The following is a 115,343-nucleotide window of genomic DNA, read 5'->3' as shown; positions in this document are numbered from 1 at the left end:
TTTCTTCGGGCAGCAGTTCCGAAGCAATCGTTATTTCCGTGTCCTGCGGACTGTGTTTCAAGGCATTGATAAGCAGGTTACTTAGGATAATCTCGCATTTGTCCTTATCGAAACTGACTTTCTCTATCCGTGGGTCGAGCTGATAGCGGATATGCACATTCTTTGCTTCCCCCTCACTGATAAAATCCTGCGAAACGTGTTCAATCCATTGATTGAGCGGATGAGGCTGAATTTGCAGTTTACTCTCCCCTACTTCCATTTTCCGCACGTCGAGCACCATATTAATCAAGTTCTTCATTCGTTGTGCCTGCCGGTAGATGGCTTTTAACGGCAGATATTGGCTGTCTCCGGAAGAGAGCGACTTCAAAATCTGATTGAGTGGCGCATGAATCAGCGTCAGCGGAGTCCGTAGTTCGTGGCTGATATTGATAAGAAAACGTACCTTTTCCTCGTACATCTGTTTCTCATGCTCTTTCATCGCCCATTTCAGTTTTTCCTGATTACGTTTCAATGTTCTGCGGAAAGTTTCGATGATTATGGTGGCAATGAGAATGGTGCAACCGAGAATGAACCACCACGTGCGATACCATGGCGGAAGTACGGTTAGTTCTAGTATTTTCTGGTTGGGAATCCAGCTGCCGTCTTTCGCTGTGCATGAAGCCATAATCTTGTAATTGCCCGGTGGTAACGACCGGATTACCAATTCCGGCTGGTACGATTCGATATACTGGTCGTTCAGCCCCTCTATCCGATAGCGGTAGACTTTCTTACGGAAGATATCCTCTTCTTTCGACATGATTCGGATGGTGATATTGCTGTCCCATGGGACAGAGATTGCTGCCGGATGACTATATAGTTTGTTCTGTGCAGGCTCACCATTGATGATAATATCCAACAGTTGCAGTTCCGGCATTTCCGATGTATTCAGCAGCAGCTGGCCGTCAATGCGCAGCATACCCTTTACATCGCCGATATAGACATCCCCCTCATTGTTTACCAACCGGGCGTTGGGCAGATATTCGTTTTGGATAGCTCCGTTCGACTCTCCGAAGAGAACGAACTTCTGTTCCTGTATAAGCCAGGCGAAAAGTAGATTATCCGCACCTATCCATACTTTGCCCCTCTGGTCGCATTGCACCATGTTGACTTCGGTAAACAGGTTGGTAGGGATGTGCGTCTGCTTTTGGGAAACGGGGTTGTAGTGGATAAGGCCGAAATTGCTTCCTATCCAGAAATCGCCGTGCTCGTCGTGTGACGCCGAACTGATTACGGTATCCTGATAACATTCGAAGGTTGTTTGCAGCAAGGAATCCCCATCGTGCAGTTCGTAGATATGTTTGAAATCGTTGATGTAAGTCCGGTTGTTCTCGTGCTTGAAGGGGACGAGCGTGCCGACAATACTTTTCCCTTCTTCTCCGGTGACCTTGTCGAATTTCTTTTCTTTCAGGTGATACTGGTAGACATGGTCGCCCAGTAATAACACGGTGTTGGGGGTGTTCTGATATAAGTTGACCGATTTACCCCGGTTGCAAAGTTGTGTCGTAGTTTCTTTGTCGACAATGGTAAAAGGCTGTTTCTCCCCGGTTGCGGGGTTGAATATGAATACTCCTTTGGAGAAAAGGGAAATCAGTAGTTTTCCGGGAGTGAATCCGCTGATAAACGCTATTTTATCGTTCCAGGTAGAAAGATAATGGGTGAATTTCTCGGTACGCGGGTTAAAGAGGTTGATACCGCCGCCGTCCGTACCAATCCAGATACTGTCGGTCGATTGGCGGTAAAGGCTTCGCACGGTGCTGTTGCTTAGTCCGCGGTCGTTGCCGGGGACTACGTCGGTGTAGGTTTTCATGAACACTTCCCGGATGCTGATTAATCCGTTGCAGGTGCTTCCTGCCCATATATTGTTATTGTGGTCGTTGTGCAGGCAGAGAATGGAGTTGGCGGGGAGAGAGTAGTTTTCACGTCCCGGGATATATTCCAGTTGGGAGATTTCCCCGGTTTCGGAGGTGAGGATATTGATTCCGCCGCCATCTGTTCCTATCCACAGTTGCCCTTCCCTTTCGGCGAGGCTTAGGACGATGTCGTTGCTAAGGGCGGAGTTGCGGGTGGAGTACGAAGCCAGTAGTTTGCCGTCGTATGAGTAGCAACGAAGTCCGCCGCTGTAAGGGGCAATCCATATTCTTTTCCGGCTGTCGGTCATCATGGTGGTAATTTCCGGCCCGCAGTCGAAAGGGGGGCCGTCTGTGCTCTCCGGTATGCAGGTCTACGAGGTATATGCCTGTCCAACGGCTGCAACAAAGCAACGTCTTTGAATCCCACATACTGAGAGCGTTGATTTTAAAAGAGTTGGCGTTGAAATATTGCAGAAGCCGGAGAGAAGAATCGTTATAACTATATTTGTAAATCCTGTCCTTGCCGCCAAAGAGGATTCCGTCCGGGACAAGGCAGAAGGAATAGGCGGTGATATTCTTCCCGTCCTCGTCCGTGGGGAACGTGAAGTCGTTGCTCTGCTGTTGGTAGCGGGCAATACCTTTTTCAGTCAGTACCCAGATGTTGTGTTGCTTGTCTTCGGCAATCTGATAAATCAGGTTGTGGAGAAGCGAGTTCGGGTCGTTTGCCTGGTGTTTGTATCTTTTCAGTTCGTGCCCGTCGAACTTTCCCAGTCCCGATTTGGTACCTATCCATACGAAACCCTGCTCATCCCGGAGAATACAGCGCACGTTGGAAGGCAACCCTTCTTTCAGAGAGATTTGTTTAAAGTAATAGTGTTCTGCCCGGAGAGGGAGAACACCGACTAACTGTATGATAAAGAAAAGGCTTGGCAGAACAGCGTATTTGGTTTTCATGTAAAGCAGGTTTGTTTATGAGGACAGATGCCTTCTTTATAATACGGCTAACTTGTCCCCTTTTAAGGTGATTTCGTATTTTTTCCCTTTTACGGTCTTGAACTTGAGCGTCTTGTCTCCGTATCTTACGTTACAGGGGATTCCGGATTTGGAATGGATGATAGCTTTCTCCAGTTGTCCCTCTTTCCAGGAGATGGAAACCTCAAAATTTCCTTTGGCGCAGATTCCGCTTATTGAGCCGTTTGCCCATGCATCCGGCAAAGCGGGAAGAAGTTGGATGAATCCCATGTGGCTTTGCAATAACATCTCGGTTATTCCTGCCGTACCGCCGAAGTTTCCGTCTATCTGGAAAGGCGCATGGGTATCCCAGAGGTTGTCCAGTGTACCGTTTTTCAATAAGTTGCCGTATAGTTTATACGCATGGTTTCCGTCTTGCAGTCGTGCCCATTGGTTGAGCTTCCAACCCATGCTCCAACCGGTAGCGCCGTCTCCGCGATGTTCCAGTACCACTCTGGCTGCCTGTGCAAGTTCGGGGGTAGTCACGGGAGAGATGGTATGCCCCGGATGCAATCCGAACAGGTGGTTGACGTGGCGGTGTTCATCTTTCGGGTCGTCTATGTCGGTAGACCATTCCAACAACTGACCGTAGCGTCCTATACGGTACGGAACCAGTTTGGTCAGTACGTTTTCCCATTGTTTGCGTTCTTTGGCGTCCGTTCCGAGCACCTTGCTTGCCTGGATGGCGTCCAGTAATATTTCACGTACTACGGCATGCGCGAAAGTGACTCCCTCGTCCACCGGGCCGTGTTCGGGAGAAGTGGAAGGAGCGGCGGTGTAAGTCCCGTCGGGCTTGTGCCACAAGTGGTCTACCGCAAACTGTGCGCTGCTTTTGATAAGGTCGTAGCCGATTTCCTTTAAGAATTTCGTGTCACGGGTATAATCATAATACTCCCATATATGCGTTGCCAGCCACGGACCGACGGTAGGATTCAGGTTCCATGCCATAGATTTGCTGGATAAGGGAGCTGTGAATCCGAAGATATTGGCAGAGATGGATGCTGTCCATCCGCGGGCGTTGAAATAGGCTTGTGCTGTCTTCTCGCCGGGTTTTACCAAGCTGCGTATAAAGTCAATCAAAGGCCATGTACATTCAGAGAGATTGGTGGGGCACGCAGGCCAGTAATTCATTTGAATGTTGATGTTATTGTGGTAATCTACCCGCCACGGGCCGTCGGTATTGTTGTGCCACAATCCTTGCAGGTTGGCTGGCATGTTGCCGGGGCGCGAACTGGCTATGAGCAGATAGCGTCCGAACTGATAGTACAATTGTTCGAGCTGATAGTCCGGCACGCCTTTCTTATAGCTAGCCAGTCGTTTGTAGGTCGGCAGGTTGGGAGTGCCGATTTCCGGATTGATTTCAAAACGTACCCGATTGAACAGCGCGGTATAATCGGCTTCGTGATTACGATAAAGCTCGTCATAACCTTTTTTCAGGGCATTGTCCATCATAGCCAGAGTCGTTTGTGACGGGTCGTTGCCGACGTAGGCTTTCGGGTCTTTGAAGTCTGGGGCAAAGTTCATCTTATAATCGGTATCTGCCGTAAGCAGGAATACCACTTCGTCAGCATCCTTCACAATAATCCGGTCGTTTTCTGCTTTCAGTGTTCCCCCTTTGTGGATAGCTTTGATTCGGAAAGCGAATTTCATTCCGTTGTTATTGAGAACGCCGGTATATACTAATCCGTCGTTTCCATCTGCTTCCAGATGGCTTTTTGCTTCGTTGTTGGGACAATAGCTAAGTACAAGATTCTGTTTTCCGCCTTTGTCGGCAGTAAACTTCATGACCATAACGCTGTCTGGATAGGATATGAAGTATTTACGTTGATACCGTATCCCGTCTTTGTAAAATTGCACCACAGCCATCGCCGAATCCAACGACAGGATGCGGCGGTAATTGCTCATATTGATTTCGCTGAGTCCGGTTTCCACATAAAGCTCTCCCATCGTGGTAAAAGCACCGAAGCGGAACGGAGTCTCGTCTTTTTCTTCATAAGCTCCCAGCCCGTTGAAGTTTTCTTGTGTGAGATACCCCGCCTTTTGGGAATCTCCGTCCAGAAAAGCCTGTCGTATTTCTTTCAATACACCTGCCGACTGTTTGTTTACATTCCAATAATATTCGGCGCCTTTGGCAGTATTCGGTCCACCTTTCCAAAGCGTCTTTTCATTCAGTGTGATTCGTTCCGCGGATATGGAGCCCATGATATTTGCTCCCAGACTACCATTCCCGATGGGTAGCGAACGGCTTTCCCATGTCTTGTCCGGATTCGCCCCTGTGCCCGAAGCGCGTAGCCAGACAGCTTGTCCGTCGAGATTGTTGGGAGTGTCGAACCATATGGAAAGTTCTTGTGTATAATCCACCGTTTCTATTGATGATGCAGTGAGTGAAAAGAGAGTGCAAAAAATAAGGAAGCAGAGTTTCTTCATAAGATGTATTATTTATAAGGAATGTGATGTGCAAAGGTATTGTTTTTTTAGGATTTCAGCGAACGGCCTGCTTTCGATTATAACCAATAAGCTTTTAAAAATCACCAAAAGTGCTTCTTTGTGTAGGTAGTAAGATGTTTCTAATGAGAAACTGTATGACGAAGGGCATAAGGACCTCATTGTAATATCGACCAAAATGAACATGTTTATAGATAAGGTCCGTAAGAAAGCAACGATGATGAATCCATTTCCTGTGGCAGCCCGCTTTGTTTCAATAATGCAACTTTCTTTATGACAGTTATTACCTAAACAGTTTCTGCTATAAATCTCATCCGGCTAATAGCATGAAAAAATAAAAGGATTTATGTCTGTCACTTCAATGCGGCAATCTTTCAACTTTCTTTCCCTTTCTTTGTTCTTTCTGCTGAAATATGCTACTTTTGTATTATCCTCATAGATATGAGAACTAAAGAAAGGAACAAATCATGGAAGAAGTAAAAAGAATCCCTTATGGAGTTTCCAACTTTGTGGAAGTGGTGGAGCAGAACCAATATTACGTGGATAAAACGATCTATCTGCCTTTGTTGGAAGAGCAACCCAGTAATTTGTTCTTTATCCGTCCCCGCCGCTTCGGCAAGAGCATCTTTCTGAGTATGCTCCGGGCTTATTATGACATCGCTCAAAGAGAAAAGTTCGATAAACGCTTCGGCAATCTATGGATAGGCAGTCGCCCTACACGGCTGCAAGGGACTTTCCAGATACTCTTTCTTGACTTTTCCCGTGCCAGCGGTGGTAGTGGTACGTTGGCCGAGAACTTCGACCGTTATTGCTGTATGGTCATGGATTTGTTCGGTATGTCCTACGAATCTTATTATTTTCCGGGATTTGCTCAGGAGATGAAAACACAGCCCGATTTTGTAAGTAAACTGAATTATCTGAATCTTCATGCGGCTGAAACCGGAGCGCATCTTTATCTTATCATTGATGAATATGATAACTTCACCAATGTGGTGTTGAATGAGCAGGGCAAGGAAGTCTATCATGCGCTGACCCATGCCAGCGGCTTTTACCGTGAAATCTTCAAGAAGTTCAAAGGTATGTTTGAGCGCATCTTTATGACCGGTGTCAGCCCCGTGACGTTGGATGACTTGACTAGCGGATTTAATATCGGTTGGAATATCAGTACCAAGCACCAGTTTAATATGATGCTGGGATTCAGTGAAACGGATGTGCGTGAGATGCTCCAATACTATAAGGATGCCAGACAGTTGCCGGGCAATGTGGATATAAGTGCGATGATAGAGGAAATGCGTCCGTGGTATGACAATTATTGTTTTGCCGAAGAAAGTCTGGAACGTGACCCGAAGATGTTCAATTGTGACATGGTACTCTATTATTTGCGTAACTATATGGATTTGGGCAAATCACCCAAAGAGATGATAGACCCCAACACCCGTACTGACTACAACAAGATGAAGAAACTCATCCGTTTGGACAAATTGGACGGTAACCGCAAAGGCGTGTTGCGCAAAATCACCGAAGAGGGGCAGATTATCACCACATTGACGACTACCTTTCCCGCTATTGATATCACCAAGCCGGAGATTTTTCCCAGTCTGCTCTTTTATTACGGTATGCTTACCATCACTGCTACTCGGGGCAACTATCTGGTGTTGAGTATTCCCAATAATAACGTGCGTAAGCAGTATTACGAATTTCTGTTGGAAGAATATCAGGATAACCGGCATATCAATCTGAATGACCTTGGCTTGATGTATTATGAAATGGCTTACGAAGGTCATTGGCGTGAAACGATGGAATTTATTGCTCATGCCTACAAGGAAAACTCTTCCGTGCGAAGCTCCATCGAAGGCGAGCGCAACTTGCAAGGCTTCTTTACTGCTTACCTGAGTACAAATGCCTATTACCTGATAGCTCCGGAACTAGAATTGAATCACGGTTATTGTGACCTGTTTCTTATGCCTGACTTGATACGCTATGACGTGAAGCACAGCTATATCATCGAACTGAAATACCTCTCCACCAAGGATTCCGAAGCGAAAGCCGAAGCCCAATGGCAAGAAGCTGTAGAGCAAATAAAAGGTTATGCCGTTGGTGCTAAGGTGCGTCAGATGGTGCACGGAACCGAGTTGCATTGTATTGTGATGCAGTTTCGCGGATGGGAACTGGAACGGGTGGAGGAAGTCATGCTGAAATAAGCTCAATTTATACTGTCATTTCTCATTTTAGGCAAAATATATCTGTAATTCCCTTATTTCAACAAAGAGTTGTCTGATTGCCAGACTTTGTATGATAAACTAATTTATGCGCTAAATCTATATATTTAGCTTGGTAGGCATATATACTCACCACGTGGGCTTATGGTTGCTTACCTGTGGACTGGAAATATTTTAGACATAAGAATAAAAGATAAAGCAGTTATGTGTAATTATTATTGTAATAAAATAAGTGTTAAAGATGACTCAACCTATTAAAAAGGGTAACTAAATTTCTTAAACATATCAAACGATGAGTGTGATTCTGTAATATGTTGATATATAAATAGTTATCTTCCCTCTTTTTTCCTTTAAAACCAACGACCTGTTGCACACCGAGAAACACATCGTTTCTCGGTGTCGAACAAATCGATAGATAAGGCAATTTGAAACTAATTACGAAATAGCTTTACTAATCTTGCTCGATGGTGATGCGGTAAGGAATAAAACTATGTGTGGATGAACTTGTTTAAACCAGTACTGAAGTAAGCAGAGCCATGTACTTGACTTGCTCAAGTCTCTTACATCATTTCATTGTATGTAGTATTTGTTCCGGTCAAGTCTACTACTAAATAATAACAGTAAAAAACCGGCTTCAGCTTTCAGTTCTTCCCAAAAAGTCCTTTTCATCGGAGTTTTTGCCTAAAAGCAGACCTGAATGCAAAAGCGTATAATTTTAGTTCCTTTTTTGATACTATATCTACTTTAAACAAAGGCTCTGTTTTAGCGAAACGAAGCCTGCATTTCATTAGAACTGAGCCTCTGTTTTACCAAAAAATAGAGGCTCAATTTTGTTCAGCTCACGCGTCGGTGATTTCCATCCCACACTCCACCGACTTTTGCCCACGTGATGAATCTATATACCCCGCTTGTTGGGTATATAGATTCAGCGTGGTGAGTATATATACCTACTACGCTGAATATATAGATCCATCAGCTAATTTGAGAAAACTGGATGCGCTGAAAGCACTCTACCTTGTTTGCAGTATCTTTCTGCGAGGGATGTCTTTTTCCGCTTTCAGCCGCTATTTCCTCCTATCAAGGCGTTTGCAGACAACACTGAAACGGCTGAACCGGATTATAACATGAATATTCAATAAGAGGGTTTTGGCAAGGTCAGAACCGGATAGTTGGGTGTTTTAATCATTGTCTTTTTGAGATAAGAACCATTTCTCCGATGGAACGGGTTGATTTGGTGAAAAGTGAATATTTAATGGCTATTTTTTAAATATTGATTTTTGTTGTTGTACCTATTTTTGTGACGTTGATTTTAGGAGAAAAACCAATTGTTTGATTAATGGAGACTCTTATTGTCAGCGAATAGAAAATCTTAATAACTTAAATTTATGAGAAACAAATTCTTTTTATGTCTTTTCGTGTTAGTATCGCTAACAGCTTGTAAAGACACTAAATGGGTAGAAGTTCCGGGTGGAATGCCCCCTGAAGGAGCAATCACCGGACAGCCGGGAGTGGATGATCCGGCTGAGAAAACATTAATCAATTGTCAATACATTGGTGGTGACCCTTTCGAATTAAACCGTATTCCGGTAGAAAATCTGATTGTCAGCAATGATCTTATTTATTTGGCTGCGCGTCCTTATGCTAATGGAGATATAGCTTTTGACTTGCCTATAAATGATGCAACTTTTACAGGCGGGGTTTCGCATGAAGCTACTTATGAGGGACGTAGCGGTGTGATAAAATTTGACGGAACCGGAAAAATGAATGGAAAAGATGGATTATTGCATTCTACAGAAGAGACATTTAATAAGAGTTTCACTTTTGCTACCTATATATTTATAGATGAGTGGGTGCCCGGAGCATATATCTTTAAAAAAACAAGTGGAGATAAAGTGTTGGCTGCCTTACAATTAGGTGCTAATGAGCAGACTGTGAGCTGGGCGTTGGGAAATGCATCAGTGACAGCAGGTACCTATGTGGATGCCACGGGCTTGGCTCCGGGAGCTTGGCATTATCTGGCGGTAGATTATGATGGTGATAAAAAACAATTCAGGATTTTTGTAGATGCGTGGTCTTCTACGCTTGACAAAGAAATCGTATTGCCTACTGCCCGTGCCGATTTTTATATAGGTGAAAACTTCAAAGGCCGTTTGGATGAAACTTCTTTTTGGAGTATGGCAGCAGGTATTGGTGGGAAGAATGGTATAAAATTCAATAATTGGAATATGGTAGCAAAAGTGTTGGCTTATTGGCAATATGATGATTCTACCAATCCGGGGAAGGACTCTCACACTTGGTTGGACCGTTGGAAAAAAATACGCGAAACCTTGGCAGCTCAGGCAGGTAATGACAGCCGAAAATTACGATTAGGATTCGGCAGCGGGCAATGGAGGCAAATGATGAGTGCTGATAATACGCGTACCGCATTTGCTAATAATTTGAAGAGTGTTTTGAAGGAATATGAATTTGACGGAGTAGACCTTGATATTGAATGGCCTACTACGGAGACAGAATATGCTAACTACAGTGCAACGATTGTGAAAATCAGACAGATACTTGGCAAAGACGTATGTTTCTCCGTATCCCTTCATCCGGTTGCTTATAAAATTTCGAAAAATGCGATTGAAGCTTTGGATTTTATGTCTTACCAATGCTACGGACCGGCAGTGATGCGATATTCTTATGAGCAATTTGTAAAAGATGCAGAAATGGCTGTTGAGTACGGGATTCCGGCAGATAAACTGGTTCTCGGTGTGCCTTTTATCGGGACTACCGGTGTAAATGGAGAACAAGTCTCTTACTCTGATTTTATAAATGGTGGACTTTCGGATGTTGCTTTGGATGAATTTACGTATAATGGCAAAACGTATACTCTTAATGGTCAGAATACGATTCGTAAAAAAGCGAAGTATGCTTGTGAGGAAGGCTATAGAGGAATAATGAGTTGGGGGTCCGATGTGTCGGTAAATAATGAAAAATCATTGTTGAAAGCGATACAAGAGGAGTTTGTTGCTTATGAGATTAATAATCCCAAGTAAATGTAATCTTAATTATTAAATGTAATATTATGAAAAAAGAAAAATTAATGAAGATACAAGAACGACTTGTTTTTCTTCTGATTTTCCTATTCTTATTGCCGATAGGGGTCATTGCCCAACAAAAGATGATTACGGGGCAAGTAGTGGACGAACAGGGAGAAGCTGTTATTGGCGCCAGCGTGATGGTGAAAGGTGCAAAAACCGGAACAATTACGGATTTGGACGGAAATTTTTCTGTTCAGGGAAAAGCGGGGCAAACGCTTTCTATAAGTTATGTTGGCTATACTCCATTGGATGTGAAAATTACAAAACAATCGATTCGTATTGAAGGAAAACACGGAAGTGCTTGACGAGGTTGTTGTTGTCGGTATGGATACGCAAAAGAGAAATACAATTACGGCGGCGGTATCTGTAGTGAAAGGAGATGATATCGTCAATCGTCCCATAACGGACCTCACCAGCGCTTTGCAAGGTAATGTAGCAGGATTAAATTTCGCATCGGATGCAATGGGAGGAGCTAAAGGAGGTGAGTTGGGTACGGATATAAAATTCAATATCCGTGGTGTTGGCTCTATCAATGGTGGCGAACCGTATGTATTGGTAGACGGAATCGAGCAAAGTATGCAGAATGTGAATCCCGCCGATGTTGCTAGTATCAGTGTGTTGAAAGACGCCTCGGCAGCCGCGATTTATGGTGCCCGTGCCGCCTATGGTGTGGTATTGGTTACAACTAAAAGTGGAAATTCGGAAAAAGCTAAAGTAAGTTATTCGGGAACAGTTGGTTTTAGTTCTCCTATCCGTACTCCACAGATGATGAATTCTTTGGAGTTTGCTTATTATAATAATGCTTTGTATGATGCCGGTGCATCTGCTTCGGGGATTAATAGAATCTCGGACTCGGTTATAGAAAAGATTAAGGGATTCATGCAGAATCCATATTCAGAGGAATTTCCGGGAATAGATGTATCTAGTAACGGAGAAGACTGGGCTAGTGCATATTATGCCCAGTATGGCAATACGGATTGGTTTAAATACTATTACAAGGATAAGTCCATTCGTCATTCACATAATTTGAGTGTACAGGGTGGATCGCAGAAGATAAACTACTATATCGGTATGGGATATGTCTATCAGGAGGGCTTTCTGGATCATGTTAAGGATGATTTGAGCAAGTATAATCTGAATACAAAGCTACAGGCGAAGCCTACTGACTGGTTGAGATTCAACCTAAATAATAATATAACTTTGCAAATGATAAAACGTCCGATGCCCAACCAGTCTATTATTTATAATAAGATAGGTTCGCATCGTCCGTCACAAGTTACACATTTGCCGATTGATTCAAAATATAATATTCCCAGCTGGAACGAAACGCTTTTCATGCAAAATTCGAATTATGAAAATAATCGGCTTTCAGATGCCTTGTCAGTATCCGCTACGGCTACTCTAATGAAAGGATGGGATGTTACGGCTGAAATGAAGATACGTTTTGATGTAGAAAATAACAATATGATTCTATATGAGAATCCGCAATATGAAACTCCTTTAGGGACGCTAAAACCGGGTGATGCTACTGGACGCAGGCAAGGATTCTCTTATCCGAATATCGATTGGAAGTTAATGAAGTTCGGTTCTTATGCCCGTGGAAGTCTGTTCAATTATTATTTGTCGCCTAATGTGTCCAGTATGTATATTCAGCAATGGGGAAAACATTCTTTCAAGGCAATGGCGGGATTCCAAATGGAAATGAAAGAAGATTCCAATGAGTATATGTATAAAGATGGAATGATGAGTAATGATATCTTTTCTTTTGCAAATGCCAGCGGGAACGTCATAGCCGGAGAAGATCGTACACATTGGGCTACAATGGGGGCTTACCTTAAGTTGAACTGGAATTATGACAATATATATTTCTTTGAGTTCAGCGGGCGTTATGATGGCTCTTCACGTTTTGCAAAAGGAAACCGTTGGGGATTTTTTCCTTCATTCTCTGCTGGTTATGATATTGCCAGAACAGATTACTTCCAGAGGCTGAAACTTCCGGTGTCTCAATTGAAAGTCCGTGTGTCTTATGGTCGTCTGGGTAATCAGAATGGAGCCGGATTATACGATTATCTGGCCACTATGTCATTGGATGCTTTGGGGTCTAATGGTTGGTTATTGCCTACTGCCTCTTCTGCCAGTGCTATCAAGGGAACGATAGCAAAGACCCCTAAAATGGTAAGTCCGTTTATTACATGGGAAAAAGTGGATAATGCAAACTTGGGACTTGATTTGATGCTGTTCGACAATCGGCTTTCTTTAGAAGCAAATATATACCAGCGCATGACAAGGGATATGATTGGCCCGGCCGAAGCTATTCCCGATATTAGTGGTATAGCTTCCGAAAACCGCTCTAAAATAAATAATGCTACATTGCGTAACCGTGGATGGGAGCTTTCGGTGAACTGGCATGATCAGCTGAAATGTGGATTTAGTTATGGCGTAGGATTCAATGTGTTTAGCTATAAGGCTGTCGTTACCAAATATAATAATCCGGATGGAACCATTTACAATAATCACACCGGGTATGGTCCTAATAAAGGATATTATGAAGGGATGGATCTTGGTGAGATTTGGGGGTATCAGGCTGACGATCTTTTCATGACAAACCGTGAGATTGACGATTACTTGCGAAAGGTGGATATGAGTGCGCTCAAGCCGGATGATATGTGGCGTCGTGGAGATTTGAAATATATAGATTCCAATAATGATGGGAAAATAGATGGTGGTGACGGTACGATATACAATCATGGTGACTTGAAGATTATTGGTAATACAACTCCCAAATATTCGTTCGGTATCAATTTGAATGTGGGATATAAGGGTTTTGAAGTATCTACTTTATTGCAAGGAGTGGCAAAAAGGGATTTCCCGATTTCGGGAAGTAGCTATATGTTTAGTGCAGGTAGCTATAACTTCAAGGAGCATCTGGATTATTTCAGCCCGGAGACTCCGAATGGCTTTTTGCCTCGTCTGACTAGCTGGAAAAATAATCAGGACTTTTATGTAAATACAGGGTATAATTCAACTCGCTATTTATTGAATGCAGCTTATATGCGTATGAAGAACCTGACTGTATCATATAATTTCGATAAGAAGTTGCTAAAACATATCGGTATTAGTCGACTGAAATTGTATGTAGCATGCGATAACCTGTTTACTGTAACAAAATTGCCAAAACAGTTTGACCCGGAAACGCTTAATCAGGTGAACGGAATGGCTGGAGGTACTACTACAGAGGCTCCGGGTCTAACCTCACCGGTCGTATCTAATGGTAATGGTATGGTGTATCCGCTAAACCGGAATTTTGTATTCGGACTTGATTTTACTTTTTAAATAGAGGATAATGATGAAAAAAATATATTTATTAGCAGTAGCTTTAGCTGGTACTTTATTGACTTCCTGTTCTGACTTTCTGGATAAAGTGCCTTTGGTGGTGCCCAGTAGCGAGACATTCTTGACGAATCAAAGTGCCGTGACTAATTATGTCAATGGTTTGTATATTGCTCTTCCTTCTGCAGGTGCCTATGGCATGGGAATAATGGGAGAAGAAAAGAATAGTGATAATATGGTAGCCATGGTGTATGACAGGCGTATGAACGGAGAGTTGCAAGAATCTATCGGAGGCGTAACAGAATGGCAGAAAGGATACCAGAATCTACGTAGTGTCAATTACTTCTTAGAATATTATAAAGTACCGGCAGCTGAAGAAACGGCGGAAGTATTATCTCTGAAAGGAGAAGCCTATTTCTTTCGTGCATATTGGCACTATTACTTGTTGACTAAATTCGGCAGTATTCCTGTGATGGACAAGTTTTGGGATGGAAACGCTACCGTTGGCGGGTTACAGATTCCGGCACGTGATCGTTCGGCAGTGGCACAATTCATTCTTGATGATTTGAAGGCAGCTAAAGAGTTGCTATATTCCCGCAGCAAATATCAGGGATTGCGTATTTGTAAAGAAGCTGCTATGGTTATGGCGATGAGAGTGGCACTCTTTGAAGGTACGTGGGAGAAATATCATAAAGGTACTGACTTTGCTGCTGCCGAGTATAAATCAGATGATTTTTTGCAGCAAGTACTTACTTTGGGGGATGAATTGTTTCAAATGGGTATTACATTAAACACAAAAGAGAATGATAAATCAGTGAAGAATATTGATGATGCGTATGGAAACCTATTCAATTCAAAAGATTTGTCGGCTACCCAGGAAGTGTTGTTTTGGAAGAAATATTCAATTGCCGACAACTTGGTTCACAGTTTAAATACGAATTTATCCAGTGGAATGTGTGATGCTGAAGGACCAGCTGGACTTTCTCAATCATTAGTAGATAATTATTTAAGTGTGGATGGCAACTTTATTGATCCCACAGCCGCAAAATTAAAAGATTTCAATGAATCTTTTAATGATAGGGATGGTCGGTTGCTGGCCACTGTAATGCATTCGGACTGTAAATACAAATCGATGACAGTGAAAGGAGCTAAGAAAATGCTGGTGAAGGCTTATTCAGAGGAAGATAAAGATTTAATCAATCCTCCTCAAATTGTAAGTACCGGAAATCAGAGTAATACTACCGGCTATCATATCCGTATGGGAATTGATACTACATTCGTAAGTGGGCAGGGAGAAACTGCCACTCCAATGATTCGTTATGCAGAAGCCTTGCTGGCTTATGCAGAAGCTGCGGAAGAATTGGGAAAATGTGATGCTGCTGTTTTGGAGAAGATTATAAAGCCATTACGCGAACGGGCCGGAGTCACTTATCTCGCTCCATCAGCTATTGATCCCAATTTCCCTGATTTTGGTTATACAATTTCTGCCAATCTGCAAGAAATCCGTCGGGAAAGACGCTCTGAACTGCCATTGCAGGGAATGCGTTTGGATGATTTGATGCGTTGGAGAGCACATAAGTTATTCCAGGGGAAACGTGGCGGAGGCGCTTACTTTGGAGCCGGCAGCGTTTTATATAAATCAATTGATCCGAAGAATGAAGAATTGGCTCAAATTCTGGTAGACAATAACGATTACTTGGATCCACTGAAAAATGTTCTTCCACGTGGGTTCCAGTTTGATGCGGGACGTGATTATCTGCTTCCGATTCCACCGAGCGAGATATCATTGAATAAAGAACTGACACAGAATCCGGGGTGGCGCAAAAATTGAGAAGCATCAACTTAAGTTCATTGATAATTATAAAGAAAAAAACATGAAGAATATATTCTACAAACTATTTTCAATATCTCTATTGGGTGTATGCTTGATGGGATGTGAAGATGAAACTAAGTATTTGCCTTTACCACAAGCTGTTCCTTTTACGATGACTGTCAATAATACGACTTTTGTAATGGGCGAAAAGTTAGTTGTCGATTTGGATATTAATCCGGATAAGGATGGAAGCGAGGTTTTGGCTAACGAAGATTTTGATATTTATTTTACCGCTAAAACTGGTACGGAGGATGTGTCCGGCGTATTCAAAGATTTTCATAACATCGTTACTTTTCCGAAAGGTGAGAAGAGTATTCGTGTTGAGTTCCCTCTGAAAGAAACTGGATTGGAAGGAAGTAAAAACTTTAATTTTGTAGCTTTTTCCCGCGGATACGAGATTGGTAACCCTAGTTTTCCTATAAAAGTGTCCGATTACTATCGGGTAAATATGGCAATACAAGGCAATGCGGACAATATAGTTACGGAAGGTGATAAATTTGTGTTGGTAGCCAGTCTGGATAAACCGAGGGCAATACCTATTGCGGTAAGTATCAGCGCAAAAGCGGAGGATGAGAGCTCTTTTGAAAATTTGCCCAGTGAACTGACTATTCCTGCAGGAGCGCTGAACGCAAAAACTGACCCTATATCTTTAGTTATGGATGGAGCGAAGACAGGAGACAAGGAGTTGACATTGAATTTCACTTCAAACTCTGAAGCTAATCCGATGAAGTCTGATCAATTAGTAATTATGATGACTGACCTCGAATCTCTTGCCAATCCGGATATGTATGATCCGACCTTGGTGTATGAACATCCGGAATATCCATTTGTATCTAAAGGCAATAAAAGCAAATTCGATGCTTGGTGGGGGAGTGACAGAAGCTCGTCTGTAGAAATAACCGGAAAAACGGGTGCTAAACCTGGAACTGATTATGCTTCGTTAACTTCGCATCCCAACCAGAAATTAGCAGAGGAAGGATGGAAATTCTGGAGTGGCGTAGAGTTCCATTTTATACAAAGCTCTTTCGGGTGGAGTATGCCGACGAAGCCGAATACGTCGTTTGGTAACTATAGGCATTGGTCTTTTAATTATATTCCAACTAAATCAATACAAGATGTGTTTGCTGCTAATCGCGATAAATGTTCTAATGTAACAGAAGACGGTACTTATCAATTGTGGGTACAAGCTGGTTCCACACCGGGAGACGGACTTGGTGCGAGTAGAGATTACGGTTCGGCTGCTGTATATATTGGAAGAGGCGGTTCAGGTGCTTCTACCCGTTTTATACACATCAATCCGGGAATGCGTATAGAAATGAGAGTGCGTGTGACGGGAGATCGTACGGGTATTGTCCCGGTCATTGAGCTTAGAGATGCACCTGGGGGCGTATTTGATAAACAAACACAGAGAATCGATATTCTTAGAAATACGAAAGGAAACTTGGTGACACAAGGTGTTTTCTCGACAATGGAAGATGGTACTAAAACAAGCCCACTCCCAAAAATTGGTGATTATAATATTTATTGGGTAGAATTGACTACAGATGGAATAAAAGTAGGAATCAATGGAAGTACGAATGTAGATGTCCCTTCGACAAGTTCTTGGGGTTTTGCTCCTGCAGATGGCTTGGCTTTGGATTTCCTTTTTGCTCCGGCAGACAATCGTCCGGACGGATGGGATAGTGTATTGAAGGCTATTTCCGAACCTAAGACCGATCCGAATACACCTATGATGGAAATTGATTGGATTCGTTTTTATACGAATAGCACGTATTCGGACGAAGGTGTGACATACTGGGCAAATGCAGGTCAATTATTCTACTAATATTGTGTTCTGCTTTCAATAGATTAATTGATAAAATGTCGGAAGTCAGGTGTTTATGCATCTCTTTCGACATTTTTCACTCTTAAAAGTTTTATTACCATGAAGAAAAAAATCTTAATTATTTTCATGCTATTGATGTCTTTGATTAGTATGCATGCCGCCAACTTGACATCTCCCCCTATTTCAATAGTTCCCCGTCCGGCGCAGGTCGTGCCGGGAGAGGGCAACTTTACCTTCTCTTCTCAAACGCTGTTTTCGGTAGAGAACCATGAGCAGGCTGTCATCGTCCGCAACTTTATAAACTTATTGAAGAGAAGCTCGGGGATCACCCCACAGTTGGCAATAGGTGGCAGTGAGAAGAGCCATGTCTGCTTTACAACCGACTCTTCTTTAAAAAGCGAAGCCTATCAGTTGGCAGTTACTCCGGAACAGATTCAGGTAAAGGCATCGGATATAAAAGGCTTTTTCTATGCATTACAGACCATCCGCCTATTGTTGCCGTCGGCTGTTGAAGGCAATCAACAGGCTAAGAATATCCGATGGAGTATCCCCGCAGTAACCATTCAGGATGAGCCACGCTTCGGCTATCGGGCATTGATGCTGGATGCCGCCCGTTTCTTCATCCCCAAGGAAAACGTGTTGCGTATCATCGACTGTATGGGCATGCTCAAAATCAATACGCTTCATTTCCATCTCACGGACGATAACGGCTGGCGATTGGAAATCAAGAAATATCCCCGCCTGACGGAAGTGGGAGCATGGAGAGTGAACCGCATGGACGTTCCCTTCTATTTCCGCCGTAACGCCGAACCGGGTGAACTCACTCCTATCGGTGGATTTTATACACAGGAAGATATTAAAGAAATGGTCTCCTATGCTGCCGACCGCCAGATAGAAATTATCCCCGAAATAGATATGCCCGCCCACAGTAACGCCGCACTGGCTGCCTATCCGCAACTGGCTTGCCCCGTAGTAGACAGTTACATCGGAGTAATTCCGGGTTTGGGCGGAAGTAATTCGGGAGTGATTTATTGTGCCGGAAAAGATAGTGCATTTACATTCTTGCAAGATGTTTTAGATGAAGTGATGGCAATCTTCCCTTCGCGATATATTCATCTGGGAGGAGATGAGGCGCAGAAAGGGTACTGGAAAAAATGCCCGCTTTGCCAGGAACGGATAAAGAAAGAGCATCTTGCCAACGAAGAAGACCTGCAAGGTTACTTTATGAAACGGATGAGCGACTATGTACGCAGCAAAGGACGCGAAGTGATAGGCTGGGACGAACTGACAAACAGCAGTTTTCTGCCGGAAGGCGTTATCATTCAAGGCTGGCGCGGACTTGGTACGGCTGCTTTGAAAGCCGCGGAAAAAGGACATCAGTTCATTATGACCCCTGCCCGCATCTTGTATCTGATTCGTTATCAAGGTCCGCAATGGTTCGAACCCCAGACCTATTTCGGAAATAACACGCTGAAAGACATCTACGATTACGAACCTGTGCAAGCGGACTGGAAACCGGAATATGCTTCCTTGTTAATGGGCGTACAGGCATCTATGTGGACGGAGTTCTGCAACAAACCGGAAGATGTCGACTATTTAGTGTTCCCCCGTCTTGCCGCCCTGGCGGAAGTGGCATGGACACAGCCTGAACACAAGGACTGGACTGCGTTTTTGAAAGGACTGGATGCCTATAATGAGCATCTGACAGCTAAAGGCATCGTGTACGCCCGTTCAATGTATAATATCCAGCATACGGTAACTCCAAACAACGGAGTTCTTGAAGTGAAACTGGAATGTATCCGCCCCGATATGGAGATACATTATACGACGGACGGCAGCGAACCTACGGCAACTTCACCGCTCTACGAAAAAATAGTGCCTGTAAAAGAGGCGCTTACCCTAAAAGGTGCAACTTTTGCGCACGGCAGACAGATGGGAAAGACGTTGATACTTCCTGCCCGATGGAATCTGGCTACCGCCAAACCTGTACTGGGAACCAATCCGGCCGAAAAGCTCCTGACGAATGGAATACGCGGAAGCCTGAAGTATTCGGATTTCGAGTGGTGCTCATGGGCGGACAATGACTCTGTCTCTTTTACGATTGACTTGCTGAAGCCGGAAATGCTGAACACGTTGATATTGGGATGCATCACGAACAATGGAATGGCTATCCATAAGCCGGCATCCGTGAGGGTGGAAGTTTCGGATGATAACTCCAAGTTCCGCGAAGCCGTTGTGCAGAGCTTCACGTCTGAAGAGATTTTCCGTGAAGGGAATTTTATAGAAAACCTGTCATTGAAACTGGGAGGCACACAGGCCCGTTATGTACGTGTGACCGCCAAAGGTCCGGGAGTTTGTCCTGCATCTCATGTGAGACCGGGACAGACATCGAGAATCTTTTTTGATGAAGTGATGCTGGAGTAAGACAAGCCAGGCAGGTATGGAGGGCGACGCATAAGCGCGGATTATTTTTTAAGTCTAGTAAGGTGGCGATTGATTAAATAGGCTATATATAGCTTGCGTGTTGGACATATAGATCCAACACGCAGGTCATATATGCCATACACATTGGATCTATATGTCCAATATGTACGGCATATATGGCTTGCAAGTATCTGATAAACAGTGTTATTCTACCAGGCTCTTTGCTCTTTCCAATGCTACATTGATATTCGGGCAGATATTCTCTTTTCCCAGCAACTCGTAGAATCCGGCTTTTTCCAGTACATTATGCACGTTCTCGTTGACTCCGGAAAGGATAACGGTAGTCTTTTCCTTCTGTGACATTTCGCAGAGAGTAGTCAGGTTGTGAATCCCTGTGGAATCGATGAACGGAACCTTGCGCATACGGATGATACGTACTTTCGGGCGGTCTCCCAGTTGTGTCATTGTCTCTTCAAACTTGGTAGCGATACCGAAGAAATAAGGGCCGTTGATTTCGTATACCTCTATGCCTTTGGGAATCATCAGGTTTTCTTCGTGTACGGCAATATCCGATTCCTTGTTCGGGTCAATCTCGTCGGTAATCACCGAGATTTTGGTAGTCTCCATGACACGCTTCATAAAGAGGACGCAGGCAATGACCAATCCTACCTCGATAGCGACAGTCAGGTCGAAGATAACGGTCAGGAAGAACGTGATAAGCAGTACGGTAACGTCCGATTTCGGATTCTTCAGTAAAGCTCTGAATACACGCCATCCGCTCATGTTGTAAGATACGATGACCAGTACGCCGGCAAGGCATGCCATCGGAATATATTGTGCGAGTGGCATCAGGAAGAGCAGAATCAACAGCAATACTACTGCATGAATGATTCCGGCTATCGGTGTCTTACCCCCGTTGTTGATATTCGTCATGGTACGGGCGATAGCACCTGTGGCGGGAATACCTCCGAACAAAGGGGCTATGATATTGGCTGCTCCCTGTGCGATCAGTTCTGTATTGGAATCGTGGCGGTCGCCTATCACACCGTCGGCTACAGTGGCAGACAGCAGGGATTCGATAGCTCCCAATACGGCAATGGTGATAGCCACCGGAAACAATTCCCTGATAGCTTCCCAATCCAGCGCAGGCACAACGGCATCAGGCAACTCTGATTTAATGGTGAAGCGGTCACCGATGGTCTGGATGCAGTCGATTCCTCCGAAGGTTTTCATCAGGTAAACGGCTATCGTGACTACGATGATAGCAATCAGCGAACCGGGAATTTTCTTTGAGAACTTCGGAGTGATGGCGATAATAATAATGCTGACAATACTAACGATGGTATTCCACCAGTTGATCGTGTCGAAGTGTCGGAAATAAATCAGCCACTTCCCGACGAAGTCTCCCGGCACTTTCTCGTCTCCGAAAGATAAACCGAAAATATCGGCAATCTGGGTCGTGAAAATAGTGACGGCGATACCGCTGGTAAATCCGACGATGATAGGATAAGGAATGAATTTGATGACAGCTCCCAGCTTGAACACTCCTAATAATACAAGGAGTACGCCCGCCATTAGCGTGGCTACAATCAGTCCGGCCTCGCCGTATTGTTGTATGATGCCATAGATAATGACGATAAATGCTCCCGTAGGACCGCCGATCTGGACTTTGCTGCCTCCCAACAGGGAAATGATGAATCCCGCAATGATAGCGGTGATAATACCTTTTTCGGGCGAAACTCCCGAAGCGATACCGAAAGCGATAGCCAGTGGAAGCGCTACGATACCTACGATGATGCCGGCCATCAGGTCCGCCATAAACGTTTCTTTCGAATAATTCTTTAGACAAGAAACCAGTTTGGGTTTAAATTCAAATAGCTTCATTTTTATATGTTGTTATACGTGTACTCTGTTCTTTTTTTGCAAAGTAGAGGTTGCAAAATTATATAAAATAATCGAAATAAGTATGTTTTTGAACATACTATTTGCCTGTTGATAGATTTCATCGATGAGCCGATAGTTTTTATTCATTAAGAAAAGGTGGCTTATTATGAACAAATCTCTTATATTTGCGTTATAAATAGTACGACAAGTTACGTTTGGTAATCAACCAATTTAAAATATAAATAGAATTATGGCTAAGAGTATTAAAGGAACTCAAACAGAGAAAAATCTGTTGACTTCATTCGCAGGAGAATCACAAGCTAGAATGCGTTACACTTATTTTGCAAGTGTCGCTAAAAAAGAAGGTTACGAACAAATTGCAGCTATCTTTACAGAAACAGCCGATCAGGAAAAAGAACATGCAAAACGTATGTTTAAGTTCCTCGAAGGTGGTATGGTAGAAATCACAGCTAGCTATCCGGCTGGCGTAATCGGTACTACACTTGAAAATCTTCGCGCTGCTGCAGCAGGTGAACATGAAGAATGGTCACTGGATTATCCTCACTTTGCTGATGTGGCAGAACAGGAAGGTTTCCCGATGATTGCTGCTATGTACCGCAATATCTCCATCGCAGAAAAAGGTCACGAAGAAAGATACCTTGCTTTCGTGAACAACATCGAAAATATGACTGTATTCGCTAAAGAAGGCGAAGTGGTATGGCAATGCCGTAACTGCGGTTACATCACTGTAGGTAAAGAAGCTCCTGAAGTTTGCCCGGCATGTTTGCATCCGCAGGCTTATTTCGAGGTGAAGAAAGAAAACTATTAATCAATAGATGAATAGATAAATCTTGGATGATTTAGATAAAGAAAATGCCGCTTACAGTAATATGCAAGCGGCATTTTTCGTCACCGAAAAAACAAATTGCTATCATTTTACTCTCTCATCCTGTTTGTAGAAGGATTTGTCCTTTCTATTAATCAAAGAAAAGATGCTTCACTACGTTCTGACTATGTTTTGAACAAAGTGAATGACAGATTGGTAGGATTTACTTATTTTTCGGATAGTCTTTTGGGTATTTAAACAAGAGTTATCCAGTTATCCTTTATCTATTGATTCCGGTAATCCTTGGGAGATACACCGTATTGCTTTAAAAACTCCCGATAGAAATAAGATTTATTAGAGAATCCACATTTGAACATAATCTCGGATACGGTCAACTTGGTTGTCCTTAATAACTTGGCTGCATATTCCAGTCTGATGCCTCGTACAAATTCACTCGGAGTCTTATCTATTATTTCTTTGAACTTCCGATACAAGGTAGCTTTGCTCACTCCTACAAATTCGGCAATAGAAGAAGGGCTTAATAACTCATCATCTATATTATTCTTTATGAAGTCTGTTACATTCTGTATTAACTCTTCGTCTTCCGGATGAAGAACAATCCCGTCTTTTACTTTCACAGAAGACATGCTGGAATTGAAATAGTCCTTTAAAAGCATTTGTCTCGACAGCAGATTCTCTATGGTGGATATCACCTGCCTCGGGTGAAATGGTTTGACGATATAAGCATCCGCACCATGGTTAAAGGCATTAATCTGGTCTTCTACAGAAGCCTTTGCCGATATTCCTATGATTGGAATATAACTTGTTTTCAAATCGGATTTCAATTTATTAATCAAGCTCAAGCCGTCCATATTGGGCATGACAATATCACTTATAATAATATCAGGATGATTATGTTCTATCTCTTTCAAAGCCTCCACGCCGTCTTTTGCTTCGTGTATCACATAATCAAAGAGGACATCTTTCAGCAGGTCTCTGATATTCTTTTCATCTTCCACTATCAGTATGACAGTATCTTTGCGAGGGGATAAGTGATCCTGCCCGTTCTTTTCTTTCTGCAACGAATCTTTTTCATCCGTTACAACAAGTGAATGATCGGATGGCAAAGAAGGAATCACGACTGAAAATTCAACACTTTTTCCCAGTTCACTATTTACACTTATCTGCCCGCCTAATAATTCAACCAGACTCTTTGTTAGATTTAAACCTATGCCATTGCTGACAGAGTTACCCAATTTAGGAGTATCAAATATCTTATACTTATCAAATATCTCTGCCATCTGTTGTTCTGTTAATCCCTTACCGGAATTTCTTACGAGCAAGTATAAGGTTTTATCAGGCTCATTTTGTGATATCTCAACATGAATATATCCATAACGAGGAGTATATTTGAACGCATTCGACAGTAAATTGAATATAATTTTTTCCAAAGCATTGCGGTCGGAATAGATCTCTGACGTATCATGAGTCTCTACCTTGAAGTCTATTTTATTCTCTTTCAGGATATCCACATAATTGTTGGAAGCATATTCCATCAATGATTTTACGTTCACATTTTCAGGATGCAAATCCATATTGCTCGATTTAGTTTTACGAAACTCCATCAACTCACTAATCAGCTTCTGCATCCTTTCGGCATTATTCTTTATTATTTGGAGATATTTCTTTGTACTACCATCTAACCCGTCCTGTTCCAACAAGTGCTGTGCAGGTGTATAAATCAAAGTTAGGGGGGTAAAGAATTCATGTGCCACATTGGTGAAGAAATTGAGCCGGGATTCATAAATCTTCTGTTCATGCCGTTTCTCTACCTGGGCTATAAGAACCTGGCGGCTTAACCGTATGCGATTTTTGATAACAGACTTTGTGATGTAGAAGATAATAATGCACAATATGGCATAGATAATCAATGCAGGAACACTAAGCCACCACGGATAACCTACTTTTATAGTTAAGCGATAAATGTTATCTCCCCATACTTTGTCGCCATTCGTGCTCTTCACTTCAAGCTGGTATTCACCCGGAGGAAGTTGGGTAAAGATAATATTCGGATTATTACCCATCCCCACCCAATCATCCGAGTGGTTTTTCAAGCGATAAGCATATTCACAGTTTTCATTATTAATAAAGTCTTTGGCTATGAAATTGAAAGTCATGAATCTTTCTTCATAGCTAAGTTTCAACACTCCTTTTCTGATTCGTTCATTAATGTCCTGTACCGTATTATATATCTTCAAACTACTTAATATAAGTGGAGGATTAAACTCGCGCAAATGTATATTTCGAGGATTGAAATAACTAAACCCGCTTACTCCTCCAAAGTACAAGAAATCACGATGATCCTTGAAGAAAGCTCCATCCGAGAATTCATCATTCTGCAATCCGTCATTCAAAGTATAATTATCTATTTTATTGTTTTTTACATTCAGGCTAGACAATCCCTGGTTGGTACTGATCCATATCTTTCCTTCGTGGTCTTTTAATATTCCATGAATTGTTTTATTATTCAATTTTTCGTCGGCATATTGTATCAGGTGAAAATCATTCTCCTCCTTTTTCAATTCGTTCAGTCCATAACTTGTTCCTATCCATATATTGGCATCATCACGCAGTAAGCACAATACATCATTATTGGTGAGTAAAATCCGACTGTCCATATCCTCCAATGATTTTATGCTGTTATCTTTCATATTGATACAGTTCAAGCCTCCGCCACGTGTGCCAAACCATAACATATTGTCTTCCGGATCGGATGTAATGGCATAAACAACATCGTTATTCAATGAGATATTCTTATCCGACGAATTATATTGCCTGAATCCTTTAACGTGATAACGACCTTGCTCTCTGGAAATATTTATTTTGATTAAGCCATATCCTGATGTTCCCACCCATAAAAGAGAATCATTGTTCGTAAAATAAATGTTGTACACAGCCTTGAAAGGCGGGTATTTGTCAGGTATCTCAAGCTTTTCCAGTTGCCCCGTAGCAGCATTCAATATATTGATTCCGGTTCCTTCCGTTCCGATAAAAATGTCATTCGCTTTATTTCTCCTCAAGGCATAGACAGAATTGGAAATCAATCCTTTACTCTCATTCAGATAATCTGTCAATTCTTTCGTTGCAGGATTCAACAGTTTTATTCCGCTTCCTTTTGTGCCTATCAGAATATTACCATCTTCATCTTCACAGAAACATCTCACAGGGTGACTGGTGTGAACGGTTTCAAATAAAGAGTCGTAATGATAAAGTTGAATTAATCCTTGTCCGTCCGTTCCTATCCACAATATGTTCTGACTACCGGAATAAAGAGTGAAGACTGATAACTGACTGGATAGTTCGTTCAGGTAGGTAAAAGTATTCTTTTTTAAATCATAATGAATACATCCCCCTTCTATAAAGCTGACGTACATCTTGTTCTCTGCTAAAATAACCTGCGATACAGGTTTGCTACTATCCAGCTCAATGCATTGGGAAACTGTAAAGTCGGGATTTAAAAGGAAAAGTTTGTTGTCTTTGTTTAAGATAAATCTGTCTTTCGACAGAAATATCTTATCTACAGGCGTCTGTATGTCGACTGTGCGTAAATCACTCTGTTTTCCTCCGTTAACGAGTAGATTGTAAGTCAGATGCACGGTATTTCCATTATTTAAAAGGAAAAGCATACGATCGGAATCACTCACGGAATAATCCTTTATATGACTTGCAAAGTCTGTGTTAATCGGATTAAACTCATCTTCAGAATCATTGTAGACAAAGAACCCCAGCCCCTTTATGAGGCAGATAATATCTCCTGCCGCACTCTTTCCTAAAATAAAAGACTTTTCCTGATTGGGTACTTTATTATCTGTTCTTAAATAATACCTTGTTATCTGACGGGTTCGTTTATCTAACCGATTGATTCCATTATCTGTTGCTATCCATAAACTGCCCTTACATTCGATAATCTGGCGGATAACGTTATTACTTATAGAATTCGGATTGTTTTTGCTATATCTGAATGTCGTAATTTCTCTTCCATTATATGCATTCAGTCCATCCCATGTCCCAATCCAGATTGTATGTTCTGCATCTTCCAAAATACAGTTTACTGAATTATTTGTCAGTCCGTTAACATTTGATATGTGTTTTGCCACATTAAAAGCATAAGACTTTGTGGAAGTGACAAATGCAATAATCAGAATAAAAAATAATTGTGCGTATAAGATGTTTCTCATGTAAATGAATGTTATTTATACGGTTAGGATAATAGCAAATATAAGGAATTTATTTTATTCCGCGCATATTTTCATCGGTAACGGAGGATTTATACAATTGTGGAATAGTCAATCCGAATTACAAACGATAATCTACGATTTCACCGTCAACAATCAATTTACCATGTTTCTTTGTCTTTTTAGCGGAAGCAGGAATACAAACAATAGTTACGGCATTGTCCGGGTTCAGGATAATGCTTGTTTCGCCGGTACAATTCTTCTTTATGTATTTTTTGGATACCAGATCGTACAAGTCCGTAGGTTCCGTAAAGTGTTGATTCAAAGTTACCTCTTTGGCTTCAAAATAAGGATTGAATAAAAGATAAGTAGGATATTTTCTTGTGGAATAAAAGTCTGTGACATTACAATCCAATTGAAGAATACATTCCACATTAGTAGTATCTACAATAGAGGCTAGCATACCCACCCAGGCCGAGCCATACAAGCAAATATCTGTAGCTGAAGACATGGTTTTTACTTGATCCCCAATAGCATAGGGACCCTCATCGGACAATAATCCCTGGAACGGTTCAAAGTGATTGCCATGATACAAGTCCTTCCTCAATCCTTCATAACAAATGACGTGTTGAGGATCACCTTCCCAGATAGAACTCGACTGACGGTTGCGGGGGTGCTCGTCTGCATAAAATAAGCGGCAGGCGTTTGCCAGGTTCAGCATCCACTTGCCTATTGTGGAAGCATAAGCCGGGTTGTATTTTACAATTGGGACAAGTGCGGCAGCTTGTGAAAAGGTGTTCATGGCAAAAGCATATTGTTCATCCTTTTTTTGTCCTACCAATCCGTGTACGTCGTATTTGTTCCAACGCTCACACATCACTCCCCATCCGTCACGGTCTGAATTATTACCGTCGAAGCACCAGTTCAGCATTTTCAGCTCATCATAAGTAGTTCCAAGTTCCGCATTCATGCGCACTGCCAGATAAGCCCCATAGGGCATCATTATCTCATAGAAAGTACCTTCTTTCTGGGGACGGTTTTGCAAGAATGCCATGCATTGGCGTGTAGCATTCAGATACTTTTTATCTCCGTATTTAATCCAGGAGATGTATTGCAACCAAGCAAGTCCTGCGGCTGCATCCGGCTCGCGCCATATTTTATTATGATACCCTTTACGGTTCTTAAAGTTGAAGGCGGTGAAGTTGAAGTCCAGATATTCTCTACCTTCACTTAAGTCCTGGATAGCAGCATACCAATTGTCGACAGTGATCTTCATCGGCTCCTGCATCTCTGTTTTTTGAGGATATAAATCTACCAGCATTGAATAAGCCATTGCCGGCCATATCTCATACCAGAAACTTTCTCCGGCTTTCCTGTCGAGTCCGTTCAATATAAGATTGGTTCCATTCTTCTTGTTGAAGAATTGCCGTATCATTGATACATAATCTTTTCCGTCATCATTGCTTTTGTCTACTCCTATCAGACTTGCACTAATGAGTGAGCCCATAGTGGGAAGAGATTCATAAGAATTTCCTCCTAACCGTCTTTTATCTACGTAGCTTGGAAGTCCGAAAGTACGGAATGGAAAGTTTACTTGCGAATCGTCCCACCAGATAAGAGGCAGGTTCTGTCCTTTGGCGTTGAAATCGTAAAATAGTCTGTCCTGTTTCGTGGCTATATCTTTCCAGTTTTTCATTTTATAGGGGAAAGGTATATTGGGCATATACTGTACTAAGCGGATCTCTTTTTGCTCTATCGGCTTTTGTGCCGGCAGGTTGTTGAGAAAGAAAAAACCTGCTACGAGAAATAATAATGTCTTTTTCATGGTCAGTTGGTTGTTAAAAAAGGGCGGATTATAAAATCCGCCCCCTCATTTTATTCATATTAAAAACCCGGATTTTGGGAAAGAATATTGTTGCTCTTATCCCTTTCACCTTGCGGTATCGGAAACAGATAATCTCTGTCGTCTCTAAAATTGGCACCTTTCGAGGTATTATATTTGGTTGCATAAGCACGCATAACGGTTCCGAAACGTTTTTGTCTCATCAGGTCATCCCGTCTCCATCCTTCCATTGCTAATTCACAACGACGTTCCTTCCAGATGATTTCTTTCAGACGCTCTTGGTCGGTTTCTGTTATGTCGGGCAGTGTATTAGTTGTTGTAGCAGGGATATACGCCTGTTGATCTCTTCTCGGATCTATCGGATTAGTTTTGCGGGCTCTTTCTCTTACATCATTCAGGTAAGGAAGTGCAAGCCCTGGTTTTCCATTTTCGTTTAATACTTCGGCATACATCAAGAGAACATCGGAATAACGGATCAAACGAATGTTGTAACTAATCATCCAGACGTCGAAACCTGTTTTTTCTACTGCTGGCACAGTCATCTTGTAATCATGATAACCGCTTGGAGATTCAGCATTGTCCTGCGCTTCAGTATCACCTTTATATCTATCACCGGTTTGTGTGAATACATAAGTAATACGTGGGTCATCTGCGTCAAAGGCATCATGGAGATCTTGGGTTGGTACGTGAAATCCATATCCTTGATAACCGGAGATGCGTCTGCTTGTGAAGAAGTGAGGGACATTGGTACCTGTGGCTATGTTTTTGTCATATACTTTGTTGGCAATCTCAAATACTGATTCCGAACTGTTTTCATATTCAGTGCGCCAGTTCATGCCGTAATCACTCAACAATGTATAGTCTTTGTCTACTTCAATAATATCATGAAGTACCGTTTCGGCAGAGGTAAAATCACCTTTGAACATGTATGTTTTAGCAAGCATTGTTTTAGCAAAGCCACGTGTTGCACGATAAGCATCATCTTCAGAGTAATCTCCTTTTGCAGGAAGTGCGGAGGCATCAGTTAAATCATTTACAATACATTCATATACCTTCTCCAATGGGGAGCGGGGTATTTGCAGTATTTCAGCGGGTTGCATCGGCGTAGTGATTAGAGGCACTTCTCCGAATGTAGTGACCAGACAATAGTACCCGAATGCTCTCAATGCTTTAGCCTCGTTTGCATAACGTTTCAATAGTTCTTCGTTTCCTATTGCATCAGGAGCATAATAAATCACATCGTTACAGCGATTGATTAATCTGTACAGAATCTCCCAACGACGTCCTACTTCACCATTGGTTGTGTAGATCGTAAAGTCGGACAAGTCGCGTACTTCGGCACGGTCACCGTCATTTCCTCCTCCTTTCAGTGCATCATCAGTGCTGCAATCACCTACAAAATAATGATTTAATGCATATTCATTCCAAGTTGTACGTAATTGAAGATAAGCTCCTGTCAAGGCTTGTTCAATATCGCTTTCCTTCTGATAATAATTATCGCTTGTGGTTTTACCATAACTTGGTTCGTCGAGAGAGCAGCTATACAACCCCACTCCGGCAAGAGCCCAGCATATTATAAATAATATTTTTCTCATAATGTAATGTCTTTTTAGCTAGATTTAAAATTGCAAATTAACTCCAAAAGTGAATGTACGTGAAGACGGATAACGTGTAGTATCCACTCCCATATCCAATGGGTTATTGATACCCAGTTCCGGATCAAGTCCGGAATAACCGGTTAAAGTAAATATATTCTGACCGCTCACATAGAATCTACAACTTGAAAACAGTTTGCTCTTCTGGCAAATGTGACTCGGCAGTGTATAACCTATTTGCATATTCTGCAAACGCAGGTAAGAACCGTTCTCCACATAGAAAGAAGAACCTCTCATATTATTGTTAGAGTCAGAGTTGGTTATGCGTGGATATACAGCATCCAAATCCCCGTCTTTTGTCCATGCTTTTGTGTAAGCATCCGCCAACGCATTCTGGCGTCCTGCTGAAGCAAGGCTTCCTTTAGCAACGTTCCAGATGTCATTTCCAATAGTTCCCTGGAATGCCATACTTACATCAAAGTTCTTATAACTGAATCCTAAGTTGAAACCATAAATGAGGTCCGGATTAGGATCACCGATAAAAGTACGGTCATCATCATCGTTCAATTCGCCTGATTCTCCTAATTTGGCAAACTTAAAATCACCCGGTTGTGCATTAGGCTGAATCTTGGTACCATTTTTATCCACATAATTGTCTATCTCTTCCTGATTCTGGAATATTCCTATTTGTTTGTATCCCCAGAAACGTCCGATAGGACCTCCTACATACGTACGGCTAGTATTTCCACTCAAATATTCCGATGTAAGTTTGGTTACTTCTGTCTTATAAGTAGACATGTTCAGCCCTACATTGTAATTAAAGTCTTTTCCTATCTGGTTACGGTAGTTGACTACTATTTCGAAACCGGTATTCTTCAAGTCTCCTGCATTGAAGAAGGGGCTGTTAGGGAAGGCGCCAAAAGAAGGAATAGGCATATTCAGCAACATGTCACTTGTTTTCTTTACATAAAAGTCCATGCTAACATCAAGGCTGTTTTTAAAGAAAGACATATCTAAACCGACATTGGTTTGCTGGCTGGTTTCCCATTTAATATCTGCATTTCCCACATAAGTCGGGACGTAACCTTGTGAGTACCCGTTTCCAAAGTACCATTGATTTTCATTATTGGTACCAATTAACGTAAGAGGTGCGTCTCTGTCGATTCGTTGGTTACCATTCTGTCCCCAACCTACACGCAGTTTTAAATTGGAAATTGTATTTTCAATGTTCAGGTTCTTAAAGAATTCTTCATTGCTCACTCTCCAACCTAATGAAACTGATGGGAAATAGCCCCAACGGTTACGTTTGGCAAATCTTGAAGAACCGTCGGCACGGAAATTGACTGTAGCAAGGTATCTGTCATCATATACATAGTTGATACGTCCCAAGTACGACAACATAGAAGATGTTTCTTTACCTCCCGAGGTGTTATCTCCAGCTGTTTGTGCATCAAGTATCTGATAGATTTCATCGTTACCTAAAGCCTTTCTCTTAAATGCATTAATGCCTTCGCTGCTGTTCTTCTCATAAGTCATGGCAACCATTGCATCCAGTTTATGCCTGCCTATTGTCGTGTTGTAGTTAAGGCGTTGTTCCACCTGATAATTAGAAGTAACAGCGCTATTATTATTCAATTGAGTTTCTTTATTATATTTACTTTCCTGATTCGCTAAGTTATCTTCCGAAAAAGTAGACGAATAGACAGGACGGAAGTCTTTGAAAGTATCATGGTATCTTTCGAAACTATACTGTACCCGATAGCTCAATCCTTTATACAATTTGATTTGGGCAAACACATTACCAAATACATTGAATATGTCATTGTATCTATTAGGAAGTTCGAGCATGGCTACCGGATTAGGGTCGTAAGACCACTCGGTAGGCGCATATTTGTTATATTCGTAATTTTCAGAAGACGGATCTACCAACGGGCTGATAACAGGGGTAAAAGGATCAGCTTTTTGAATGAAATCGAATGAAGGAATTGCTCCTGCGTCACGTTTTCTTATCTTTGCCAGATTGACATTGGCGCCAACAGTGATAAATTTGTTAATATCATATTCAAGATTCGCTTTAAGTGAAAGTCTTTTGAATTCAGTAGTGATGATTGCACCCTGATCGTCTACATATCCTAAACTTAAAGAAGATCTCGAATTATCTGTCCCCTTACGGATGCTTAGATTATAGTTCTGGTTGAAAGCTGTACGGGTTACTTCATTCCACCAGTTGGTATTATAACCTTTCTGATACTGATTGGTAAACTTATCCTTCATTGAGTTTTGAAAGCTTGCATCATTTTCATACGCTTTCATGATGAAGTTGTAGTATTGGTCGCTGTTCATCATGTTCAATGCTTTATAACTGTTTTTTACACCTACATAAGCATCTAATGTTACAGTCGTTTCACCTTTCACCCCTCCCTTGGTAGTAATGAGGATTACTCCATTAGAACCTCTCGAACCATAGATAGCGCAGGCTGAAGCATCTTTTAATACTTCCATACGTTCAATATCAGATGGATTCAGGCTGCTGATGTTATCCATGAACTGTCCATCAACTACGTACAATGGATTGTTGTCATTGACGGTCCCTAAACCTCTCACGCGGATCACTGCATCCGATCCCGGCTGGCCGGAACTGGCGGCAACAAATACGCCGGCTGCCTTACCTGTAAGTAGTTCGGATGCATTGGATACTGCATAGTTCTTAATATCCTTACTACTTATAGAAGCCAAAGCACCGGTAAGGTCACTCTTTCTTTGAGTACCGTAACCAATAACTACAACCTCATCCAATTTATTATCAGACACTAGATTTACATTGTACGTTCCGCTATTTGTTACGTTTACAATTTCAGTTTTAAAACCGACATACGAGAATGAAACTTTATTTGACGATACTTTTAATGTATATCTACCGTCAAAATCAGTGATAGTACCATTGGTCGTTCCCACTTCAAGAACAGAAACTCCAATTAAAGCCTCTCCGGTATTACTGTCGTATACCACACCCGAAATACTCTTGGTTTGCTGTGCAAAGACATTTGTGCAAACAGCAAGAATAAGAATGAATAATAATAAATGCTTACTCATAGTTTATACACTTAGATTTAATTATATGAAATGATATTTTGTTTATTCGCGATAATCTTACCATCTTTCAGTTCTAATTCTGTTCCGGCAGGAAGTTCCACAATTACTCTTGCGTCGTTGGCTGGGATCTCAACGGAGCCATTTGTCTTTATATTTTTTGCTATATATTCTTTGGCAACAATATCAAACAAATCGCATGGTTGGGTAGCTTGATAAGTAATGGTTTTGGTCTCTTTATGAGGGTTATAATAGAGATAGACCGGATAAGGTTTCTCTGTATAGAAGTCTGTGACATTACAATCCAGCCGGAGGATACCCTCCACATTCGTTTGACAAACAATGGCCCCTAAAATACCAACAGGAGAAGAACTGTAAACGCTGAACATGCTCTCCGTCGGATTACCTTTTATCCATTTGGGACCATCGCCGATTGCAACCGGATTAACCCCTTTTAATGATGCTTTTCCATAGTCATCCGTTTTTCGTAAACCTTCATAAGAAACATTATCATAAGTAATGTTCTTCAATTCAGGAGCCCATTGATGTGTTTCATCTATTTCCCCCGGATAGAACAAACGACATGCACTTGCATTGTTCAACATCCACTTGCCGATAGCTTTTGCATATTGAGGCTGATATTTCACCATCGGAATGAAAGGCCAGGCAGGTTTGATACTGTTCATGAGGAATGCATATCCTCCGCCGTCTGTGATACTTCCTTGCAGACCACTTACATCATAGTCACCCCATTTTCCTACAATAATTCCCCAACCGGTTCTTCCTGTAGGGCTTTTACATCCGTCAAATACCCAATCAAGAAGTTTGGCTACATCATAGTTGGCTCCTTCTACTGCATTCAAATAGGCTGCCGTATAAACTCCGAGTGGTAAAAGGGCCTCGTAAAAACGGCTTTCTTTTTGGGCAAGCAGGGCTTCGATGGCACTTTTACTATGTTGCAGATAACGTGGATCACCAAACTTATGATAAGCACACAACAATACATAAGCATGCCCACCGGCGGCGTCTTGTTGCAATGGAATATTATTAACCATTCCTTTCATTTGTGCATAGTCAAAATAAGAATAGTCGTAATTTCCATTCAATACAGAATCTGCTTTAACAAACTGCTCCGCAATACTTTTTTGTATCTTCTCTGCCCCGTCTACATTGGGGAAAACATCGCAAATAGCATAATATAAGGCATTGGGTAATACATCATACCACCAGTCGCGGCCATAGCCTCCTCCTAAAAGGGCTACTGACGGAGTCGTATTGTTCATGACTATATTCCAGCCGTTATCAGAGTTGAAATAATTCTGCACCATTTTTACATAGTTATATCCGTCTTGATTCGTCTTGTCAATCCCTACAAGGCCGGCACCAAGAATAGCTGCCAATGAGTTCAGACTTTCATGGAACTCTCCGTTATTGGCATTTTTTCCCTGACGAATATCTTTAATGGCAGTATATAAGCCAAATGTAGTCTGGTCCATATTTCTGCGGGCGTCATCTAACCAGATTAATGGTCCGACTTCGCTTTTATTATTCCAGTCAAAGATAAACTGGTCATACTTTTGGGCTTTTTGCTTCCAGTCCAGCATTTTATAAGTTTCAGGCATATCAGGCATAGAGTCTACCCTATGGATGGAAACCTGCTTTACCTTTTCACCAAAGTTATTTTCGTTGCCCGAGCAAGATGCCAGGAGACAAACGGTCATAAGTACAAAAACACCTTTACTTGTCATTTTCATGTTCAATAGTATCAGTTTGATTAGTAATATTCTTAGCTAAAGGATATGCCGCTAATTGTAATCCGGCAACAATCACCAGCGCATATTTCAATGCAAAATCCTGCGATACACAATAAGCAAGGAAGATAAACAGTAGTAAACCGAAAGCTCTTCCAAGGAAAAGGCCGAACTCATGGCTTAGGATATATGCATATTCGTTTCTATTCTCAATCTTTGCAACTGCATCAATTGTTCTCATCATAATGGGGAAGTAAGCCAGGTCGAACAAAGGCTGGAATATCACTTTGCAAAGGACGAAAAGGATCACTCCTGTAGCAGAGAAGAGAATACCGTTGAATAGTGTACCGACAAAGAATACGATTAGTCCTCCTACAAATATTTTCAAACGGTCTTGCGGGCGGGCCATACGTCCTAATACATACACCAGGACAGCAGTCAGTGCCCCGCTAACTCCCTGAATCAATCCTAACGCTCCTTCATCTCCTACCAGCTTCAATACTAATATAGCCGGTGCCGTTACTAAAAAACCTTGAACCATTCCTTTCAATCCGGCTAGCCAAAGCATCTTTTTCCAAAGTATGTTGAAGCGGAAATAGAGGAAGTTCGTTTCTTTGGGGTTCTCGAATTTACCTTTCCACAGTGTCATGCAGGCGATAACGGTAATGACTACTGCTGCCATCGTAACTACACAGTAAGAGGTATTGATATTGAAGAGGAATCCGAAAACTTCTTTTCCATCTATCTGGCTGATAAATGCGCCTATAATTAAAGGAACACCGATGGAGGTAATAGAAAAGAAGAAAGACTCTAGTCCGAAGAAATAGTTACGGCTGTTGTCGTTGGTATTATAGAGAGCCAGTAGGTATCGGTTGGTCCAGAAGAAACCAGAAGCTGCTCCCATTAAAAAGCCGGCCAGACCAAGTTCGACGAAGCCAAGTGACTTGATAGTCATCATACCGAACATGGAAATGCCACTTACCAGGATTCCTACCGAATAAAGTGTCTTCACACTGTATTTCTTTAGCAGATAACCGTTAACAAGAGAGGTAGTAATGATGCCTATATACATTGCCAGCTGATAAAAAGCAACCATCACGGGGTCACTCGTGTTTCTCATGATATAGGCTCCCACAAAGATTTCTACTATCGGTAGTACCAATGCATAAAGCATATTGGTAACCAACAGTGTTCTCATGTTAGGTTCCTGTTGCTTAAAGAACAGATATTCTTTTTTCAGTTTATTCATTACTTCTCTTGTGTCTGTTTTAATACGTTTAATATCTCTGAAATGGAAAGCTCTGCCTTACAAATCACTTCATCGCTTGCTCCATAATACATGGTTATCGTATCGCCGTCCACTAAATGCCCATTAGTGAAAACTACATTTCCGAAGAAACCTGTTTGCTCATAAGCGGCGATAGGTTCCATGATAGGTTCTTCGCTTCTTGCAATGACTTTCGACGGGTCATTTAAATCGAGTAATAAAGCCCCCAAGCAATAACGGTGATTAAAATCGGCTCCATGATAAATCTCCAGCCAGCCTTCTTCTGTCTTTATTGGAGCTGCCCCTGCCCCTACACGTGCGCAATCCCACATTCCGTCACGAGTGGTTGCCACACATTTGTGGTTTCCCCAATGCAAGCGGTCGGGCGATTCTGCCAACCATATATAATTGCCGCCAAGTTCGGGACTGCTCGGGCGATGAAGAGCGAAATACTTGTCACCTATCTTCTGTTCGAACAATGCACAATCTTTATTATGCGGTGGGAATATCATTCCATGCCGTGTATAGTTTTTCCAATCATTGGTGTGAATCAGTCCAACCCCTACAGCTACCGACGATACTTCTGTGAAAGTAAGGTAAAAACCATCTTCGGTTGTTGCAACACGGCAATCCTCAATGCCGAATGCTTCCAGCTCTCCTTTTCCGAAAATAGGTGGAAATTCCGGTTCATCTTTGAAGTGAATACCGTCGGTACTTGAAACCAATCGTAAGTAAGACATCGTAGTCAGATAATTCTTTCCTTTGTAACCGATAACGCGTGGGTCTGAAGCATCTAAATCGGGATCATTCTTTAAAAACGAAACCACTTCTATTTTTCCTTTTTCATTATATATAGGAAAACTGATAATTCCTTCTTTCTGTATAGGTCTCTCTGCGACGCGCAAAAGTAACCAAATTTTGCCTTGATATTTGAAAACTCCGGGATTTAACAAACATGTAATTTCCATTCCGTTGATTCCCGCTTTTAAATCTTTTGGAGCCAGTAGGGGGTTCTGCTCACATCTTTTAGCTATATCCATAATATTTCGATTAGTGATTATTTCTGTGAACAAAAGTATGAGATGAAAGACAGGAAAGCGTTTACTATATTCTCAAAGAAGTGTACACATGCTCAAGAACATGTTTTTAAGAGGGTGATATTAGGGAATGATTTTAGAAGAGGCAGTGATATTCGTATTTATAGGCTTTTACTATTTAAACATTTGATTTATAGATAAATATGCGGTGTATTGAAGTGTATTATATTCTCATAAGTGTATAGTATAGTTTCTTTGAGGAGTGCAAAAGAAACATATAAAGATAAAAAAATAAGAGGCCAAACTCAAAAATATAATTTGAGGAAGCCTCTTGTTTTTTTCTTTTTAATAAAAATAATACTGTAAATCCTATTTCTTCACGTACGGATAATCTATCGTATATAATCTGTCAGAGTTTGTTTGATAGAGGTGAAGCCGTTAAAAAAAAATTGTTAGACAGCCTCTTTTCGTTATCGGTTTGGTATACTGTCTTTATAAATAGTAATTGTCCTTTTTCTTGTTGAATCATTCTTGATACTGGTTACATCTCCCCGGGTCGTGAAATACACATAGTTTCCCAGATCGAGAAAACGGTACACTTTCACTCCGTCGTGCTCGAACAGATAACTGACTTCATAAGTCTGGTTATTTTCTGATTTTCCGCTTTTCAGTGGAATACCTGCATAGCAGGAAGCTAGTCCCGTTATGCAGAAGAAAAGAATAAAGGTCCGAATCAATGTTTTCATAATCATTTCTTCACGTGCGGATAATCAATCGTATAATGCAATCCGCGACTCTCCTTACGCTCCATTGCCTGACGCATAATCAGATAACCCACATTCACCATATTACGCAATTCGCAGATTTCTCTGGACGCTACGCTACGTTTGAACAGGCTTTCAGTCTCTTCGTAGATAATATCGAGTCTGTCCCAGGCACGTTTCAGACGGAGGTCGCTGCGGACAATACCTACATACGTACTCATAATCTGGTTCACTTCCTTCATACTTTGCGTAATGAGCACCATTTCTTCCGGAGAACGGGTTCCTTCGTCATTCCATTCGGGAATATCTTCATTATAAGAATATTGATCGACCACTTGTAGACTATGTTTGGCGGCAGCGTCGGCATATACGACTGCTTCTATCAGTGAGTTGGAAGCCAGGCGGTTGCCTCCATGCAATCCTGTGCAGGAACATTCTCCCACGGCATAAAGACGTTCGATGGAAGATTGTCCGTCCAGGTCGACAAGGATACCTCCGCAGAGATAATGGGCGGCCGGGGCTACCGGGATATAATCTTTCGTGATGTCGATGCCTAGGCTAAGACATTTTTCGTAGATATTGGGGAAGTGTTTCTTTGTTTCTTCGGGATCTTTGTGGGTGACGTCCAGATATACATGGTCGTCTCCACGGTTCTTCATCTCGTTGTCGATGGCGCGTGCCACGATGTCACGGGGAGCGAGCGAAAGCCGGGGATCGTATTTCTGCATGAACTCTTTGCCGTCCATTGTGCGCAGTACGCCTCCGTAACCACGCATTGCTTCCGTTATCAGGAAAGAAGGGCGGTCTCCCGGATGATACAGGGCGGTAGGGTGGAATTGTACAAACTCCATATCCTTCACCGTACCTTTGGCACGGTAAACCATGGCGATACCGTCTCCGGTAGCGACTAGCGGGTTAGTGGTTGTTTTATAAACAGCCCCTACTCCACCGGTAGCCATTAGCGTCACTTTAGCAAGATAGGTATCTACTTTTCCCGTTTTCGGATCGAGGATATAAGCACCATAACATTTGATGTCCGGTGTTTGGCGGGTTACAGTCACTCCCAGGTGATGCTGTGTCAGGATTTCAATGGCAAACTGGTTTTCGATGACCGTGATATTCGGATGGCGTTGTACGGCTTTAATCAGGCTGTCCTGAATTTCCGCTCCCGTATTATCTTTATGGTGAAGAATACGGAACTCCGAGTGTCCGCCTTCGCGGTGCAAGTCAAATTCGCCTTTCTCGTTTTTGTCAAAATCCACTCCCCACTTAATCAGTTCTTCAATTTGTGCGGGAGCTTCGCGCACTACCTTTTCTACTGCGGCACGGTTACTGATCCAATCGCCGGCAATCATTGTGTCTTCAATGTGCTTGTCGAAATTATCCACCAGAAGGTTGGTGACGGAGGCTACACCTCCCTGGGCGAAGTACGTATTGGCTTCTTCCAGCCCACTTTTACAGATAAGAGCAACTTTACCTTTGTGCGCCACTTTCAGCGCAAAACTCATACCGGCAATTCCGGAACCGATAACGAGGAAATCGAATTTTCTTACCATAATCTTGTTATTTCTCACCGCAAAGCTACAAAATAAGTTACTTCGTTGTACTTTTCGTTGTCACTAATTCATAAAATTGCTACCTTGCAGGCAAAAATCTGACAAAATGAATCGAATTTTTCATGCTCGCATCGCCTGGTACCAATATTTCCTGTTGGTGGTGCTTACTGTAAATGCTGTTGGCGCATTGTGGTGCAAATATATCTTGGTGGCAGTACTGTTTATGTTGATGCTGATTGTAGTGATCGAACAAATTATACACACTACTTATACATTGACAACAAATGGTGATCTGGAAGTCTCACGTGGTCGTTTTATTCGCAAGAAGATCATCCCGCTTTCCGAAATTACTGCAGTCAGGAAATACCATTCCATGAAATTCGGCCGTTTCTCGGTGACGGATTATATCCTGATAGAATACGGAAAAGGAAAGTTTGTTTCGGTGATGCCTGTCAAGGAACAGGAATTTGCAGAACTACTCGAAAAGAGAATGTTCGCAAAGAAAATAAAGGCCACGGAGGCAATAGACCCTGTAGGCTCTCAAGCGGATGAATCGTAGCGTGTTTTGATAATAATGAAAAGATTAACTGATTATATACTATGAAATATCAAGTAATTATCATTGGTGGCGGTCCTGCGGGATATACGGCTGCCGAAGCTGCCGCTAAAGGTGGTTTGAGCGTATTGCTTATCGAAAAGAATAGTCTGGGTGGCGTCTGTCTGAATGAAGGCTGTATTCCTACGAAAACATTGTTGTATTCGGCAAAGACTTATGACAGTGCAAAACATGCATCGAAGTATGCAGTCAATATCCCGGAAGTCTCTTTCGATTTGCCTAAGATAATAGCACGTAAAAGTAAGGTAGTGCGTAAACTGGTGCTGGGAGTGAAAGCGAAGCTGACTGCCAACAATGTTACAATTGTATCAGGAGAAGCGCAGATCATTGATAAAAATACGGTTCGCTGCGGGGAGGAAATTTACGAAGGGGAGAACCTGATACTTTGTACAGGCTCGGAAACTTTTATTCCCCCTATTCCGGGAGTGGATGCGGTGAACTACTGGACGCACAGGGATGCTTTGGACAGTAAAGAATTGCCGGCCTCTCTGGCTATTGTAGGTGGCGGAGTGATCGGGATGGAGTTTGCATCGTTCTTCAACAGTTTGGGAGTACAAGTGGCGGTGGTTGAGATGATGGACGAAATCCTGGGTGGAATGGATAAAGAGCTTTCCGCTTTGCTCCGTGCGGAATATGCAAAACGAGGTATTAAATTCCTGCTTGGTACGAAAGTGGTCGGCTTGTCGCAAACGGAAGAAGGAGCTGTTGTTTCTTATGAGAACGCAGAGGGAAACGGCAGTGTCATTGCAGAAAAGCTGTTGATGAGCGTCGGTCGCCGTCCTGTGACGAAAGGTTTCGGGCTCGAAAACCTGAATTTGGAGCAGACGGAGCGTGGTGCTATCAGAGTTAATGAAAAGATGCAGACTTCTGTGCCGGACGTGTATGTTTGTGGTGACCTGACAGGATTCTCTTTGCTCGCCCATACGGCTGTTCGTGAAGCGGAAGTTGCCGTACATTCCATCTTGGGAAAGGAAGATGCCATGAGTTATCGGGCTATTCCGGGCGTAGTCTATACCAATCCGGAGATTGCCGGAGTGGGTGAAACGGAGGAGTCGGCCTCAACGAAAGGAATCAATTATCAGGTTATCAAACTTCCGATGGCTTACTCCGGCCGTTTTGTGGCGGAGAATGAAGGCGTGAACGGAGTCTGCAAAGTATTGCTGGATGAACAGCAGCGGGTGATTGGCGCTCATGTGTTGGGAAATCCGGCTTCGGAGATTATCACTCTTGCGGGAACTGCCATTGAACTCGGATTGACGGCAGCGCAATGGAAAAAGATTGTTTTCCCACATCCCACGGTAGGAGAAATCTTCCGGGAAGCTCTATAAATGGATTCCGATATCTGGCATCGTTCATTGATGCGGGTATCTTACTGATAAAATCGAATATATGATGAGAAAATATATAATCACTCCGGCCTTATTGGCAATAGTTTGTATGGTGATGTGTCATTGTACATTTAATCGTAAAGCGTCAGTTGCTGCCAATGAATATTTGATTCAGGGCGAATTGGCCAATCTTCCCGACAGCATTGTGATCGGCCTGTATGAAGAAGACGGAAATATTCTCAACTGTGTCTTGAGAGATACGCTTATGAATGGACAGTTCTCTTTCCGCGACACGGTTTCTACCACACGGAAAATGCTGATTATGTCTGATAATCGGGGCTTCCCGGGTACATGGCTGGAAGTGTGGATCGCACCGGGAGAATACATCGAAATCAAGGGACAGGACAAACTAGTGAAAACATGGGAAGTAGTAAGTGATGTGCCGGAACAGCAGGAAGAAAACCGCTTTACGGCTTGCGCGATGGCTCAACAGAAAGAACTGATGCAATACATGGCAGCGGAATATGACTGGCAACGGATGATGTTCATAGACCATCCGGGCGACCGGGAGTTTGAAAGCCAGGCCTGGGCCAAAATAGATTCTATCCGGAAACTGTCAATGCCGTTGCAGCAGGAAATCTGGAAAAAGGAAATGGAATACATGGAAGAAGCGCCCGTCTCTCCGGTGTGGATGGACAGATTATTGTTATTTGCTTCCATGATGAAATATGAAACCATCATGCCTTATAAAGAAGAGGTAAAAAAACTCTATGCCCGAATGTCCGAAGCCGATAAACAAACAGATGACGGACAGGAGATTACAACCTATGTTTATCCTCCCACTACAGTAGGGATTGGAGATATGATGGTGGATGGAGACCTATATGATGCGAATGATTCTCTCCGTCATATTTCCGAGTTCAAAGGAAAATTCATCTTACTCGATTTCTGGAGTAGCGGGTGTGGTCCTTGCGTGGAGTCGATACCCGAAATGGAGAAGGTGATGGATCTGTACAAGGATAAAATGACTGTGATTAGTATTAGTGAGGACCCGAAGGCACGTTGGAAAGAGTATATCAAGACGAAAGGAATGGGCGGTAACCAGTGGAACGAACTTCGTAAAGGACGTACCGGTCTTGCCCTAAATTATCAGGTACGGGGAATCCCTCATTATGTATTGATTGCCCCTGATGGAAAAATCCAGGATGTATGGTCCGGCTATGGCGCCGGTTCGCTTCTTGGACAGGTAGAGAAAAACTTGAAATAGATAGAGGTAAGATACGATCATTTGTTGATGTCATAAACAGTGTTATATGAAAAAAAGTCTTTTGTTAGTCGCCCTTTCAGTTTGTTTGTTGCCACTTTGGGGACAACAGAATTTCTCCCGGATAGATTCGCTTATCAAGAAGATGCTCCCCGAAGCATCCGAAGTCGGCATATCCGTCTACGATCTGACGGCTAAGAAATCACTTTATAACTATCGTGCGGAGAAACTTTCACGTCCTGCCTCTACCATGAAGCTGTTGACGGCTATTACCGCACTTTCCCGCCCCGAAGCCAACGAGCCTTTCCGCACCGAAGTATGGCACGATGGCGTGATAGAGCATGATACCTTGCAAGGCAACCTGTATGTGGTAGGCGGATTCGATCCGGAATTTGACAGCCAGTCGATGGATTCATTGATAGAAGAGGTAATCACTTTCCCTTTTTCGGTTATTAACGGGCAGGTCTATGGTGACGTTTCAATGAAAGACTCCCTTTATTGGGGCAGCGGATGGGCGTGGGACGATACACCTGCGGGTTATCAGCCTTATCTCTCTCCGCTGATGTTCTGCAAGGGGACTGTACAGGTTTCCATAGTTCCATCCACGGTGCAGGGCGATACGGCAAGTGTTTCCTGCCAGCCTCTGTCTTCCTATTATACAGTGACGAATCAGACGAAAACAGGTACCTCTTCTGCCGGGAAATTCTCTTTCACAAGAGACTGGCTGACGAATGGAAACAACCTCCTTATTTCGGGTAATGTCACTTCGATTCGAAAAGATGATGTCAACATCTATGATTCTCCCCGTTTCTTTATGCACACTTTCCTGGAACGCCTTCGTGGGAAAGGAATCACGACTCCCCAGTCGTATGGCTTTGCCGAATTACCTCGCGACAGTGTGAGAGTAGAGCGTATGGCTTGCTGGAACACTTCTGTGCAGAAAGTGCTGAACCAACTGATGAAAGAGAGTGATAACCTCAATGCGGAAGCATTTCTCTGTCGCCTGGGAGCGCAGGCTACGGGAAAGAAGCAAGTAGCTGCCGAAGATGGTATTGTCGAAATAATGAAGCTGATCCGCCGCCTGGGGCATGACCCGAAAGATTATAAGATTGCCGACGGTTGCGGACTGTCCAATTATAATTACCTCTCTCCTGCCCTGCTGGTGGACTTTCTAAAATATGCGTACTCGCAAACAGAAGTGTTTCAGATGTTGTATAAATCACTTCCCGTTGGTGGGGTGGACGGAACTTTGAAATTCCGGATGAAAGGTACTCCTGCTTTTCGGAATGTTTATGCCAAAACAGGCTCGTTTACGGCAATAAATGCGCTTGCAGGCTATCTGAAGATGAAGAACGGACATGAAGTGGCATTTGCCATTATGAACCAGAATGTACTTTCGGCGGCTAAAGCGAGAGCATTTCAGGATAAGGTGTGTGAGGTGATTATTGGGAAATAGGCTGATATGAATACATTAGCCCGTACAACCAAAGTGGAATTCCGTTGTTGAATCCGATTTCTATGTTGTCAAGAGGCAGGTACTATTTTCCATGGAGGGCTCTTTATTGATTCTTCTACAAAAGGACAATTGTATTCTCTAATAAGCAAAAATCGTAGGATTTTGTTTACCAGAGAATACAATTATACTTGTTTTGAATCGAATACTGTAAATTCTATACTCTATATTATATTTACTTTGAGTATTCAGCCCAATTAGTATTCTTCATATCGCCACTCTTAGCCAACTCTGCGTGCATACCAAGTGCAGCCTGAATAGCGTGTGGGGTCTGTGCCCGGTTACCGGCCAGTTTGAGGTAATCCCAAAGAAGCTGTTTGTAGTCAGGATGTGCACAGTTTTCGATGATGGCTTGTGCGCGTTCTTTCGGGCTCTTGCCACGAAGATCGGCAACACCTTGCTCGGTGATAACGATGTTGACATCGTGCTCCGTGTGGTCGTGGTGGGATACCATCGGTACGATCGCGCTGATCTTCCCTTCTTTGGCCACAGACGGACAAGTGAAGATAGAGATGTAAGCGTTGCGGGTAAAGTCTCCCGAACCACCGATACCGTTCATCATTTTTGTTCCGCCGATATGGGTAGAGTTTACGTTGCCGTACAGGTCAACTTCGATGGCTGTATTGATAGAAATGATACCGAGGCGGCGTACTATTTCCGGGCTGTTTGAGATTTCCGACGGACGGAGAACCAGTTTGTCGCGGAAGAAATCCATATCGTTGTAGATGCCTTCCAGACAGTCATTTGTAACAGTCAGTGAACAGGCGCTACCGAATTTGATGCGTCCTTCGCGAATCAATCCGATCACGGAATTCTGGATTACCTCTGTGTACATTTCGAATGCAGGAATCGTTTTATCACGTCCCAATGCACCGAGTACGGCGTTGGCGATGTTTCCTACACCCGATTGCAAAGGCAAGAAACTGGACGGGATAATACCGCGTTTCATGTCGGCTGCAAGGAAGTCGGCAACATTCTGGCCGATTTTGTCGGTCAACGGATCAGCGGCAGCGAAAGAACGCGCTTCGTCCGGCCAGTTGGTTTCCACTACGCCTATAATTTTTTTCGGGTCTACCTGAACGTAAGGCAGTCCGATACGGTCACTCGGTTTATAGATCGGTATTTCGCGGCGGTAAGGCGGGTCGAGCGGTTCGTATACGTCGTGCATACCCATACCGGATTTGCTGTGTGCGCTATTCAACTCCACGATGATCTGGTCGGCAAGACGGCAGATGGTCGGGGCGATGCCGCCGGCGGCAGTCAGATAAATTTTTCCGTCCGGAGTTACTTCGCAGGCTTCGATGATGGCTACGTTCACTTTGCCCATGAACCCGTAGCGCACTTCCTGTGCCATTTGTGAGAGGTGTATGTCGTTGTAGGCAATCTCTCCGTTGTTCACAGCTTTGCGGAAGTCGGCGTTGGTAGTATAAGGAGCGCGGTAGCGGATGGCTTTGGCACGTGACAGTACGCCGTCACAGGATTCCCCTGTCGATGCGCCTGTGAAAATTCCTACTTGAAACGGGTTTCCTTTCGCATGTTCTGCTTCAGCAATTTTTGCGAGTTCGGCTGTTACAGCCTTGGCCGTTCCGGCGGGAGTAAATCCGCTTAGGCCGATGTTGTAGCCATGTTTGATTAGGCTTGCAGCTTCCGCTGCCGAAATACGATTGAGTGACATAAATAGTAAATTTCGTGTTAAATACAGTTGATATTTTTATTGATAATTAATTCTCTGTTTGTACGGCCTTGTACCAATGCTTGGCAATGACTCGTCACATAATGATTCGAAACTCAATGAGTTTACGGGCTCTCTCAATACTTCCGTTGAAGTATCTCTCCCCAGATAATAGCGCGGCGGGCTTCTTCTGCGGAATGAATCGTGAAATCATGTTCGTTATCAGTTGATTCGGTGTGAGAGTTATAATGAGAACCTTGTTGGGAATTTCGTTTATCTTGCGCGGCACTGTTTGCCAGGGATGCGGAAACGGATATTTCTTCTTTTTTTCTTTTCTGCTGCGCCGCTGGTTTCGCCGTCTGTTTGGGAGACTGTTGCGGTGGCGTCTGTTTCAGGGGTTTAGGCTGGAATAATTCTTCCAGCGACTTGGGGCCACCCCATGCCTCGGGCATAGGAACTGCATCCGGAGCTACTTCAACGGGGGATGGCATTGGGGAAACGGGGCGTTTATTCTTAGCTTTTTTCGATTTACTATTCTTATTCACCTCTTTGAATATTCCCACAAGAATGACACCTGCTATCAAGAGAAATTTCAAAAAATCTTCCATTGTGTTTCACTGCTAATTAGTTATCTGCCAAAGTTACGTATTTTATCTGGTTCAGGCTAACATTTTATTATGAAAAAAGGGCAGCTTCACAGCTCCCCTTAATTTTTTTAACCTAAACCTTAACTATGAAAAAATCTAATGTTTCTTTCATTGCACAAATGTGAAAAATAAATTTAAATTTGCCAAGCATATCGCCTAAAAATGTTTATTCTCTTAACATAAATTACAAATTTGCTTGCCAAATCATAAGTTTTTGCGTTATTTTGATATCAATTCACTACTTATTGAAAGCGAAGCCGTATCTTTGCATCCGAATTTTTAAACTAAGATTTGAGTATGAACGAATTAACGGGAGCGGACTTTAAATCCGCAACTGAAATGAAGGATGACAACAAAAAGTTGTTTATCGAAACCTATGGCTGCCAGATGAACGTAGCCGACAGTGAGGTGATTGCCTCGGTGATGCAAATGGCGGGTTATTCCGTAGCCGAAACGCTGGAGGAAGCCGATGCCGTGTTTATGAATACCTGTTCCATCCGCGACAATGCGGAGCAGAAGATTCTGAATCGCCTGGAGTTTTTTCACTCGCTGAAGAAAAAGAAAAAGCATCTGATTGTAGGTGTATTGGGCTGTATGGCCGAACGGGTAAAGGATGATCTGATAACGAATCATCATGTAGACCTCGTTGTGGGGCCGGATGCTTACCTGACGTTGCCCGACCTGATTGCGGCCGTAGAAACCGGTGAAAAAGCAATCAATGTGGAACTTTCTACTACCGAGACTTATCGGGATGTGATTCCGTCGCGTATCTGCGGCAATCATATTTCGGGTTTTGTATCCATCATGCGTGGCTGCAATAACTTCTGCACCTATTGTATCGTGCCCTATACTCGTGGACGCGAGCGCAGCCGTGACGTAGAAAGCATCCTGAATGAAGTGGCAGACCTCGTGGCGAAAGGCTATAAGGAAGTCACCCTGTTGGGGCAGAACGTCAACTCTTACCGTTTTGAAAGACCGACAGGCGAAGTGGTTACTTTCCCGATGTTGCTCCGAACAGTGGCCGAGGCTGCTCCGGGAGTGCGTATTCGTTTCACGACTTCCCATCCGAAGGATATGAGTGATGAAACGCTGGAAGTGATTGCGCAAGTTCCGAATGTGTGTAAACATATCCATCTGCCTGTGCAGAGCGGCAGTTCGCGTATTCTGAAACTGATGAACCGTAAGTATACCCGTGAGTGGTATCTGGACCGGGTGGCAGCTATCAAACGTATCATCCCCGATTGCGGACTGACTACCGATATTTTCTCCGGTTTTCATTCTGAAACGGAAGAGGATCATGCCTTGTCACTTTCGCTGATGGAAGAATGTGGATACGATGCCGCTTTCATGTTTAAATATTCCGAACGTCCGGGAACGTATGCTTCCAAACATCTCGAAGATAATGTGCCCGAAGAGGTGAAAGTCCGCCGGCTGAATGAGATTATTGCTTTGCAGAACCGTCTGTCTGCCGAATCCAACCAGCGTTGCATCGGTAAAACGTATGAGGTGCTTGTGGAAGGTGTTTCCAAGCGTTCGCGCGACCAGCTGTTCGGTCGTACGGAGCAGAACCGTGTGGTGGTGTTCGACAGAGGTACGCACCGTGTCGGTGATTTCGTCAACGTGCGTGTCACGGAGGCCAGCTCGGCTACGCTGAAAGGGGAAGAGGTTGCTGCGGATTAGTTTGTTGCAGAATTTTAGGACCGAACAAGTGTTGCGTGGATTAGCATAGACTATTCCATTTAATATACTTCTCACTGTAGAGGATGCGAAGGGCACAGAGTTAGAGAAAAGCTCTGTGTCCTTCGTGTTTTCTGCACTCTCCATATTCTTCATATCTTGCGTGCTCTCTCTATGGTGAGACTTACATCATCATGTGCCTTCTGATGGAGAACTTCACAATCGCCATCGCATTGATGGACGCGAATGGAATATCCATCGGCTCATGATGAGTATTATAGCTCACGAGCTTGAGATACCCTTCTTTTTCCGAACGATTCACGTACTTCACCGCCAGATACTCGTCTCCGTCAATCATAAACGACACCAGGTATATTTCCCCGTAAATGACATTATCGAAACTGCTGATTTCTTTATACCCGATAATGTCTCCCGATTTCAATATAGGGTACATGCTGTCTCCGTTGACGTAGACCGCCCCGTCGCAGACGGATATATTGGGAATCCATATTTTCCCCAGTGCATATTGCTGCTTGTTGGTGAATAATGTTTTCAGGTTCGCCGCCGCCGTAATATCGTATAATGTCACGCTACGGTCGTCTATAGGTTCTGGTGTTTTCGGATTGTGTATAATCTCCACTTCTCCTTTTACCAGTTCGCTTTCGCAAAATCTCGGCTGGTGTTTCGGATTCCCTTTTCCTAATAATAGCCAGTTGTAGTCCACCTTGTCCCCGAATTTGTCGAGTAACAGGCGGAAATCAATGCTGTTTCGTGCACCCCAGTTGGATACTGTGGCACGTGAGACTCCTAAATATTCAGCTAATTCGCTGTCGTTCTTGAAGTTTAGCACCTGTTTGGCACGCTTCACAATTCCTGTGACATCTAAAAATGTATCCATTTTATGATCGTTTATTTTTGATGTAAAAATTCATAAACTCGTTAATTGCTCATTGATAATCTGTTATCTACTTTTTGAAAGTTAATTTCCAAAATCTTTTGTTTTCTTTATGAAATCTGTTTTATATTTGTAGCAACGAAATCACAAATATATTTCAAAAATATAAATTTTAAATAGAAAAACCATGAGAAACAACAAAAAGTTTACGAAATGTTGCAAAATACCTCATTCACCGCCTTTTTAAGGAAACCGTGCCGGACGGGCAGAAGTAATAGTAAGCCTGCTTGCAGCGTCTATATATCTTGCATATAAGATCTATATATCCTGCGTGTAGCATCTATATACCCAATGTGCAGCCGATATATCTCCAATATACAGCAACTATATGTCCTGCGCGCCAGCGATATATCTTCAATATACAAACAAATATTTAAATATGAAAACTATAAAAACGGAAAAGCAATATGGAAACCATTATGAACAAATCTCTATGCATCTGCGGATGTTGCAAGCGGGAGCTTCCACAGGAAGCCTTTTATATGAACCAACGTACCCGTACTACGGACAACTACTGCAAAGAATGTCGTAAGGCAAACGCACGCAGACATCGCAATCAGGATAAAAGTATATTATTTGAAAACAAATCTGTTTCCTATCCGGTGATAACCGAGGTGAAGGACTACGCTTTGCGGATGTTCCTTATCCGTCATGCCCGGCAAGTGGTGTCGGACAGTATCCGCCGGAAGCAGGAAAAGGAAAAACTACGCGCACTATGGGAAGAATAAAACAGGGGTTGGATTATTTCCCCATGAGCACCAGTTTCATGCACGACCGTATAGTGCGTCGTGTCATGAAACGGGAAGGTGATGCCGCTTTTGCCACATTGGTAGAAACGCTGTCGTACATCTATGCCGGAAAAGGATATTATATCCCTGCCAGTGATGAGTTTTACGACGAACTGACGGACAGCCTTTACAATACGGATCTTGATGATGTGAAACGTATCATCGCCCTGGCCGTGGAGTGTGGACTGTTTGATTCCGGGCTTTTCCGGCAATACGGCATCCTGACTTCCGCCGATATCCAACGGCAGTATCTCTTTATCACCAAGCGGCGCAGCAGCTCGTTGATAGCCCCCGCCTACTGCCTGTTGGAAGCGGAAGAGCTTGCATCGTACCACACTTCTCCAAACAGCAAAAACAGTGCGGAGGATGCTGATAACAAAACAGGCTGTGATGTAACACCAACTGCTGATACTGTAACATCAACCACCGATTCTGCAACATCGGAAGCCGAAATGTCGACATTGGGTACACAAAACAAAGAAAAACAAATTAAAACAAACCAAAACAAATTAAACCACCTCTCTGACTCTCCTCAAGGAGAGAACGGAGGAGGAAAAATTTTGAAAAGAAGGAAGGTGATGACACAGGAAGAGATCGACAATCTGCAACCACCGTCCGACGGCACGCAGCGTAACTTCGAGGGACTGCTGGAGAACCTTCGCTCTTATAAGATTCCGCCTTCCGAGCAATACGCCATTATTCTGAAAAGCAACTTCGGAGCTATCGGAAACCCGGTGTGGAAGGGATTCAGCAACATCCGTGGGAGTAATGGGAAGATCAAATTGCCGGGGCATTATCTTTTGAGCGTAATTAATTAATTTATGAACGCACTTTGAAAAAATGATTGGGTCAGTCTGAATAATACCCGTATCTTTACAGTGTCATTAAGCTTAAGGACAAAACTAAACTAATTTATTAACACGTAAAAACTATTACAATTATGCCAGTATTGTACAAACCCTTCCAGTCAGTTCTGGAGGACAAGAACAAAAAGAAATTATTTCATCCCCGTGTGATTTACACGGCCAATGTGTCAACCGCCCAACTCGCCAAAGAGATAGCCGCTTACTCGTCTCTATCCACGGGTGACGTGAAGAACACGCTTGATAACCTGGTGACAGTGTCTGCACAGCATCTGCAGGCATCGGAAAGTGTAACGCTCGACGGCTTCGGAACTTTCCGTATGGTGATGAAGTCCAACGGTAAAGGTGTGGAGGTGCCGGAAAAAGTATCTGCCGCCCAAGCTTCCCTTACCGTCCGCTTCCTGCCCAACTACACCAAGAATCCCGACCGTACCACCGCTACCCGTTCTTTGGTGACGGGTGCCAAGTGTGTCCGTTTCGACCTTGCCGATACTTCGGCTTCCGGTGGCGGAGATAGTGGTAAACCTGATGGTGGTGGCTCCGGCAGCGGTGGTTCCGGCGACGGCGGTGGAGAAGCACCGGATCCGGCAGCATAGTCTGCACGTAGGTCGCAACACAAACACAAATGGCTGACTAAACGACTAAACGGAGCTTTTTAACTAGACTAGTAAACTAAACTAATTATCCACTAACATGCGAATTATTAACTTAATCGTGGTGCACTGTAGTGCCACGCGGGGGGATTGTACGCTCTCTCCGGAAGATTTGGACCGGTTGCACCGGTGCCGCGGATTCAACGGAACAGGTTATCACTACTACATCCGCAAGGATGGAACAGTGCACCTCACCCGCCCTATAGAACGCATCGGAGCACATGCGAAAGGTTTCAACGCTCACTCGATAGGTATCTGCTATGAAGGTGGTCTGGACTGCCGGGGACGCCCGGCAGATACCCGGACTCCGGCACAGCGAGCCACACTTCGGCAACTCGTTGGGCAACTGCAAGAGAAATTCTCCGGCTGCCGGGTATGCGGACATCGGGATCTTTCGCCGGATCTTAATGGAAACGGTGAGATAGAGCCGGAAGAGTGGATTAAACAGTGCCCGTGTTTTGAGGTGGCAAAGGAATTCAAGGAACTTGAGGAGTTTGCTATCAAAACAGAAAATACGGAAGAACACAGAGTAACACAACAAATTAAAGAACAGAAAGGAGGTAAATGATGGCAATGAAGAAATCAGTATGGGATATGATCCTGAAGGTGGTTATCGCAGTGGCTTCGGCTTTGGCTGGCGTATTGGGCGCTAATGCGATGAATTTGTAATTTTTCAATAGTTCTATCATTTTATAATTCTGCAGATTCCGGAGTCTGGAATCTGCAGAATTTCAAACCAATATTTCAACACAGATTAAGACTCAAACTAAATGCTATTTCCTCCGTTTTTTAACCATTTATATAACAAAAACAAAATATGAAACGATTAATTTTTATACTATCATTTTTCGCTGCACTCTTTCCTTTTACGGCACATGCAGCTTCTACAGCTCCATACGTTCCCCTTTCTGTCCCCACTTCTCCGCAGGCGGCAGCCTTCAAAATGTATGGAGATGTGGCCGTGAATCCTGCCATGGGGGTGCCCGACATATCTATTCCCTTGTTCGACATCGATCATCACGGCTATCGGTTGCCTTTGAGCTTGAAATACAATCCGGCTCCGTTCCATCCCGGCTACAACTATGACGTGTTCGGCCGTGGCTGGGCATTATCTATCAGCAGTTGCATATCGCGAAGCATAGAATGCATGCCCGATGAACTTAATGACTTTAAACTGGATACCGACAAGTTTGGAGAGTCATATCGGAACTTATCGGAAGAATACCTGAACACGTTGGAACTAAAGTCCGACCTATTTACCGCTATCCTTCCTGATGGTAGTTCCTTCGAATTCGTTATCAGAAAAACCTATGACGGCAAAATCGAATATGTAGTTTCAGGTGGACGTGATGTGAAGATAACCCATGCTACTAGGGATAGAAAGATTATATCTTTTAAAGTGGTGGACGAACAGGGTGTTGAGTATGCTTTCACCGGTGCCGATACCACCTTTAGAGGAACGGGGTGTACGATTACTCCCTACAACACCACTTATGTGTCCTGGCAACTAACCTCTATCCGTCTGCCCCATTCTTCGGAACTTATTACTTTTGATTATGGCAAGAGTATTCATTCTAACTTTGGGTATCAGCAGGCAGAACCGGCAGTACGTTTCCATCATTTTTACGAGTTAGGGTGTAGTCCGGATGTATTTGACGTCACTGTACATACTTATACACGGCAGCATGCATATCAGATGAAGCTTCTGACTTCCGTCACTTATGGTACCACCACCATCCGCATCAATTATAAGGACGGTACAAACAGTGAATATTATAATTATGCCCAAAGTATCAGTATAAAAGACGGAGACAGACTTGTGCGGACCATCAACCTGGAACAGCATCAGGGCACTTTGCAATCTAGCAGTTTATCAAAGTCGCCTTTCAGTATGCTTGACAGCGTCACTCTGCTTGGCGGTAATGATGCATCATCCGAGACCTATCGGTGTGGATATACATCTTCGTATGCCAACTTTGGTGGAACAGACCATTGGGGTAACCTGAATTTTCGCAGCAACAATTATGACGTGGCCTATATGAATCTGTTCGTGGGCTTTGATGTGTCCAGAGCCAGTAGCTCTTTTGTAACAGACGTACCAAAAGACGAAAATGATTTGTCTCCTTTGGATAAAGTGAGACTCTCTAATGTGCCCTACAACACACGTAAACCTGCCGGCTCTGAAAGCCATTGTGTACTCCGCAAATTAACCTATCCGACAGGAGGCTACACAGAGTTTGAATTTGAGAACCACGAGTTCTTCTCATTCACAGATGATGATGGAGACTATATTCACGATAAAAAAAGGCGAGTGAAGACCAAAGCTACAGGTTTCAGGATTCGTGAAATCGTCAACTATACGGCAGAAGGTGTACGAAGCGATTCCAAATACTACTGTTACGGGAAAACCGAATACGAAGAAAACGGCTGGGAAATCGGACGCTACTATCATACAGGCGCAGGCGAACCAACCCTCGATCCTACCATTCAGACTTATATGAACTACCAATCGACCGAACTTCCAATGTCGGTACTGAACATGGTTTTGGGGCTTGATCCGGATGGGCAATATCGATCCTTCAAATCCAATCCCTTCATGAGTTATAGTCCGTCAGGAGGATATCCTGTTTACACCTGGGAGTGGGAATGTACGTTCAGTGCGTTCAATTTCCAGCGGCTTCTGAACGGCCGTCCCGCAGTGGTCTACCCCGAGGTTACGGTCTATTATTTAAAGGATGGTGCAACCCAATTTAGTCCTGAAAACTGCAATGGAAAGACTGTCTATCAATATGACATCTATGAAGCAATGCTAAATGACACGGCCTTTTTCGAGAAACCGCAGTACTATGGCAATGTGCTTTGGTATGAAGGAGAGAAATATCGTTATAATCTATTGAAAGAACAGACTGACTACATGAGCGACGGACGGGAATATAAACTGAAGCGACGCGAGTCACTGATTTGGCGTTACGGTGGCTCGCCGGTGATAGACTGGGAATATTCCAATTCATACGGAACCCCATATTTTGTCCCTATAAACGCTGTTCTTGGCAGTTTCTATACTTCTACCTGTCAGATGCTTGGACACTCACTTCTATACGAACGTAAAGTAACCACTTATGACGAATCGGAAACAGGTGTTACAGATACAGAGCACTACAGCTACCTCTCCGGTAACCGAATGCAATGGAAAGAACGGAATGCAGGAGGCCTGCATCGGGAGACTAATTGGGAATATCCGGCTATCGCGCGAACTGGTACAACCCCGGATATTGTTCGCAAAATGGTGGAAAAGCACATACTTAACCCCGTGTTGAAAGAGATACAGAATCAAAACTCTTATAATTATGAAGGCAATAGACGTGAATTCGGAGAGTTTCCTACAGAAAGTGGGGATACGCTGATATTGCCTGCCCGGTTTTATCAGACAATTTACGATTCGAGTTCACACTACAGCGAAGTCCTCGCTTACTCTTCCAACGGAAATCCCCGCGAAGTAGTTTCTAAGGATAAGTTACACACGGTCTATTTATGGGGATATGGTGATCGCTATCTTATTGCCGAAATCAAGAATGCCACTCTAGAGCAGGTGGAAACCGCTGTGTCCTCCGTCTTTGGCATGACATCCTCCGCATTGGCAAAGAGCACTACTCCTGATGTCGCCAAGCTAAAGGCATTGCGCAACCATACGTCTCTCTCGGAAGCACATGTTACCACTTTTACCCATCTTCCGTTGGTAGGTGTTACCTCGATCTCCGATCCTACAGGGAAGACTTCGTATTACGACTACGATGGACTGGGGCGCCTGAAGGCGAATTACTATTACGAAGGCAACGTAGTGGAGGAAAGCAAGAAACGTGTCGTGCAGGAATATGATTATCATTACCGTAACTAATAAACAAAATATGTACAAACTTATGAAACGAATATATTTACTTCTTTCGCTCTTATTGTGCTCTCTTTTATGCATGTCGCAGGTGAGCACTTCACAGAACTATATCAGCACACGTACTTACACCTCGCCCGACCATAGCGGTTGCCGTGAACAGGTGGTATACTTTGACGGTCTGGGCCGTCCCTCACAAACGGTAGATTGCGGCATTACGCCCGACGGGAAAGATCTTGTCTCATTACAAGAGTATGATGATCAGGGACGCAAGTTACGCACCTGGCTTCCTGCCAAGTCGGCGGGAAATGGCAATTACATGACCCTCTCTTCCTTACAAAGTGGTGCAAGCTCATTAGCAGGCGGTGATGCACGTCCGTACCTACAGACCACGTATGAAGCCTCTCCCTTGAACAGGCCGGTTGCGCAGCATGGGGCGGGCGAGGCATGGGCAGAGCACCCTGTAAGCTACCAATATATCACACGTAATCCCCGATCCTTTCCCTCGTCTTATCATATGCTTCCCAACAGTGATTTCCTAGGGGTCTGCACTACCGATGAAGATGGGAATCAGACCTATGAATTTAAAGATGGTTTCGGACGTACAATTCTGGAGGGACACATGGATGGTTCTGATTCTTGTTTCGCTTATTATGAATATAACAACCACGATGATTTGGTGAATGTTCATCCGCCCTTTGTAGCTTACCACAAAAAGAATGAGCCCGAAGGACCTTTTGATACACAGGGTAGTTATTCTTACTGGTATGACTTCCTGCACCGCTGCGTTTACAAGAAGCTTCCGGAGCGTAACGGCATCTATTACATTTACGATCATGGCGACCACCAGGTACTTTCGCAGGATGGCGAGCAACGTGCTCGAGGAGAATGGGCTTTCTCCCTTAGCGATGAATTGAATCGTCCAGTACTCACGGGCATTTGCCACAATTCTTATTATTACGAAGACTTCCCGTTGTGTGAGACTGATGTGAAAGCGCGACGGGATGATACAGGTACTGCCTTTTATGGCTATATTCCCGAGAATATTCCGCTGACGAATCCAGAAGTGTATACAGTGAATTACTATGATGACTACTCTTTCATCGGCAAGCACGGAGTACCCACGTCTCTGAACTATGTCACACCTCCATCGGGTTATGGTATCTGCTATACGGAAAGCAGCAAAGGATTGTTGACAGGAACAGTTACAGCCCGTCTGGATGCTACCGGTGTGACCGGATATGATTATGCCGCTTTCTATTACGACGAACGCGGACGCATCATCCAAAGCCGGGCGACGAACCACATGGGAGGCATAGAGGAAGAATACGTAGCTTACAGCTTTACGGGAGAACCCCTGAAGCGGCAACATGTTCATACCGCCACAGGATATAGCACACAAACGGAAGTATGTACGTACGAGTATGACCACGCAGGACGTCTTTTAACGACAAAGCATAAGCTGAATACGAATGAGGAAGTGACTCTCGTTGAAAACACCTATGATGACTTGGGACGAATCAAGAGCAGTAAACGCCATGGCAACTCTGCTCTTACAACGGACTATACCTATAATGTCCGCTCATGGATGAAGACACTGACTACCGATACGTTGTTCAACCAGACCTTGCATTATAACGACTCATACGGTGGAAGCAGAGCTTGCTATAACGGCAACATATCCGGCATGAGTTGGAAAGCCGCAGGCGACACAGGAGTGCATGGATACCGCTTCAGCTACGACGAAATGTCACGGTTGACCGCTGCGGGGTATTTGTGGAACGGATCTCCCAGCGCAAACTATGACACCTCCTACACGTATAACAGGCAGAGCAACCTCACTTCACTCCGTCGTAACGGACGCACAGGCGCTTCATCGTACGGCTTGATTGACGACCTGACGCTCACCCTTGATGGCAACTGGCTGACACGTGTGGATGATGCCGCCACATCGTCGGCTTACAACAACGGGTTCGAATTCAAGGATGCCGTGAAGCAGGACAATGAATACACCTATGACAAGAATGGCAACATGACCAAAGATTTAAACAAGAATATTACTGATATTCAATATAATTGTTTAAATTCGCCAAGTAAAGTCACATTCCAGGACGGCAATACCATTACTTATACGTATGCAGTGAACGGCACGAAGCTGCGCACTGTGCACACGATAGGCAACACTACCAGTACAACGGATTATTGTGGCAATGTGATCTATGAAAATGGTGCACAGAAGTTGTTGCTCACTGATGTCGGACATGTTACGTTGTCCGATAAGAAGTATCACTACTACTTGCAGGATCATCAGGGGAATAATCGCGTAGTTGTAGATCAGACGGGGCAAAAGGAAGAGGTAAACCATTACTATCCGTTCGGAGGCATGTTTGCTTCAGCAGATAATAGTATTCAGCCTTATAAGTATAATGGTAAGGAGCTGGATACAAAGAATGGATTGAATTGGTACGATTATGGTGCAAGACAGTATGATGTAGCGATTGGAAGGTGGAATGCGGTGGATCCATCAAGTGAGAAGCATTACAATTGGAGCCCATATAGCTACTGTAAGAATAATCCAGTGTTGAGAGTAGATGTTGATGGAAAAGATGATTATACAGTAAACAGTGCAGGTAGGCTTTTCAAAACTGTTGTAGAGGGCTCTACTAATGATAGATTGATGAGCATTAGATCAGGTGTTGAGCCGATAACTGTGAATGATAAAAAAATACTTTCTGGAATGTATAATATGCAAGATGGTAAATCAGGGGGTCTTGAAACTTATAATTCAACATCAAGCCTTGAGGATGCAGCCGCAGTTTTCAAATTTGGAGCTGACAACACTTCTGTTGAATGGAAATTGGATATATATAATGATAAGGGAGATAAAACGGCTATTATCGGAACTTCGGGTAGAGAAGATAGTGTGTTTGCTGATAAACAGAGTGAATTGAATGTAAAAGGAGATAAAGTGATAGATATGCATTCACATCCATATAATGCCCAAGCTTCTGACCAAGATATGAAAAATTTGAAAATAAAGACAGGTACTGTCTATCACAGGGATAGTAAAGTATTATTTTTCTACAATAGTGAAAATTCACGTATTGGGAATAATGAATATAAAATAGATACGAGTAAAACGTTGTTAGATAAGTTGAATGATAAATTTATGAAGTAATGAGAACTACGTTTCTAAATTTGATATTATTATTTGTTATAGTAGGCTGTAAACAGCCTACTATAAACAAAGTTCAGCAAGCGGTGGAAGCGCAAGCCAAATTGCTTGTGGATAGTGGCTTGATTGCTAATGAATATGTAGTATTATATGAGTTGGCTATTAATGATTCCAACCATATATACAGTATTCAAGCAGCTGATTGTCCGGCAGATTTAAAATTTGAATATCCTTCAAAGATCATTAAGTACAAGGATAAGTATCTCTGTTTTATAGAATTGGATGAGGCACCGATGTCTGCAAAGGAAATGATAGAGGCGTCTAGTTATTCGGGCAATCTTGTGGTAGAAGGAGACGGGGGAAAGAGTTGGCTTTTGGTTGTTTCCAAACTTGGAGAGAAGAAAATATTAATAGATACTTCATTGCTTAGGGGATGGGGCACATATTTTAATATTACCGAATTGTGGCCATATTTTTCGGGATATGTGAAAGGATGCCCAGTACAGATGGGGGTTATGTCTCATGATGTTGAGTTGAGCGATTCCTATTTAAGTTGTAATGTGGATAGTATAAAACGGAATTTGCTTTGGAATGAGAACCAGAATACTACAATGATAAAGAACGTATATGGACAAATGTATCTGAAAAACAATACAGATTCCGTTGTTTACCTGTCATCAAGTACTAAAAAACATTATGCTGTTGTAGATGGTCAGGATAGCCTTTATTTGTCACTTAGTGATTCTTTGCCCATTATTTTGGGACCGAATGAAAAAAAAATTTTAGAATATAAAAGTCTGCCTCGTCAAGATGAGTTCTTTAGAAATCTTACGTTGAAAGAAGATCCCTGGGAATATTTCTATAATCTATTTTGCAGATCAACATACAGCTTTATAAATGTAAATGGAAAAAAATCTCAAACAAAAGTGATGTTTCATGATATTGATAATTATGGATTTAATGTTTCTATGACGTCTCCTAGTATTCAATTTCAGATATTAAACCATGGTATATATGATAAGAAGTATGGGGAAATGTCGAGATTCAGATTTTGGTCTGATAAATGGGGTGCTATGAATAATGCTGATAAGCAGAGGTTATCAGATGATGCAGATGAGAGATTTCAAAGAAACGTGAATCAGGTAAATCTCTTACCCTGATACGAATTGACCAAATATGTTCAACTTGTGTCGGGGTATTACTGGTGTTTTATATATACGACGTTTGTTACCCTGATATGGAATTAGAAATTATTCCATATCAGGGTAACTTTTTATTTGCTTTTACATAAATGCGGAAATGAAAGGTTGCTTTCTCAATATAATAGATTAAATTTGCCTAACCACATGTCTGCGCATGCAGAATATGTACTTGATATTTCAGCTAGCCTAATTGTAGATACTGATGTCTTAATTGGTTTATCTATTAAAAGTCCTTAACGAAACCCCAATCCATCACTTTTTATTTGTTTCTTTGCACCAAATTCGGGTATAGTGTTGTCTTGTCATTCGAGGCAGCACTTAATTTTGCTTAGATAGTTAATGGAGAAACTCAGTATAAATGCTTGTCCGGTGTGTGGCGGTGCGCACTTGAAACGCGTCATGACTTGTACGGATTTTTATGCTTCGGGCGAACAGTTTGAACTGTATTCGTGTGAGGACTGTGGATTTACATTCACACAAGGAGTCCCCGTGGAAGCAGAGATAGGCAAGTATTATGAGACTCCCGACTATATCTCTCACACTGATACGCGCAAAGGCGCGATGAATAATATCTACCATTATGTACGTTCCTATATGCTGGGCCGCAAAGCGCGCCTGGTAGCCAAGGAAGCGCATCGTAAAACGGGGCGTTTGCTTGATATAGGTACAGGAACCGGTTACTTTTCCGACACGATGGTTCGCCGGGGCTGGAAAGTGGAGGCGGTGGAGAAAAGTCCGCAGGCACGTGAGTTTGCGAAGTTGCATTTCGATCTGGACGTAAAGCCCGAATCGGCTTTGAAAGAGTTTGCTCCCGGCAGCTTTGATGTTATCACTCTTTGGCATGTGATGGAACATTTGGAACACCTTGATGAAGTGTGGCAGCGACTTCATGAGTTGCTGACAGAAAAAGGAGTATTGATTGTAGCCGTACCCAACTGCTCTTCTTATGATGCTCAACGCTACGGCGAGTATTGGGCGGCATACGACGTTCCCCGTCATCTCTGGCATTTCACTCCGGGCACTATACAACAATTGGCTTCCCGTCATGGCTTTATTATGGCGGCGCGTCATCCGATGCCGTTCGATGCGTTCTACGTATCCATGTTGAGCGAGAAACATCGTGGCAGTTCGTGCAGTTTCCTGAAAGGGATGTTTGCTGGAACGTTAGCGTGGTTTAATGCTTTAGGACGAAAAGAACGCAGTAGTTCCATGATTTATGTATTCCGAAAAAAGAGATAACGCATGGGAAATCAAAACAAATATAAGTCAGGTTCAATCTTCGACATGCAGTTCATCACGTCGAGTATCAGTACGACACTGGTGTTGCTGTTGTTAGGACTGGTTGTCTTTTTCGTATTGACGGCGCACAATCTTTCCGTATATGTCCGTGAGAATATCAGTTTCTCCGTTCTTATCAGTGACGACATGAAAGAAGCGGATATACTGAAACTTCAGAAGAAACTGAATCAGGAACCTTTCGTGAAACAATCCGAATATATCTCTAAAAAACAAGCACTGAAAGAACAGACAGAGGCAATGGGAACCGACCCGGAAGAATTCCTGGGCTATAACCCCTTTACCGCTTCCATCGAAATCAAGCTTCATTCCGACTATGCCAATTCCGACAGCATCGCGAAGATAGAGAAAATGATTAAAAAGAACACCAATATTCAAGATGTGCTCTATCGAAAGGAACTGATTGACGCTGTGAATGATAACATACGAAATATCAGCCTGGTGCTGCTCGCTCTGGCAGTGGTGCTCACTTTTATTTCTTTTGCTCTGATAAACAATACAATAAGGCTGGCCATCTACTCGAAACGCTTCCTCATTCATACAATGAAACTGGTAGGGGCGAGTTGGGGATTCATCCGAGGACCATTCCTCCGAAAGAATGTATGGAGCGGAATACTGGCAGCCATTGTTGCCGATTCCGTATTGATGGGAACCGCCTATTGGGCGGTGACGTACGAGCAGGAATTGCTTCAGGTCATCACGCCTGAAGTCATGTTGATTGTCTGTGCAAGCGTATTGGTATTTGGAATTGTAATAACGTGGCTATGCGCCTATTTCTCGATGAATAAATACTTGAGAATGAAAGCAAACAGCCTGTACTATATTTAGCGGATGGCGAACGGCTGATTGCAAACCTGTGTTTGTGTGTGGTTAGCATCCGTAACGCCCGGCTGATAGATTAAGGGAATGATTGTAATTAGTAATTTGTAATTAAATAAACTATGTCTGACAAGCAGAAATTTGCCTTTGATAAAGTGAACTTTATCTTGCTCGCGATAGGGATGGCGATTGTTATTATCGGCTTTCTATTGATGACGGGACCTACATCGTCCGAAACCTCTTTTGAACCCGATATTTTCAGTGTACGCAGAATCAAGGTAGCGCCGGTTGTTTGCCTGTTTGGCTTCTTGTCTATGATTTACGCTGTATTACGCAAACCTAAAACACAAAAAACAGAAGAATAAAGATGGGGGATTTAACGACATTTGAGACGATTATTATTGCTATTGTAGAAGGATTGACAGAGTTTCTTCCGGTTTCTTCTACGGGACACATGATTATTACGCAAAACATTTTAGGAGTAGAAAGTACTGAATTTGTAAAAGCGTTTACTGTCATTATCCAGTTTGGCGCGATTCTTTCAGTGGTTTGTCTTTATTGGAAGCGTTTTTTCCGGTTGAATCATACACCGGCTCCTGCGGGTGCTTCCGCATTGAAGTGTTTTCTGCATAAATTTGATTTCTACTGGAAATTACTGGTAGCTTTTATTCCTGCCGCCATTTTGGGATTCCTGTTCAGCGATAAGATAGACGAGATGCTGGAGAGTGTAGCAATAGTGGCAGTGATGTTGGTGATTGGTGGTATATTCATGCTGTTCTGCGATAAGATTTTTTCGAAAGGAAGCGAAGATACGGTGCTGACAGAAAGAAAGGCATTCAATATCGGTTTGTTTCAGTGCATTGCCATGATACCGGGGGTATCCCGTTCGATGGCTACCATTGTCGGAGGTATGGCCCAGAAGCTGACTCGCAAGGATGCTGCCGAGTTTTCATTCTTCCTTGCCGTGCCAACCATGTTTGCGGCAACCGGTTACAAGGTGTTGAAACTCTTTCTGGATGGCGGTACGGAGATTCTTGTCAACAATATGCCGGCACTTATTATAGGTAATGTAGTAGCTTTTATCGTCGCTTTGCTGGCTATCAAATTCTTTATTAGCTTCGTTACGAAATATGGCTTTAAGGCATTTGGCTGGTACAGAATTATTGTTGGCGGAACCATTTTGGTAATGCTGCTGCTTGGATACAACTTAGAAATTGGCTGATGAATTTTAAAAAAGGAGAAGTACTGTTTTTCAATAAACCTTTCGGATGGACTTCATTTAAAGTAGTAGGGCACGCCCGCTATCATATTTGCCGTCGGATCGGAGTGAAAAAACTAAAAGTCGGGCATGCCGGAACACTGGACCCTCTTGCAACAGGGGTGATGATTGTATGTACAGGCAAGGCAACCAAACGAATAGAAGAGTTTCAATATCATACGAAGGAGTACGTAGCAACGTTGCGCTTGGGCGCTACTACCCCGTCATACGATTTGGAACATGAAATAGATGCCACCTACCCTACCGAGCATATCACAAGGGAACTGGTGGAAGAAGTGCTGACGCACTTTATCGGTGCCATCGATCAGGTCCCCCCTGCCTTCTCTGCCTGTATGGTAGACGGCAAGCGTGCTTATGAACTGGCCCGGAAAGGAGAAGAAGTCGAACTAAAAGCAAAACAGCTTGTTATCGACGAGATTGAATTGCTGGAATGTCGCCTGGATGATCCGGAACCGATGATTCAAATCCGTGTCGTATGCAGCAAAGGGACTTATATCCGCGCCTTGGCCCGCGACATCGGCGAAGCACTCCATAGCGGAGCTCACCTGACAGGATTGATCCGTACCCGTGTAGGTGATGTCCGGTTGGAAGACTGTCTGAATCCCGAACACTTTAAAGAGTGGATCGACGGACAGGAGATAGAAAATGAGGAAGAAAATAATTAACGTAATAAGGAATAGATATGAAATTATCACAATTCAAATTTAAGTTACCCGAGGATAAGATCGCTCTACATCCTATGAAATATAGGGATGAGTCTCGTTTGATGGTATTGCATCGTAATACAGGTAAGATTGAGCACAAGATGTTCAAAGATGTGTTGGACTACTTTGATGATAAAGATGTGTTTATATTCAACGATACGAAGGTATTCCCTGCCCGCTTGTATGGTAACAAGGAAAAGACAGGTGCTCGTATCGAAGTATTCTTGTTGCGTGAGTTGAATGAAGAGCTTCGTTTGTGGGACGTATTGGTCGATCCGGCACGTAAGATACGTATCGGTAACAAGCTGTATTTCGGGCCGGACGATTCAATGGTGGCTGAAGTGATTGATAACACCACTTCTCGCGGACGTACGCTCCGTTTTCTTTATGACGGACCTCATGACGAGTTCAAAAAGGCACTGTATTCTCTGGGTGAAACTCCACTCCCCCATTCTATTATCAACCGTCCCGTAGAACCGGAAGATGCTGAACGCTTCCAGTCTATTTTTGCAAAGAACGAGGGTGCGGTGACTGCTCCGACTGCTAGTTTGCACTTCAGCCGTGAGTTGATGAAACGTCTGGAAATCAAAGGTGTGGACTTTGCATATATCACTTTGCACGCTGGTCTGGGTAACTTCCGCGACATCGACGTAGAGGACTTGACGAAGCATAAGATGGATTCGGAACAAATGTTTGTAAACGAAATGGCGGTGAAAACCGTGAATCGTGCCAAAGATAACGGTAGAAATGTATGTGCGGTAGGTACGACAGTGATGCGTGCTATTGAAAGCGCAGTCAGCACTGACGGACATCTCAAGGAATTTGAAGGATGGACTAACAAGTTTATCTTCCCTCCGTATGAATTTACCGTAGCCAATTCAATGATTTCCAATTTCCACATGCCGCTTTCTACCTTACTGATGATTGTAGCTGCTTTTGGTGGTTATGACCAGGTGATGGATGCTTATCATGTAGCATTGAAAGAAGGTTACCGTTTCGGCACGTATGGAGATGCAATGCTGATTTTGGACAAATAATGGCAAAAGTTTATCTGGGACTCGGCACTAACCTTGGGGATAAAGAACAAAATCTTCGGGATGCCGTGCAGAAAATAGAAGAGCAGGTGGGGAAAATCGTTTCCCTGTCTGCTTTTTACATAACTGCCCCTTGGGGATTTTCTTCCGATAACAGTTTCCTGAATGCAGCGGTTTGTGTAGATACCGAATTGGCTCCCATAGACGTTTTACAGAGAACGCAGGCGATTGAACAGAAATTGGGACGTACGAAGAAATCCGTTAACGGCATATATAGCGACCGCCTGATTGATATTGACTTGTTGCTTTATGATGATTTGATACTTTCCACCACTTCTCCTTCAGGAGCAAAGTTGATCCTCCCCCATCCGTTGATGGCAGAACGTGACTTCGTCATGAAACCACTGGCGGAAATTGCTCCCGGATTAGTGCATCCGGTACTTGGAAAAACGATAAAGGAGCTTACTTCTTCTTTTTCTCCGCAATAAAGACCGGTAAATAGGCAATGCATCCTATCAATACTGCATACAGCAAATGAATCTCCTGAAACGGCTTGTCGATGAAATGGCAAACAATGGCGTAGATAGCAATCGTGAAGCCTATATAAAGAGCCAGCACCAAAAGCGTTTTTAATTTCTTATTTAGAATCATTATAAATCTATTTATGTGTTAAATACAGGGCAAAGATACTCATTATCTCCGAAATCTCTTTATCTTTGCAACCGAAATGAAAGTGTGGACAGATTTGAGTAGCTTGCAACCACGGAAAAAAATGCTAAAACACGTCTGATTGACGCCTTTCGGTTTATCCTTTGCAGCACTCGCCTCTCCTACTCTCTCTCATTTTTTAATTTTCAATTTTTAATTCTTAATTTAAAAAGATGGGATACTTATTTACATCCGAATCGGTGTCAGAAGGACACCCCGACAAGGTAGCCGATCAAATATCGGATGCTGTGCTTGACAAACTGTTGGCTTACGACCCCAGTTCGAAAGTAGCTTGCGAAACACTAGTGACTACCGGACAAGTGGTGCTAGCGGGTGAAGTGAAAACAAAAGCGTACGTTGACCTCCAGCTCATCGCGCGCGAAGTGATTAAGAAAATCGGTTATACCAAAGGAGAGTACATGTTCGAAAGTAACTCTTGTGGCGTACTTTCCGCTATTCATGAGCAAAGTCCTGATATCAACCGTGGTGTAGAGCGTCAGGACCCGATGGAACAGGGTGCAGGCGACCAGGGTATGATGTTTGGCTACGCTACCAATGAAACGGAAAACTATATGCCGCTTTCTCTTGATCTGGCACACCGCATTCTGCAAGTGCTGGCCGACATTCGTCGTGAAGGAAAGGTGATGACTTACCTCCGCCCCGATGCCAAAAGCCAGGTTACTATCGAATATGATGACAACGGAACTCCTGTTCGCATCGATACAATCGTTGTTTCTACGCAACATGATGACTTTATCCAACCGGAAGATGATTCTCAAGCCGCCCAGCTGAAAGCTGACGAAGAAATGCTGTCTATCATCCGCCGTGATGTGATTGAAATTCTGATGCCTCGTGTCATTGCTTCTATCCATCACGATAAAGTGTTGGCACTGTTTAATGATAAAATCATTTATCATGTGAATCCTACGGGCAAGTTCGTAATTGGTGGTCCTCACGGAGATACCGGTTTGACAGGTCGTAAGATTATCGTTGATACTTATGGTGGTAAAGGTGCTCACGGTGGTGGTGCTTTCTCCGGAAAAGATCCTAGCAAGGTAGACCGTAGTGCAGCTTATGCAGCACGCCATATCGCAAAGAATATGGTTGCGGCAGGTGTAGCAGATGAAATGCTTGTACAGGTGAGCTATGCTATCGGTGTGGCTCGTCCGATCAATATTTTTGTAGATACTTATGGCCGTTCCCACGTTAACATGACGGATGGTGAGATTGCCCGCGTTATCGATCAGTTGTTCGATCTTCGCCCGAAAGCAATCGAAGAACGTCTGAAACTTCGTAATCCTATTTATCAGGAAACAGCCGCTTATGGTCACATGGGACGTGAACCGCAAGTGATAACGAAGAAGTTTTCTTCTCGTTACGAAGGAGATAAAACAGTGGAAGTGGAACTCTTTACATGGGAGAAACTCGACTACGTAGATAAAATTAAAGCTGCTTTTGGTCTGTAAAACAGTCTGAAAGCGAGCTTAGCTCATTCGATAAGAGCCACAATCTCAACTCCTTCTAGTAGGATATGAGGTTGTGGCTCTTGATTTTAAATAAGTTATATTTAAATAAATATCTTTTGGATATTAAACTTCTTTTGCCAGAATTTGCTACTTTTGACCTGTAAATAAACGGACTGCCTAATGAAAACAAGATGTTGTTATCCTAAACGCTATTTATTGTTGTTCTTTAGTTTACTTGTCAGCGTAGGTAGCATTCTGATGTCTGTCTCTCTATCTTCCTGCTCTTCTTCGGTGAAGAGTCCATTGCTACTATCTGCTGACTCATTGATGGAAATATATCCTGATAGTGCATTATCCATTTTGGAATCAATTTCCTCCCCACAGAAATTACCATGTGCTGACAGAGCACTTTATGCGCTATTGCTTACGCAAGCAAGGCATAAAAATTATATTGCTTTAGGAGATGACTCGCTGATAAAAACGGCTGTTGAATACTATGGTGATAAGAAGAAAAGTGTACGTGCTGCAAAAGCTCATTATTATTGGGGAGCTACTTATGGTGAGAAGGGGTATACTTCATTTGCTGTAGACGAGTATCTGACGGCAATTCGGTTGATGCCTGTTAGGGATGAATTCTTAGCAATGATTTATGATAATCTTGCGGACTGTTATGAAAAAGATGAATTAGATAATGTAGCAATGGAAGCTTATCGCGCTGCTTATCAGATATTAAAAGGAAAAAGTGGACAAATATATCCAATGCGAGGTATTGCGCGTATGTTTTTGTTGCAAAATAGGAAGGATAGCGCATTGTTTTATTATCAGCAAGCGCTTGATTGTGCATTGGCGGATAAAGACTCTAGCTTGATAGGGGCTCTTTATCATGATTTTGCTATGGTTTATAATGAAAAAAAAGATTATATTCTGGCAAATCAATATGTATCGAAGGCAATTATGATACAAGGGGAGGGTGCTGTTAATGCTTGTTTGTCAAAAGCCCAAATTATGTTGAACTTGAATCAGCTTGATTCTGCCAGCTATTTTTATAATAAGAATATGAGCCAACTTGATATTTATGGAAAAGCCGTTTGTTATGATGGAATGTATCAAATAGCAAAGAAAAAAGGGGAGTGGAAAGTTGCAACAGAGAATATGGATATATACAAAGTTCTTTATGATTCAATTCAGATAATGACCGATAATGAGGAACTTAATCGGCTTATGGATAAACATCAATTAGAAGAGCATAAAAGGTTATTGTCAGAACATGCTAAAACGTTGGTTTTTACTTTAGTTGCTGTATTTTTCTTTTTGATGATTATATGTGTCTTTTGTTTTATGTGGAATGATAGAAAAAGAAAGAAGTATTATATAGCTTTGCAACATGAATTAACTCAAAAGAGAGTCGATACTATGCTGTTGAAAGACGAAGAGGTTTCAGAATCTAATAAAGAGCATATAGATAAGAAAAGGTCAGAGTTGACAGAACAACAAATCCAATTGTGTGTATCGGTACTGAAAACTACCGATTGCTACGATCAATTAGAGACATTGGAAAAGGCAACTCCTAAACAGTTGTTGGCGATGCGTAGTTTAAGGAAGGATATACGTTCTACTATTTCTAATGCATTTGTTGATGTGATGGTAAATTTGAAAGAGCGCTACCCAACATTGACTGGTGATGATGTCTTTTATTGTGTCCTTTCATTGCTTTATTGTTCAAAAACTGTCATGATGGAGTTGATGGATGCAACTTCAGATGCTCTTAAAACACGTAAAAATCGCATAAAGAATAAAGTCGATGCTCAACTTTTCGAACGTGTATTTGGAGCTGATAATCAGTGATATGTAATGCTTAATCTCTGCTTATCTTTTTTTTAAATAGGGTCTTGTTACCATTGTTACCACGTAAAAATCGTTTCTTTTGCTGCATCTGTGTATTTTTGGAGCTAAATTTTAAACCCATTTATTATGAAAGCTAAATTTTTACCTCTTTTATTGTTGGCTATTTTACTTCAAGTAAGTATGTTCTCTTTTGCGAATGAAATGACATCTGCGCGTCGAATCAGACTAAAAAATAAAACTGAGGTACAACATCGGTCTATCCCTGTTACTCCTGATGCTTGTATTGAAAACTCATTGTTGTCTATTGACCTTCTTTCTACTGTTCCTACTGTAACTGTAATTATAAAGAATGCAGAAACAGATGAAGTTGTTTATACATCTACTGATTTAAATGTAGATAAGGTTTATATTGATCTTACAGGTGAGGAGAAAGGTAAATATACTTTGGAGATACAACTTCCAAAGGAGGCTTTTACTGGAGATTTTGAATTAGAATAAATCTTTGAAATATATATTATTTGCAACTAACATAATGATGATATACCTAAATCATTAACTGATGAAGCCCCGCTGTTGAAATATATGGCGCATTGCTGAAATGACGATTTAGATGACCGAAAGGGGAAAGAATCGGTTAACTTTTATTCGTGGGCTTAATAAGCCTTGTGAAAGGCCCATTAAGGTATATTGAAACGTAAAATTAAAATCACTTTTTTTAATTGTGTGCTGAAATACTACTGGTAGGGTGTTCGAACGATTTTATAGTTCGGATAATAAAGTTCATTCAGCAACAATGTGATACACCTGTTAGTAGATGAGAAATCTGTGATAGATGTATTCTCTGTGAGAAAAGCTCTTGGACTTCTTATTTTAGAAGTCCAAGATTTTTTTTAGAGAGAGTATGATGGAAGAAATGGCTGACGAAGAAAAAGTGTCTTTTGAACTATTCAAATATATTATTTGGATTATTTGTGAGGTAATTTCTGTGTGTTACCTCTTGTTACTTATTTTGTGTGATACTGTTACTTCTGTTACCAAGTAAAATTCGTTCCTTTCCTTATACCTGCATACCTTTGGCATAAATCTTTAACACACAGGCATTATGGAAACGAAACTTCTATTCTTTTTATTGTCAGGTATTTTATTCCAATCAAATATAGGTATATATATGATGGAGCAAACCGAGAAATGTCAGGTTACTTTGAAGATTGCTATTCAAATGCACTCGCATTCTATTTCTATTTTTCCTAATAACTTCTGGAGGAGTTCGTAGATGTTGCTTAGTTGGCATTTACATTAACTGTTATTATGACTATTCCAAAAATGTAGAATGGGATGAATAATTAATTTATCCTGTTAGATGGATATTGTCATTATGTATTTGGGTAAAAATACTTTTCTGAGTTTTCTCTCTTAAATAAAAACAAATCTAAATTTAACCAAGATGAAAGAAAAATTATTGATTTTGGGAGCAATGGTGGCTTTGTGCTGCTCTTGTGCGGGGAATTCTGTATTATTAGATACGGAATCCGAATTGAACGGCTTGAACAATGAGTATGAGCTAGGTACGTTGGAAGTGAGTGATAATGGTCTAAAATGCGAAACTTTGGGTGATGAAGATTCTATTCAGGTTTTGAAGGACAATTATATCGCGGAAATTATGGGACGTATGGAAGTTGCTAAAGAGAAGGTAATGCGTACGGCTTATGGTGCAACATCGCCTAGGGTCGGAGTTTTCAGGGTTGGTTCTTGTGGTAATTACAAGTATTTATCAATAAAAATTGATTGTGAAAACGGAAATAGTAAAACTAGCGTAAGTGGTAATGTTGGAGATACGTATGTTGATGGTGGAGATAATATGCGTCTCGAATTTTGTATGGTGGATGCGGGATTTCGTTATCCGGGGGGAGTCTTTTTGTTTGAGGATGTACCTTTAGAGACCATGACATTGGTCCGTTATCATGATACGGAAGATGGTGGTCATAATGGCGTGTGGTCTGATGATCCTAATTATTATGATGTAATGCATATTTCTGGAATGTCTAAATTAGATTCTAATGCTACATTGGCATGGAATATAAATAGGAATATGACTAAATGGGGCGATATTCCAGTGGGACCTGCAGGTATTAATTATGGGGTCATTGCTCCTGCTGAAATGGCTTCAGGTAATTTGTATTTTGATGATGAAGATCATAATAATAAGAATTGGGCACAAGTTTGGTTAGGACCCCAAAACCAATATGAACCGCATGGTACATATTATGGAGTCCAGCTGGATCGAAATACAAGATATCACGTATGCCTTAATACGGATAAAACCAATTTCACAAAATTGGTGCGATCAGCTATCTAATTATTAATTTGTTTATAATCAATTCTTATTGGTAAAACTTACCAATAAGAATTGATTTAATTAGCACATAGACATGAAAATATTGTATTTCTTTCTCTTCTCTTTTCTTTTTATTGCTTGCAATACTCCTGTTATAAATAAGAATGATGTTGTTGCAGAAGTGAATGGAGAACAGATTCTTCTTTCAGAATTGGCGTCTCAAAGTAAACAAGAGATTTTTGATATATTGAATACAGCGTATGAAATCAAAAGTCGGGTACTTGCAGGTCTGATCAAACAGAAACTGTTAGAAGATGCAGCCAAAAAAGAAAACATGTCTTTGGAAGAGTTTATCGATTGGTTTGTTCAGCAGAAAATATGTGTAGGGCAGGATAGTTTGAAAAAACGATATGGATTTAATACACAAAGCTTTTATGTAAAAGGTGAATTAATCCCGTTAGTGAAAGGTTCTTTGGAGGAGAAACTATCTTATCAACAGAAACTTCGGAGTCGGATTGTTCAGGCATTGGTTGATTCTTTATATCAAAAGGCGGATATTAAAAGATTTTTATATCCTCCAAAACAGCCGGAATGTGTTGTGAGGGATTTGTGTGTATATTATAGGGGGAATTTAGACTCTCCTGTTTCTTTTATTGTTGCCTCTGATTATAATTGTGAGCGCTGTGTACAATTTGAAAAGACATTGTCCAAGCTCTATGATAATTATAAAGAGCGGGTTAAATTTGGTTTTGTGCATTTTGCAGATGCTCCTTCGTTAGCAGCTTTGGCATGTGAGGCTGCTGGTGAGCAAAAACAATTCTGGACTTTTCATGATACTATATTTAACTATTCAGGAGTAGCAGATTCCGCTTTTATATATAACTTAGCAAAGTCTAAAAGATTGAATATGACAGAATTTGATGCCTACTTACATTCTTCTGACAAATATAAGGAGATGGATAAGGTCATCAATCAGTTAGTAGAAAGGGGGCTGATGGCTACTCCTACCATCATAATTAATGATCGTTTGGTGTACGTCACAAACAGCTATGAAGAATTGTCCAGACTATTGGAGTATGAACTATAACACAAAAGATAAAAGATGAGACTTTACTTTAATCTGAATAAGATAACTTATCTGTTTCTAATGCAGGCTTTATATCTTTGTATTGCTTGTGAGGAGCCGTTTGATGTAGGTATGCCGATCCCGGAAGATGCCATAGTATTTGATGGAGTGATAACCGATGAACCCCCACCCTATTATTTTGTATTAAGTAAACCGTCAACTAAACTGAAATACCCTGAAAATCGTAGTTTTGATAGGATTAATGATGCAGAAATTGTTATTGTTGATTTGACAACAGGTATAAGAGATACATTACAGAATGCCAAATTGACTGGTTATCAGGATTTTCGATTTTATGATCACTATAGAGATAAAGATGTTACTGTTTATATGAAATGGCTTCCTGGTGAAACGCCTGGTGGACTTTATGTTACTAATAAGATTTATGGAGTTGAAAATCATACCTACGAACTTCATATCAAATACAAAGGAAAGGAATATACAGCATGTGAGCGGATGGTGCCTAAAACTCCAATAGACAAAATAGTAATGAAACGTATTGATACTGGAGAAGGTGAACCTAATGAAACTCCATGTATCAGTTTTTATAATCCTCCTGAAGAGCATAACTATTATTTGCTTAAAACAGATTTTTGTTCTTCAAAAGTGCTTCGTGTCGCATCTGTTTATAATCTATATTATGGAACAACGAATAGTGCCGGTTGGCCATATTCTATTTTGGATGATGAATATTTGGCGGAAAATGTGATAGACTATGTTGTGAGCGAGGGAGAGCAGTTTGTACTCCCTAATCGTCCGGGGTTTAGCTATCCTGTAAGTGATTCCATTTGGATAAAAATGCAGTCCATATCTGAAAATTGCTATCAGGTGTTTGATCAAATGATTAAGCAAATACGTTCGGATGGTGGAACTTTCTCTCCGCGTCCGACCTCTGTAAAAAGTAACATTGATAATGGTGCTTATGGAATATTCCGTGTCAGTGCTATCTCTGAAATCTATTTTTATAAGAAACATAGGATTTGATGGAAAAATACCTGTTATTATTTATATTATCCTGCTGTGGAAATTTCACCATATGTAATGCTCAGACGATTACTGTCAGAGGTCGTGTGACCGACAGAAAAACCGGAGAAGTGCTCTCGGATGCTAACATTGGAGACCTGATGTCGAGAACAGGAGTAGCTGCCAATACGTATGGGCTATATTCCATTCGTATTAAAGGTGGACGTTGTGTCTTAAGATGTTCGATGCTGGGCTATGTAACCCAAATGGATACGTTGACTCTGACTGCAAATTCGGTTCATAATTTTGCTTTGATGCCCGATAACTATCAACTAAGTGATGTAGAGGTAATGGGAAATCAGAAAGCAGGAGGACAGTTGACATTGAACCAGAAAGATATTCAGGCACTTCCCACTTTAGGAAGTGAACCTGATGTATTGAAGTCATTACAATATCTTCCGGGAGTCATTAGTGGCAATGAAGGTTCCAATAATATATCTGTTCGAGGGAGTAATCAATGGGGTAACTTGATATTGCTGGATGAGGCAATGGTTTATAACCCGAATCATGCATTGTCTTTCTTTTCTGTGTTCAATAACGACGCTATACAGCAAGTGAGTCTTTATAAATCTTATTTTCCATTGAAGTATGGTGGAAGAACTTCGTCTGTTATTGATGTCAAAATGCGCGAAGGAAACAATCAGGAGAAACACCGGAGTGCTACAATTGGAGTTATCGCTTCTAAAATCCAGTTGGAAGGTCCGATAAAGAAAGGGAAAACATCTTACCTGGTAGCTGGTAGATTTGCTTATCCGGGAGCTGTACTTAACGTACTGAAACAGTTTCGTGGTACTAAAATGAGCTTTTATGATGTAAACGCCAAAATTAATTCTACATTAAATGACCGGAACCGGATTTTCTTTTCAGTATATAATGGCGGCGATCATACTTTTTTTAATCAGCTGGTACGCGGTTATGGCATGAACTGGGGAAATACTACCGCTACTTTTCGATGGAACCGCGTCTGGACAGATCAATTGTCGGGAAACTTCAGTGCTATTTTTAGTAATTATTATTATCGCTATAAATCAATAACGGATGGAATGAAGTTCTTGTGGAAATCGAATATCCAATCTTATCAATTGAAGTATGATGCGGATTATGCTGTTAATAATGCGTTACATATCAGGAGCGGACTCTCTGCGCATGTGTTTACCACAATGCCCGGAAGTATTAGCAGTTGGGGGGATTTTAGTAATGTTGTTCCCTACCGGATGGACAGGCGGTCTTTATTGGATATGGCAGCCTATGGAGAAGCGACTTATAAAATTTCATCGGCATGGCAGTTGAATGGGGGAATCCGTTTACCTGTTTTTTACACTCCTAAAGTTGGAGAACTCAAACAAAAGTGTTACATAATACCTGAACCGAGAGCCGAGTTGTTCTACTTCCCCGGAACCGGAAACCGTTTGCACGCGGCTTTCACGCAGTCTTCACAAAACCTGCATATGTTGTCTAATTCCTCTGTGGGTATTCCTTCTGATATGTGGATACCTGCTAATGGACAACTGAAACCTGCAGTGATGAAGCAAGTGGCTTTGGGATATGAGAGAAGCCTGGCGAAAGGAATGTATACTCTCTCTCTGGAGACTTATTATAGAAAGACCAACCATATCGTTGATTTTGTAGATAATGCGAATATCTTTTTGAATAATCAGATAGAAACACAGTTGACTACTGGTTACTCAAAGGCCTATGGAGCGGAATTTTATATATCTAAAAACAGTGGGCGGCTAACCGGATGGATTAGCTATACCTTTTCACGTGCCCGGAATTATATTGCTACTCTTGGAGATAAAGAATATCCGCCTGTCTATGATCGTCCACATAGCTTGAAGATATTTCTGAATTATGAGGCCGGACGTAAGCGGAGGTGTGCTTTTGCAGCTACCTTCTCGTACAATTCAGGGATGAATCTGACATTGCCTATTGCTCATTACCGGGTGAACGGTACAGCTTTCTATATCTATTCTACAAGAAATGGTTATCGTGCTCCTGCCTTTCATGAATTGAATTTATCCATGACTTGTAAAACTGGCAAAAGAGGTCGATTGATTCTTTCTGTGATGAATGTATATAACAGAAAAAATGTGTTTACTATCTATACGAGTAGAGATGACTATGATTTCTCTGATATTGGCATGCATAAAATGTATTTGTATGGTGCACTGCCATCTATCTCTTATCAATTTACATTTTAGTTAGTTTGAACTATAGTCTGTTATTCTATGTTTTTTTGTACTTTTGCACTCGTTACAACCATAAACCCCGTAAAGAGTGATGAACCAGATAAATTCCGTATGCGTATATAGCGCTTCCAGTACCAAGATAGATGCTGTTTACTTTCAAGCAGCCGAGACTCTCGGCCGTCTGTTTGCCGAACACCATATCCGTTTGATAAACGGAGCTGGAAGTATCGGTCTGATGTGCTCTGTGGCAGATGCTGTGTTGAAAAATGGCGGTGAAGTGACCGGAGTGATTCCCCGCTTCATGGTGGAACAAAACTGGCATCATACTGGACTGACAGAGCTGATCGAGGTAGAATCCATGCACGAACGCAAACAGAAGATGGCCAATTTGAGTGATGGTATCATCGCTTTGCCGGGTGGATGCGGTACCCTTGAAGAATTGCTGGAAATTATCACTTGGAAACAATTGGGGTTGTATCTCAATCCGATTATAATTCTCAATACAAACAGATTTTTCGATCCATTGCTCGAAATGCTTGAAAAAGCAATCGATGAAAACTTTATGCGACGCCAACACGGTGATATATGGAAAGTGGCGCAGACACCGGAAGAAGCAGTTCAGCTGCTTTATGAGACTCCTGTATGGGATATTTCCATTCGTAAATTTGCAGCGATATGATAGGTGATACACTAAGTTCCCAGAACACGGATACCTTGTCTCTTCTCCAGCAGAAACAGATTAGTCCGGCAAAGGCAGACAGTGATAGCCTGCAGTTGGCCGATCTTCATGCTGTACAAGAGGTTGATTCTGGCTTTGAAGGAACCCCTATCTCCTACTCTCCCCGTACGGATGATGCTATTGCGCTGACATTGCTGGTTTGCTTCTTTCTCTCCTCCATTGCCTTGGCACGTGGAAAGAAATTTCTCTCCCAACAGGTGAAAGACTTTGTGTTACATCGCGAACGGACGAGCATTTTTGATAGCTCTACGGCGGCTGATGTGCGTTATCTCCTTGTGCTTGTATTGCAGACCTGTGTCTTGTCGGGCATCACATTTCTCAATTATTTTCATGATACATGTCCTGCTCTGATGGACCATGTATCCTCCCTCCTTTTGCTGGGTATTTACGTTGGTTTTTGCCTCGCTTATTTCTTACTAAAATGGTTGCTTTATATGTTTCTGGGGTGGACGTTTTTTGATAAAAATAAGACAAATATATGGCTGGAATCGTATTCTGCGCTCATATATTATGTCGGATTTGCCCTTTTTCCGTTCGTTCTTTTCCTGGTTTATTTTGATTTGAGTCTAACGAATTTGGTTATAATTGGGTCTATTATTTTAATTTTCACTAAAATATTGATGTTTTATAAGTGGATAAAGCTTTTTTTTCATCAATTTAGCGGGCTTTTCCTATTAATTTTGTACTTTTGCGCTCTTGAAATAGTACCTTGTCTTTTACTGTATCAGGGTATGATTCAAATGAACAATATTTTGCTAATAAAATTTTAGGACGTTGAAAATTAAAAAAGTACTAGTGTCGCAGCCTAAGCCTGCGTCAGAGAAATCTCCCTATTACGACATAGCTGAAAAGTATGGCGTTAAAATAGATTTCCGGCCCTTTATTAAGGTTGAAAGTCTTTCGGCGAAAGAATTTCGGCAACAGAAAATTTCGATTCTCGACCACACTGCCGTAATATTCACTTCGCGCCATGCTATTGACCATTTTTTCACTTTGTGTACTGAATTGCGCGTGACAATTCCCGAAACTATGAAGTATTTCTGTGTGACGGAAGCTGTTGCATTGTATATTCAAAAATATGTGCAATATCGTAAGCGTAAGATCTTCTTTGGAGCTACTGGAAAGATTGAAGACCTGATTCCTTCCATCGTGAAGCATAAAACGGAGAAGTATCTCGTTCCGATGTCAGACGTACATAATGACGATGTGAAAAACCTGCTCGACAAGAACAACATTCAGCATACGGAAGCTGTGATGTATCGCACGGTGAGCAACGACTTTACACCGGACGAAGAGTTTGATTATGATATGTTAGTGTTCTTCAGCCCTGCCGGAGTGACTTCTTTGAAGAAGAACTTCCCGGATTTTAATCAGAAAGAGATTAAGATCGGAACGTTCGGATCTACTACCGCACAGGCTGTACGTGACGCAGGTCTCCGTCTGGACCTTGAGGCTCCTACGGTGCAGGCTCCGTCAATGACTGCCGCACTTGACATGTTTATCAAGGAAAACAATAAATAAACAGAGTGGGTATATATACTTTGTGTAAAGCCGAAAGGCTGAATAGTAAAATTTTGATCGGAAAGATGTTTGAAGGCGGTGTTTCTAAATCGTTTTCCATCTTTCCGATACGCGTTGTATATATGCCTGTCGAGCAGGGCGAGGCTCCTGCTTCCATATTAATCAGTGTATCGAAACGTCGTTTTAAACGGGCGGTGAAACGCAACCGGGTGAAACGCCAGATACGTGAAGCCTACCGGAAGAACAAGTCTCTTCTGGTGGATGAACTGCAACGCCGGGAGCAACGGTTAGCCGTTGCCTTTATCTATCTGTCGGACGAGCTTGTTGCTACTGCCGAGCTGGAAGAGAAAATGAAAATAGCGCTTGCGCGCATCTCCGAAAAACTATTCTCATGAAACCTCATAACTCCCGGATATCTACCGCGTGGGTATTCGTTACGGGAATTTTGAGAAAGGTATTTTCCTTCTTCCTGCTTGTTCCCATCTATTTTTACCGGATTTGTATTTCACCCCTTACTCCTCCCTCTTGTCGGTTCACGCCTACTTGTTCAGCGTATGCGCTCGAAGCAATTAAGAAACATGGTCCTATAAAGGGGCTTTATCTTGCTGTGCGGCGTATTCTGCGATGCCATCCCTGGGGTGGTTCCGGTTATGATCCCGTGCCTTGAGACAACTGAAACGAGAAATAGAAAATGAAAAAGAATGTGACTGATATTTTAGATATCCATACTCATAAACAGGAAGTTGATACCCAAGGAAAATCCATCATCAATTATCCGTTATTGGCAGACTCTCCATTGTATATGCCTCTGGCAGAGAATGTGGAAGTGGCTGTGGGTAGAGGATCTTATTATTCTATTGGTATTCATCCTTGGGAGGTGAGAGAGAGTAATGTCAGTCAGCAATTGAGCTTTCTTCAACAGCAGCTACAGAGAAAGCAGTTTGTAGCTGTAGGAGAGGCGGGGCTGGATAAATTGGCAAAAGCTCCGATGGAGCTTCAGTTAGCGGTGTTTAAGGAACAGGTAAAGTTGTCGGAAAAGCTCGGTTTGCCGTTGATTATTCACTGCGTGAAAGCAATGGAAGAACTGCTGGGTGTGAAAAAAGAATCTCGCCCCCAACAACCTTGGATATGGCATGGCTTTCGTGGAAAACCGGAGCAGGCGGTACAGTTGTTGAAGAAAGGGTTTTATCTTTCTTTTGGGGAATATTATCCCGATGAAACGATGCAGATAGTCCCCGATGAACGCCTATTTTTGGAAACGGATGACAGCTTGCTTGATATTGAAGATATCCTGTGTCAGGCAGCCAGGGTGCGTGGGGTAGAAGTGGAAGCGTTGTGTGAGGTGATTCGCCGGAATATCCAAAATGTCTTTTTTAAGGCGTAAGAGTTGTATCTTCCGAGAAAGAGTCGTACTTTTGTCGCACATGGAATTGAAATACAATAAAAACCAAATAATTAAAGAGTAATACGATGAATTTTGTAGAAGAATTGAGATGGCGTGGCATGTTGCAGGACATCATGCCGGGAACAGAAGAGTTGTTAAGCAAAGAGCAGGTGACTGCCTACTTGGGTATCGACCCGACTGCCGATTCGCTACACATTGGTCACCTTTGTGGAGTGATGATCCTTCGTCATTTCCAACGCTGCGGTCATAAGCCGTTGGCACTGATCGGTGGCGCTACAGGTATGATTGGTGACCCTTCCGGTAAATCGGCAGAACGTAACCTGCTGGACGAAGAAACATTGCGTCACAATCAGGCATGTATCAAGAATCAGCTTGCCAAGTTCCTCGACTTCGAGTCGGATGTACCTAACCGTGCCGAGCTGGTGAACAATTACGACTGGATGAAAGACTTCACTTTCCTCGATTTTGTTCGCGAAGTAGGTAAGCACATCACTGTAAACTATATGATGGCGAAAGACTCTGTGAAACGTCGTCTGAATGGTGAAGCACGTGATGGATTGTCATTTACTGAGTTCACTTACCAATTGCTTCAAGGATATGATTTTCTTCATTTGTATGAAACAAAGGGGTGTAAGCTCCAAATGGGTGGTTCTGACCAGTGGGGAAACATCACTACCGGTGCCGAATTGATCCGCCGTACCAATGGGGGAGAGGTGTTCGCATTGACTTGCCCGCTGATTACAAAGGCTGATGGTGGTAAGTTTGGTAAAACAGAATCCGGAAATATCTGGCTGGACCCTCGCTATACTTCACCATACAAGTTCTATCAGTTCTGGTTGAACGTAAGCGACTCCGATGCCGAACGTTATATTAAAATCTTCACCTCCATCGAGAAAGAAGAAATTGAAGCATTGATTGCCGAACATCAGAAAGCTCCGCATTTGCGTCTTCTCCAGAAACGTCTGGCTAAGGAAGTGACTGTGATGGTTCATTCTGAAGATGATTATAACGCAGCAGTAGACGCATCGAACATTTTATTCGGTAATGCGACTTCGGAAGCTTTGCGCAAACTGGATGAAGATACGCTGCTTGCTGTATTCGAAGGAGTGCCTCAATTTGAGATTTCCCGTGATGTATTGGCAGAAGGAGTAAAGGCTGTTGATCTATTCGTTGATAATGCGGCCGTATTTGCGTCGAAAGGTGAAATGCGTAAATTGGTTCAGGGCGGTGGCGTTTCGCTGAATAAGGAGAAGCTGGCAGCCTTTGATCAGGTAGTTACGACTGCTGACCTGCTCGACGAGAAATATCTGCTTGTTCAGCGCGGCAAAAAGAACTATTATCTGCTGATTGCAAAGTAATAATGCATGATTCATTCGATAGAATATAAAAAAGTGAACGAAATATTTGGAGGTTTGCTTGCAAACCTCTATCTTTGCACCGCTTTTTAAGAGAAAGCACATAAGTTTGGACTATGGTGTAATGGTAGCACAACAGGTTTTGGTTCTGTTTGTCCAAGTTCGAATCTTGGTAGTCCAACGAAGAAAAGCCCTGAAAGAGATATCTTTCGGGGCTTTTTCTTTTTTTGTGGATGCAAAGTCACTTCTTAAGTCATTAGAACGTTCACATACGGAACAACAACATGATGATTTCTATAGTTTGGTTGCAAAAGCGGAGGAAGATGCCTTGAAGAAGTATCTCTCTATTAGGATGTAAGAAATTTGTTATAGCTTATTTGTACGTAATATTGACTGTTTCGATGTTTGCCTTACTCATCTTTGAATAGACTTCTATATTGTTAGCAACAATATATTTACATTTCTATAATAAATCCAAATACCGTTTTTAATAAATAGTGAGAGAGTTTATTAAGAACGGTATCTGAGTTTATTAGAAACTATTTTCAGAGAATTATTGGAATATGTGGGATTTATATATACAAAATGGGAGAAAATCAATACTGATTTTCTCCCATTCGGTTCTTCCATATATGGAAATATATGTTTTGATAATGTGTTATTATGTCTTGATTTTTATATAACTCATATTGCTTTTTTCTTTTTCTGTTCCTCAAAGATACAAAATAAAAAGAGGAAAGTCAATAGCTAATCTTATTTTAATGGAAGTATAAGCAGAAAACGTGCGCCATTGGTGTAGCTCTTGTCTACTTTGACTTCTCCATGTAATCGTTCGGCTATGGTGCGGCATATATTCAGTCCCAGTCCTGATCCCTGTTTGAACTCATCCAACTTCTTGAAGCGTTCGAATACACTATCCATCTTGTCGGCAGGGATGCCCGGCCCGGTGTCGCTGACAGAGAACGTGATTCTGTCGGGATACTCGGTCAGTGAACAATGCAGATGGATTTCCCCTTTTTCTGTGTGCTTCTCTGCGTTGGTAAGGAAGTTGATAAGCACTTGTTGCAGGCGTTGTTCATCTGTGGTGATCTGGAAATCGTCTGCCACTTCGGAGGTATAATAAAGCTTCACTCCTTCCGCTTTTCGATCCATTACGGTAGAGAGTATGAGCCTGCACATTTCGTTGCAATGGCAGGAAGTCAGGTTCATGGTGTATTTGCCGCTTTCCAGTGCGGAAAGGTCAAGAATATCGTTGACAAGCGTGGTGAGCAGTTCGGAGTTGTGTTGGACGAGCGAGCTGAATTCTAGCTTTTCCTCATCTTCCAATGGCAGATCCGGGTTGGATAATAATTGTGAGAATCCTACGATGGCATTGAGCGGGGTACGGATTTCGTGGCTCATGTTCTGCATGAAATGAGTCTTCATCTTGTCTGCCTGTTCGGCACGGTCGCGGGCAATCGTCAGTTCTTCGTTCTTCTCTTGCAGTTGTCTGATTGATTTTCTGCGTAGATAAAGGTAGAGCGTGAGGGCTATGGCAAAGAAACAGAAGAATATCAGGATGAATTTCAATATCATCAGCTGGCGTTCGGATTCTGCCTGTTTAGCTACCATAAGACTCTGTGTACGTTCGGTTTCCGCTTTGAATTGTGCGAGCTCCAGGTTACGGTTTTTTAGTAGTAGCTCGTTATTTTCGGCGTTCATCTTCTCGATTTCCACTTGCGATTTCGTTTGCTGCAGTTCGAGCGTTGTCTTTTGCAGGTTTAATTGTGTGTTTTCCAGCTGCAAGGCTTGCGCTTTTCTTTTCAGTTGTTCGTTGCCGATACGCACATTCAGTTCCGACAGGTCGGCAGTCTGTATGAGTTGGTTCAGAGAATCCTGTAAACTCTGGAGCTTCTGAAGCGCTTGGTAAGCGTCTTTGTACTTCTGCTCTTTTGCGTAAATATTTGCCTGAAAAGCTATTCTCTCATGTAAGATAGAGGTGGAGTCGGCGAGAGCATGCGCTTTATCATATTGTTGGTTGAGTATATAATTGTATATCTTCAACTTATTCAGTTCATTCCTTCTGGTTTCACCATGTTTTTCGGTCGCTTTTAAACATTCCTGATAATAGCTTTTGAATTCCTCCTCCCTGTCGAGCGCGTATAAAAGTGTGCATTTACGCAGCATACAGGCATATTTGTTGGTTGAAGTCTTGGCACACTTGATTCCTTTCTCGGCATTTTCGTAGGCTGCTTCATATTGTTTCAGGTTTTGTTGGAGCATGGATATGTTCCAGTATATATAAGATATATCCTGCTCAGGGAGCTTCTCCTGTGTGTATACCAGCGATTGTTGGTAGTAATCCAGTGCCGTCCGGTTTTCCCTGCGCGCAAAGTAAATGTTTCCCATCATTCGCAGGCAAGTGGAGATACCGTAGGGATAGTCGTCGGCAAATGCCTGTTCTTTAGTCAATTCAGCCTCCTGGAGCGCACGCAGGGTATTACCTGTGTTCATCAGGTAATTAACTTTGTAGATGCTGCCAAAGTAGTAATATTGCAGGTAGTTGTTCTTTCGGGATATCTCCTGAAGCCTGCTGATTGCTTTCTCCAGTAATTCCGTTTTCCCATTATTGAAATAGTAGATTACCGGAATGGTAAGAGCGAGGCATTGTGCCTTTTTATCGTTGATCCGGATGGCTTTGGTATAGATAGTATCAGCTATTTCCAGTCCGGTTGCGTTGTTACGGTGTTTAGTTGCCTCCTCATAAAGTAGATAAAGAGAGTGGTCTATCTTGTACGGATTGTCCTGCGCCTTGGTTGGAAGGAGAGATCCGATAAAGGTGAACAACAAACATATACTGATATACCTGACTATTTTCATCTTGATTACTATGGATTTACAGTGTTCTTATTGTTTATTTATGGCATTGTTATATTCGTATTCTTTGGCGGGAATCACCCACATCCAGTTGTTGGCGTCTTCCGGGTTGATAGTTACGGCTGCGTTGGTCATGTAGTTTCCTCCGTCTTCGAAGGTGTGGCGTACGATGGTGTCTTTGCGCCGTTTGAAGTCAAACCAGCTGAATCCTTCGCCCCATAGTTCGATGCGGCGGTAGAACTTTATTTCGTCGAGCAGTGCCTGACCGCTCTTGTCGCAAGTATATTGAGGGTCGCGTCCGCTGTCGCGGATCAGTTCTTTCAGTAATTGCCTTGCTTCCGCTTCTTTTGAAGGCGTCAGGTGGCAGTTGGCTTCTGCTTCGATGAGATACATCTCCGAACTGCGGAAAAGATTGAAAGGCATGGCACCTACTTTGTCGATACACTTAAATTTGAACGACATATAAGCGTATATTTTTGCCGAAGTATTCAGGTCGGGATGCAACCCTTGGGCGTAACTGGTGAGTGCACTTCCGCCCAGACCATTGTTTGTTATACCACCCGTGTTATAAGTATATTCGAGCGGATCGAGAAAAAGTCCCCTGCGGATATCACTTTCCGGTAATGCATCGTACAGTTCACGGTTGATACAGGCCGGATAAGTGCATACAAGAGTAGAGGAGGAGTTGTATGCAAGGCGTGCGGCGAGGGATGAGTTTCCCAGCGATTCTTCTTCACTGTCATAGATACTCCATATCCATTCGCGGTTGACGGTACTGAATCCGTCGAAATATTCATCGGCATTCATAAGCGGATAACCGGCACGTGCTAGTGCAGCGTAATGGGCGGCAGTACTCCAATCCTCACGGGTGAGTGCGGCACGGGCATAGGTGGCGTAAGCGGCATTCACATTGATTTTGTGATTCTCGTCTTCTTTGCGGGCAATTCCGGATGCCTGATAATAGGTGATGGCCTGGTTAAGGTCGTTGTAAATCTGTTCGTAACAGGCCAGCATAGAAGAAAGAGGACAGTCGCCGGTAGAAGATGTATTGAGCCGGAGAACCACCCCTTCAGCACTGCCGTTTTGCGAATCGCACCAGCGTGGCGAGTAGAACTGCAGCAGTTGCAGGTAACAATAGGCACGGTAGGTTAGTGCCTGCGCATAAATATATTTGAATTTATGACTACCTTCGGGGTCGACATAATTTATAATAGCGTTGGCATTACTGATTACTTTGTAGTAATAATGCCACATATACTCCGTGTAACTACTGGTAGGTATGGCATGAGAAGCCCCGTTGAATATCGTATAGAAATTGTTGCGGGGACAATACATGTCAGCCCCCTGATACTCGGCATACATCAGTTTGACAGATCCTTCACCGTTGAATGACACGCCATCGAGTTTATTAGTGGGGTAAGTGGTTTTCATCAACTTCTCCAATCCGCTGACAGCATAGGCAGCGTACGCTTCATCCTTGAATAAATCGGCAGGAGATACCTGATTGGTAGGGGCGGTATCCAGATAGTCGCTGGCGCAGGAGTAACACAACAGCGTCAGGAGCAGGCAGAATCCTATGGAGTGATTCAGGAATTTCATGTGTATGGCTTTTTTCTTCATAAGGCTATAAGTTAATGTTGACTCCGAACGAGAAAACACGGGCGATACTCGTATAATTGTTGACGATTCCGTCAAAAGTCTGTACCGGGTTCAGCCCTTTGCGTTTGCTGAACAGGGCGACATTCTCTATGGCAGCATGCAAACGGATGCCGCCGAGTGTCAATCGTTTGCTCCATGTGGCGGGCAGGCGATAGGAGAGGGTGATGTTCTTGATGCTTAGATAGTCACCGCTTACAATATAGCGTGTAGATGCTTTCTGGCTGTTATATCCATTGATCGTTGCATCCAGATTCACTTGCGGAATACCCGATGGATCGAGACGGTTGGGCGATGTGGGCGTCATGCCTTCGGGGATTGCTGTCCATGCATTCAGTAAATCGGGAGTCAATGAATGTACGCCTACCGATGTCAGAGTCTGATAAGGCTGGTCGAAGACTTTGGAACCGCAACTGAAAATCATCAGGGCGGACAGAGTCAGGTCTTTCCAGCGGAGAGAGGTGGTGACCGAGCCGTTTATCTTCGGTAATGAACTGCCCGACCAGTCTTTGCGTGCATATCTCGGGTCGCCTGTATAATATTGTCCGTTGATGTCTACCCAACTGTCTGTCGGAATCGGATTTTTACCTTCGGTGCTCTCTTCTCCGTTTACGGGTGTTTTTCCATCCTCTCCGGCAATGTAATAAGCGTTGAAGTCCGGCAGATATACACTGCGACCTGTCATCTGGTCTACGCCAGCATACTGGTACAGCCAGAATTCATAAATGCTGTGTCCCTCTTTGAACTTCTGGAAATCTCCGTTCGTAATTCCCTCTTCCCGATCTTTATCCGGCAGTTTTCCGATCTTGTTTTTCACTTTGGAAAGGTTCAAACCTACATTCCATTCCCATTCCCGGTTGCGGATGATATCCCCGTCGGCAGAGAATTCCCATCCTTTATTGGAAACGTCTCCAATGTTTCGCCAGACGGTGGAAAGGCCTGTCGATGAGTCAGTGGCACCGGCAGATAGTGGTTGGATAAACTTGAACAGCAAGTCGTCCGAATGCTTGTTATAGTATTCGAAACTTAGGTTCACACGGTTGAAAAGACGAGTTTCCAGACCGATATTCAGCGAAGAATTCGTTTCCCATTTTAGTTCCGGGTTTTCGTTCTGCACTTTGTAGTAAGCGGCTTCTCCACCGTTGACGGCAGAGCCGTAGAGAGACATCCACTGGTACAGGCCATTACTGCTTCCGAAGTTATCGTTTCCCACTTGCCCGTAAGAAACCCGTAACTTGAGGCGGTTCAGCCACGACACGTTTTTCAGGAACGCTTCGTTGGAAAGCATCCAGCCGATACCTACGCTCCAAAAGTTACCCCAGCGATGGTCTGTATGGAAGATGGAGGAACCGTCGCGCCGGAAAGAAGCTTCGGCAAAATAAGTTTCGTTGTAGTCATACCGGGCCCGTGTGAAGTGACCCTCTGTACGATAGGTGTCTTTATATCCCTCACTGTAAGTTGTGGTGGTGAAATTTGAAAGTTCGTCTATTCCGGGAAAGCTCTCATTCTTTTTCTGTATGGCGTCGAAATTAAGCTTGTAATCATAGTTCTCGTGCCCCACCATCCATTCTACGAAATGCCTGCCGAACTGGTGTTTCCATGCCAGTAGCTGTTGCAGGGTGTATTCCTTATATTCCTGATCGATCTTGCTGATAAAACCAGTGTCCTTGTAAGCGCCTATTTCCGCATTTCCGTATTGGCTGTCCTCGATATTGCGCAGGCTGATATTGCCTTTCAATGAGAATGTAAAATCGCGTAGGAAAGAAACGTCCACATAGGCATTTCCTTGCAAGGTATTGGCAGCGTTCCACAACTTGTTCTTTTCGCTTTCCCACAGTAGATGGCGTCCATTGCTGGCGGCATCCGATTCCGAACGGCTTTCCGAACCGTCATCATATTGTTTTCCGCCTTCTTCGTTCAGGATATAATCTCCTTTGGAATGAAGCAATGAGCCGTCGCTGGCAAATACATCCTCTGTATAGTGGAGATGCACCGGATAGATAGGTGCTATTCTCCGTGCAAAGTAAAATGCATTCGACAGGTTATTGGATTGCGCACTTCCGGCGGCTCCTACATCCCAGTTCGTTTTCTGGTGCGTGCCTCCGAGCGACAAGCCCGTCTTGAGCCATGGGCGTGGGGTGAAGTCAGCGTTGAGTGAGCCGCTAAGACGATTGAAATCACTTTTCCTGGTATATCCGTCTTCATTAAGATAGCCTAGCGAGAAACGGATCCGGCTCTTTTCATTGCCGGATTCTCCGCTTAGGTTGTATTCCTGGCGGTGACCGTTACGTGTGTAGGGAGAATACCAGTCGAGATCGTCCTTATATCCGTCCAGTATCCGGGCGTCGGATGCCAGATGACCGTTTGCATCGAAAAGGGCATTATCGGCTTTGTTATAGATGTTGATTCCTACTTTGCTGATAATGTCATTGTTGGTGGCGATGGTCGCTTCTTCGGGACTACTGCCGTTGCTGATAAGCTGGTTGCGATACCCCTGCCACATCGTTTCCATGAATTGATTGGCATTCATACGTTCGTAATCACCCTGTCCACGCGCGCTGAAGCCGTGGCGAATATCCAGTTGAAGGGAAACTCCCTGTTTCTTCGCCTTTTTGGTGGTAATTAAAATCACACCATTCGAAGCCCGGCTACCGTACAATGCGCATGAAGCAGCATCTTTCAGTACGCTGACGCTTTCTATGTCTGCCGGATTAAGATCGGTGATCCATCCCGTATAGGGCATACCGTCTACCACGTAAAGCGGCTTATTGCTTCCGTTCACCGAACTGTATCCCCGGATCCGGACTTCCGCTTCGATACCAGGCTGCCCCACTCCGTCAATTGTCTGTAGCCCCGGTACTGCTCCGTTGAGCACGGAGATAACAGAACTGACCGGACGCATTTCGATTTGCTTACTGTCCACTACGGAAACAGCCCCGGTAATTGATCTTTTGAGGACAGTGCCATACGCTACCTGCACTACTACTTCATCCAGTTCGTTCACGTTCGGACGCAACCGGATTTCCATCATATTATGCCGGGCAGGCACTTCGATAGTTTGGTATCCTATGTAAGAAATAACCAGCATTTGCTGTCCGGGGAGGGTTGGTTGAAGACTAAACTTTCCATCCAGATCTGAAATACAGCCTTGCCGACTGCCTTTCACTGTGACGGAAGCACCTGTCAATGGTTCCCGGCTTTCCTCATCAATGATGATTCCTGTTATATTTTTTATTTGGGCATAAGTTAGGTTAATGGATAGAAGCATGTAAATACATATCACTCCTATCTTTATTAAAGTATCTTCTGTCCGTCCTTTAATAATTGTCATAAGTTGTATATCTTGACGTATTTGTTGATTTTGCTTGCTTATTTAAACATTTACAAAACTAATATATTATAATTAGTGTTATAATACATTGCCTCCTATTTATGCAATTTTAACGGTGTAGACTGCTAATTATTAGCTGAATTGGCAAATTAGATGCTTTTTCTTGTTCCATATTTTATATTATTTGCTCTTGCGGCTCGAGAGATAGAGGCTTCTTTCTTTTTTTCATTGCATTAAGTAGAAATCTCTCCCAAAACGTATTATAGTTCGTTAAAAAAGTATACATTGCACGGATTCTGGACATTTTTGGTGGATAATTGGAACAAAATTGCAAGGTAAACCCGTTTTCTTTTGCTATTTTTGCATCGTGTACGTAAACGAAGTGCACGTAGAATAGAGAACTTATTCAATAACTATAAATAAATAAGGTATGAAAACGAACTATGAAATTCGCTATGCTGCGCATCCGGAAGATGCAAAAAGTTATGATACAACAAGAATTCGCAGAGATTTCTTAATCGAAAAGATATTTGTCCCCAATGAAGTAAATATGGTATATTCCATGTACGACCGTATGGTGGTAGGTGGTGCGCTTCCGGTAGGAGAGGTGCTGACGCTCGAAGCGATTGATCCGCTGAAAGCTCCGTTCTTCCTCACCCGTCGCGAAATGGGTATCTACAATGTTGGCGGTCCCGGTATTGTGAAAGCAGGCGACGCAGAGTTCGAACTGGACTATAAAGAAGCTCTTTATCTGGGTTCGGGCGACCGCGTAGTGACTTTCGAAAGCAAAGACGCTACTCATCCTGCTAAATTCTACTTCAACTCACTGACTGCACATCGCAATTATCCCGACCGTAAGGTGACGAAAGCCGATGCCGTAGTAGCTGAAATGGGTTCTTTGGAAGGTTCCAATCACCGCAACATCAATAAGATGCTGGTGAATCAGGTGTTGCCTACCTGCCAGTTGCAGATGGGTATGACGGAACTCGCTCCGGGAAGTGTGTGGAACACGATGCCGGCACACGTACACAGCCGTCGTATGGAAGCCTACTTCTATTTCGAAATTCCCGAAGATCATGCTATCTGCCACTTCATGGGTGAGGTAGGCGAGACGCGTCACGTATGGATGAAAGGCGATCAGGCCGTTCTTTCACCCGAATGGTCAATCCACTCGGCTGCTGCTACCCACAACTATACCTTTATCTGGGGAATGGGTGGCGAGAACCTCGACTACGGCGATCAGGACTTCTCGTTGATTACAGATTTGAAATAACAACTACAATAGTTTTCCTAATTTAATAACAAAAAGAATTATGAATCAGTTTTTGAATTTTTCTTTGGAAGGTAAAGTAGCTCTCGTTACAGGTGCTTCTTATGGTATCGGATTTGCTATTGCTTCTGCATTTGCAGAACAAGGCGCTAAAGTTTGTTTTAACGACATCAATCAAGAGTTGGTAGACAAAGGTATGGCTGCTTATGCTGCAAAAGGTATCAAAGCTCACGGTTATGTATGCGACGTGACAGACGAACCGGCTGTTCAGGCGATGGTTGCTACGATTGCAAAAGAAGTAGGTACAATTGATATCCTTGTAAATAACGCAGGTATTATCCGTCGTGTTCCTATGCACGAGATGGATGCTGCTGATTTCCGTCGTGTAATTGACATCGACTTGAATGCTCCATTCATCGTTGCTAAGGCTGTTTTGCCGGCTATGATGGAAAAACGTGCAGGTAAGATCATCAACATCTGTTCTATGATGTCTGAATTGGGTCGTGAAACTGTATCTGCTTACGCTGCCGCTAAGGGTGGTTTGAAGATGCTGACTCGCAATATCTGTTCTGAATATGGTGAATACAACATCCAGTGTAATGGTATCGGCCCGGGTTACATCGCTACTCCGCAAACTGCTCCTCTTCGTGAGCCGCAGGCAGACGGAAGCCGTCACCCATTCGATTCATTCATCTGCGCTAAGACTCCTGCCGGTCGTTGGTTGGATCCGGAAGAACTGACAGGTCCTGCCGTGTTCCTTGCTTCTGAAGCTTCTAACGCTGTTAACGGTCACATTCTCTACGTAGATGGTGGTATTCTTGCTTATATCGGAAAACAACCGAAATAATAGCTGATAGAAGAAATTCCGGTAAGGTGATAGAATGGCAAAGAGCATCCTCTTTTCATCTGTCACCTTATTTTTTATTATTCCCTTTGCAGGAGCTATATGGCCGATTTATTGGACATATATGCCCAACGTGTTGAACATATAGCTCCAACACGTTGGATATATATAGCTGACGCGTTGGAGCTATACATCCAACATGCCGGATATAATAGCCTCTGATTTGCAAAGTATATGTTATTCATTCAATGTAGACTAATTATGAGAAAGATATTAATTCTGTTTGTTGTAGCCTTGATTGGTTTTGCTTCTTGTGCCGACAGCAAGCAGTCAATGACAGTCACAGTGACCAATTCTTTGGCTCTTGAACGGGCAGGGGAGATGGTTGAAGTGCCGATGAGCGATGTGGTCGCTAAATTGAAACTGGCGGATACGGCACAGATTGTGGTGCTTGACGTCGACGGTCAGCAAGTGCCTTATCAGGTGACGTATGATGAGAAGGTGGTCTTCCCCGTTACGGTAGGGGGAAACAGTGTGGTTACTTATACCATTCAACCGGGCACACCGGCACCTTTTGATGTCATTGCTTGCGGTAAATACTACCCCGAACGTCTGGACGACGTAGCCTGGGAGAATGATCTTGGCGGATTCCGTGCTTATGGTCCTGCTTTGCAGGCTCGTGGAGAACGTGGTTTTGGCTATGATCTTTTTACGAAGTATAATACTACGGAGCCGATTTTGGAATCTCTGTATGCTGAAGAGCTTAATCCTGAAAAGCGTGCCAAGATAGCCGAACTGAAAAAGACAGATCCGAAAGCCGCTTCCGAATTGCAGAATGCCATCTCTTACCATATCGATCATGGATACGGTATGGATTGCTATGCCGTAGGTCCTACGTTGGGCGCCGGCGTTGCCGCTTTGATGGCAGGTGACACTATTATCTATCCTTACTGCTATCGCACACAGGAAATCCTTGATAATGGTCCGCTGCGTTTCACGGTGAAGCTGGAGTTTAATCCGCTGGTGGTCCGTGGAGACTCTAACGTGGTGGAAACACGCGTCATCTCCTTGGATGCAGGTTCTTATCTAAATAAAACAGTTGTTTCATATACCAATTTGAAAGAAGCAATGCCGGTAACTACAGGACTTGTATTGCGTGAACCGGACGGTGCGGTTGTGGCAGATGCTGCAAATGGCTATATCACTTACGTAGATCCTACAACTGACCGTAGCGGTGCAAACGGTAAGATATTTGTGGGTGCTGCATTCCCTGCACAGGTAAAAGAGGCGAAAGTGGTTCTTCTTTCCGAAAAGGAAAAGAAAGATCGTGGTGGAGCCGACGGTCATGTGCTGGCTATCAGCGAATATGAGCCTGGTTCTGAATATACTTATTACTGGGGATCTGCCTGGGATAAGGCGGCTATCAAGACTCCGGATGCCTGGAATAAATATATGACTGAATATGCGCAGAAATTGCGTACTCCGTTGGCGGTGGCATATTAATTAATGTGCTGAATTGCTTATACAGTCAAAAAAGAAGGATTGTCGAGGTGTGACGAAACGCCCTCTTTAATTTCTTTTACTCACTGAATACGCGATTCATTATTGAATATCATGCGTCTTTTCTAATAGATGAAGCAAAGGTTTCTTTTTATCAAAGGAACCTTTGCTTATTTTTATCTTTCTGAAAAAGAAAGAGAATTAAGAATGTGTCTTTCTGGAAAAGAAAGATAATGTCCTTAAGCTATCTTGTAAAAGCGTGTTGTTCGTAATATTCGTATGTCGTTCCGTCTTCTTTCTCTTTCTCACGAAGTTCATAGACTAATTCATTCTCTGTCATTGTGGTCACTGTCCACACTTCTGTGTAATTATCCTCTTCAGTGTCGATGAGAGTCAGCTTATTACCGGAGTAGCTCCATGTACCGTGATAATAATTAGTACTTCCGGAGGAGTTGTAGACATCTTTTTCTACATACGTACCATCTTCCTTGAACTCTATGGAATAACGGTTGGTTCCATTTACAAAATCTTCTTTAGAGTCACTTACCTTTTCACCATCTTCCCATTCTTGTGAAAGATAATACACTCCATTCCATGTTCCTAACAATAAATCGCGTGAACCGACAGCGTCATCGTCGTCATCGCCACAGGAATAAATGCTGAACGACAGTAATACTGCAACTATGCAAACGGTTGCTTTCCAGATTGTTTTCATAATAAATTGTTTTAATTGTTTGATTTTGAGATGATTTGTTTTTATGGGATTATTTGATAATCGTTTCCACATGTCCATTCTTGAAGAATAGGTAGAACGAGCTGGAATACATCCATTGCACTTCTCCATTTGATTCTTGAATAGTCTGCGGTTTGCCGAAGGCCAGCAGACATTCATCTTCCGTCATGCCTTTCACCGGCTTGTTGATACTGATTTCATTCCAGTGAGTGATTGGTGAAAGTTGGTTCGTTACGATGAAGTCGAACATTTTATTCAATACTTGCGATTCCACCTGTACGAAGTCATCCATGATTTCTTTGTGAGATGCTTTCTTGTCCGGTTGCAGCTTCTCCATGGGAGTTATTTTTTTCATTATCACTGCTGATGATTCTATCCGTATATTGGAAAGATAGTAGACCAGCTTGCCGTCTTTTACTTGAAACAGGGCTTTGCAATAGTAAGTATTCTTCTGATTTGAATCTGCTTGCGAGGCAAGTATCAGATCGCAACTGAAGTTTTTAGCCGGTACGTTTACCTCTGTGATCCCTTCCCGTAGCTGCGGACAGACATTTTTGACGGTCCATAACAGTGCATTAGCGTAGATGTTCTCGTCTTGCATGCTGCTGAAAGGGGTAAATCCGCTGACCACATATTTATTGCCGTCTGCACTGACGGGATAGCTCTTTTTCTGTTCGGTGAAAGTCTGTGCTATCAGCGGGATAACTCCCGTCAGCAGATACATGATTGCCAGAAATTGTCGTTTGGTCATCATATTCCGTTATTTTTAAGAAAACAGCATCCACGGCCCTTTTTGCGAAGAGAAAAGATCGTGGACGCTGAATAAATAATATGGTTTATTGAGGTTTGGTTGTCCTTAGAAGGCAATACCCAGACGAATCATAAAGTTGCTGGTCTTGAATCCGTCAGCATCGCTGAATGTATCTATGAATCCGCGTTGATAGGTGAGATCCAGGTTGAAACGGTCGTACCAAACTCCTACACCGATATTCATACCGGCATCGAAATGATTGTAGTCCACTTCCATGTAATCTGCGTAATCTCCCCAACTGATGCTTTCTCCGTCTGCTTTCATTTTACTTGTGTAATCGTAGCTGGCAAAGACTCCTACATGCGGGTCGATATGAACATTGTCCGCCACTGCAAATTTCCATCCGAATGTGAACGGAGAGTATTGTATATTATGAGCCATGCACTTTGTGTCTTCCACTTTGAAACCACGGGAGCCGAGTCCAAATTCCATTCCCCAGTATCCTCCTGTGCTGCCTAAAGACTTCTGGTAGCCAAATGTTGCGTTATATCCGATGTTTGAGTCAGCTCCTTCGGCTCCGTCACCGGAGAAGTTCATGATATTCAAACCTGCACGCAAGAACCATTGTGTGCTGCTGGCTTGCTTCTCTGTTTTGACGATTGCGCTTCTGGATGATACGATTTGCGCTTGAGTTCCTACGCACAATAAGAGTGCGGCAACCATTGATAGTACTTTTTTCATTGTTATTTATGTTTTAGTGATTAATTCTTATTCTTAACGACAGGTGCTATCTGGCTTCTTCCATCCGTGGGTGATAGCTTCTGCAGGCGTATCCATTCATAATCGTCCTGGGTGGCAGGATGCCAGTTGACGAAGATGCCGGGATAACCTACTACTGTAACCGTGTATCCCCCTGTTTTTTCATTATCTTCCACTTTGAAAGTGGCTCCCATGATGACATCGCAGTTGTATTTGATGGTGGACAGATACGTCCCCCATGCACGGATGTTGTCAAGTTCTCCTTTCATGGCGATCTCCACTTCCTCTTTGCTTAGTGTCCATTCATCCTTGATCCGTCCCTTATCTTCCAGTATTTTCACCTCGACAACTGTGGGTTTGACACAAACTTCAGTAACTGCATCGCCTGCACGTGCCTGTGCATCACGAAACTTGAAGACCGTCTTTTGCGCATGGGCTCCGACGGCACAACCGACAACCAGAGCAATAATCAGAAATAGTTTTTTCGTTTTCATGTCCTTTTGTGATTATATGTTAATATGCCTGCAAAGGTATGCGAAAGGAGTATACTACCGGGTGAAAGCATAGTTCCAAGAACGATACGGAATTGTATCCTATTTGGATACACTGGGGAAGTTTCCGGTATTGATGCTGTCGGAAAGATCGCGGAAGAAATCATGGCCGAGGATGCAGGAGATGCGCCAGAGCAGGTGGATGTCGATATTCTCTTTCCGGAATATCTTGTAAACATTGGGGCGTGTGCAGCATAGTTGGGTAGCGAACCAGGTGACGGTGCGTCCCTGTTCGTGAAGCGTGCGTTCAATAAGTTGTCCCGCATGAATCATGTGCCTATTCTGCTTATGTGTGTCCCCCAGACTCCCGTTGGGCGGACAATTCAATCTATTGTTGACAGGAATATATAGAAAAGGCGTGGGAATCTCTCACCTTCGTCCGTTCCGTGTTCAAGGCCTTCGCAATGCCAACTATCGGGAACGAACAACGCAGAAAGCCCACGCCGATATGTACAACACCCGTAGCCTCCCTTTGTTTTCCAAAGTGAGGCACGGATGTATATAAATACACATCAGGAGGACGTCTTTGTTGCTGTTAGTCATTCCGATAGGTCAAAGTTTGCGAAGTTCTGAACACAAATGACAAACGCTTGTAAACGTCTTCTCAATATAAACGTCTCTCCCTCGCCACCCGGAGGCTTTCTGCGGAAGAGACCGTTGCAAATGTATAAAAAAATACGGTTGGAAATGGTAATGTGAATCAGAAACTTTTTGAATGCAGGTTGTTTTGCCCTCTTTTTGCCTTTTTTTGCCCTTTACCAGGCGAAATACGGTTGCACTGGCATCTTGTAAGAAAGAGGAGGGATCTTTCAATTTTGGGCACGAAACGGGCTTTAAACTACAAAAGCCGGGGCATAATACCTCGGCTTATATTTTTTTTCTTATCAGGGAGCTTTTTTATTCATCAGAAACCTTTTCTTTCTTATCAGGAAGCTCTGCTCTTTTCGAAGTTTCTGTTTTTTCAAAGATTATAACACCTTGAATTCATAACCTTCCTCTTTCAGGAACTCGATGGCACGGGGAAGTGCGTATTGCAGGTTACCGTTGTTCCATGACTTCAGCGAATCGTGGAAAGTGATGATAGAACCGTTTCGCGCATAGCGTTTCACGTTGTTCAGCACTTGTTCCGGGCGCATCCGCTTACTGTAATCGCGGGTCACGAGATCCCACATAATGATGCGGTAATGATAGCGCAACGTATAATACTGCCTGAATCCCATGTGTCCGTGTGGTGGACGGAAGAGATCGGAATGAATAATATCATCTACCTTTCTGGCATTTGCCAGGTAATCCGGATTGGAATATTCAAATCCACGGATGTGGTTGAAAGTATGGTTACCGATGCGGTGTCCGTGCTCTACCACCATCCGGTATTCATCCGGGTGTTTGCGTATATTGTCGCCTACCATGAAAAAGGTAGCTTTAATATGATGCTTTTCCAGTATTTCCAGTACCCAGGGAGTTACTTCGGGGATGGGGCCGTCGTCGAAAGTCAGATAGACTGCCCGCTCATTCGGGTCCATCCGGAAGATAGCTTGTGGATACAACGCCCGGAAAAGCCAAGGTGGTTGTTCTATAAACATGAGAGTCTGTGTTTTGAAGTATTAGGAAATAAGTATTAAGTATTATACCTTACGGAAAACATGCCGGAAGCTACGTTAATACTTAATACTTATTACTTCATACCTAAATTATTTCCCTTTCATTCTCGTCACGTACTCGTTGTATAGCTGATCGAGTTGCGTAGAGTAATGTTTTGCGAGTTCTTCTGATTTGTATTTTTCCATTAGGCGGACTTCGGCGTCAAGCAAACTGGCGTTGTACACGAAGTTTTCGCTGGCAATGGCAAGCTGGTTATCGTTCAGGCTAAGATACCAGATCATGTATTCGAGCGACTTGTTGGCAAGCTCGTCGATAATCTTGTTGGCTTTCTCGTTCTGTCCCAGTTGATAATAAGACTCTGCCATTTGGAAGGCGCCATTTGCCCAGTCATACGGTACGTTGATTGCCGGAATCATCTTTTCGGCGTAATCGAGTGCAGCGAGTGCCTTGTCCTTCTTACCTTCTTTGATAAGCTGTCCTACGAGCTGCGTGAAGATACGGCGGTGCGTGTAGCACATACGCATCACGTTCTCGTCGATGTAGATACCCGGCTTGTCGATACCGCCGAACTTGAACTTGTTCATCAGGTTGTCGTACATCTTTTCACTGTCGATCTTGCTGTCCAGTTTGTCCGTATCGAACGGAGTGAAGCGGTAGGCGAGACCCTCCTGTGTGAAGTGGTTGCCCATGCCCAGATGGTTTTCGCTTCCTACGGTGATTGCCATATAGATAGGACGTTCCCAGTTAGCGTTGGCAAGCATTTCGAGCATCATCAGCTCACTCTTGTAGAGGGCGCGTTTCGGGTTGCCGTTGGCGTCTCTAAGGGTGATTGTCATGTATTCGGGGATAGAGTCGCCCAGAGCTTCCGGTATTTTCATGCCGGAGCGGCGTACGGCTTCCTTATCTATCTTCATGACGATGCTGTCCGTAGGGATGAGCGGAAGTTGTATCTCTTTTCCTGTCTTCTTGAGAAGTTCTTTCAATTGGTCGTTCTTGCCAAGCATCCAGCGGTTGATGATTTCCTTCAGTTCATAAGGATTCTCACCGAAGATGGAGTGAACGAGCGACAATATGGTAGTGTCTCCCTGTGCAGCCAGTTCGTTTGCCTGTTTGAAATAGCTGTCGATAAGAGCTTTCATTTCCGGACGGATAGAGATATATTCGTTTTGTCCTTCCACGTATTCCACACGGTCCCAAGTGATAGGGAGTGACGGAGAATCGTAGGCCGGACGTTTCATCTGGTCTATATACCAGTCTGTTTGCAGGTAACTTAAGTTACAGGTGCGGGCATCCGTACGGAAACCTTCCGTTTCCTGATTGTACCACAATGGGAAGGTATCGTTATCACCATTGGTGTAGATAATCGGGTTGCCTTCTTCCTGCAAAGTCATCAGGTAGTTCTGTCCGAAGTCGCGGGCAACGAAGCGTCCGCTGCGGTCGTGGTCATCCCATGTCTGTCCCGCCATCTGGATGGGGACGAACAAACAGAGCACTGAAGCCAGAACGGCTGCCGGAAGTTCCTGCATCTTGGCATAATCTCGCAACATGCGGATGATACCTGCCACTCCCATACCTACCCAGATGGCAAAGGCATAGAACGAACCGGCATACGCATAGTCTCGTTCACGGGGTTGTGCAGGAGTTTGGTTGAGGTAGAGCACGATAGCGATACCTGTCATAAAGAACAGGAAGAATACCACCCAGAATTGCTGGATACCCCGCTGGCTATGGTAAGCCTGCCAGAAGAGTCCGATTAAGCCGAGAATCAGCGGCAGACAGTAGAATACGTTGTGTCCTTTATTGTTTTTGAGATCTTGCGGAAGCAATTCCTGGTTACCTACCAGTAGGTTGTCGATAAACGGAATACCGGTGATCCAGTTGCCGTGCTCAATTTCTCCGCTACCCTGTATGTCATTCTGCCGTCCGGCAAAGTTCCACATGAAGTAACGCCAGTACATGAAGTTTAGCTGGTAGGAGAAGAAGAATTTGATATTTTCCCATTGGGTAGGCATGTTTACCATCACCATCTCTCCACACTGGTCGTAAGGAACGTCATATCCCTTGATGTCTACCCATTGTTTGTAGAGCGGTGCGTGTGACGAACTGTACATACGCGGGAAAAGCATATTCTGTGCATATTCGTATTCCACACGTCCGGGAAGTTCGATATAAGAGTCTTTTTCGTCGGGCGAAGTCTTTTCCTTGCGGACAAACTTACTTCCTGCTTCCGATTGGCGCGGAATACAATAGCCGTCTTTTACGTCAAGTGCCACTTTCGAAGAGAAAGCAGGGCCGTAGAAGAGCGGACGGGTTCCGTATTGTTCACGGCCGAGGTATTCGCCCAGGGTGAATATATCCTCCGGTGAGTTTTGATCCATCGGAGTGTTGGCAGTAGAACGGATAACGATCAGTGCGTAAGAAGAATACCCGATTACGATCATCATGGTGCACAGTAATGCTGTGTTCATGGTGCGGGCGGTGATACGCCATCTCTCTTTGATTTTAGCCTGTACACTCGGAGCAAGATAAAGTCCCAGTGCGGCAATAACCAAAATACCGATGATGATACTGCTGGCTCCGTGTCCGTAGAACGGGATACCCAGTAGAGCAATCGTCAGAATAAAGGAGATAGCCATGCGCGTTTTGTTCTTTTCGGTATAGCTTTCGTATACGCCCCAGATCAGAGCCGCTGCAAGCAGAATGATATAAACCACTACGCCTGAATTGAACGACATTCCGAGTCCGTTGACAAACAACAGCTCGAACCAGCCGCCTACTTTCACAATGCCCGGTACGATGCCGTAAAGCACGGCTGCAACGAGTACCATTGAACCGAATAACGCAATTAGCGAACCTTTGGCGGTAGCGTTTGGAGTTTTCTTGTAGTAGTATACCAGTACGATGGCGGGCAGACAAAGCAGGTTCAGCAAATGGACACCGATACTCAATCCCGTCAGATAGGCGATGAGGATAATCCAGCGGTCGCTATGAGGCTGGTCGGCCACGTCTTCCCATTTCAGAATCAACCAGAAAACGACAGCGGTAAACAGAGAGGAGAAGGCATATACTTCACCTTCTACGGCCGAGAACCAGAATGTGTCACTGAATGTATAAACCAGTGCACCGATCAGTCCGCTACCCATGACCGTGATAAGCTGTCCTTTGGTGATATTGTTTTCGTCAGTGATAATCAGTTTGCGTACCAGATGGGTGATGCTCCAGAAAAGGAACAGGATACAGGCACCACTCATCAGGGCACTCATGTAATTCACCATTTTCGCAACGGTTGTTACGTCGGAAGCAAATTGAGTAAACAGGTTCGCCATCAGCATGAAGAAAGGTGCGCCGGGCGGGTGTCCGACTTCCAGTTTATAGCCGGTGGTTATGAACTCCGGGCAATCCCAGAAACTTGCGGTCGGTTCTATTGTCAGGCAGTAGACGGTTGCCGCAATGATGAATGTAAGCCAACCCATAAGGTTGTTTACGGTTCTGTACTGTTTCATTAGCACTATCGTAGTTTATTCGTTAAAAACAAATTATGAGGTCGCAAAGATAGTGATTTGTAAGGATAATGAGGAAGAAAGTAAGAAATATTAAGTAACAAAGGGGTGATTTACTATCTCTTTCACTCTTCCGGAAGGCAGCAGAGAGGGAAGATACATTTTAAAACAAGGAAGCCGTATATCTATATAGAGTCTATGGCAACTTTAATGATGGTGATGATGTTCTCCTAAAACCCGATGAGGCAATGTACCGTGTCCCAATAGCTCGATAGGACAGTTGAAGTTCCTTTCCAGCCATTCGGTAGTAACGCCTGTATCCGGATGGTAATCCAGCGTTTCGTTGACGCAAGCGATAGATTTTACTTGTTGCAATACAGTGCCGATGTCGTGACTGACAAGGATAATGGCACATTCTTTATTGATTTCAGCCAATAACTCATAAAGGCGTGCTTCGAAACGCTTGTCGATATACGTGCTGGGTTCATCGAGAATCAATACCGCAGGGTCGGAGATGATGGCACGTCCCAACAGGGCACGTTGCAGCTGCCCGCCGCTTAATTGCCCGATAGAACGGTGTTCGAATCCTTCAAGCCCCATGCGGGAAATAATCTGTTTACCTTTCTCTTTCTGTTCGGGGGTAAATCGTGAAGTGAGCGATTTTTGTATGCTTAATCCGGATAGGATCACTTCTTCCACGGAAATAGGGAACTTCCGGTCTATACTGTTGTATTGAGGCAGATAACCCAGGAAAGTAGAAGTGGTTTTAGTAGATGCTTTTTCAGGAGTATGGAATATAATTTCCCCTCCGGTTGGCTTCAACAGACCGAGGATGCACTTTATAAGCGTCGTTTTGCCGCCTCCGTTCGGACCTATAATACCTAGAAAATCCCGTTCGTAGATGCTTAGATTAACATCGTGGAGAACAGTGCGACCGTCATATCCGGCGGAAAGATTCTTTATTTCGATTATTGGTTTCATCGTTGGAAATGGCTTGATGGGTTCTTTCTTTATACGTTTATTTTGTTGCAGCCTGTGGCGCGAGGGCTTTGGCTACATTCAGCATTTCTTCTTCCCAGTCGTAACTTAGCGGATTGATAGGGATCACTTTCGTTCCGGTTTGCTGCGCGATGGTTTCCGCATTGCGTTTGTCAAATTCCGGTTGAACAAAGATTACACGTACATCTTCTGCCTGACACAGGTCTATCAAGGCTTTCAGATGGGCGGGAGAAGGTTCTTTGCCCCCTTCTTCGATGGAAATCTGATGCAATCCGTAGTCGCGGGCGAAGTAGGAGAGAGCCGGATGATAAATCATGAAGGCTTTGGCTGCTTCGGGAGCGGAGAGTTGACGGCGAATCAGGCTGTCGGTGTGCTGGATACGCTGGCAGAGCGAATCGTAGCGGTTTCTATAGTATACCTCATTTGCCTTATCCAGTTGGCTAAGGGCTTTGTAGGTGTTTCCTGCAATGATTAAAGCATTACCGGTAGAATTCCATACGTGCGGCTCTACGGCGTGGATATGCCCGTCGTTACTGTTATGTCCGTGGGCATGGTCGTGGTCATCATTGTTGAGTATGAGGTCGATTCCTTTGGAGGTGTCGAACACTTGGATATGGGGGGTATTGTTCATCAAACGATCCATCCAGGTCTGTTCGAAGCCGATGTATCCGATGCGGAAATAGGCTTTGCTGTCTCCCAGAGACACAAGTTGTTGGGGGACAGGATCATAGGTTTCCGGGCTGGAACCTTTTGGGACCATGCTGACTACTTTAAATTTATCTCCGGCAATAGCTTCCGTGAAATAACGTTGCGGTTCCAGGGTGACGGTAATCACCGGTTTTGCTTCGTCATCGTTGCTTGCTTGGGAAGAGCGTCCTGTGCAGGCTGCCATTAGGAGGCAGGCACTAAGGAGGAAAAGGGTTCTCATATCTTTTAGTTGTTTTTTCATGACTTCTTCTATTTCGGGGTTTCTTTCTTATCTTGTTTCTATTCTTATTTTCGGGCCCGTAATATTTCCCGTTTACCACCCGGAGGTCCGGGCAGGCGTTCTACTGTGAATCCGGCTGTCTGTAACATCCGGCGGACGACACCTTTGGCGCAGTAAGTGGTCAGGATGCCGTCTCTATCTAATAAAACGTAGAGGCGGTTGAATAGTTCTTGCGACCACATTTCCGGTTGCTTTTCCGGTGCAAAGGCATCGAAGTAAATGAGGTTAAATGAAAGATTCAGGGCAGGTGATTCGGCGTTGGTTACGCTATCATTGATATTGCTCATTGTTCGTTCTCTGTTCTCAACCCATTTGTTTACGTCTGTCTCTACTTTCCGTAGGGTGAAGTGTGGAGTGAGTTGCACGTCTTTCTCCCAAGGTGATGTATGAAGTTGCTTAAACAATTCGATAGCCGGTTGCTGCCGGGCGGTCGTCGTTAATTGCTCATCATTGGAGATATATCCTAATTGCTCTATCGTCTGCCATTCCAGTGGATAGAGTTCCAATCCTGTATAGAGTATATTCCGTCTGCTTCTTTCTGCTTCTTCAAGGGTGAGCCAGGCGTTTAGCCCTGTCCCGAAGCCGATCTCAAGAATACGCGGAGTAGTGGCGGAAGAGGCTTTAAGTCCCATATCGATGAAAATATGTTGAGACTCCGTGCGTGCCCCTTTCGTTGAATGATAATGTTCATTCAATTCCGGAACAAACAGGGTAGCGCTCCCGTCGTCGGTTTTCTCAATAATCCTTTCCATCATACAATCTCTAATGCTTACTGTCTAACGTCTAATACTTTTTACCTGATATTTAAAATCCTTACCCTGCTATAGCGTCCCAGGCACTTTCGAGTGCATACAGGAGAAGAATATAACGTATCAGTTTGCCGACAAACATGGAAACTATGGTGAGCCATGTGTTGCTTCGCATAAATCCCAGTGCAATGGCTATCACTTCCCCAATAGCGGGAAGAAAGGTGAAGAAGGCCATCAATGCTCCTTTTCCTTGCAGGAATTTCACCATTTTGTCTACTTTCTCTTTCTTTACCTTGAAATATTTCTCGATCCAACTGATTTTGCCCAGACGTCCCATGTAGTAGCAAGTCATTCCGCCTACTGTGTTGCCCAGAGTGGCGGAGATCAGACAGGCTATCGGGGGCAGACCGAGTTTCACCAGTGCCACCAGTACCAGTTCGGAACTGAAAGGCACGATGCTCCCAGCCAGTAAAGCCGAGATGAATAATCCCGGGAGTCCCCATTCTATGAGGAGTTGTATCGTTGAATCTATAAAAGCGTCCATATATTAAAAGCGAATAAGAGGATGAGACCGACCAATGAAATGATGAAAAACACATTCGAACTTTTACTATTGGTCAGTACAAAGAAATGTCCGATCAGGATGCTGTTGCTTATGATAAGCAAAGGCAATAGGGCACTGCAATATATCGGTTGCAGGGCAATCAGCAGGAACAGGAAAATCGTCAGGTCTATCAGGAATTGGAGATAGGCGCGTGTGCGTATCTTATCCTCAAATCCGGCGGCGATGCAATGGACGGCACTGACGATGAACATCACCAACAGATAGCCGAGTATTGCCAGTTCCCAAGGCTGGAGGATTTGCAGGTTGAAGAATTCCCCGATAGTTAGTAGCTGATTGAAAGGGCGATAGAACAACTCCATCTCGTTGTAGAAGAAGGCGTGTCCGAACAGCATCCAGTATGGCAGCATCCATCCGAGCAGCGCACCGCAGAAACTACGCGGAGTGAGCGACTGGAAACGGTAGGCTTCGAGCAACCAAAGCACCGAGAGGATGGTGAACTGTGGGAACAGAATACTTCCCGCTCCGATAAAGAAGAAGGAGTAGAATAAATAACCCGCAGCTTGAGTTTGCTGATAGCTTTTAAACAGAAAATAAATGGAAATGAGAAAGCCCAGGGCAACAATATCTCCTGTATATAGGTAATGCATTTTCGGGCAGACGGTGACCAGCAGGAAATAGATAGCTGTCTGCATGGAAGCCCTCATACGGATAATGCTGAACTGATTGTTCAGCTCTATCAGAAAGTAACCGATGGTTGCATAAATCAGGAAGCTGACAATCCGGTCTGCCCACCCCGGAAGCAGAAAATCGCGGGCGGGTTGCCAGGCAGAAGGGCTGCCTTCGAGTACGGTTGAGGCTATGGAACCGGGAAATAAAAAGTAAGTCAACACCCAGCACAGGGCGCAGATAAAGATAACGGCAGGCAGGGTCCACCGTCCTGCCGTCACTTGACTTTGTAGTCTTTTATTTCTCATGAGTTTATTACTTGTTATCTCTTGATACTATAGGTACATTCGGTTGATATTCCGGATATTAATATCCTGCATGCTTGATGTTAACAACCATCCTGTCAGCTGTTAATACCTGATTCCTCAAGTATTAACAATTGTCGTCTAAACTATTAATACTTGATAACTCAACTATTAATGCTTGACAAGTCATGGTGTTCAACGCTATGCGGAATAGGGCTACTTGCGTGCGAAACTTGAATTACAAATCGAATCCGATATCGCGGCGGAAATACTTCTTGTCGAAGTCGATCATGTCTGCCACTTTGTAGCTCTGTGCCAGTGCCTCTTCTTTCGTTGCACCGTAAGAGCAAACGGCAATCACACGTCCTCCGTTCGTCACTACTTGTCCGTCTTTCATGGCTGTTCCGGCATGGAAAATGATGCTGTCGGTAGCGGCAGCCTGTTCCAGTCCGCTGATAGGGAATCCTTTTTCGTAGGCTTCGGGATAACCGCCGCTGACAAGGATGACACAGCCGGCTGAACGTGGGTCCATCACCAGTGTTTTTTCGTTCAGGTTGCCTGCGGCAGTACCTTCAAGCAGTTCTACGAAGTCGCTCTGGATACGGAGCATCACGCTTTCTGTTTCCGGGTCGCCCATGCGGACGTTGTATTCGATCACCATCGGTTCACCTTTCACCTTGATAAGACCGAGGAAGATGAAGCCTTTGTAAGTGATGTTTTCTTCTTTCAGGCCGTTGATGGTCGGTTCGATGATGCGTGTGCGTACTTTCTCCATAAATACTTCATCGGCAAACGGAACGGGGGTTACGCTACCCATACCGCCTGTATTTAGTCCTTTATCGCCTTCACCGATGCGTTTGTAGTCTTTGGCTACGGGGAGGACTTTATAGTGTTCTCCGTCTGTCAGTACGAATACAGAGCACTCGATACCGCTTAGGAACTCTTCGATTACAACGGTTGCCGATGCAGAGCCGAACATGCCACCCAGCATTTCTTTCAGTTCTACTTTAGCTTCGTCCAGTGTAGGGAGGATAAGTACTCCTTTTCCGGCACAAAGACCATCAGCCTTCAATACGTATGGAGCTTCCAGCGTTTCGAGGAAAGCGAGACCTTCTTCGAGGTTTGCGGAAGTGATGCTTTTGTAGCGGGCTGTCGGGATGTTGTGGCGCATCATGAAGCCTTTGGCAAACTCCTTGCTTCCTTCCAGTTCTGCTCCTTGAGCCGAAGGACCGATAACGGCAATATGCTTTAGCTCCGGACGGTTCTGGAAGTAGTCGTAAATTCCTTCTACCAACGGATCTTCGGGGCCTACTACTACCATTTGAATGTTCTCTTTCAGAGCGAAAGCGCTGATGGCTTCAAAATCGGTTGCTTTGATGTTGACATTCTCGCCTACGGCAGTTGTTCCGGCATTTCCCGGAGCAATGTACAGTTTTTCAACTTTCGGACTTTGGGCAATTTTCCATGCCAGTGCATGTTCGCGGCCGCCCGAGCCAAGTAATAATATCTTCATCTTTGTGCTATTATAAGTTATACTGTTATATATGATTCGTATAGATGCGGTGGACTTCACAGGTTTTATAAGTTCTGCTCAAAGTACCGGGTGATTTTCTCGTGCAGATGTACACGGTCGCGGCCTGCTACGTTGTGCTTGTGGCACGGGTAGATAAACAGGTCGGGATAAGTGCGGGCATCTACACAGGCTTTCATGAACGACAGGGTGTGTTGTGGCACGCAGGTGTCGTCGTGGTCGTCGTGAATAATCAATAGGTGACCTTTCAGTTGGTCGGCAAGGTTTTTCAGATTACATTCTTTGTAGCCTTCCGGATTGCTTTCCGGTGTGTCCATATAGCGTTCGCCGTACATTATTTCATAGTAACCCCAGTCGATTACCGGACCTCCGGCAACGCCTACTTTGAATATCTCCGGGTAACGGAGCATCAGGGCGGTAGTCATGTGACCTCCAAAACTCCATCCGTGTACGCCGATGCGCTCGCTGTCTACGTAGGGGAGGGATTTCAGGAATTCAACGCCTTTTACCTGGTCTTTGCCTTCTTCGATGCCGAGACGGCGGAAGGTGGCATTTTCAAATGTTAGTCCGCGGTTGCTGCTACCGCGATTGTCGATGGTGAACATGATATAGCCTTTGCTTGCCATGTATGTGTCCCATCCGCGTGCGCCGTTCTGCCATCCTCCGGTGACGCATTGCGCGTGAGGGCCTCCGTAGACATATACGATTACGGGATATTTCTTAGCCGGATCGAAGTTTGCCGGCTTCATCAGGCGGTAATGCAGGTCGGTAGTGCCGTCTGCCGCTTTGATTGTTCCGGTTTCGATGCTTGGCATCTGGTATCCGTCGTAAGGATTTTCGGCTGTCAGCAAGTTGGCTGTTTCTTTGAAGTTTTTGGTGTCTACCAGGTTGATGACGCGGGGTTGGTCTTTGGTGGAATAACGGTCGATAAGGTATGTGCCAGAGGCGCTAAGTGTTCCGCTATGTTCGCTTTCCTTGCAGTTCTCAAACGGCTGGCTTATCTTTCCATTACTTACGTTTACTGCAAAATGGCCGCTTCTCAAGCCTTCTACGGCAGTGAAGATGACCTCTTTACGCTTTGTGTTGAATCCTAGGATTTCGCTGACCAGCCAGTTGCCTTTGGTTAGCTGTTTTACTTTACCGGCCTGGAAATAACTACCGCCGTTGGCACTATTATAGGTTTCACCTTTCATGTTTGCTGCATTTGTCTCAAAGAGATAAAGGTGATTGTAGCCGTCACGCTGACTTTGATAGATGAACTTGGTAGGGTCCCACGGCAAAAATACGATGGGGTTTTGCGGTTCAACGTATTTAGGGTGCATTTCTTCATAGAGAACTCCCATGGGTTCTCCTGTCTCTGCGTTGTACTGGCAGAGTTTGGCATGATTCTGGTCGCGGTTTACTTCGATCAGGTAGAGGCTCTTTTCATCCGGTGCCCAGCTGATGTTAGTGAAATAACGGTCTGTCGGATCGCCTGCATTCAGATAAATGCTTTTACCGGTAGCAGGGTTGTAAATGCCTACTTTTACCTGATGGCTCGTCATTCCTGCCATCGGATAGCGTACGTTATTTACTTCGCCTACACGTGCAGTGATGTCTACAAGCGGGTATTGTGTCACCATGCTTTCATCCATACGGTAGAAAGCGAGCAGGTTGCCTTTCGGACTCCAGAAAGTTCCTTTGTTGATACCGAATTCATTGCGGTGCACTGTTTGTCCGCAAACGATGCCTTCGGGTTCATTGGTTACTGCTTTCTCATTCACATATAGATTGTTATCTATCGTGTAAGCCACATTTCCACTGGCTGCGCAATAGTCTTCATTATTTGCCCCGTCCTTTGGTTTGAAAGTGCTGATAACCTGATTGTTCTTGAAATCATATACAATGAACTTTCCTGCTATCGTGAATAGCATTTGTGCCTTGTCTGTCCATGGAAAACGGACGGAATACAGGTGTGATAATTTTCCTGCCTTGTTTTCTTCAAGCACTTTGTTGATTTGCTCGCGAGTGATAACCATTGTTTCTTTCCCGGTTTTGGGTTGAATTGAATAAAGGGTATCTACTCCTGGCTTGATACATTCGTCGCCCCACCATTGCAGCCCGTACAGGTTTTCTGCATAGCGGTAACTCTCGCCGCCCGGAATCAGTTCTTCCAGCGTCGGTTTTTTGGTTTCTTGTGCCATAACATTGAATCCGATTGGTAGTGCCAACAATAACAGAATGGCTCTTTTTCCAATTTTACTCATTGCTCTTTTCTTTATTATTTGTTTTTAAATCCTTCTATTTTTACTCTGTCCAAAGGAGTCTGTCTTGATTGGATAATTGCACTTATTTTAGCAAAGGCATTAAATAGGTCGTCAAATTGTTTTTCGTAACTTTCCCTATCAGAAGTAATATCTTCTTCGAGATATTCGATGCGTTGTTTTAATTCTTCCAACTCCTTTTTAGGTATATTGGATAGAAGATATTGGCGCATACGTACAAAAGCACGGATAATATTGATATTTACTTCCACAGCGGTCTTGGACTTGAGGACGCTGGATAACATAACTATACCATATTCAGTAAATGCAAACGGAAGATATTTGATGTTATATCCTTGTCCTGTTTTCAAGGTCGCAATTTGCGACCTTGAAATTGCAACTTCTTCTTTTGTTAGCTCGAACATGAATTCAGCAGGAAAGCGTTCAATATTACGACGTACTTGTTCCTTGAGGCGTTTAGTTTCAACTCCATACATTTCTGCCAAATCAAAGTCAAGCATAACTTTTTGCCCTCTGATTTCGTATATTTTGTTTTCTATAATAGCTATATCATCCATTTTTTTGTTTAGACAGGTTCCAATTTGTGACTGAACATTAGAACTATGATGTAAACTTGAAGTTCCAATTTGGAACTTCAAGTTTTTAATTAATTATTAACTAGTGAATTACAGGGTGAATAAGTTGTTGGGATTATAACCGTTTATTCCTCTTCCTTCTTCGGAATCCTCGGCTCCCGGTTTCCCCTAAATTCTCTTGGCCCTCTTGAATCTCTTCCTCCGCGGAATTCTCCCCGTGGTTTTCTATCTCTTTCATCGCCACCTTTGAAGTCGCCACCTTCTCTGCGTGGCTTGTATTCTCCCTCTCTGCGAGGTCTGGATTCGCCGTCCCGACGCGGCTTGAACTCACCTTCGCGGCGTGGCTTAAATTCTTTTCTTTCTCTGAATCTTGGAGCTTGTTCTCCTTCACCCTCTTTCTTCTCTTCGCCCTCTTCCTGGCTCTTGAACTCTTTATATTTTCCGTCAAAAATCTCATATTTGCGGAATTCACACTCCAACGGTCCATTGAACAAAGGAACCTTCTGGCTTGCCTTCAAGCCAATCTGGTCGAAACACTCTTCCCGATAAGAAAGCACCCATGCTTCGTTTCCTACAAATGCATGTTTCAGACGTTCGCCGATCATCTGGTAAAGACCGAGCAAATCATTCGTAGAGATACGTTCCCCATAAGGAGGATTGGTGATGATGATTGATTTCTCTTTCGGCTGTTCGAACTGCTGGAACGGTTGCAATTTTAGCACGATATCTTTCGATACACCGGCAGCTTTTATATTGTGAGTTGCAATCTCATTCGCTTTCGGATTGTTGTCATACCCATAAATCTTATGAGTAAACTCACGCTCCTGACTGTCGTCATTGTAAATCTCATCAAACATATCCGCATCGAAATCCACCCATTTCTCGAAAGCAAACCCTTTACGGAATACTCCCGGAGCGATATTCTTAGCAATCAGTGCGGCTTCTACAGGGATAGTACCCGAACCACACATCGGATCGATCAGATCACATTCTCCACGCCATCCGGTCATTAAAATCATGCCGGCAGCCAATACCTCATTCAACGGAGCTTCTACCGCTTCCTGGCGATAACCGCGACGGTGAAGTGATTCTCCGGACGAGTCCAACGACAAGGTACAGGTAGTCTGTGCAATATGAATGTTCAGAAGTACATCCGGGTTGTTGATGCGTACCGACGGACGTTTACCCGTTTTCTCGCGGAAGTAGTCCACAATCGCATCTTTCACCTTGTACGAAACGAATTTCGAATGGCGGAACTCCTCACTGAATACTACTGCATCGATAGCAAATGTTTTGTTCACATCGAGATATTCTTCCCATGGAATAGCCTGTATTTGATTGTAAACCTCGTCAGCATCTTTGGCCGTAAAGTTCTTGATGGGTTTCAGGATACGGATGGCGGTACGTAGACAGAAATTAGCCTTGTACATCATACGTTTATCTCCTGTAAATGAAACCATACGACGTCCTATTTGAATGTCGTTGGCTCCTAATGCTGTCAGTTCTTCTGCAAGTATCTCTTCCAGTCCCTGGAAAGTCTTGGCTATCATCTCGAATTGTTCGCTCATATAGATTCTTTTGATTTTATTTTTTTGCTTTAGTTTGTACGATTCTTGCTCCTGCGGGCACGTTTTCCGTTACCCAGATATTACCGCCTACGGTTGCATCACGCCCGATGGTGATTCTTCCCAGAATAGTGGCGTTGGAATAAACAATTACATTGTCTTCCAGGATCGGATGGCGGGGGATTCCCTTGATAGGTTTTCCGTCGGCATCCAGCGGGAAACTCTTGGCTCCCAGCGTGACACCCTGATATAGTTTGACGTTGTTTCCGATGATACTCGTGGCGCCGATTACGACACCCGTACCATGGTCGATGGTGAAGTGAGTGCCAATCTTTGCGGCCGGATGGATATCAATTCCCGTTTCGCTATGCGCCATCTCCGTGATGATACGGGGAATCAGAGGAACACCCAGTTCCAGCAATTCATGCGCGATACGGTAATTGCTGATCGCTTTAATGGCCGGATAACAGAATATGACCTCTCCATAGCTTTCGGCAGCCGGGTCACCGTTGTAGGCGGCTTCCACATCCGTTGCCAGTATCCTCCTCATGGCGGGTAACTTACTGATGAATTTAGCAGCAAGACGTGCAGCTTCTTCTCGTTTGGAGTCGGAGCAGACGTTGCATTTCCCCTCTATGGAAGTGCTAAAACATAATCCGGCCAAGATTTGCTCACAAAGTAAATCAAACAATTTTTCAATGTTTACACCGATGTGATAATTGATAGTCCGGCTGTTAATAGTAGAATTTCCGTAATATCCGGGGAAAAGAATGGAGCGTGAAAGCTCAATAATTTCATACAAGACTTTTGCAGAGGGCAGTGGTTCGCCATCTTTGTGCTGATGAAACAGTCCTTTATAAGATTCGCTTTCCGATAGCTCATCGACTGCCTGTGTCAAAATGTGGGTGAAGTTCAGTGGACTCATTAGGTCAGTTGCTCATATTTATATGGGCACAAAGGTATTAAAAAAATAATAAAATTCGCTGGGATTCAGGATAAATAATGTATTTTTGTCACATTCAAAACATGACATGAATAAGGGGACTGATGAATCAGAAGACTGCTATGAAACTATTTGGACTGTTGGGGCTGTTGATGTTGTTGAGTTGCGGATATGCTGATAGACACCGCAATAGCTCTTCATGCGAACAGGCGTTGGTTGATTCTCTGGAAGTTCGTGTACAGGATTCTTTGTTTTCCAATGTGCATTATTCCCGCTCACAACTGCTTGAGGCACTGACGCAGACACAAGATTCCCTGGTTTATTATCGTCTGCTCGCCCTTTACGGGAAAACATTTTTTGTCTCTTCCGATTTTGATTCTATACTCTATTACAACCGCCGGGTAAAAGAATTTTCCCGCAATGCTTCCCAATCTTCTGAATCTCTCCAGTCTCCACGATGGAATGATGTATTGTCCGATGTCTATAATATCGAAGGCAACGTATGGATGCAACTGAACCGCCCTGATTCTGCAATTATCGACTATAAGAAAGCCTATGGATATCGCCTGAAAGGAAAAAAACTACACCTGCTTCCGGATATTTGTATCAATATAGCTGATGCCTATCTGCATCGCAGTGACTTGGCGCACACTGCTTCGTATTACCGGCGCGCCCTGTTTCTCTGTGATTCTTTGAACTTGTCCGAGCACACGAAATTTCCTGTCTACTACGGATTGGGGCAGACTTACATGGAACTGCGCGATTTCGATTTATCCAATCATTACTATGAATTGGCCGGGCAGTTCTTCGATGAAATGAACGTGAGCGAGCAATGGACCTATCTCAACAATCGCGGCAACCATTATTATTACCGGAAAAACTATCAGGAGGCTTTGAAATATATGCGCAGGGCCAATGCACTCGTATCTTCTTATCCGCAGATGGTGTTTGAACAGAACTTTATCAAAGTAAACCTGGGAGAATTGTACTTGCTGACTGACAAACTGGACTCCGCACAGATCTGCCTGGACGAAAGTTATCGTTTCTTCTCCGATATACAGCATAACTCGGCTGTTCATTACATTGAAACCCAGATGATTGAACTGGCATTGAAGAAAGGTAATATAGCCCAAGCGAAGACTATGATCGCCCGGACTGCTCCTGTGGGGCATCTTGACGCCAATATGTTGACTATACGCAATCAGTATCTGCAACATTATTTTGAGCATACCGGTGATTACCGCCGTGCCTATGAATACCTGAAACGTGATTGCCATCTGGACGATTCCATCCGGAGCGAACGGATACAGATGCGTGTTGCCGAATTGGATATGCGTTATCGGCAGGATACGATAGTGCTTCGTAAGGAAATGAAGATTCAGCGACAGGCGGCAGAGATGAGAGTGCTCAAGTTGAGCGTATCTATCTGGGTACTTGTCTGCGTGTTGCTTGTGGCAGGGGTAGTGATAGTTGTCTGGTATATGCGTAAAAAGAGGGAGTTTCTTCGCCAGCGTTTCTTCCAGCAAATCAACCGTGTCCGCATGGAGAATTTGAGAAGCCGGATTTCTCCTCATTTTACTTTTAATGTACTGGGACGTGAGATCAATCAGTTTAACGGCTCGGAAGAGGTGAAACATAATCTGATGGAACTGGTGAAATATCTCCGTCGTAGCCTCGAACTTACCGAGAAATTGAGCGTATCTTTGCAAGACGAACTGGATTTCGTCCGTACATACATCGAACTGGAACGTGGACGTGTCGGAGAAGATTTTGTCGCAACAATCACGGTGGAGGACGGTTTAGATGCAACCCGCATCATGATTCCATCTATGATTGTGCAAATTCCGGTGGAGAATGCTATTAAACATGGACTGGCGGGAAAGGACGGAAAAAAGGAGCTAATGGTATATGTTTCCCGTGAAACAAATGGGATTCGCATAACGGTTACCGACAACGGACGCGGGTATCTCCCGCAGGTAGTTTCCGCCACACGGGGTACTGGTACAGGATTGAAAGTGTTGTATCAGACCATTCAATTACTGAATACAAAGAACAAGAGTGATAAAATACGTTTTAATATAACCAACAGAAGCGATGGACAAACCGGTACGGAAGTGTCGGTATATATCCCGTTTCGTTTTTCTTATGATTTATGATGGAGACAGAAGAAAAGTATAAGGTAGTCATCGTTGACGATGAACGTACAGCGATTGATGCTTTGCGCCGAGAGTTGGAGCCCTATCGTGAATTTGAAGTAAAAGGAATCGCAGGGAATGGTGCAAAAGGTAAAAAGATGATTATGGAGTTGCATCCGGACTTATTGTTTCTTGATGTGGAACTTCCGGATACGTTGGGACTCAATCTATTAAGTGAAATCAGGGAGGATATTTTGTGGGATATGAAGGTTGTGTTTTACACCTCTTATGACAAATACTTGCTTCAGGCGTTGCGTGAGTCGGCTTTCGACTTCCTGCTGAAGCCTTTTGAAGCAGAAGACCTGAAAGTAATTATGGACCGTTACCGGAAGGCTATGAGCTCTACTTCGCTTCCTCTTTTGCCTTCTTTTGCTTCTTCTATTAGTGCATTGATGCCCCAGCAAGGCATGTTTATGATTAGTACAGTGACAGGCTTCAAACTCTTGCGACTGGAAGAAATCGGCTTTTTTGAATATCTGAAAGACAAACGTCAATGGCAGGTGGTCTTGTTTAATCAAACTTGTCTGAATTTGAAGCGAAATACAAAAGCAGAAGATATTATCAGTTATTCACAAGCTTTTGTACAGATTAGCCAATCTGCTATTGTAAATGTTAATTATCTGGCAATGATTGATGGTAAATGCTGTCAACTTTATCCGCCTTTTCACGATAAGAACGATTTGATTATTTCCCGAAGTTATCTAAAAGAACTGCAAGAGCGTTTCTTTGTTTTGTAATGTAGACTTCATATTATGAAATACGCCACTTCTTCAGCAGAAGCGGCGTATCCTTTTGTTAGAATATTAGAATGAGAGAGAGTTTATGTTACATATTTGTATTATCCATCGTAACGGTCATTTCGGGTACCAGTACGTAGGCTTGTTTTTTAGCGTTCCATTTATAATAATTCGTAGTAACGGTCTTGCCTTCATAAGTGTAATTGATGCGTAGGTCTTTTTCCCATGCGTCCTTGCTATTGTTCCATTTCAAGGCCTCGCTTTCAATCATACGTTTGTTGTCATCGTACTTGTAGTTGTACTTCATGTAGTTGGCAAGTGTATTTCCGTCCATTTTGTAAACGGTTTGTCCCACTGTCATGCCATTCTCTTCGATTGGATTATAAATCAATTGATTATCGTAGCTACGTGCAGAAGTAGCAAGCGATACAACAAGAAGAGCTGCAGATAAAACGAACATTTTTAAAGATACTTTTGCTTTCATGGCTATTTAAGTTTTTGGGTTATACTTTCATTTGTCTACCAAATACATTGGTTTTATGCTGCAAATCTACATATTAATTTGGTATTTGTGCATTTTAGAAGATAAAAGATTGTCAAAATGTCAAGAGTGGAGGTGGGTGATAACTAGCTTTTTGCCAATATTGGTGACAAAAAAATATCCGGCAGTCAATCTGCCGGATATAGAATGAATCACTTCGTCGAAAAAGGAATCTTTTTTCTAGCTTTCTGGATACAGAGTTAAATAATGTTATTACCCAGACTTGCCTCCATTTTGTAAGCGGAGGTCCCTGATAAGGTCAGGGAAAACGCATTATACTCTTTCCTTAATCTTTTATACATTTATCTTACACCAATATTGTCTTTTCATCTTATTA

General features: G+C 43.3%; 81 protein-coding genes, 1 tRNA gene and 2 pseudogenes (1 of these 84 running past the window's edge). 47 read left to right on the top strand and 37 right to left on the bottom strand.

Annotated elements, in window-relative coordinates; all coding sequences use genetic code 11:
• Together AB5217_RS02455 and AB5217_RS02450 are read right to left on the bottom strand one after the other, a co-directional pair.
• Nucleotides 1-2,843, bottom strand: a pseudogene (locus tag AB5217_RS02455) (two-component regulator propeller domain-containing protein) (it extends 1,103 nt beyond the left edge of the window).
• A gap of 36 nt (nt 2,844-2,879) precedes the next feature.
• Nucleotides 2,880-5,327 (bottom strand): glycosyl hydrolase family 95 catalytic domain-containing protein, encoded by a 2,448-nt coding sequence (locus AB5217_RS02450; RefSeq protein WP_032854521.1) that lies wholly within the window; start codon nt 5,325-5,327, stop codon nt 2,880-2,882.
• Nucleotides 5,328-5,812: 485 nt separating this feature from the next.
• Here AB5217_RS02450 and AB5217_RS02445 point away from each other — a divergent pair, with 485 nt between their 5' ends.
• The 6 genes and pseudogenes from AB5217_RS02445 to AB5217_RS02420 all read left to right on the top strand — a co-directional run bounded on the left by AB5217_RS02445 (nt 5,813) and on the right by AB5217_RS02420 (nt 20,099).
• Nucleotides 5,813-7,546: an ATP-binding protein gene (locus AB5217_RS02445; protein ID WP_032847012.1), complete on the top strand. Its 1,734-nt coding sequence runs from the start codon at nt 5,813-5,815 to the stop codon at nt 7,544-7,546.
• 1,403 nt (nt 7,547-8,949) lie between these two features.
• On the top strand, nt 8,950-10,602 hold the full coding sequence (locus tag AB5217_RS02440; RefSeq protein ID WP_032847014.1) for a glycosyl hydrolase family 18 protein: 1,653 nt from the start codon (nt 8,950-8,952) through the stop codon (nt 10,600-10,602).
• Between the two features lie 29 nt (nt 10,603-10,631).
• Nucleotides 10,632-13,980, top strand: a pseudogene (locus AB5217_RS02435) (SusC/RagA family TonB-linked outer membrane protein).
• A 13-nt stretch (nt 13,981-13,993) separates the two neighbouring features.
• A complete protein-coding gene (locus AB5217_RS02430; protein ID WP_368112629.1) occupies nt 13,994-15,808 on the top strand; it encodes a RagB/SusD family nutrient uptake outer membrane protein in 1,815 nt (604 codons plus the stop codon).
• A gap of 43 nt (nt 15,809-15,851) precedes the next feature.
• Entirely contained in the window at nt 15,852-17,675 is a 1,824-nt protein-coding gene (locus tag AB5217_RS02425) for a DUF5006 domain-containing protein (protein ID WP_032847016.1), read from the top strand.
• 99 nt (nt 17,676-17,774) lie between these two features.
• Nucleotides 17,775-20,099, top strand: a complete 2,325-nt coding sequence (locus tag AB5217_RS02420) for a family 20 glycosylhydrolase (protein ID WP_032847018.1) — start codon at nt 17,775-17,777, stop codon at nt 20,097-20,099.
• A 204-nt stretch (nt 20,100-20,303) separates the two neighbouring features.
• Here the strand turns inward: AB5217_RS02420 and AB5217_RS02415 are convergent, their stop codons facing one another.
• Entirely contained in the window at nt 20,304-21,983 is a 1,680-nt protein-coding gene (locus tag AB5217_RS02415) for a SulP family inorganic anion transporter (RefSeq protein ID WP_042994325.1), read from the bottom strand.
• 250 nt (nt 21,984-22,233) lie between these two features.
• Between AB5217_RS02415 and rbr the strand changes: the two genes are divergently transcribed.
• Entirely contained in the window at nt 22,234-22,812 is a 579-nt protein-coding gene (rbr, locus tag AB5217_RS02410; RefSeq protein WP_004302842.1) for a rubrerythrin, read from the top strand.
• Nucleotides 22,813-23,093: 281 nt separating this feature from the next.
• Here the strand turns inward: rbr and AB5217_RS02405 are convergent, their stop codons facing one another.
• From AB5217_RS02405 to nadB, 9 genes are all read right to left on the bottom strand, one after another.
• Complete coding sequence (locus AB5217_RS02405; RefSeq protein WP_004324168.1) at nt 23,094-27,047, bottom strand: hybrid sensor histidine kinase/response regulator transcription factor; 3,954 nt, start codon at nt 27,045-27,047, stop codon at nt 23,094-23,096.
• A 118-nt stretch (nt 27,048-27,165) separates the two neighbouring features.
• Nucleotides 27,166-28,869 carry a hypothetical protein gene (locus tag AB5217_RS02400; RefSeq protein WP_004324169.1) on the bottom strand — a complete coding sequence of 568 codons (1,704 nt, stop codon included), beginning with the start codon at nt 28,867-28,869 and terminating at the stop codon, nt 27,166-27,168.
• 59 nt (nt 28,870-28,928) lie between these two features.
• Nucleotides 28,929-30,482 carry a RagB/SusD family nutrient uptake outer membrane protein gene (locus AB5217_RS02395; RefSeq protein ID WP_004302845.1) on the bottom strand — a complete coding sequence of 518 codons (1,554 nt, stop codon included), beginning with the start codon at nt 30,480-30,482 and terminating at the stop codon, nt 28,929-28,931.
• 24 nt (nt 30,483-30,506) lie between these two features.
• Nucleotides 30,507-33,575 (bottom strand): SusC/RagA family TonB-linked outer membrane protein, encoded by a 3,069-nt coding sequence (locus AB5217_RS02390; protein ID WP_004324170.1) that lies wholly within the window; start codon nt 33,573-33,575, stop codon nt 30,507-30,509.
• Nucleotides 33,576-33,592: 17 nt separating this feature from the next.
• A complete protein-coding gene (locus tag AB5217_RS02385) occupies nt 33,593-35,326 on the bottom strand; it encodes a hypothetical protein (RefSeq protein ID WP_368112626.1) in 1,734 nt (577 codons plus the stop codon).
• Nucleotides 35,310-36,572, bottom strand: a complete 1,263-nt coding sequence (locus AB5217_RS02380; protein WP_004298829.1) for an MFS transporter — start codon at nt 36,570-36,572, stop codon at nt 35,310-35,312. The genes AB5217_RS02385 and AB5217_RS02380 overlap by 17 nt, the downstream gene beginning before the upstream one ends.
• Nucleotides 36,572-37,630, bottom strand: a complete 1,059-nt coding sequence (locus AB5217_RS02375) for a glycoside hydrolase family 130 protein (protein WP_004298831.1) — start codon at nt 37,628-37,630, stop codon at nt 36,572-36,574. The genes AB5217_RS02380 and AB5217_RS02375 overlap by 1 nt, the downstream gene beginning before the upstream one ends.
• Nucleotides 37,631-38,097: 467 nt before the next feature.
• Nucleotides 38,098-38,373, bottom strand: coding sequence for a DUF4884 domain-containing protein (locus AB5217_RS02370; protein ID WP_004312856.1), 276 nt, complete (start codon nt 38,371-38,373; stop codon nt 38,098-38,100).
• Nucleotides 38,374-38,375: 2 nt separating this feature from the next.
• Nucleotides 38,376-39,947: an L-aspartate oxidase gene (nadB, locus tag AB5217_RS02365; RefSeq protein ID WP_004298834.1), complete on the bottom strand. Its 1,572-nt coding sequence runs from the start codon at nt 39,945-39,947 to the stop codon at nt 38,376-38,378.
• Nucleotides 39,948-40,053: 106 nt separating this feature from the next.
• Here nadB and AB5217_RS02360 point away from each other — a divergent pair, with 106 nt between their 5' ends.
• From AB5217_RS02360 to dacB, 4 genes are all read left to right on the top strand, one after another.
• The gene (locus AB5217_RS02360) at nt 40,054-40,506 is read left to right on the top strand and encodes a PH domain-containing protein (protein WP_004324173.1); all 453 of its coding nucleotides are present in this window, start codon (nt 40,054-40,056) and stop codon (nt 40,504-40,506) included.
• Between the two features lie 41 nt (nt 40,507-40,547).
• Entirely contained in the window at nt 40,548-41,891 is a 1,344-nt protein-coding gene (gene lpdA / locus AB5217_RS02355; RefSeq protein WP_004324174.1) for a dihydrolipoyl dehydrogenase, read from the top strand.
• A 64-nt stretch (nt 41,892-41,955) separates the two neighbouring features.
• On the top strand, nt 41,956-43,158 hold the full coding sequence (locus AB5217_RS02350; RefSeq protein ID WP_004324175.1) for a TlpA disulfide reductase family protein: 1,203 nt from the start codon (nt 41,956-41,958) through the stop codon (nt 43,156-43,158).
• Between the two features lie 46 nt (nt 43,159-43,204).
• Nucleotides 43,205-44,611 (top strand): D-alanyl-D-alanine carboxypeptidase/D-alanyl-D-alanine-endopeptidase, encoded by a 1,407-nt coding sequence (gene dacB / locus AB5217_RS02345; protein WP_004324176.1) that lies wholly within the window; start codon nt 43,205-43,207, stop codon nt 44,609-44,611.
• Between the two features lie 232 nt (nt 44,612-44,843).
• Here dacB and AB5217_RS02340 read toward each other — a convergent pair whose 3' ends face one another.
• The gene (locus tag AB5217_RS02340) at nt 44,844-46,343 is read right to left on the bottom strand and encodes an acetyl-CoA hydrolase/transferase family protein (RefSeq protein WP_004310132.1); all 1,500 of its coding nucleotides are present in this window, start codon (nt 46,341-46,343) and stop codon (nt 44,844-44,846) included.
• Between the two features lie 134 nt (nt 46,344-46,477).
• Nucleotides 46,478-46,948, bottom strand: a complete 471-nt coding sequence (locus AB5217_RS02335) for a hypothetical protein (protein ID WP_004302860.1) — start codon at nt 46,946-46,948, stop codon at nt 46,478-46,480.
• Nucleotides 46,949-47,284: 336 nt separating this feature from the next.
• Here AB5217_RS02335 and miaB point away from each other — a divergent pair, with 336 nt between their 5' ends.
• Nucleotides 47,285-48,667: a tRNA (N6-isopentenyl adenosine(37)-C2)-methylthiotransferase MiaB gene (miaB, locus tag AB5217_RS02330; protein ID WP_004322606.1), complete on the top strand. Its 1,383-nt coding sequence runs from the start codon at nt 47,285-47,287 to the stop codon at nt 48,665-48,667.
• Between the two features lie 181 nt (nt 48,668-48,848).
• Here the strand turns inward: miaB and AB5217_RS02325 are convergent, their stop codons facing one another.
• Nucleotides 48,849-49,562: a S24 family peptidase gene (locus AB5217_RS02325; RefSeq protein ID WP_004322605.1), complete on the bottom strand. Its 714-nt coding sequence runs from the start codon at nt 49,560-49,562 to the stop codon at nt 48,849-48,851.
• 464 nt (nt 49,563-50,026) lie between these two features.
• Here AB5217_RS02325 and AB5217_RS02320 point away from each other — a divergent pair, with 464 nt between their 5' ends.
• The 15 genes from AB5217_RS02320 to folK all read left to right on the top strand — a co-directional run bounded on the left by AB5217_RS02320 (nt 50,027) and on the right by folK (nt 65,806).
• Entirely contained in the window at nt 50,027-50,347 is a 321-nt protein-coding gene (locus AB5217_RS02320) for a hypothetical protein (protein ID WP_004322604.1), read from the top strand.
• A complete protein-coding gene (locus AB5217_RS02315) occupies nt 50,335-51,225 on the top strand; it encodes a DUF4373 domain-containing protein (protein WP_004322603.1) in 891 nt (296 codons plus the stop codon). Before AB5217_RS02320 ends, AB5217_RS02315 begins: the two co-directional genes overlap by 13 nt.
• A 122-nt stretch (nt 51,226-51,347) precedes the next feature.
• A complete protein-coding gene (locus tag AB5217_RS02310) occupies nt 51,348-51,866 on the top strand; it encodes an HU family DNA-binding protein (RefSeq protein WP_004322602.1) in 519 nt (172 codons plus the stop codon).
• A 97-nt stretch (nt 51,867-51,963) separates the two neighbouring features.
• Nucleotides 51,964-52,491, top strand: coding sequence for an N-acetylmuramoyl-L-alanine amidase (locus tag AB5217_RS02305; RefSeq protein WP_032844986.1), 528 nt, complete (start codon nt 51,964-51,966; stop codon nt 52,489-52,491).
• Between the two features lie 5 nt (nt 52,492-52,496).
• Nucleotides 52,497-52,592, top strand: coding sequence for a smalltalk protein (locus tag AB5217_RS02300; RefSeq protein WP_005681936.1), 96 nt, complete (start codon nt 52,497-52,499; stop codon nt 52,590-52,592).
• Nucleotides 52,593-52,740: 148 nt separating this feature from the next.
• Nucleotides 52,741-55,818, top strand: coding sequence for a hypothetical protein (locus tag AB5217_RS02295; protein WP_368112627.1), 3,078 nt, complete (start codon nt 52,741-52,743; stop codon nt 55,816-55,818).
• A gap of 22 nt (nt 55,819-55,840) precedes the next feature.
• Complete coding sequence (locus AB5217_RS02290; RefSeq protein WP_229115756.1) at nt 55,841-58,987, top strand: DUF6443 domain-containing protein; 3,147 nt, start codon at nt 55,841-55,843, stop codon at nt 58,985-58,987.
• Nucleotides 58,987-60,144, top strand: a complete 1,158-nt coding sequence (locus AB5217_RS02285) for an Imm65 family immunity protein (RefSeq protein WP_004322596.1) — start codon at nt 58,987-58,989, stop codon at nt 60,142-60,144. Before AB5217_RS02290 ends, AB5217_RS02285 begins: the two co-directional genes overlap by 1 nt.
• Before the next feature lie 381 nt (nt 60,145-60,525).
• Nucleotides 60,526-61,425 (top strand): methyltransferase domain-containing protein, encoded by a 900-nt coding sequence (locus tag AB5217_RS02280; protein ID WP_004324184.1) that lies wholly within the window; start codon nt 60,526-60,528, stop codon nt 61,423-61,425.
• Between the two features lie 3 nt (nt 61,426-61,428).
• Nucleotides 61,429-62,310, top strand: a complete 882-nt coding sequence (locus tag AB5217_RS02275) for a cell division protein FtsX (RefSeq protein ID WP_004298879.1) — start codon at nt 61,429-61,431, stop codon at nt 62,308-62,310.
• 113 nt (nt 62,311-62,423) lie between these two features.
• Nucleotides 62,424-62,666, top strand: a complete 243-nt coding sequence (locus AB5217_RS02270) for a DUF3098 domain-containing protein (RefSeq protein ID WP_004298881.1) — start codon at nt 62,424-62,426, stop codon at nt 62,664-62,666.
• 2 nt (nt 62,667-62,668) lie between these two features.
• Nucleotides 62,669-63,523: an undecaprenyl-diphosphate phosphatase gene (locus AB5217_RS02265; protein WP_004298884.1), complete on the top strand. Its 855-nt coding sequence runs from the start codon at nt 62,669-62,671 to the stop codon at nt 63,521-63,523.
• Entirely contained in the window at nt 63,523-64,245 is a 723-nt protein-coding gene (gene truB, locus AB5217_RS02260) for a tRNA pseudouridine(55) synthase TruB (protein WP_004298886.1), read from the top strand. Before AB5217_RS02265 ends, truB begins: the two co-directional genes overlap by 1 nt.
• A 17-nt stretch (nt 64,246-64,262) precedes the next feature.
• Nucleotides 64,263-65,321 (top strand): tRNA preQ1(34) S-adenosylmethionine ribosyltransferase-isomerase QueA, encoded by a 1,059-nt coding sequence (gene queA / locus AB5217_RS02255; protein WP_004298889.1) that lies wholly within the window; start codon nt 64,263-64,265, stop codon nt 65,319-65,321.
• Nucleotides 65,321-65,806 carry a 2-amino-4-hydroxy-6-hydroxymethyldihydropteridine diphosphokinase gene (gene folK, locus AB5217_RS02250; RefSeq protein ID WP_004298891.1) on the top strand — a complete coding sequence of 162 codons (486 nt, stop codon included), beginning with the start codon at nt 65,321-65,323 and terminating at the stop codon, nt 65,804-65,806. The genes queA and folK overlap by 1 nt, the downstream gene beginning before the upstream one ends.
• On the opposite strand, the gene AB5217_RS02245 is transcribed toward folK, so the two are convergent.
• Nucleotides 65,781-65,969 (bottom strand): hypothetical protein, encoded by a 189-nt coding sequence (locus AB5217_RS02245; RefSeq protein WP_004302899.1) that lies wholly within the window; start codon nt 65,967-65,969, stop codon nt 65,781-65,783. The two genes, folK and AB5217_RS02245, sit on opposite strands and share 26 nt — an antisense overlap.
• 230 nt (nt 65,970-66,199) lie before the next feature.
• On the opposite strand from AB5217_RS02245, the gene metK reads away from it, so the two are divergent.
• The 15 genes from metK to AB5217_RS02170 all read left to right on the top strand — a co-directional run bounded on the left by metK (nt 66,200) and on the right by AB5217_RS02170 (nt 81,211).
• Nucleotides 66,200-67,492 carry a methionine adenosyltransferase gene (metK, locus tag AB5217_RS02240; RefSeq protein WP_004298895.1) on the top strand — a complete coding sequence of 431 codons (1,293 nt, stop codon included), beginning with the start codon at nt 66,200-66,202 and terminating at the stop codon, nt 67,490-67,492.
• 180 nt (nt 67,493-67,672) lie between these two features.
• Complete coding sequence (locus AB5217_RS02235) at nt 67,673-69,337, top strand: tetratricopeptide repeat protein (RefSeq protein ID WP_004322588.1); 1,665 nt, start codon at nt 67,673-67,675, stop codon at nt 69,335-69,337.
• Nucleotides 69,338-69,463: 126 nt separating this feature from the next.
• Nucleotides 69,464-69,835 (top strand): DUF3244 domain-containing protein, encoded by a 372-nt coding sequence (locus AB5217_RS02230; RefSeq protein WP_004313687.1) that lies wholly within the window; start codon nt 69,464-69,466, stop codon nt 69,833-69,835.
• 946 nt (nt 69,836-70,781) lie between these two features.
• A complete protein-coding gene (locus tag AB5217_RS02225) occupies nt 70,782-71,693 on the top strand; it encodes a hypothetical protein (protein WP_004322586.1) in 912 nt (303 codons plus the stop codon).
• A gap of 73 nt (nt 71,694-71,766) precedes the next feature.
• Nucleotides 71,767-72,759, top strand: a complete 993-nt coding sequence (locus AB5217_RS02220) for a thioredoxin domain-containing protein (RefSeq protein WP_004313690.1) — start codon at nt 71,767-71,769, stop codon at nt 72,757-72,759.
• A 15-nt stretch (nt 72,760-72,774) separates the two neighbouring features.
• Entirely contained in the window at nt 72,775-73,782 is a 1,008-nt protein-coding gene (locus AB5217_RS02215; RefSeq protein ID WP_004313691.1) for a DUF4249 family protein, read from the top strand.
• Nucleotides 73,782-76,022 carry a carboxypeptidase-like regulatory domain-containing protein gene (locus AB5217_RS02210; RefSeq protein WP_004322584.1) on the top strand — a complete coding sequence of 747 codons (2,241 nt, stop codon included), beginning with the start codon at nt 73,782-73,784 and terminating at the stop codon, nt 76,020-76,022. The genes AB5217_RS02215 and AB5217_RS02210 overlap by 1 nt, the downstream gene beginning before the upstream one ends.
• 79 nt (nt 76,023-76,101) lie before the next feature.
• Nucleotides 76,102-76,689, top strand: coding sequence for a TIGR00730 family Rossman fold protein (locus AB5217_RS02205; RefSeq protein WP_004313693.1), 588 nt, complete (start codon nt 76,102-76,104; stop codon nt 76,687-76,689).
• Nucleotides 76,686-77,519, top strand: coding sequence for a DUF4271 domain-containing protein (locus AB5217_RS02200; RefSeq protein ID WP_004324188.1), 834 nt, complete (start codon nt 76,686-76,688; stop codon nt 77,517-77,519). The genes AB5217_RS02205 and AB5217_RS02200 overlap by 4 nt, the downstream gene beginning before the upstream one ends.
• Before the next feature lie 4 nt (nt 77,520-77,523).
• Nucleotides 77,524-78,270 (top strand): uroporphyrinogen-III synthase, encoded by a 747-nt coding sequence (locus AB5217_RS02195; RefSeq protein ID WP_004322581.1) that lies wholly within the window; start codon nt 77,524-77,526, stop codon nt 78,268-78,270.
• A 5-nt stretch (nt 78,271-78,275) separates the two neighbouring features.
• Nucleotides 78,276-78,665, top strand: a complete 390-nt coding sequence (gene rnpA, locus AB5217_RS02190) for a ribonuclease P protein component (RefSeq protein ID WP_004298908.1) — start codon at nt 78,276-78,278, stop codon at nt 78,663-78,665.
• Nucleotides 78,662-78,937 (top strand): membrane protein insertion efficiency factor YidD, encoded by a 276-nt coding sequence (gene yidD, locus AB5217_RS02185; protein ID WP_004298909.1) that lies wholly within the window; start codon nt 78,662-78,664, stop codon nt 78,935-78,937. Before rnpA ends, yidD begins: the two co-directional genes overlap by 4 nt.
• A 24-nt stretch (nt 78,938-78,961) precedes the next feature.
• Nucleotides 78,962-79,654 (top strand): TatD family hydrolase, encoded by a 693-nt coding sequence (locus AB5217_RS02180; protein ID WP_004313695.1) that lies wholly within the window; start codon nt 78,962-78,964, stop codon nt 79,652-79,654.
• 86 nt (nt 79,655-79,740) lie between these two features.
• Complete coding sequence (gene tyrS / locus AB5217_RS02175; protein ID WP_004298913.1) at nt 79,741-81,033, top strand: tyrosine--tRNA ligase; 1,293 nt, start codon at nt 79,741-79,743, stop codon at nt 81,031-81,033.
• A gap of 107 nt (nt 81,034-81,140) precedes the next feature.
• Nucleotides 81,141-81,211 (top strand) — tRNA-Gln (locus tag AB5217_RS02170).
• A gap of 572 nt (nt 81,212-81,783) precedes the next feature.
• On the opposite strand, the gene AB5217_RS02165 is transcribed toward AB5217_RS02170, so the two are convergent.
• From AB5217_RS02165 to AB5217_RS02155, 3 genes are read right to left on the bottom strand one after another with little or no spacing between them, the layout of a single operon-like run.
• Nucleotides 81,784-83,889, bottom strand: coding sequence for a sensor histidine kinase (locus tag AB5217_RS02165; RefSeq protein ID WP_004296868.1), 2,106 nt, complete (start codon nt 83,887-83,889; stop codon nt 81,784-81,786).
• A gap of 27 nt (nt 83,890-83,916) precedes the next feature.
• On the bottom strand, nt 83,917-85,506 hold the full coding sequence (locus tag AB5217_RS02160) for a RagB/SusD family nutrient uptake outer membrane protein (RefSeq protein WP_004296869.1): 1,590 nt from the start codon (nt 85,504-85,506) through the stop codon (nt 83,917-83,919).
• 4 nt (nt 85,507-85,510) lie between these two features.
• Nucleotides 85,511-88,873 (bottom strand): SusC/RagA family TonB-linked outer membrane protein, encoded by a 3,363-nt coding sequence (locus tag AB5217_RS02155; RefSeq protein WP_368112628.1) that lies wholly within the window; start codon nt 88,871-88,873, stop codon nt 85,511-85,513.
• A 430-nt stretch (nt 88,874-89,303) separates the two neighbouring features.
• Between AB5217_RS02155 and kduI the strand changes: the two genes are divergently transcribed.
• The 3 genes from kduI (at nt 89,304) to AB5217_RS02140 (ending at nt 92,490) form a co-directional block, all read left to right on the top strand.
• Nucleotides 89,304-90,146 (top strand): 5-dehydro-4-deoxy-D-glucuronate isomerase, encoded by an 843-nt coding sequence (gene kduI, locus AB5217_RS02150; protein WP_004324192.1) that lies wholly within the window; start codon nt 89,304-89,306, stop codon nt 90,144-90,146.
• A 40-nt stretch (nt 90,147-90,186) separates the two neighbouring features.
• A complete protein-coding gene (locus AB5217_RS02145; protein WP_004296873.1) occupies nt 90,187-90,990 on the top strand; it encodes a gluconate 5-dehydrogenase in 804 nt (267 codons plus the stop codon).
• 258 nt (nt 90,991-91,248) lie between these two features.
• Complete coding sequence (locus tag AB5217_RS02140) at nt 91,249-92,490, top strand: DUF4861 domain-containing protein (protein WP_004324193.1); 1,242 nt, start codon at nt 91,249-91,251, stop codon at nt 92,488-92,490.
• Nucleotides 92,491-92,731: 241 nt separating this feature from the next.
• On the opposite strand, the gene AB5217_RS02135 is transcribed toward AB5217_RS02140, so the two are convergent.
• The 17 genes from AB5217_RS02135 to AB5217_RS02055 all read right to left on the bottom strand — a co-directional run bounded on the left by AB5217_RS02135 (nt 92,732) and on the right by AB5217_RS02055 (nt 111,515).
• Nucleotides 92,732-93,202, bottom strand: a complete 471-nt coding sequence (locus AB5217_RS02135) for a lipocalin family protein (RefSeq protein ID WP_004307810.1) — start codon at nt 93,200-93,202, stop codon at nt 92,732-92,734.
• A gap of 49 nt (nt 93,203-93,251) precedes the next feature.
• Nucleotides 93,252-93,971, bottom strand: coding sequence for a hypothetical protein (locus tag AB5217_RS02130; RefSeq protein ID WP_371260246.1), 720 nt, complete (start codon nt 93,969-93,971; stop codon nt 93,252-93,254).
• A gap of 105 nt (nt 93,972-94,076) precedes the next feature.
• The gene (locus AB5217_RS02125) at nt 94,077-94,712 is read right to left on the bottom strand and encodes an outer membrane beta-barrel protein (RefSeq protein WP_032842838.1); all 636 of its coding nucleotides are present in this window, start codon (nt 94,710-94,712) and stop codon (nt 94,077-94,079) included.
• A 20-nt stretch (nt 94,713-94,732) separates the two neighbouring features.
• Nucleotides 94,733-95,224, bottom strand: a complete 492-nt coding sequence (locus AB5217_RS02120; RefSeq protein WP_032842839.1) for a hypothetical protein — start codon at nt 95,222-95,224, stop codon at nt 94,733-94,735.
• A gap of 99 nt (nt 95,225-95,323) precedes the next feature.
• A complete protein-coding gene (locus AB5217_RS02115; protein ID WP_004296881.1) occupies nt 95,324-95,554 on the bottom strand; it encodes a hypothetical protein in 231 nt (76 codons plus the stop codon).
• Between the two features lie 695 nt (nt 95,555-96,249).
• Complete coding sequence (locus AB5217_RS02110) at nt 96,250-96,864, bottom strand: polysaccharide deacetylase family protein (protein WP_004296883.1); 615 nt, start codon at nt 96,862-96,864, stop codon at nt 96,250-96,252.
• Nucleotides 96,865-96,972: 108 nt separating this feature from the next.
• Nucleotides 96,973-100,386 (bottom strand): DUF2723 domain-containing protein, encoded by a 3,414-nt coding sequence (locus tag AB5217_RS02105; RefSeq protein WP_032854526.1) that lies wholly within the window; start codon nt 100,384-100,386, stop codon nt 96,973-96,975.
• Between the two features lie 204 nt (nt 100,387-100,590).
• Nucleotides 100,591-101,364 (bottom strand): metal ABC transporter ATP-binding protein, encoded by a 774-nt coding sequence (locus AB5217_RS02100; RefSeq protein WP_004324203.1) that lies wholly within the window; start codon nt 101,362-101,364, stop codon nt 100,591-100,593.
• 37 nt (nt 101,365-101,401) lie between these two features.
• The gene (locus tag AB5217_RS02095; protein WP_004324204.1) at nt 101,402-102,331 is read right to left on the bottom strand and encodes a metal ABC transporter solute-binding protein, Zn/Mn family; all 930 of its coding nucleotides are present in this window, start codon (nt 102,329-102,331) and stop codon (nt 101,402-101,404) included.
• Nucleotides 102,332-102,375: 44 nt separating this feature from the next.
• Nucleotides 102,376-103,122 carry a tRNA (5-methylaminomethyl-2-thiouridine)(34)-methyltransferase MnmD gene (gene mnmD / locus AB5217_RS02090; protein ID WP_032842846.1) on the bottom strand — a complete coding sequence of 249 codons (747 nt, stop codon included), beginning with the start codon at nt 103,120-103,122 and terminating at the stop codon, nt 102,376-102,378.
• A 61-nt stretch (nt 103,123-103,183) separates the two neighbouring features.
• Nucleotides 103,184-103,663 carry a YqaA family protein gene (locus AB5217_RS02085; RefSeq protein WP_004296698.1) on the bottom strand — a complete coding sequence of 160 codons (480 nt, stop codon included), beginning with the start codon at nt 103,661-103,663 and terminating at the stop codon, nt 103,184-103,186.
• Nucleotides 103,648-104,658: a hypothetical protein gene (locus AB5217_RS02080; protein WP_004296699.1), complete on the bottom strand. Its 1,011-nt coding sequence runs from the start codon at nt 104,656-104,658 to the stop codon at nt 103,648-103,650. Before AB5217_RS02080 ends, AB5217_RS02085 begins: the two co-directional genes overlap by 16 nt.
• A gap of 235 nt (nt 104,659-104,893) precedes the next feature.
• Nucleotides 104,894-106,168 (bottom strand): phosphoribosylamine--glycine ligase, encoded by a 1,275-nt coding sequence (purD, locus tag AB5217_RS02075; RefSeq protein WP_004296700.1) that lies wholly within the window; start codon nt 106,166-106,168, stop codon nt 104,894-104,896.
• Between the two features lie 65 nt (nt 106,169-106,233).
• The gene (locus tag AB5217_RS02070; protein WP_032842841.1) at nt 106,234-108,432 is read right to left on the bottom strand and encodes a S9 family peptidase; all 2,199 of its coding nucleotides are present in this window, start codon (nt 108,430-108,432) and stop codon (nt 106,234-106,236) included.
• A gap of 14 nt (nt 108,433-108,446) precedes the next feature.
• Entirely contained in the window at nt 108,447-109,007 is a 561-nt protein-coding gene (locus AB5217_RS02065) for an ORF6N domain-containing protein (protein ID WP_004296702.1), read from the bottom strand.
• A gap of 143 nt (nt 109,008-109,150) precedes the next feature.
• On the bottom strand, nt 109,151-110,593 hold the full coding sequence (locus AB5217_RS02060; protein ID WP_004324207.1) for a class I SAM-dependent RNA methyltransferase: 1,443 nt from the start codon (nt 110,591-110,593) through the stop codon (nt 109,151-109,153).
• A gap of 16 nt (nt 110,594-110,609) precedes the next feature.
• Nucleotides 110,610-111,515 carry a serine O-acetyltransferase gene (locus AB5217_RS02055; protein WP_004296704.1) on the bottom strand — a complete coding sequence of 302 codons (906 nt, stop codon included), beginning with the start codon at nt 111,513-111,515 and terminating at the stop codon, nt 110,610-110,612.
• 122 nt (nt 111,516-111,637) lie between these two features.
• Between AB5217_RS02055 and AB5217_RS02050 the strand changes: the two genes are divergently transcribed.
• Together AB5217_RS02050 and AB5217_RS02045 are read left to right on the top strand one after the other, a co-directional pair.
• Nucleotides 111,638-113,689, top strand: a complete 2,052-nt coding sequence (locus AB5217_RS02050; protein WP_022199986.1) for a histidine kinase — start codon at nt 111,638-111,640, stop codon at nt 113,687-113,689.
• Nucleotides 113,686-114,465 (top strand): LytR/AlgR family response regulator transcription factor, encoded by a 780-nt coding sequence (locus AB5217_RS02045; protein WP_004324209.1) that lies wholly within the window; start codon nt 113,686-113,688, stop codon nt 114,463-114,465. The genes AB5217_RS02050 and AB5217_RS02045 overlap by 4 nt, the downstream gene beginning before the upstream one ends.
• Before the next feature lie 88 nt (nt 114,466-114,553).
• Here the strand turns inward: AB5217_RS02045 and AB5217_RS02040 are convergent, their stop codons facing one another.
• Nucleotides 114,554-114,949 (bottom strand): DUF3836 domain-containing protein, encoded by a 396-nt coding sequence (locus tag AB5217_RS02040; protein ID WP_004296707.1) that lies wholly within the window; start codon nt 114,947-114,949, stop codon nt 114,554-114,556.
• Nucleotides 114,950-115,343 lie beyond the last annotated feature (394 nt).

This window comes from Bacteroides sp. MSSM.1001136sp1_RTP21357st2_D2_RTP21359_211015 (assembly GCF_040913205.1).
GTDB lineage: Bacteria > Bacteroidota > Bacteroidia > Bacteroidales > Bacteroidaceae > Bacteroides > Bacteroides ovatus.
The sequence above is the reverse complement of the archived record's forward strand: the minus strand, read 5'-3'. Positions and strand labels throughout refer to the sequence as shown.

Coding starts and splice junctions, on each gene's coding strand:
- miaB (WP_004322606.1), top strand. CDS start 47,285: ATGAACGAATTAACGGGAGCGGACTTTAAATCCGCAACTGAAATGAAG.
- AB5217_RS02135 (WP_004307810.1), bottom strand. CDS start 93,202: ATGAAAACAATCTGGAAAGCAACCGTTTGCATAGTTGCAGTATTACTG.
- AB5217_RS02045 (WP_004324209.1), top strand. CDS start 113,686: ATGATGGAGACAGAAGAAAAGTATAAGGTAGTCATCGTTGACGATGAA.
- AB5217_RS02375 (WP_004298831.1), bottom strand. CDS start 37,630: ATGGATATAGCTAAAAGATGTGAGCAGAACCCCCTACTGGCTCCAAAA.
- AB5217_RS02180 (WP_004313695.1), top strand. CDS start 78,962: ATGAAAAAGAATGTGACTGATATTTTAGATATCCATACTCATAAACAG.
- purD (WP_004296700.1), bottom strand. CDS start 106,168: ATGAAGATATTATTACTTGGCTCGGGCGGCCGCGAACATGCACTGGCA.
- AB5217_RS02310 (WP_004322602.1), top strand. CDS start 51,348: ATGCCAGTATTGTACAAACCCTTCCAGTCAGTTCTGGAGGACAAGAAC.
- AB5217_RS02325 (WP_004322605.1), bottom strand. CDS start 49,562: ATGGATACATTTTTAGATGTCACAGGAATTGTGAAGCGTGCCAAACAG.
- AB5217_RS02160 (WP_004296869.1), bottom strand. CDS start 85,506: ATGAAGAAAAAAGCCATACACATGAAATTCCTGAATCACTCCATAGGA.
- AB5217_RS02380 (WP_004298829.1), bottom strand. CDS start 36,572: ATGAATAAACTGAAAAAAGAATATCTGTTCTTTAAGCAACAGGAACCT.
- AB5217_RS02055 (WP_004296704.1), bottom strand. CDS start 111,515: ATGAGTCCACTGAACTTCACCCACATTTTGACACAGGCAGTCGATGAG.
- AB5217_RS02290 (WP_229115756.1), top strand. CDS start 55,841: ATGAAACGAATATATTTACTTCTTTCGCTCTTATTGTGCTCTCTTTTA.
- folK (WP_004298891.1), top strand. CDS start 65,321: ATGGCAAAAGTTTATCTGGGACTCGGCACTAACCTTGGGGATAAAGAA.
- AB5217_RS02430 (WP_368112629.1), top strand. CDS start 13,994: ATGAAAAAAATATATTTATTAGCAGTAGCTTTAGCTGGTACTTTATTG.
- AB5217_RS02245 (WP_004302899.1), bottom strand. CDS start 65,969: ATGATTCTAAATAAGAAATTAAAAACGCTTTTGGTGCTGGCTCTTTAT.
- AB5217_RS02450 (WP_032854521.1), bottom strand. CDS start 5,327: ATGAAGAAACTCTGCTTCCTTATTTTTTGCACTCTCTTTTCACTCACT.
- AB5217_RS02225 (WP_004322586.1), top strand. CDS start 70,782: ATGAAAGAAAAATTATTGATTTTGGGAGCAATGGTGGCTTTGTGCTGC.
- AB5217_RS02425 (WP_032847016.1), top strand. CDS start 15,852: ATGAAGAATATATTCTACAAACTATTTTCAATATCTCTATTGGGTGTA.
- queA (WP_004298889.1), top strand. CDS start 64,263: ATGAAATTATCACAATTCAAATTTAAGTTACCCGAGGATAAGATCGCT.
- AB5217_RS02265 (WP_004298884.1), top strand. CDS start 62,669: ATGGGGGATTTAACGACATTTGAGACGATTATTATTGCTATTGTAGAA.
- AB5217_RS02320 (WP_004322604.1), top strand. CDS start 50,027: ATGGAAACCATTATGAACAAATCTCTATGCATCTGCGGATGTTGCAAG.
- metK (WP_004298895.1), top strand. CDS start 66,200: ATGGGATACTTATTTACATCCGAATCGGTGTCAGAAGGACACCCCGAC.
- AB5217_RS02130 (WP_371260246.1), bottom strand. CDS start 93,971: ATGACCAAACGACAATTTCTGGCAATCATGTATCTGCTGACGGGAGTT.
- AB5217_RS02095 (WP_004324204.1), bottom strand. CDS start 102,331: ATGAAAAAACAACTAAAAGATATGAGAACCCTTTTCCTCCTTAGTGCC.
- AB5217_RS02350 (WP_004324175.1), top strand. CDS start 41,956: ATGAGAAAATATATAATCACTCCGGCCTTATTGGCAATAGTTTGTATG.
- AB5217_RS02205 (WP_004313693.1), top strand. CDS start 76,102: ATGAACCAGATAAATTCCGTATGCGTATATAGCGCTTCCAGTACCAAG.
- AB5217_RS02115 (WP_004296881.1), bottom strand. CDS start 95,554: ATGATTCATGCGGGACAACTTATTGAACGCACGCTTCACGAACAGGGA.
- rbr (WP_004302842.1), top strand. CDS start 22,234: ATGGCTAAGAGTATTAAAGGAACTCAAACAGAGAAAAATCTGTTGACT.
- AB5217_RS02335 (WP_004302860.1), bottom strand. CDS start 46,948: ATGGAAGATTTTTTGAAATTTCTCTTGATAGCAGGTGTCATTCTTGTG.
- AB5217_RS02440 (WP_032847014.1), top strand. CDS start 8,950: ATGAGAAACAAATTCTTTTTATGTCTTTTCGTGTTAGTATCGCTAACA.
- AB5217_RS02085 (WP_004296698.1), bottom strand. CDS start 103,663: ATGGACGCTTTTATAGATTCAACGATACAACTCCTCATAGAATGGGGA.
- AB5217_RS02210 (WP_004322584.1), top strand. CDS start 73,782: ATGGAAAAATACCTGTTATTATTTATATTATCCTGCTGTGGAAATTTC.
- AB5217_RS02120 (WP_032842839.1), bottom strand. CDS start 95,224: ATGAAAACGAAAAAACTATTTCTGATTATTGCTCTGGTTGTCGGTTGT.
- mnmD (WP_032842846.1), bottom strand. CDS start 103,122: ATGGAAAGGATTATTGAGAAAACCGACGACGGGAGCGCTACCCTGTTT.
- AB5217_RS02200 (WP_004324188.1), top strand. CDS start 76,686: ATGATAGGTGATACACTAAGTTCCCAGAACACGGATACCTTGTCTCTT.
- AB5217_RS02400 (WP_004324169.1), bottom strand. CDS start 28,869: ATGAAAAAGACATTATTATTTCTCGTAGCAGGTTTTTTCTTTCTCAAC.
- nadB (WP_004298834.1), bottom strand. CDS start 39,947: ATGGTAAGAAAATTCGATTTCCTCGTTATCGGTTCCGGAATTGCCGGT.
- AB5217_RS02360 (WP_004324173.1), top strand. CDS start 40,054: ATGAATCGAATTTTTCATGCTCGCATCGCCTGGTACCAATATTTCCTG.
- AB5217_RS02300 (WP_005681936.1), top strand. CDS start 52,497: ATGAAGAAATCAGTATGGGATATGATCCTGAAGGTGGTTATCGCAGTG.
- AB5217_RS02065 (WP_004296702.1), bottom strand. CDS start 109,007: ATGGATGATATAGCTATTATAGAAAACAAAATATACGAAATCAGAGGG.
- AB5217_RS02165 (WP_004296868.1), bottom strand. CDS start 83,889: ATGAAAATAGTCAGGTATATCAGTATATGTTTGTTGTTCACCTTTATC.
- lpdA (WP_004324174.1), top strand. CDS start 40,548: ATGAAATATCAAGTAATTATCATTGGTGGCGGTCCTGCGGGATATACG.
- AB5217_RS02070 (WP_032842841.1), bottom strand. CDS start 108,432: ATGAGTAAAATTGGAAAAAGAGCCATTCTGTTATTGTTGGCACTACCA.
- AB5217_RS02140 (WP_004324193.1), top strand. CDS start 91,249: ATGAGAAAGATATTAATTCTGTTTGTTGTAGCCTTGATTGGTTTTGCT.
- AB5217_RS02420 (WP_032847018.1), top strand. CDS start 17,775: ATGAAGAAAAAAATCTTAATTATTTTCATGCTATTGATGTCTTTGATT.
- truB (WP_004298886.1), top strand. CDS start 63,523: ATGAATTTTAAAAAAGGAGAAGTACTGTTTTTCAATAAACCTTTCGGA.
- AB5217_RS02340 (WP_004310132.1), bottom strand. CDS start 46,343: ATGTCACTCAATCGTATTTCGGCAGCGGAAGCTGCAAGCCTAATCAAA.
- AB5217_RS02100 (WP_004324203.1), bottom strand. CDS start 101,364: ATGAAACCAATAATCGAAATAAAGAATCTTTCCGCCGGATATGACGGT.
- AB5217_RS02270 (WP_004298881.1), top strand. CDS start 62,424: ATGTCTGACAAGCAGAAATTTGCCTTTGATAAAGTGAACTTTATCTTG.
- AB5217_RS02370 (WP_004312856.1), bottom strand. CDS start 38,373: ATGAAAACATTGATTCGGACCTTTATTCTTTTCTTCTGCATAACGGGA.
- AB5217_RS02445 (WP_032847012.1), top strand. CDS start 5,813: ATGGAAGAAGTAAAAAGAATCCCTTATGGAGTTTCCAACTTTGTGGAA.
- AB5217_RS02415 (WP_042994325.1), bottom strand. CDS start 21,983: ATGAAGCTATTTGAATTTAAACCCAAACTGGTTTCTTGTCTAAAGAAT.
- AB5217_RS02315 (WP_004322603.1), top strand. CDS start 50,335: ATGGGAAGAATAAAACAGGGGTTGGATTATTTCCCCATGAGCACCAGT.
- AB5217_RS02395 (WP_004302845.1), bottom strand. CDS start 30,482: ATGAGAAAAATATTATTTATAATATGCTGGGCTCTTGCCGGAGTGGGG.
- AB5217_RS02215 (WP_004313691.1), top strand. CDS start 72,775: ATGAGACTTTACTTTAATCTGAATAAGATAACTTATCTGTTTCTAATG.
- AB5217_RS02110 (WP_004296883.1), bottom strand. CDS start 96,864: ATGTTTATAGAACAACCACCTTGGCTTTTCCGGGCGTTGTATCCACAA.
- AB5217_RS02230 (WP_004313687.1), top strand. CDS start 69,464: ATGAAAGCTAAATTTTTACCTCTTTTATTGTTGGCTATTTTACTTCAA.
- AB5217_RS02220 (WP_004313690.1), top strand. CDS start 71,767: ATGAAAATATTGTATTTCTTTCTCTTCTCTTTTCTTTTTATTGCTTGC.
- AB5217_RS02385 (WP_368112626.1), bottom strand. CDS start 35,326: ATGAAAATGACAAGTAAAGGTGTTTTTGTACTTATGACCGTTTGTCTC.
- AB5217_RS02145 (WP_004296873.1), top strand. CDS start 90,187: ATGAATCAGTTTTTGAATTTTTCTTTGGAAGGTAAAGTAGCTCTCGTT.
- AB5217_RS02280 (WP_004324184.1), top strand. CDS start 60,526: ATGGAGAAACTCAGTATAAATGCTTGTCCGGTGTGTGGCGGTGCGCAC.
- AB5217_RS02235 (WP_004322588.1), top strand. CDS start 67,673: ATGAAAACAAGATGTTGTTATCCTAAACGCTATTTATTGTTGTTCTTT.
- AB5217_RS02405 (WP_004324168.1), bottom strand. CDS start 27,047: ATGAGAAACATCTTATACGCACAATTATTTTTTATTCTGATTATTGCA.
- AB5217_RS02155 (WP_368112628.1), bottom strand. CDS start 88,873: ATGACAATTATTAAAGGACGGACAGAAGATACTTTAATAAAGATAGGA.
- AB5217_RS02060 (WP_004324207.1), bottom strand. CDS start 110,593: ATGAGCGAACAATTCGAGATGATAGCCAAGACTTTCCAGGGACTGGAA.
- AB5217_RS02295 (WP_368112627.1), top strand. CDS start 52,741: ATGAAACGATTAATTTTTATACTATCATTTTTCGCTGCACTCTTTCCT.
- AB5217_RS02105 (WP_032854526.1), bottom strand. CDS start 100,386: ATGAAACAGTACAGAACCGTAAACAACCTTATGGGTTGGCTTACATTC.
- tyrS (WP_004298913.1), top strand. CDS start 79,741: ATGAATTTTGTAGAAGAATTGAGATGGCGTGGCATGTTGCAGGACATC.
- AB5217_RS02080 (WP_004296699.1), bottom strand. CDS start 104,658: ATGAGAAATAAAAGACTACAAAGTCAAGTGACGGCAGGACGGTGGACC.
- AB5217_RS02050 (WP_022199986.1), top strand. CDS start 111,638: ATGAATCAGAAGACTGCTATGAAACTATTTGGACTGTTGGGGCTGTTG.
- AB5217_RS02125 (WP_032842838.1), bottom strand. CDS start 94,712: ATGAAAAAAGTACTATCAATGGTTGCCGCACTCTTATTGTGCGTAGGA.
- AB5217_RS02275 (WP_004298879.1), top strand. CDS start 61,429: ATGGGAAATCAAAACAAATATAAGTCAGGTTCAATCTTCGACATGCAG.
- AB5217_RS02040 (WP_004296707.1), bottom strand. CDS start 114,949: ATGAAAGCAAAAGTATCTTTAAAAATGTTCGTTTTATCTGCAGCTCTT.
- AB5217_RS02285 (WP_004322596.1), top strand. CDS start 58,987: ATGAGAACTACGTTTCTAAATTTGATATTATTATTTGTTATAGTAGGC.
- AB5217_RS02305 (WP_032844986.1), top strand. CDS start 51,964: ATGCGAATTATTAACTTAATCGTGGTGCACTGTAGTGCCACGCGGGGG.
- dacB (WP_004324176.1), top strand. CDS start 43,205: ATGAAAAAAAGTCTTTTGTTAGTCGCCCTTTCAGTTTGTTTGTTGCCA.
- AB5217_RS02390 (WP_004324170.1), bottom strand. CDS start 33,575: ATGAGTAAGCATTTATTATTATTCATTCTTATTCTTGCTGTTTGCACA.
- yidD (WP_004298909.1), top strand. CDS start 78,662: ATGAAACCTCATAACTCCCGGATATCTACCGCGTGGGTATTCGTTACG.
- kduI (WP_004324192.1), top strand. CDS start 89,304: ATGAAAACGAACTATGAAATTCGCTATGCTGCGCATCCGGAAGATGCA.